A 101,273-nucleotide genomic window follows, 5' to 3' on the forward strand; every position below is an offset into this window, starting at 1 on the left:
GCGCTCGGACGCGGACCGCGCGCGCAGCGAGGCCCGGCGCGGGGCCGAGGAGGCACGCGCCGTGCACGATGCGGCCGAGCTCGCGCGTGCCCGGGCCGAGGACGACCTGCGGCAGGCGCTCGAGGAGCGCCGCGCGTCCCAGGCGGAGCGCACCGCCGCGCGCGCCGAGCTGCGCGCCGGCCGCAAGCTGGCCGACGTGCGCGTCCGGCTCCTGCTGGACACGATCGTCGACGCCGCCAGCGGGCTCCGCTCCGAGCTCGCCCTGCCGCCCGTCGCCGACCTGCCCGCGGACCTGGTGGGTCCTTCGGCGACGCCGGCCGCGGTCCGACCCGGCTCGCGCGGACGGTCGGTCGACGACCCGGCCCTGCTGGACGAGCTGCTCCGGCAGCCGTGGGCGCACCTGCTCGTCGACGGCTACAACGTGTCCAAGTCCGGCTTCGGCGACCTCTCACTGGCCGAGCAGAGGCGGCGGCTGGTCGACGGGCTGGCCGGGGTCGCCGCGCGCACCGGCGCCGAGGTCACGTGCTGCTTCGACGGCAAGGAGGGCCAGCAAGGCCCACCCGGCGGCTACGCGCGTGGGGTGCGGGTGCTGTTCGCGGTGGGGGAGATCGCCGACGACCTCATCCGCCGGCTGGTGCACGCCGAGCCGCCCGGACGCGTGGTGGTCGTCGTCACGAGCGACCAGGAGGTCGTGCGCGACGTCGAGGCGGACGGCGCGTGGGTGGTGCCGTCGAGCACGCTGGTCGCGAGGCTCCAGCACCTCTGAGCAGGGCCGGCGGCCGTGTCGGTGGCCCCCGCTAGCGTCCGCGACATGATCATCGACTGCGACACCTGCACCCAGCGCGCGACGGCGTGCGCGGACTGCGTCGTCACGTTCCTGACGATCCCCGTGCGCGCCCCGGCCCCCGTCACGGCGACGACCGGCGCAGGGTCGGTCGAGCTCGACGCCGCGGAGCAGCACGCCATCGACGTGCTCGCGGCCTCCGGACTCGTCCCGCCCCTGCGCCTGGTGCGCGCGGTGTGAGCCTCAGTCGCGCGCCGGGCCGTCGTAGAGCGCGTCGACCTCACCCGCGAACGCCTTGAGCACCTCGTTGCGACGGATGCTGAGCTTCGGCGTGAGGTAGCCGTTGGCGATGGTGAGATCCGTCTCGAGGATCCGGTACTTGCGCACCGACTCGGCCCGCGACACGGCCTTGTTGGCCTTCTCGACCGCCTTGTCCAGCGATGCCAGCACGTCGGCGTCCTGGGCGGCCTCGGTGAGCGACATCTCGGGCTTGCCGTGTGCGGCCAGCCAGCCGGGCACGCCCTCGGGGTCGAGCGTGATCAGGGCGCCGATGAACGGACGCTGGTCGCCGACCACGACGACCTGGCTCACCAGGGGGTGCGCGCGGATCCGGTCCTCGAGCACCGCGGGCGCGACGTTCTTGCCGCCGGCGGTGACGATGATCTCCTTCTTGCGCCCGGTGATCCGCAGGTAGCCCTCGTCGTCCAGGGAGCCGAGGTCGCCCGTGCGGAACCAGCCGTCGTGCAGCGACTCGGCGGTCGCGGCCTCGTTGGCGTGGTAGCCCCGGAACACCTGGACGCCCTTGACCTCGATCTCGCCGTCGGCCGCGATGCGGACCCCGCTGCCCGGCAGCGGCAGCCCGACGGTCCCGATCTTGGTGCCGCGGCCGGGCCGGTTCACCGTCGCCGGAGCGGTCGTCTCCGTGAGGCCGTAGCCCTCGAGCACGTTCAGGCCGAGACCGCGGTAGAAGTGGCCCAGCCGCTCTCCCAGGGGAGCGCCGCCGGAGATCGCCCAGCGCGCCTGGCCGCCGAGCGCGTTGCGCAGGCGGTGCAGCACGAGGGCGTCCGCCACCTTGTGCTGCAGGCGCAGCCACGGGCTCGGGCCGCGCGGGGTGTCCAGGGCGCGCGAGTACACGATCGACGTCTTGGCGGCCCGCTGGAAGATCGAGCCCTTGCCCGATGCGGCGGCCTTCTGCTCGGCCGAGTTGTAGACCTTCTCGAAGACGCGGGGGACCGCCAGGATGAACGTCGGCCGGAACGAGGCGAGGTCCTCGAGCAGCGTCGCCGTGCTGGGGCTGTGGCCCAGGACCGCGCCGGCCGGGACGCAGAGCACCTCGATGAACCGCGCGAAGACGTGCGCGAGCGGCATGAACAGCAGCGTCCGCGCGCCGGGCTCGCTGACCACCTCGTTGAGGTCGGCGACCGTGTTCACGGTGAGCTCGTAGAAGTTGCCGTGCGTCAGCTCGACGCCCTTGGGTCGGCCCGTGGTCCCCGACGTGTAGATGACGGTCGCGACGTCCGACAGCACGGCGAGCCCGCGGCGGCGCGTGATCTCGGCGTCAGGCGTCGTCGCCCCGCCGGCCACGATCGTCTCGACGGCGCCGTCGTCCAGGACGAGGACCTCGCGCAGGTGCGGCACGTCCGCCCGGATCTCCTCGACGACCGCCGCGTGCGCGGCCGACTCGACCACGAGCACCGACACGTCCGCGTCCGTGAGGATCCAGAGCACCTGCTCGGCCGAGGAGGTCTCGTACAGCGGGACGGGCACGGCGCCGGCGGCCCAGACCGCCCAGTCCAGCAGCGACCACTCGTAGCGGGTGCGGGACATGATGCCGACGCGGTCGCCCGGCTCGACGCCGCGCGCGACGAGGCCCTTGGCCACGGCGACGATCTCGGCGTCGAACTCGCGCGCCGTGAGCGGGATCCAGGGGCCGTCCTGCTGTGTCTTGTGCTCGACGACGACGCGGTCGGGGGTACCCGTGACACGCTCGGCGAGCAGGTCGTTGAGGTTGTTCGAGGGGTCGACCTCGAGACGCAACGGCGTGTGGAACTCGTCCATGCTGGCTCCAGTGACAGAGGGGCGAAGTGTGCCCCGAGGATACGGGACGCCGGGTGCCGCGCAGGCAGCACCCGAATGGGTACGCTCTGGCGCGGACCGGGTGCGCCGCCGCCGGCTGATGGCGTCGCGGGCGCGCGCGGGCGGCTAGCGTGGAGCCCGCACCGGACGGTAGCGAGCACGGTACGAGCGCGTAGGAGCACACACGAACATGCACGCCATCGGTGTGGACATCGGCGGGACGAAGATCGCGGCGGGTGTCGTCGACGAGGACGGGACGATCCTCGCGCAGACGCGCCGCGACACCTCCCCGGACGACGTCGCCGGCATCGACAAGGCGATCGCCGAGGTCTACCAGGAGCTCAGCGGGTCCTACGAGGTCAGTGCCATGGGCGTCGCCGCGGCCGGTTTCGTCTCCGCGGACCGATCGTCGGTGCTGTTCGCCCCGAACATCGCCTGGCGCGACTACCCGCTGCGCCAGAAGGTCCAGGCCATCCTCGGCGACGACGACGTGCTGATCGTCGTCGAGAACGACGCGAACGCCGCCGGCTGGGCCGAGTTCCGGTTCGGCGCGGCGCGGGACGTCGACGACATGCTCATGCTGACCGTCGGCACGGGCCTCGGCGGGGCGATCGTCTCCAACGGCGAGCTCGTCCGCGGCGCCTGGGGTGTCGCCGCCGAGGTCGGGCACATGCGCGTGGTGCCTGGCGGCCACTACTGCGGCTGCGGGCACGAGGGGTGCTGGGAGCAGTACGCGTCGGGCAGCGCGCTCGTGCGCGACGCGCAGGCGACGGTGATCATCCAGCCCGAGCGCGCGGCGCGGCTCCTCGAGCTCGCGGGCGGCAACGTCGACAAGCTCACCGGCCCGCAGGTGACGCAGGCCGCCCAGGAGGGGGACCCGCTCGCGGTCGAGCTGCTCACCGAGCTGGGCCGTTGGCTGGGGGAGGGCGCCGCGTCGGCGACCGCCCTGCTGGACCCCGCGCTCATCGTGATCGGCGGTGGCGTCGCCGACGCGGGCGACCTGCTCCTCGCCCCTGCACGCAACGGCTTCGCGGAGCAGCTGTCGGGTCGGGGGCACCGGCCGGAGGCGACGCTCGTCGTCGCGTCGATGGGCAACGACGCGGGCATGGTCGGTGCGGCCGACCTCGCGCGTCTCTGACCGACGTGCCGGTCCGCGCGGACGGCGGGGTCGGTCAGACGACGGCGCCGGTGTCGTGGTCGTCGGGGTCGCGGCGGTGGGGCATCCGCCACACGAGCACGGCGATCCCGATGACGAACACCACCGCGGCCGCCTGCACGAGCGCCGCCGGGGCGTCCCGCCACGCGACGAGCACGACGAGCAGGAAGATCGGCATGCCCGCCGCCGCGAACCACGCCATGGTGAGCAGGGGGTCGCCGCCGAGCACCGGGCCCGGGTCGGGCGGCACGAAGTGCGCGTCGGCGTCGACCGCGGACTCGGCCTCGTCGTACTGCGACGTGCCGTCCCAGTCCCGGCCGGTGAGCTCGGGCTCCGCAGCAGGTTCCTGGGCCGGGCGCACGACCCGACGCTCCGCCACCCAGGGGGCGACCGGGAAGGCGAGCCCGGTGCTCGGAGGCGTCGGGGCGGGCTTCTCGGGCTCCGGCGGGTCGTCCGTCCCGTCGTACCCGTCGAGGTCGCTGAGCTGGGCCACGATCTGCGCCCATGCCTCGTCGTCCGTGGGCGCCGGGTGATCGGGCACCTCGTCGGGCGTCGGCGGCGGGACGTCCGCGCCCGCCGGCTGGACGCCGTCGTCGGGGTCGTCGGGGCGAGGTGCCATAGGAGCACTCTAGAGTCGGACCGAGCAGTCGGGGTGGCTCGTGCTCGGCCCCGCCTGCCGCAGGGGGTCGTCGGGTACGAGCACAAGGGCTCGGGTGGACGGACAGTCCGTGTGTCGGGTCGAGAGGTGAACCGTTGTTCTACTGGTTGATGAAGCGGGTCTTCGTCGGTCCGCTGCTGCACCTGGTCTACCGGCCGTGGGTGCGCGGTGCGGAGAACGTGCCCGAGGAGGGCGCCGCGATCTTGGCGAGCAACCACCTCGCCGTGATCGACTCGTTCTTCCTGCCCCTGGTCCTCGACCGCGAGCTGGTGTTCATCGGCAAGCAGGAGTACTTCACGGGCTCGGGCATCAAGGGCCGGCTGACCGCGGGCTTCATGCGCGGCGTCGGCACGATCCCGGTCGACCGCGGGGGCGGCAAGGCGAGCGAGGCAGCGCTGCGCACGGGCCTGCGCCGGCTGGCCGACGGCGACCTGTTCGGCATCTACCCGGAGGGCACCCGCAGCCCCGACGGTCGGCTCTACCGCGGCAAGACCGGCATCGCCCGGCTCGCGCTCGAGTCCGGCGCCCCCGTGATCCCGGTCGCGATGGTGGGCACCGACGAGGCGCAGCCCCCCGGCCGACGCATCCCGAAGGTCATGCGCATCGGCGTCGTCATCGGCGAGCCGCTCGACTTCAGCCGCTACCAGGGCATGGAGAACGACCGGTTCATCCTGCGGTCTGTCACCGACGAGATCATGTACGCGGTCATGAGCCTGTCGGGCCAGGAGTACGTCGACGTCTACGCGGCCACCCAGAAGGCGCGCATCGCCACCGGCCACCCGGCCGTCGCCGGGGACGCCGCCGATCACCTTCCCGCCGCTCCCGGTGGACGTCCCGTGCCCGACGTCCAGGTACCGGTCCCGCCCGAGGGCGAGCCCGAGACGTCAGTAGGATGACGCGGTCGGCCTGAGCGCCGGCTCTGGGGCGCGCCGACGGTACGTGCGCGCCGACGGTGTCAACGAGAGGTGTTTCTCATGTCGGTTCGTCGCGTCGCCCTCCTGACCGCAGGTGGCTTCGCCCCGTGCCTGTCGTCTGCCGTCGGCGGGCTCATCGAGCGGTACACGGAGATCGCTCCCGACATCGAGATCATCGCCTACGAGCACGGCTACTACGGGCTGCTGCGCGGCGACAAGATCGTCATCGACGACGAGACGCGCGCGAAGGCCGGCATCCTGCACAAGTTCGGCGGGTCGCCCATCGGCAACTCGCGCGTCAAGCTCACCAACGCGGCCGACTGCGTGAAGCGCGGCCTCGTGCAGGAGGGCCAGGACCCGCTGCAGGTGGCGGCCGAGCGGCTCAAGTCAGACGGCGTCGACGTGCTGCACACCATCGGCGGCGACGACACCAACACGACCGCCGCCGACCTCGCCGCCTACCTGCACGACAACGGGTACGAGCTGACGGTGGTGGGCCTGCCCAAGACCATCGACAACGACGTCGTGCCCATCAAGCAGTCGCTCGGCGCCTGGACGGCCGCCGAGGAGGCCGCCGGCTTCGCCGCGAACATCATCGGTGAGCACCGCTCGGGCCCCCGCATGCTCATCGTGCACGAGGTCATGGGTCGGCACTGCGGGTGGCTCACCGCCGCGGCCGCGGCCGACTACCGCAAGTGGCTCGACACGCAGGAGTGGGTGCCCGGCATCGGCCTCACGCGCGAGCGCTGGGACATCCACGCCGTCTTCCTGCCCGAGCTCGCGCTCGACATCGACGCCGAGGCCGCGCGCCTCAAGCAGGTCATGGACGCGCAGGGCAACGTCAACATCTTCCTGTCCGAGGGTGCCGGCATGCACGAGATCGTCGAGCAGCTGGAGTCCTCCGGCCAGGAGGTGCTGCGCGACGCCTTCGGGCACGTGCGGCTCGACACGATCAACCCGGGCCAGTGGTTCGCCAAGCAGTTCGCCGAGAAGCTGGGCGCCGAGAAGGTCATGGTGCAGAAGTCCGGCTACTACTCGCGCGCCGCGGCCGCGAACGCCGAGGACCTCCGCCTCATCAAGTCGATGACCGACCTGGCCGTCGAGTCCGCGCTGCGCGGCGAGTCCGGCGTCATCGGGCACGACGAGGAGCAGGGCGACGTGCTGCGCGCGATCGAGTTCCCGCGCATCGCCGGCGGCAAGGCGTTCGACGTCTCGCAGCCGTGGTTCGGTGCGCTGCTCGAGGACATCGGCCAGCCGCTCGTCCCGGCGAGCCACTCATGAGCGTCGAGCCCGACCCGCAGGTCGTCGCGGGGCTCGAGGCCTGGCGTTCGATGTCTCCGCTCCAGCAGCCGCAGTGGCCCGACGCGGCCGCCCTGGCGGCGGTCACCGCACGCCTGTCGACGTTGCCTCCGCTGGTCTTCGCCGGCGAGGCGGACCACCTGCGCTCGCAGCTGGCCGCGGCCGGCCGGGGCGAGGCGTTCCTGCTGCAGGGCGGCGACTGCGCCGAGACGTTCGGCGAGGCCACGGCCGACAACATCCGCAACAAGATCAAGACGATCCTGCAGATGGCCGTGGTGCTGACGTACGGCGCGAGCCTGCCCGTCATCAAGATGGGTCGGATGGCTGGGCAGTACGCCAAGCCCCGCTCGTCCGACAGCGAGACGCGCGACGGCGTGACGCTGCCCGCCTTCCGCGGCGACATCATCAACGGCTACGAGTTCACGCCCGAGGCCCGCACACCGGACCCGCAGCGGCTGCTCGAGGCGTACCACACGGCCGCGTCGACCCTGAACCTCATCCGCGCGTTCACCACCGGCGGCTTCGCGTCGCTGCTGCGGGTGCACGAGTGGAACCGCGGCTTCATGGCCAACCCGTCCTACTCCCGGTACGAGGAGATCGCGGCCGAGATCGACCGCGCCATCCGGTTCATGGCCGCGTGCGGCGCCGACTTCGACGCGCTGCGGTCGGTCGACTTCTTCTCGAGCCACGAGGGTCTGCTGCTCGACTACGAGCGTCCGCTGACCCGCATCGACTCGCGGACCGGGCTCCCGTACGACTGCTCCGGCCACTTCGTGTGGATCGGGGAGCGCACCCGTCAGCTCGACGGTGCCCACATCGACTACTTCTCGCGCGTGCAGAACCCGCTGGGCATCAAGCTCGGCCCGACGACGACGGGCGACGACGCGCTCGCCCTCATCGACAAGCTCAACCCGCAGGGCGAGGCGGGCCGCATCACCTTCATCACGCGCATGGGCGCCGGCAAGGTCCGCGACCTGCTGCCGGCGCTCGTCGAGAAGGTCACCGCGGACGGCCGACCGGTGACGTGGGTGTGCGACCCGATGCACGGTAACGGCATCACGTCGGCGTCCGGGTACAAGACCCGACGGTTCTCCGACGTGATGGACGAGGTGGCCGGCTTCTTCGAGGTGCACCGCGGGCTCGGCACCGTGCCCGGCGGACTGCACATCGAGCTGACCGGCGACGACGTCACCGAGGTGCTCGGCGGCACCGAGGAGATCGACGACGAGGGTCTGGCGCGGCGCTACGAGACGCTCGTCGACCCGCGGCTGAACCACCAGCAGTCGCTGGAGATGGCCTTCCAGGTGGTCGAGCTGCTCCGCGCGTCCTGAGGTCGTCGACGACGCCCCGGTCCGCCCGCGCGGTCCGGGGCGTCGTCGTCACCAGATGGTGACGACGACCGTGGAGCCCTTCGGCGCCTGCGAGCCCGCGGCGGTGTCCTGGAACCGCACGCGGTCGAGGATGCCGCCGAGGTACTTCTGCGCCTTGTAGATCAGCCCTGCGGCCTCGATCGCCTCCTTGGCGCCGGCGCCGTTCTTGCCCACGACGTCGGGCACGGTGACCAGCTCGGGCCCCAGGCTCACGGTGACCTTGATGACGTCACCGCGGTGACCCGGGGACTCGGCCGCGGGGTCCTGGTCGATGATCAGCCCCTTGTCCACGGTGTCGCTGTACGCCTCGGTGGGCTGGAGCGTCAGGGCGTCGGGTTCGAGCTGCGCGGTGGCGTCCTCGAGCGTGGCGCCGACCACGGACGTGATCGTCACGGGCGCTCGGCCGCTGGAGACGGTGAGCGTCAGCGTGGCGTGGCGGATGGTCTGCGCGCCGGGGTCGGCGGGGGAGCCGTCCGGGAGCGTCGCGCTGATGACCTTGCCGTTCTCCACGGTGTCGCTGAAGGCGGGGTCGGTGTAGACGGGGGTGAGGTCGGCCGCGCGCAGGGCCGCGTCGGCGTCCGCCTGCATCACGCCGACCACGCCGGCCGGGACCTGGACGTAGTCGGGACCCTTGGAGATGGTGAAGGTGACGGCGCCGTCCTTGCGGATCCGCTCGCCCTGGGCGGGCTCGGCCTTGAACACCTCGCCCAGCGGTGCCGTGCCGTCGAAGTCGGAGACCGGCTTGGCGCTCAGGCCCGCGTTCGTGAGGATCTCCGTGGCGTGTGCCTCGTCCTGACCGATGATCGTCGGGACCGTCGTGTAGGCGCCCGGGCCCATCTGCTGGTACCACCAGGCGCCACCGCCGACGAGCGCGGCGAGCAGCGCGAGCAGGATGATCCAGCGCGCACGGTGGCGCCGGCGCGGCGCGGGCTCCTCGGGAGGTCCGCCCCGCAGCTCCGCCGCGGTGACKCCGAGGCCGATCGGGAGGGCGACCGTGGTGCCGCGGCCGTCGCCGGTCTCCAGCAGCGTGGTCTCGTCCTGGTCGGGGTCGGTCGCCGCCGCGACCGCGGAGTCGGAGGGCTCGTCGGGCTCGACGTCCTCCGGCGACTCGGCCGGCTCGGCGTCCAGGTCCGTCTCGGCGGGGTCCGTGGCCGCGGGCAGCACGATCGACGGGGCGACGTCGGCGTGGCGCGCGAGCGTGTCCTCGTCGAGCGCGGCCCGCGTGCGGCGGAGCAGGGCCAACGCGGCGGCGGCGTCGACGGGGCGGTCGTCGGGGTCACGCGCGGCGAGCGCGCGCACGGCGTCGTCGATCTCGATCGGGATCCAGTCCGCGAGCTCCGACGGCGCGGGCACGTCGTTGTTCACGTGCTGGAACGCGACCTGGATGGGTGTCTCGCCGGTGAAGGGCTGGCGGCCGGTGAGCATCTCGAAGAGCAGGACGCCGCACGCGTAGACGTCCGTCCGGGCGTCGCTGACACCCCGCACGACCAGCTCGGGGGCGAGGTAGGCGACCGTGCCGAGCACGGTGCCGGTGGTGGTCGACGTCACCTCGGTGACCGCGCGCGCCAGACCGAAGTCGGCCAGCTTGACCCGGCCGTCGGTGGCGAGCAGCACGTTCTCGGGCTTGATGTCGCGGTGCACCAGGCCGACGCGGTGGGCGGCGGCGAGCGCGTCGAGCACGCTCTCGCCGATCCGCAGCGCGTCGCCGACGGTCAGCGCGCCGCGCTCACCGATGTGCCGGCGCAGGTTCGCCCCGTCGATGTACTCCATCGTCAGGTAGCTGGTCTCGCCGTCGACGCCCTGGTCGTAGACGGCGACGAGCCCGGGATGGGTGAGCCGGGCGGCGGTGCGGGCCTCGCGCCGGAAGCGGGCGACGAAGTCCGAACCGGAGGTGCCCTCCGCCAGGTGGGCGTGCATGACCTTCAGCGCGACGTCGCGGTCGAGCCGCCGGTCGACCGCCAGGTACACGGTCGCCATGCCCCCGCGGGCGATGCGGGACACGACCTCGTACCGGCTGTCGACCAGGCGGCCGACGAGCGGATCGGTGACGGTGGCTCCCACGCCAGGGAGTCTACGGTCGGCGGCGGCGCGCGCGCCGCAGGCGCGGCCTCAGCGGAAGCGCGTCATGTGGGTCTGGACGTTCGCCACGTACCGTCGCGTGTCGGCGAACATGCCGTTGCGCTGCACGGAGGTCGCCCCCTGGTAGTAGCCGGCGATCGCGGTCGGCAGGTCGGGGGCGTTGCTCACGAGCGCGCGCAGGATGGCGACGCCCGCCGTGACGTTGTCGTCCGGGTCGACCAGGTTCAGCTGGCGTCCCACGAGGTCGGACGCCCAGGAGCCCGAGCTCGGGATCACCTGCATGGTGCCGATGGCGTTGGCGGGGGAGACGACGGCGTGGTTGAAGCCGGACTCCTGGAACGCGACGGCCTGGGCGAGGGCGGGGTCGACGCCCATGGCGCGCGCGGTCGCGGCGATCTTGGCCTGCATGGTCGCCTTCGAGGGCACGCCCGAGGCGCGCAGCGTCGCCAGGTTCGCGTTCGCGGCGGCCACCACGGCGTCGGAGTAGGTGCGGCCGGCGAACGTGCTGCCGACGGCAGCGGGCGCCGGAGCGGCGACCGGGACCGGCACCGTGAGGGTCTGGCCGATGCGGATGCGCGCGCGCGAGTCGAGCCCGTTCGCGGCGACGATCGCGGCGACGGTCGTGCCCTTCGCCGCGGCGATGCCGGTCACGGTGTCGCCCGAGCGGACGGTGTAGGCGATCGAGCCGGCGGCCTGCGCGGGCGCAGCGGCGGCGGGTGCCGGCGCGGCGGCCGCGGTGGCGCTCCCGGGAACGGTGAGCGTCTGGCCGATCCGGATGAACGCGCGGGAGTCGAGCCCGTTCGCGGCGACGATCGCCTGCACCGAGGTCCCGAGGCGCGCGGCGATGCGGCTGACGGTGTCGCCCGAGACCACCGTGTACGAGGCCGTCGCGGGAGCCGGCGCCGGAGCGGGTGCGGCCGGTGCCGCGGACGTTCCCGTCGGGATGGTGAGGACCTGACCGATCCGGATGCGCGCGGCGTCGCCGAGGGCGTTGGCACGCGCGATGGCCGCGACGGTCGTCCCGCTGCGCACGGCGATGTGGCTGACGGTGTCTCCCGAGCGCACGGTGTAGCTGTCGTCGGCGTGCGCGGCGCCACCGGTGGTGGTCACGGCGACGGCGGCGAGAGCCAGGGTCGCGCCGGTCCCGGTGGCGACTCGGCGCAGCCCGTCGGTGCGGGCGGTGGCGTGCTGCGTCATGGTGACCTCATGGTGCGAAAGTGAACGGATGGGACCTGTGTGACTGGTGTGACAGAATTCGACGGTATCTGAATGACTGAGGTGTGCAAAGCGTGTGGGGGAATTGCGCCGATGTAATTCCTGGATGCGTACTCTTGTCGGGTGAACGATTCTTCTGACGCCCTCGACCGACTGGTCGACGAGTGGCTCACGGTCCCTGATGTCGCCGAGCGGATCGGCCTCGACGCGTCGAAGGTCCGCCGCATCGTGCAGGAGCGGAAGCTCGTCGGCACCCGGCGGGGTGACCCGCGGGTGTTCTCCATCCCGGCCGCATTCCTGGTCCCGGGCCACCTGGCCAACCCCGCTCAGCCGACCCACCCGGACGCCGACCAGCCGTGGACGGTCCTCGCGTCCCTGCAGGGCACGCTCACGGTCCTGTCGGACTCCGGCTTCTCCGACGAGGCCGCGATCGAGTGGCTCTTCACCCCGCAGGACTCGCTGCCGGGCACGCCGATCGACGCGCTGCGCGCCGGCCGCAAGACCGAGATCCGTCGACTGGCCGCCGCCGAGCTCTGAGCGGGTCAGGCCCGGCGGTCGACCGCCGCGTGCGCCAGGCCGATCAGCTGCCCGCGCGCCGGCTCGGGCCACGGCGCGACGTCCATGAGCGCGAAGGCCCGGCCGGCGAGGTCGTCGATGAGCGACTCGACGTCGTCGGGCGCGCCCGTGTGCCGGATCGCGTCGGCGAGGACCGTGACGTCGGACTCGGTGAGGGAGCGGTCGCCGAGGCGGTCCCGCAGCAGCTGGACCGTGGCGAGGTCTCCCTGGGCACGGGCGCGAGCGACGGCGCGCGCGGTGAGCACCGTGCGCTTGCCCTCGCGGAGGTCGTCTCCCGCCGGCTTGCCGGTCGTCGCGGGGTCGCCGAACACGCCCAGCAGGTCGTCGCGCAGCTGGAAGGCCTCGCCCAGCGGCAGGCCGAGCGACCGGCATCTCTCGAGCTCGACCTCGCCCGCGTCGGCCAGCGCCGCGCCGAGCACGATCGGGTGCTCGACGCTGTAGCGCGCGGCTTTCGCCCGGATGACCTGGCGCGCGCGGGCCTCGTCGCGCTCCGGGTCCTCGCCCCAGGGCAGCGCCTGCGCCAGCACGTCGAGGTACTGCCCGACGGTGACCTCGGTCCGCATGAGGTCGAACACGACGCGCGCCCGCTCGGCGCGCGCGACGGGCTGCAGGGCGAGGGCGCCCGCGAACTCCTGCTCGCTGGCGATGAGCGTGAGGTCGCCGAGCAGGATGGCCGCGGACATGCCGAACCGCTCGGCGTCCCCGGTGAGGCCGTGCCGCGCGTGCAGCCCGGCGAACGCGCGGTGCGCCGCGGGGAAGCCACGCCGGGTGTCCGAGTCGTCCATGACGTCGTCGTGGAACAGCGCCGCGGCCTGGAAGAGCTCGAGCGCCGCGCCGACGCGCAGCACGGCGTCGGCCTCCTGCGTGCCGGGCACCCCACCGTGCGCGCGCCACGACCAGTAGCAGAACGCGGCGCGCAGGCGCTTGCCGCCCGTGAGGATCTGCGCCACGGCGTCGGCGAGCACGTCGGCGTCCTCGCTCGCCGAGGCGAGGACGGTGCGCAGCTGGGCGACGTGGCTGGTCAGCAGCGCGTCGATGCGGGGTCGGACGTCCTCGACGTCGACGAGGGCCGGGGTCGCTGCGCTCACGCGGGGCAGCCTACGGCGCCGCTGCGCGCACCCGCCCGCCGAGCGTCATGGTCCGCTCGTCGTCCCGGTCGAGGATCCCGACGACGAGGAGCTCGGAGCCGTCGCCGCGCGAGAAGGTCGACTGCGCGGCCAGGCCCGGCTCGAGTGCCGGTGGGGTCCCCTCGGCGAAACCTGCGGCGACCAGCGGCGCGCGGACGGCCGCGAGCAGGCCCGCGGCGTCCTGGCCGGTCCGCAGGTTCAGGCTGATCTCCGTGAGGTCCGTGCCCTCCACGGGTTCGGCCGAGGACACGAGCACCTCGGCGCCGTCCGGCACCGGGACCAGCGCGACAGGGAAGCCGGGGGCCAGCTCACCGACGGCCGAGTGCGTGCTGTCGTCCTCGGGCAGCAGCGTCTCCGTGGGTGCGGGCGCGGGGGTGGCGACGGCGACGGCGGTCCCCGTCGGCGCCTGCCGACCCGGCTCGCTGGTGGAGCACGCCGCGGTCGACGCGGCGACGAGGAGGGCGACGACGAGCGCACCCGATCGGGCGCGCGCGCGGGGGGACGCGGGGCGAGGCATCGGGTCAGGCTAGCCGCCCGGCGCACGGCGTCGAGCCGCCCACATGCCCCGCGCGCGGAGGCGTCGTGCACAGAACGGAGGGCGCGCCTCCCGGGCCGGTCGCGGGTCCGGTGGGCTGACGGCATGCAGACCACCACGCTCCGGGTGAGCGAACCCCAGGAGATCCTCGCGTTCGTGCCCCATCGGCTCGGGTTCCGGCCGCGGGACAGCGCGGTCGCCGTGAGCCTGCGGCCGCCACGGGGCACGGTCGGGCTGGTCGTTCGTGTCGACCTGCCCCACCTCGCGGACCGCACCGACGGGCCGGCGCTGGCCCGCGCCCTGGTCTCCTTCCTCGACCGGGACACCGCGCGCCACGCCATCCTCGTGCTGTACACCGACCGAGACCCGCGCGGCGAGGACGGTCCCGCGCGGCGCGCCGCCCGTCACTTCCGCGAGGCGGCGTCGGCCGCGTTCGGTGAGGTCGACGTCTGGGTGGTGACCCCGGACTGCTATCTCCACCTCGACTGCACGGACGTCTGCTGCCCGCCTGACGGTCGACCGCTGCGGGACCTCGACGCGACGCAGGTGGGTGCGACCCTCGTGCTCGCCGGCTCGGCGGTCGCCGACTCGAGGGAGGACCTGGCGCGGATCCGTCCCGTGCACGGCGAGATCCGCCGGTCGGTCGCCCGGGTGCGGCGACGCTGGGAGCGTCGGCGGGCCGAGGCGCTGGTGGCCGGACCCGTCGAGCTGGCGCGGTGGAGGGAGGAGTCGCTCGCCGCGTGGCGGACCGCGGTCGCGCAGATGACGGCGGCCGGGGCCGGATCCGGAGGGGCGCCGTGGGGGCGCCTCGAGGCGGGGCTCGCGGACACCCAGGTGCGCGACGGAGTGCTGGTGGCCCTCGTCCCAGGGACGGGGGACCTCGCCGAGCGCAGCGTCCGGGGCGACGGGTCGGCACCCGACATCGACGCCGCGCTGGGCCGCGCGGTCTCGCTGATCATCGACCCGTCGCACGGTGTGGCCCCGCCGCAGCGGGCCACCGCCGTGCACGAGGCGGTGCTCGAGGCGCTGATCGCGCGTGGCCGGGCCGGCAGCCAGGCTCCGGCGCTCACCCTGCTGGCGCTGCTCGCCTGGTGGCGCGGGGACGGCGCACGGGCGCGCGTCCTGCTCGACGGGTCGCTCGACGCGGAGCCCGACTACCGGCTGGCCCGGCTGCTCGACGACGCGCTCCGGGCCGCCATCCCGCCGGGCTGGGTGCGGCACCCGGACTGACCTGCGACGAGATCCCGGCCCATGCGCTCGTCGCCGCCGTCACCCTCCGGTAGCGTCACGGTCACGGCGGTGTTGCCGCGGGACGAGGGGAGGACCGATGGGCATCGTGGTCGGCTATCTGGCCACTCCGGAAGGTCGAGCCGCCCTCGAGGCGGCGATCCAGGAGGCGCGGCAGCGCGACGTGCGGGTGGTGGTCGTCGTCAGCGCGCGACCTGACGAGCCGGAGGACCAGCGACGCGCGGTCGAGGAGGAGCTCGACCGGGTCCGTGCCGACCTCGCCTCGGCGGGCGTGGACCACGAGGTCCGGCTGCTCAACGGCGGTGATGTCGCGGACGACCTGATCGCCACGGCGGAGGAGGTCGGTGCGCAGCTCGTCGTGCTGGGCCTGCGGCGGCGGAGCCCGGTGGGCAAGCTGATCCTCGGGGCCAACGCGCAGCGCGTGCTGTTCGACGCACCGTGCCCGGTGCTCACCGTAAAGCCGGGTCCGGGCTGAGGTCCCACGCGACCGGCGCGCTTCGTGCCAGGCGCGTGAGCGCCCGGGAATCTCTGGTCCGTCCCGTTCGTTGAGCACGAGGACCCCCTGAGAAGCCGTCCTGACGGACGTGTCGTCGCGCCCGTGATCGCGCCGAGCTGCCCCCGGGGTCGGTACAATGTCTATCTACCTCCCGGCCCCGTTCCGGGTGTCGCGCTGCCGAAAGGTCGTTCGTGTCGTCCCAGACCCCGCATCCCGCTCTTCCGCGTGAGTTCGAGCACCCTGCTCTCCAGGACCTCGTCCTGCGTGGGCGCACCCACGGCACCGTGGGCGCCGAGGAGCTGCGCACCGCGTGCGAGCAGGCAGACGTGCAGGACGCCAAGCGCCTGCGCGCCGTGGTCCGTGGGCTCGCGACCGCCGGCATCGGCGTCCGCGAGCCGGCCGTCCCGGCCGCTCCCGCTCGCGCCGTCGCCGCCACCAGCGCCAAGGCCCGTCCGTCGACCAAGGCCGTCGTGACGCCCGACGACGCACCGGCCGCACCCGCCAAGGCAGCCACCCCCCGTGCCGCTGCCAAGACGACGGCGGCCAAGACGGCAGCGGCCAAGCCCGCCGCCGCCAAGTCGGCCGCCGCGAAGAAGGCGGCCGCCGCGCCCGCCGGCGCCGAGACGGTCGAGGACGAGGTCGTCGAGGGCGAGGAGATCGACCTCGAGGCCATCGAGGAGGTCGTGGTCGAGGCCGTCGAGGTCGTCGAGGACACCGCCGAGGCGGCCGACGCCGACGACGAGGACTCCGAGGACGGCGACGAGAAGAAGCCGGCGGCCAAGGACGACGAGAGCGAGGACAGCGGCTTCGTCTACTCCGACGCGGACGACGACGATGCTCCCGCGCAGCAGGTCGTCACGGCCGGCGCCACGGCGGACCCGGTCAAGGACTACCTCAAGCAGATCGGCAAGGTCGCGCTGCTGAACGCCGAGCAGGAGGTGGACCTCGCCAAGCGGATCGAGGCCGGCCTGTTCGCCGAGGAGCGGCTGAACGCGGGCATCACGATGGAGCCCAAGATCAAGCGCGAGCTCGAGTGGATCGCGAACGACGGTCGACGCGCCAAGAACCACCTGCTCGAGGCCAACCTGCGCCTCGTCGTCTCGCTGGCCAAGCGCTACACCGGCCGCGGCATGCTGTTCCTGGACCTGATCCAGGAGGGCAACCTCGGTCTGATCCGCGCGGTCGAGAAGTTCGACTACACCAAGGGTTACAAGTTCTCGACCTACGCCACATGGTGGATCCGCCAGGCGATCACCCGCGCCATGGCCGACCAGGCACGCACCATCCGCATCCCGGTGCACATGGTCGAGGTCATCAACAAGCTCGCCCGCGTCCAGCGGCAGATGCTCCAGGACCTGGGTCGCGAGCCCACGCCCGAGGAGCTCGCCAAGGAGCTCGACATGACGCCCGAGAAGGTCGTCGAGGTCCAGAAGTACGGTCGCGAGCCCATCTCGCTGCACACGCCTCTCGGCGAGGACGGCGACAGCGAGTTCGGTGACCTCATCGAGGACTCCGAGGCCGTCGTCCCGGCGGACGCCGTGAGCTTCACGCTCCTGCAGGAGCAGCTGCACCAGGTTCTCGACACGCTCTCCGAGCGCGAGGCCGGCGTGGTGTCGATGCGGTTCGGCCTGACCGACGGTCAGCCGAAGACGCTCGACGAGATCGGCAAGGTCTACGGCGTCACGCGCGAGCGGATCCGGCAGATCGAGTCGAAGACCATGTCCAAGCTGCGCCACCCGTCGCGGTCGCAGGTCCTGCGGGACTACCTGGACTGACGAGGACTGAGCACGACGAAGGCCCGGACCGGTTGGTCCGGGCCTTCGTCGTGCCCCAGGCAGGCAAATCTGTCCGTAAGTATTGACTAACGGTTAGCGACGACTGACGATAGAGGAGTCAGCTCGGCCGACCGGAGGTGGATCATGGGCAGTCCCGTCATGTGGTTCGAGATCACCAGCACGGACCCCTCGCGTGCGCGCGACTTCTACACGCAGCTGTTCGACTGGACCGGCGAGGCGCCGCCCGAGCTCGGCGGGTACACGCTCATCGACACGGGCGCGGCGCCCGAGGCGGTCGGTGGGGGCATCGGTGCCGCCGACCCGACCGGCCTCCCGCCGGGCATCCTGCTGTACGTCCGGGTCGAGGACCTCGAGGGCACCCTGGCCAAGGCGGCGTCGCTCGGCGGCTCCACGCTGACGCCGCCGACCAAGCTCCCCGCGGACAACGGCAGCATCGCCGTGCTCGCCGACCCGGACGGGCATGCGGTAGGACTGTGGGCGTGAGCCGACCGGACACGACGGACGCCGTCCTGCGCGCCCTGGCCGAGCCGCGGCGGCGCGAGATCCTCTCGCTGCTGGCGCGCGACGAGGTCTCGGTGGGCCGGCTGGCCGAGGAGTTCGACGTCACGCGCTCGGCAGTGAGCCAGCACCTCCGGGTGCTCGAGGACGCGGGCCTGGTGACGCGTCGGAGCGCGGGGACGCGCAACTTCTACCGGTCGCGTCCGGAGGGGCTCGCGGGACTACGGGCCTACCTCGACGACACCTGGGCCGCGTCGCTCGACGCCGCGCGACGGCTCGTCGAGATCGAGGTCGGCGTGCTCGAGGCCGACGGCACGGAGAGGGACGACCGTGCCAGCGCGTGAGACCGGTCCGGTGACGACGCTCGCCGCCCCGCCGGTGCACCAGTCGACGACCGTGCGTGCCGACGTGACCAGGACGTTCGACGTCTTCGTCCGCGAGATCGGGGTCTGGTGGCCGGTCCAGCCGTTCTCCTCGGGCGGCGACCGGGTGCGCGACGTGTCGATGGAGCACCGGCTCGGCGGGACCGTCGTCGAGACGTGGGACGACGGGACCACCCGGGTGTGGGGCGAGCTGGTCGCCTGGGACCCGCCGCACGGGTTCACGATGTCGTGGCTGCTCACCCCGGAGCCGACCGAGGTCGAGCTGCGGTTCCGCCCCCTCGGCGCCGCGCTCACACGGGTCTCGGTCGAGCATCGCGGCTGGGAGCGGATGACCGAGGAGCAGCTGGGCGGGGCCTGCGCCCTGCCGGAGGGCTACCGCGGCGGCTCGTACGTGCGGGGCTGGGGCATGATCTTCGACCGCCTGGTCGCCCACGTCGACGGTGCCCGGTGAGCGAGGTCCGGTACGTCGTGCTGTACGAGTCCGGGCCGGACGTGCTCGAGCTCGCGCCGGTCCACCTGGCCGCGCACGTCGCGCACTACGAGGGCTTCGCGGCGCGCGGCCTGCTCGTGGCGATCGGCACGTTCGAGCAGCCCGAGGTCAACGGGTCGATGTGCGTGCTGACCACCCGGGAGGCCGCGGAGGAGTTCGCGGCGGCCGACCCGTTCGTCGTCCACGGCGTGGTGCGGTCCTCCCGCGTGCTCGCCTGGACGGACGTGCTCGCCTGACCGGACGACGAACGAGGCCCGGACCACCAGGTCCGGGCCTCGTCGACAACGTGGGTCGTGCGGCGTCAGCTCGCGGCGCCGGCTCCTGCTCCGTGCTCGGCCAGCAGGCGGTCGGTCTCGTCCTGCACGTGGGTCGCCAGCTCGGCGAACTTGGGTGCGTGCTCGCGCGCGTGGTGCGCGCAGAAGAGGAGCTCTCCCACCGGGAGGACAACTCGGACATAGGCCTGTGCGCCGCAGCGGTCGCAGCGGTCGGCCGCGGTCAGTGGATGCGTCATGGTCCCGGTCACGAATACATAGAACCATCCCGGCTGCGGATCCATGGCACCCGCGGCGGGTGGTTCGCTCACCGCGTAGCGGACTGTAACCGGCTCGCAACACTGCTGTGGCCGGAGGCGTGGTGCCGCTGGGCTGTCGGGCCCGGCGACTACCATCAGGCCCGTGACGACGACCTCCTCGCAGTCCGGCTACACCGCCCGGCACCTCTCCGTGCTGGAAGGGCTCGAGGCGGTGCGCAAGCGCCCCGGCATGTACATCGGCACCACCGACAGCCGCGGGCTCATGCACTGCCTGTGGGAGATCATCGACAACTCCGTCGACGAGGCCCTCGGCGGGCACGGCGACCGCATCGAGATCGTGCTGCACGCCGACGGCTCGGTGGAGGTGCGGGACAACGGGCGCGGCATCCCGGTCGACGTCGAGCCCAAGACGGGTCTCACCGGCGTCGAGGTCGTGTTCACCAAGCTGCACGCCGGCGGCAAGTTCGGCGGCGGCTCGTACGKCGCCTCGGGCGGCCTGCACGGCGTCGGCGCGTCGGTGGTGAACGCCCTGTCCGCGCGCCTCGACGTCGAGGTGGACCGGCACGGGCGGACCCACCGGATGACGTTCCACCGCGGCGAGCCCGGGACGTTCGACGACCGCGGCGGCATCGGCCCCGACAACCCGTTCGAGCCGTTCGTCTCCGGCTCCGAGCTCGCCGTGGGCGCGAAGGTGGCCCGCGCTCGCACCGGAACGCGCGTGCGGTACTGGGCGGACCCGCAGATCTTCCCCAAGACCGCCGTCTTCGGGTACGACGAGCTGGTCACGCGAGCCCGGCAGACCAGCTTCCTGGTCCCCGGCCTGACCCTCGTGGTCCGCGACGAGCGCGGCATCGCGGGGACGCCGGGCGCCGACGGGCCGCACGAGGAGACCTTCCTGCACAGCGGCGGCGTCGTCGACTTCGTCGACCACCTGGCGCCGGACACCGCCGTGACCGACACGTGGCACCTCACCGGGTCGGGCACGTTCACCGAGACGGTCCCGGTGCTGGACGACCGCGGCCACATGACCGCGCAGGAGGTCCCGCGGACCTGCGACGTCGACATCGCGCTGCGCTGGGGCACGGGCTACGAGACGGAGGTGCGCAGCTTCGTCAACATCATCTCGACGCCCAAGGGCGGCACCCACCTCGCCGGGTTCGAGGCGGGCCTGCTGCGCACCATGCGCAAGGCCGTGGACGCGAACGCACGACGCCTGAAGATCTCCGCGCGGGACACCTCGGAGCGGATCGAGAAGGAGGACGTGCTCGCCGGGATGACCGCGGTGGTCACGGTCCGCCTGGCCGAGCCGCAGTTCGAGGGGCAGACCAAGGAGGTCCTGGGCACGGGACCGGTCCGCGCCATCGTCGGCAAGGTCCTGGACACCGAGCTGGGGGCGATCTTCGTGTCGCCCAAGCGGGACCACAAGGCGCAGTCGTCGCTGCTGCTCGACAAGGTCGTCGGCGAGATGCGCGCCCGGCTGTCGGCGCGCAAGCAGAAGGAGATCTCGCGCCGCAAGAACGCGCTCGAGACGTCCTCGCTGCCCGCCAAGCTGGCCGACTGCCGCAGCGACGACGTCGAGCGCAGCGAGCTGTTCATCGTCGAGGGCGACAGCGCCCTCGGCACCGCCAAGCTGGCGCGCAGCTCGGACTTCCAGGCGCTGCTGCCCATCCGCGGCAAGATCCTCAACGTCCAGAAGGCGTCCATCACGGACATGCTGAAGAACGCCGAGTGCGCCGCGATCATCCAGGTGGTCGGTGCCGGCTCCGGTCGCTCGTTCGACCTGGAGGCCGCGCGCTACGGGAAGATCGTGCTGATGACCGACGCCGACGTCGACGGCGCGCACATCCGCACCCTGCTGCTCACGCTCCTGTTCCGGTACATGCGCCCCCTGGTGGAGGCCGGGCGCGTCTACGCCGCGGTCCCGCCGCTGCACCGCATCGAGGTGATCGGCGGGGGTGGCCGCAAGAACGAGTACCTGTACACCTACTCCGAGGCCGAGCTCGCGGCGACGCTCAAGAAGCTCGACCGGGCCGGGAAGCGCTACAAGGACGACATCCAGCGCTACAAGGGCCTGGGGGAGATGGACGCCGACCAGCTGGCGGAGACGACCATGGACCCGCGGCACCGCACGCTGCGCAGGGTGACCGTCGAGGGCGCCCAGCGGGCCGAGGAGATCTTCGAGCTGCTCATGGGCTCCGACGTCGCGCCGCGCAAGGACTTCATCGTCGCCGGTGCCGACGGGCTCGACCGGAGCCGCATCGACGCCTGACGCGCGGACCTCAAGCGACGGGGTCGTCGAACGACCGCAGCTCGTCCTCGTCGGGCGGTTCGACGACCCGCGCCCACGCCTCGAGGTGCTCGCGCGTGATCGGCGCGGCGGTCCACTCGCCGGACGCGGTGCGGCGGTCCGCCCGTCGGACGAGCTCGTCGATCGGCGCGGACAGGTAGTGCAGCTCCACCGCCGCGCCGAGGGCGCGCGCGCCGAGCCGCTTCTCGTCCCGCTCGGCCCGGGCCCAGTGGCCCCACTCGAGGATGACGCTCTGCCCCTGCCCGAGCAGGTCCTGCGTGAGGTCCCACAGCAACGCCTCGACACGGACGCGAAGGTCGTCGTCCCACACGTCGCCGCCGAGTCGCGTGACCCACGCGTCCTTGTCGAGCCGGATGGCGGGCAGCTCGGCTGCCATCCGGCGGGCGAGCGTGGACTTGCCCGAGGCCGGCAGACCGCAGATCAGGACGAGGCGCGCAGAGGACGTCGACACGCGAGCCATGCTGCCGGAGTGTCGGACCGGCAGCATCATCGGAGCCGATTCTGGTTGCCGTGACGGTGCGGCTGCGGGGAGGGTGGTCGTCGTGACCGCCACTGAGCTTGCGCCCATCACCGAACGCGCCGCCGCGCCCGAGGTCGCCCCGCTGCCCGCGGACACGCCGGGTCTGACCTGGCGCCCGCTGACCCGGGCGGACGTCCCCGAGCTCACGAGGCTGCTCAACGCTGCCGAGGAGACCGACGGTGCGCCGTTCCGGACGGCGGCGGAGGAGGTCGACGAGGAGTTCGAGGGCGACTGGAAGGACCACGCGCGGGACACGCTCGCGGGCGTCGACGCCGACGGCGTGATGCGTGCGTACGCCCGGGTCAACCAGCCCCCGGGCGACGCGCGAGTGGTCCGAGCGTTCCTGGACGGCGCCGTGGACCCGCAGTGGCGCGGGCGGGGGATCGGCCGGCAGGTGCTCGCGTGGGAGGTGGCGCGCGGGCGGCAGGTGCTCGCCGCGTCCGGCAAGGAGCTCCCGGCGCGGCTCGCCTCGTTCACCCACGACGGTGCCGACGCGACGGAGCGGCTGCTGCGGGCGGGCGGGTTCTCGCCGGTGCGGTACTACTCCGACATGCGGCGCCCGCTGGACGTGGCGCTGCCGCCGATCGAGGTGCCCGACGGGTTGCGCATCGTGCCGTGGAGCCCGGAGCTGGACGAGCAGGTGCGGCTGGCGCACAACGAGGCGTTCGCCGACCACTGGGGGAGCGAGCCCCGCACGGCGCAGGAGTGGGCGCAGGGGCGCAGCATGTTCGCTCCGACGTGGAGCTTCGTCGCCGTGGACGACGCCACGGGCGAGGTCGCCGGCTACCTGATGTCGGCGAAGTTCGAGCACGACTGGCCCGTGATCGGCTACAAGGCGGGCTACACGGACCTGCTGGGCGTGCGCCGCGCGTGGCGGGGCCGACGACTGGCGCCCGCCCTGCTCGCCACCGTCATGGAGGCCTACCGGGCCGACGGCATGGACATGGCGGAGCTCGCCGTCGACACGGCGAACCAGTCAGGCGCCCACCGGCTGTACGAGGCCTTGGGCTACGCGGTGTTCCACAGCGCGACCCTGTTCTCCATCGAGCTCTGAGCCGCGCGTCGAACCGCACCGCGGCGGCGTCCGCGCGGGTTAGCATCGGCGCGGCGGGACGACGAGGTCCTGCCGTTTCTGTCGCCGGACGAAGGTGTTCGGCCTCGAGGAGGTCGCCGTGGGACGCTCGTTGTCCATGGCCGCGCGCACGTGGGTCGCGGTCTTCGTCGTGCTGGTGCTCGTGCAGCTGACCGCCCAGTGGGCGGGCGCCGACGACGTCGCGACGGTGAGCCAGTGGCTGCTGATGCCGGCGCTCGCCGCGGTCGTGGCCTCGGCGACCCGTTGGCCGCGCGGCCACCTCGTGACGTGGGTGCTGGTCGCGCTCGGCTTCTCGTGGCTCGGGGACCTCGTGCCGTCGTTGGTCGGCGACGACGCCGCCTTCCTCGTGATGGTGGGCTTCTTCCTGCTCGCGCAGGTGGCCTACGTCGTGGCGTTCGCCCCGCACGTCCGCCGTTCCGTCGTCTACCGCCGCCCGCTCCTGGTGCTGCCCTACGCCGGTGTGCTCGTCGCCCTGGTGGCCGCGTGCGCGCCCGGGGCGGGGAACCTGCTGGTGCCCGTCGCGGTCTACGGCGGCGTGCTCACGGCGATGGCCGTGCTCGCCACGGGCCTCGGCCGGCTGGCGGCGGTCGGCGGGGCGGTCTTCCTGCTGAGCGACAGCCTCATCGCACTCGAGGCGTTCGTGCCGTCGTGGCACCTGGGCGGGCAGGGCTTCTGGGTGATGCTGACGTACGTGCTCGGGCAGGGTCTGCTCGCGGCCGCGGTGGTGGTCCGGAACGCGGCCGAGCGGCGCGCGCCCGCACCGCGACCGGTCCGCACGTACGTCCAGCGGCCGCCGGTGCCCGACAACGTGGTGGCGCTCGTCTGAGGCGGCGGCGTCAGCCGATCGCGTGCACCGGTGCCGCCAGCGCGGTGCCGGACATGTCCCGACGAGGGTCCACGGGCGGCAGCTCGACCGGCTGACCMGCCGAGCCGGTGGCCCACGCCGGCGCCGGGCCCACCCACGCGAGGATGAGCGCATCCTCGTTGCGCAGGAACCGGTGCGCCCGGACCCCGCCGGTCGCGCGGCCCTTGCCCGGGTAAACGTCGAACGGCGTGACCTTGGCCGAGCCTGCCTGCGTGCCGGGCAGGGCCGCGGAGGCTCCGGCGACCGTGACGACGACCGTGCTCGCCAGCTGGTCGGGACGCACGGCGCCGAGGGCCACCACGCGCTGGCCGGCGCCGAGCTTGATGCCCGCCATGCCTCCCGCGGCCCGGCCCTGCGGCCGCACGGCGGAGGCGGGGAAGTGCAGCAGGGAGGCGTCGGACGAGACCAGCACGAGCTCGTCGGCGTCGGTGACGGCGGCGACGCCGACCACCTCGTCGCCGTCCTTGAGCGAGATCGCCTCCCAGGCGTCGCGGTTGCCCGGCACGTCACCGGACGCGACGCGCTTCACCGTGCCCTGCACGGTGGCCAGGGCCAGCGTGGGGGCGTCCGCGGCGAGCGAGGTGAGCCCGACCACCCGTTCACGGGGCAGGAGGGTCACCACCTCGCCGAGGGGGACGCCGCCGGACAGCGTCGGGGCGCCGTCCGTCGGGGGCAGGCCCGGCAGGTCGAGCACGGAGGCGCGCACGATGCGGCCCTGCGAGGTCACCACGCCGATCTCGGCACGCGCGGTCGCGGGCACCGCGGCCGACACCACGTCGTGCTTGGCGCGGCGAGCGCCCTCGACCCGGGGCGGGAGGTCCTCGGACGCCGTGCGGGCCAGCAGGCCGGTCCCGGACATGAGCACCCAGCACGGGGTGTCGGCGATCTCGAGCGGAGCGGCCGCGCCGCGGGCAGCGGGCGCGCCGGTGATCGAGGTGCCGCCGGCCGACTCGAGCAGGATCGTGCGCCGCGGCGTGCCGTACGTCGCAGCGACGTCCGCCATCTCGTCGGAGACGAGCGCGCGCAGCCGGGCGTCGTCGGCCAGGATCTCGCGCAGCTCCGCGATCTCCTCGGCCAGCTGCTGCTGCTCCTTCTCCAGCTCGATCCGGGAGAACTTGGTGAGCCGGCGCAGGCGCAGCTCGAGGATGTACTCCGCCTGGGGCTCGGACAAGTCGAACACGCTGCGCAGGCGGGCCCGCGCCGTGTCGGCATCGTCGGACGTCCGGATGACCTGGATGACCTCGTCGATGTCGACGATCGCGACGAGCAGGCCCTCGACCAGGTGCAGGCGCTCGAGCCGCTTGGCCAGCCGGTACGAGGAGCGGCGGCGGACGACGACGAGCCGGTGCTCGACCCAGACGACGAGCAGCTCGCGCAGCCCGAGCGTGCGGGGCTGGCCGTCGACCAGCGCGACGTTGTTGATGGAGAACGAGTCCTCGAGGGGCGTGTACCGGTAGAGCTGCTCCAGCACGGCCTCGGGGTGGAAGCCGGTCTTGATCTCGATGACGAGCCGCAGGCCGTGCTGGCGGTCCGTGAGGTCGACGGCGTCCGAGATGCCGGAGAGCTTCTTGGACTGCACGCCCTCCTTGATCTTCTCGATGACCTTCTCCGGGCCCACCGTGTACGGCAGCTCGGTGATGACGATGCCCTTGCGCTTGGGCGTGACGTTCTCGATCCGCGCGGTCGCGCGCGTGCGGAACGCCCCGCGCCCGGTGCGGTACGCCTCGCGCACGCCGTCGAGGCCGACGATCTTGCCGCCGGACGGCAGGTCGGGACCGGGGACGAACCGCAGCAGGTCCTCGAGCGTGGCGTCCGGGTGCATCACCAGGTGCCGGGCGGCGGCGACCACCTCGACCAGGTTGTGCGGCGCCATGTTGGTCGCCATGCCCACGGCGATGCCGGCGGCGCCGTTGACCAGCAGGTTCGGGATCGCGGCGGGCAGGACCTCGGGCTGGGTGAGCTTGTTGTCGTAGTTGGGTACGAAGTCGACGACGTCCTCGTCGAGACCCGTGGTCATGGCCAGCGCGGCCGGCGCCATGCGTGCCTCGGTGTACCGGGGCGCGGCCGGGCCGTCGTCGAGCGAGCCGAAGTTGCCGTGGCCGTCGACCAGCGGCAGGCGCAGCGAGAACGGCTGGGCCAGGCGCACCATCGCGTCGTAGATCGCGGCGTCGCCGTGCGGGTGCAGCTTGCCCATGACCTCGCCGACGACGCGCGCCGACTTCACGTACGGGCGGTCGGGGCGCAGGCCCATGTCGGACATCTGGAAGAGGATGCGGCGCTGGACGGGCTTGAGGCCGTCCCGGGCGTCCGGGAGCGCGCGCGAGTAGATGACCGAGTAGGCGTACTCGAGGAACGAGCCCTCCATCTCGGCGGCGACGTCGATGTCGACGATGCGCTCGACGAGATCCTCGGGCGGGAGGTCGGGGGTCGCGGGGCGACGCGCCATGGGTGCTGCTCCTCGGGGGGCCGGTCTGCGGTGCGGCGACCATTGTGGACCGTGCCGGCCCCGCGACGGGCCGCGGCGCGCGGGTCCGACGCCCCGGCGAGCGGCGGGTCGCACTACCGTGGCGGGCATGGCAGACGTCACGGCCGACGAGCCTCCTCGACCGGTACCCGCGTACCCGGCCGCGTGGGAGGCGGACGTGGTGCTGCACGACGGCTCGACCACGCACGTGCGCCCGATCCGCCCGCAGGACGCCGACGCGCTCCAGGCGTTCCACGTCGGTCAGTCCGAGCGGTCGACGTACCTGCGCTTCTTCGCCTCGCTCGAACGCCTTCCCGACCGCGACCTCGAGCGCCTGGTGAACGTCGACTACGTCGACCGCGTCGCGCTCGTCGCGGTGTCCAGCGGCACCGACCCGGACGCCGTCGAGCAGATCATCGGCGTCGCCCGCTACGACCGGATCGGCGACGACGAGGCCGAGGTCGCCTTCAACATCGCCGACGCCCACCAGGGGCGCGGGCTCGGGTCGGTGCTGCTCGAGCACCTCGCCGCCGCGGCGCGCGAGCGAGGCGTGCGCAGGTTCGTCGCGGAGGTGCTGCCGCAGAACGGGCGGATGATCTCGGTGTTCCGCGAGGCCGGGTACGCGGTGCGGCAGGTCACCGAGGACGGCATCGTCGCCGTGGGGTTCGACATCGACCCCACCGACCGGTCGCTGGCGGTGATGGCGGACCGCGAGCACCGGGCCGAGGCGCGGTCCATGCGGGACCTCCTGCACGCCAGCTCGGTGGTGGTCGTCGGGCCGGGCGACGACGGTGGCGGCACGCTCGGCGGGCTCCTCGCGCAGAGCGTGCTGGCGGACCTGCAGGCGGGTGACCCGTCGGTGGTCGTGCACGCGGTCGGCGTGCCCGGCTCGGCGCAGCACGCGCGGCTCGCGGACGTGCCCGGGCCGGTCGAGCTCGCGGTCGTCGCGGTGCCGGCGGAGCAGGCGAGCGACGTGGTCCGCGAGCTGTCGCGGCTCGGCGTGCGCGGCGTCGTGGTGCTGAGCGCCGGGTTCGCGGAGCAGGGCCCCGACGGGCTGGACCGGCAGCGCGCGCTGCTCCGGGCGGCACACGGCGCGGGCATGCGCGTGGTCGGACCGAGCTCCTACGGGATCGTCGCGACGAGGGACGGCGGGCTGCAGCTCAACGCCTCGCTCGCGCGCACACCCCCGGCGCCGGGCCGCGTCGGCCTGTTCTGCCAGTCCGCGCCGCTCGCGGTCGCCCTGCTGGCCGCGGTGCGGCGCCGGGGGATCGGCGTGTCGCAGTTCGTCTCCGCCGGGCACCGCGCGGACGTGTCCGGCAACGACCTCATGCAGTTCTGGGCCGACGACGACGGCACGGACGTGGTCGGGCTCTACCTGGAGTCGCTGGGCAACCCCCGCAAGTTCTCCCGGGTCGCGCGGCGGCTCTCGCTCATCAAGCCCGTGATCGTGGTGACCGCGGGCCGGTCGGGCCAGGTGGTGCCGCCCGGTCACGCGGTCCGCCCCACGCACGCCCCGCCCCGCACGCTCGCGGAGGTCCTGCGCCAGTCGGGCGTCGTCCGCGTGGAGAACACCCACCAGCTGCTCGACGTCGCCCAGGTGCTCGCCCACCAGCCGCTGCCCGCGGGTCGGCGCACCGCGATCCTGGCCAGCTCCGCCTCCGTCGCGGCGCTGGTCGCCGAGGCGGCCGCCGTCGCGGGCCTGGTGGTCAGCGGGCACGTGCAGCTGCTGCCGGAGGACGCCACTCCCGAGCGGGTCCGCGAGGCCGTCGACGAGCTCTACGCGGACCCGGACAGCGACGTGGTCGTCGTCGTGCGCATCCCGACCGTCGGTGGGCCGGACGACGTGCTGCAGCGGGCCGTGGCCGAGGCGGCCGCCCGCTCGGGGCGGACGACGGTGGCCTGCATCTACGACCTGCACGGCGTCACCCCGGAGCTCACGGCGGACGACGCGGACGGCCGGCGCTGGACGGTCCCCGCCTACAGCACGCCGGAGGACGCGGCGCTCGCGCTGGGCCACGCCACGCGCTACGCCCAGTGGCGCGCGGGGGACCGCGGGCGTCCGCTGCACCCGGCCGGCGCCGACACCCGGGTCGCGCGCCGCCTCGTGGCCGGCTGGCTCGCCAACGAGGGCACGGGCGAGACGGCGCTCGCGCTCGACAGCGCCCGGACCGCGGAGCTGCTCGCCACGGTCGGCGTGGCGGTGCTGCCCTCCATCCGGGTGCGCGACGCCGACGACGCCGTCGCGGCCGCGGAACGCCTCGGGTGGCCGGTGGCGCTCAAGACCACCGTCGCCGCCCTGCGGCACCGCGCCGACCTCGGCGGCGTCCGGCTCGACGTGGCCGACGAGGCGGAGCTTCGGGCGGACGTGGCCCAGGTGCTCGCGCTCGCGGCGGGCCAGGAGTCGGCGGACGGCGACGAGCCGCTCGAGGTGCAGGCGATGGCCCCGCACGGGTCGGCCTGCGTGGTGCGCTCGGTGGAGGACCCCCTCTTCGGCCCGATCATCAGCTTCGGTCTCGCCGGCGACGCCTCCGACCTGCTCGGCGACGTCGCCTACGGCGTGCCCCCGCTCACGGACGTGGACGTCGCCGAGCTGATCCGCTCCGCGCGGGCCGCCCCGCGTCTCTTCGGCTACCGCGGGCTGCCGCCGCTCGACGTCGCCGCCCTGGAGGACCTCGTCGCCCGGGTCGCGGTGCTCGCCGACGACCTGCCCGAGCTGCGGTCGCTCGAGCTCAACCCGGTGGTCGTCTCCGAGCACGGCGCGGTCGTGCTGGGCGCGCGTGCGGCGGTCTCGCACGCCGACCGGGCGGACGCGACCCGCCGGCTCTCGAGGGTGTGACGCTGTGCGCGCTCGCAGGAGACCGCCGTCGGGGTGGGAGGATGGGCGGGTGCCCGCTGCTGCTCCCGCCCTGCACCACGATCTCCACCGTGCCGGCTACTACCCGGAGCTCGTCGTCGACGTGCTCGACGTGGCCCTCGCCGACGAGGAGGTCGTGGCCCACCTGGTCCACCCCGAGACGACGTTCGACGCCGCCGAGGTCCGCCGCCACGTCACCGTCCTGGTGCTGACGCCCACGCGGCTGGTCGTCGCGCACGTCGACGACCACCCGGCCGACTCCGAGCACCCGTCGGCGTCCGCGTCGGCGACCACCGAGGCGGTGCCGCTGGCGGAGCTGACCTCGGTCGCCCTCACCCACGTGGTGCCGCTGCCCGAGAAGCACGTGCCCGGGCAGCCGGCGCAGGAGCTCACGCTCGTCATCGGCTGGGGCGCGGTGTCCCGGGTCGACCTCGAGCCGGCCACCTGCGGCGACCCCAGCTGCGACGCCGACCACGGGCTCACCGGGACGCTGGCGCCCGACGACGTCGTCGTGCGCGTGAGCTCCGCGGCCGAAGGGGTCGACTCGGTCCGCGCCGCCACCGCGTTCGCGCGGCAGCTGTCGGCGGCGAGCGCGCGCGCCCGATGACGGACCTCGAGGCGCCGACCGCGCTGTCCACCGCGTCCGCGGGTGCGCGTGCTGTCCTGGAGGCGGCGGACCTGGTGGCGCCGGGCTCGGACTACCCGTGCCTCGGCCACGTGCTCCCCGCCGTGGCCGGTGCCCTCGGCGTCGACGGCGTCGACGGGTCGGCCGCCTCGCAGGAGCTGCTCGGGCTGCCCTCGGCGTCCCGGGTCTGCGTCGTGCTCGTCGACGGGCTCGGCCACACCAACCTCGCGGAGCGTGCGGGGCACGCGCCCTTCCTGCGGCGGCGGCTCGGCGAGACCACGCCGCTGACCAGCACGTTCCCCTCGACGACGGCGACCGCGATGGGCACCTTCGGGGTCGCGCTGCCGCCGGGACGCACCGGGATGCTCGGCTACACCGTCCGCGACCCGGAGACGGGCCAGCTGGGCAACCTCGTCAGCTGGACCGGGCTGCCGCCCGCCCGCGAGTGGCAGCGGGAGACCACCGTCTTCGAGCGGCTGGTCGGCGCCGGGACGACCGTCACCAGCATCGGCCCCGCCCGGTTCTCCGGCTCGGGGCTGACCGAGGCGGCCCTGCGCGGCCCGACCTACCGGGCGGCCGAGTCGCTCGCGGCGCGGGTGGACGCCACGGTCGACGCGCTGCGCCGGCCGGGCGTCGCGTACCTGTACTGGGGCGACGTGGACAAGGCCGGCCACCACCACGGCTGGGGTTCCTGGCAGTGGGGCGACGCCCTCGCCGAGCTCGACGCCGAGCTCGGTCGGCTCGCGCGGATGCTGCCGCGCGACACCGTGCTGGTGGTCACCGCCGACCACGGGATGGTCGACGTGGACCGCGCGGCACGCTGGGACGTGGGGACCGATCCGGTGCTCGCCGCCGGCGTCGACCTCGTCGCGGGGGAGCCCCGGGCGCTGCACCTGCACCTCGAGCCCGGCACCGAGCCGACGGCGGTCGCCGACCGTTGGCGCGAGGCGCTGGGCGCCGCCGCGGTGGTCGTCACCCGCGCCGAGGCCACGGCGGCGTCGTGGTTCGGCGAGATCTCGGCGCACGTCCGGCCCGTCATCGGCGACGTCGTGGTGGCGATGACCGGCCGCGCGACGGTCGTCGACTCGCGGACGCAGAGCCCGGCGTCCCTGGACCTCGTCGGCGTGCACGGGTCGCTCACCCGCCACGAGATGCTCGTCCCGTGCCTGGTGGTCGCCTGATGGCCGAGCTCGTCTTCTTCTCGGGCACCATGGACAGCGGCAAGTCGACGCTGGCCCTGCAGATGCACCACAACCACGCGGCGCGCGGGCGGGACGGGGTGCTGTTCACCCGCCACGACCGCGCCGGGGCCGCCACCATCTCCTCCCGGCTCGGGCTCACGCAGCGCGCGCACGAGGTCGACGACACGACGGACTTCTGGGCGGACGTCATCTCCCGCCGCACGCACGGCCGGCCGGTGGACTACCTGATCGGTGACGAGGCGCAGTTCTACACCGCGGAGCAGGTGGAGCAGCTGGCCCGGGTGGTCGACGAGCTGGGCGTCGACGTCTTCGTCTTCGGCATCTCGACGGACTTCCGCGCGCGGCTGTTCCCCGGCGCCGCCCGGCTGGTCGAGCTGGCCGACCGCGTCGAGGTGCTGCAGGTCCGCGCGCTGTGCTGGTGCGGCTCACGTGCCACGCACAACGCCCGCACGGTCGGCGGCGTGATGGTGGTCGAGGGCGCGCAGGTCGTCGTGGGCGACGTCCAGCCCGGCGCCGACGAGGTGGCGTACGAGGTGCTGTGCCGTCGGCACCACATGCGTCGGATGACGGCCGCGGCCGCCCGCGCATCCTCGTTCACCCCGCAGACGCTGGCGTCCGCGGACGAGCTGGCCCTCTAGCGGGTCACTCCGGCTTGGCGCCGAAGACGATCTCGTCCCAGCTGGGCACCTTCGCCCGGCCGCGTCGCGCCCGCGGGCGCTCGGCGTCGTCGAGCTCGGCCGCGCCGGACGCGGCGGCGGCCGGCGTGGTGACGGGCTCCGGGAMGGCGGTCGGCGGGGGATAGACGACGGCCTCGTCCTGGGCGTGGGCAGGGTGCGCGCCCGGGACCGGGGTGTCCAGCCGGCCGAAGTCGAACGCGTGCTGGGGACCGAAGCCCTCGAACTCCTCGGTGTCGTCGTCCTCGTCACCCACCTCGACCGCCTGGCGCACGCCGCGTCGGCTGCGGAGGTCGTCGAGCAGGGAGGCGGTCTGCTCCTGCGGGTCGGGCGTCGGCTCGACCACCTCGGCGGGGGCGTCGTCGTCGTGCCGCAGCGTGGGCCCGTCGCCCTGGAAGTCGAAGACGACGTCGCGGACGGCCGCGAGGTGCCGCCGGGACACCGGCTCGTCCGCGATCTCGGTCTCCGACAGCCAGCGCGCCTCGTCCTCGTCGGCGACCACGGTGCGCTTGGCCGGGTCGAACGTCCAGCGGGCCTCGTGCTGCGTGTCGCCGACGGCGAACCGTGCCAGCACGACCCAGGGGCCGGAGGCGTCGCGGGCGGCGTCCCACGCGAGCGACGCCAGGTCGACGCCGCGCGCCGCGAGCCGGTCCGTGACCAGGTCGCCCAGGGTGGGCGCGCCGACGTCGCGGCCGACGCGGGTGCCGCGGGCCTGCTCGGCGATGTGCTCGCGCTCGGCGAGCACCGGACCCTCGTACCGGCGCACGCGCTCGACGGGGAGCCCCGCGTCGTCCGCGACCTCCTGCGTCGTCGCGCCCGCGCGGATGCGCGCCTGGATCTCCCGGGGGCTCAACGTCCCGGCGCTCTCCGCGCGCAGCTGCTCCAGCTGCGGACGGTCGCGGCGCACGGCCGCGCGCAACGGTTCGTCGATGCGCAGGCGGAACCGCGCCCCGTCGGGGGCCACCAGGACGAGGTGCTCCCCGTCCTCGTGCAGACCCACCAGCTCCAGCTCACCCATGCGACCTCCCGGTACCTCGGGTCGAGCCTGCCACCGATCGGCCGCCAGGGCGTGCACCCGGGTCGGTGCGCCGCGCAACGGCACACCGACCGGGGTCCACGGCGGGCGTGCGCTCCRCTGCGATGATCGCCCCCGTGAACACGGACATCCCCCTCGAGCCCGTGCTCGAGCTGATGGGCGTGTTCGTCGGCGCGATGTCCGGGGCGCTCGCCGCCGTGCGCAAGCAGTTCGACGTGTTCGGCATCATGGTGCTCGGCTGGGCGGCCGGTCTGGGCGGCGGCATGCTGCGCGACGTGCTCATCGGCGCGGTCCCGCCCGTCGGCATCTCGAACTGGCGGTTCATCGTCACCGCCGTGGCGGGCGCGACCGTCATCTACTTCTTCCACCCGCGGCTCGAGCGCGCGCGCCGGTTCATCGTCGTGCTGGACGCCGGGGCGCTGGCGCTGTTCAGCGTCGTCGGCACGATCAAGGGGCTGGAGTACGGGACCACCCTGATCGCGGCCGTCCTCGTGGGCGTCATGACCGGCGTGGGCGGCGGCATGCTGCGCGACCTGCTGTCGGGCGAGGTGCCGGTGGTGCTCCACCACCGGCAGCTGTACGCCATCCCGGCCGTGCTGGGCTCGACTGTGACCGCCTTCCTGTGGTGGCTCGGCGTGGTGACCCCGGCCGCCAGCGTCGCCGTGGTGCTCGCGGTGTTCGGGCTGCGCGTGGGCGCCCTGCGGTTCCAGCTCAAGGCCCCCGGCCCGTGGCGCGGCACCGTCCGCTGACAGGATGGGGGCGTGAACACCGACGACGTCCGTCCGCTCGTGCACGTGGCCGAGGTCCTGGCCCGCGAGGCCGGCGCGCTGATCCTCGACGGTCGGCGGCGGCACGTGTCCGTGGCGGCGACGAAGACCAGTGCGCAGGACGTGGTGACCGCGATGGACCTCGCCTCCGAGGCGCTGCTGCGGCGGCGGCTGGCGGAGCTGCGACCGGACGACGGGATCCTCGGCGAGGAGGAGGGCTACGAGCCGGGCACGTCCGGCGTCACCTGGGTGGTGGACCCGATCGACGGCACGGTCAACTACCTCTACGGGCTCCCGGCGTACGCGGTGTCCGTGGCCGCGGTGTCCACGCCCGACGGCTCCGGCCCTCCCGACCCCGCCACCTGGACCGCGCTGGCCGGCTGCGTCTTCGCTCCGGAGGACGGCCGGACGTACACGGCGGGCCGTGGCCTGGGCGCCTGGCTCGACGGGCGTGTCCTGCGCGTGAACGTTGCGCGTCCGTTGATCGACTCCTTGGTGGGCACCGGCTTCGGATACACCGCGTCCCGGCGCACGTCGCAGGCTCGGATCGTCGCGGAACTGTTGCCGCAGGTACGTGATATTCGTCGCGTCGGATCGGCCGCGCTGGACCTCTGCACGCTCGCCGCGGGCGGTCTGGACCTCTACTACGAGCGCGGCCTGCAGCCCTGGGACCTCGCCGCGGGTGCGCTCGTGGCCCAGGAGGCAGGTGCGCAGGTCACGGGCCTGCGGGGGCAGCCGGCGCAGGAGGCCATGACCGTGGCCGGTTCGGCCGAACGGGTGACCGAGCTGATCGGCCTCCTCGAGGCGCTCGGGGCCGATTCCGACGGTTGAAAACGCTCCCACGGGCAGTGTGACGAAAATGGTCGTGCGTCCGGTTCGCTCGGGGATCGAAAGTGGTGCAGAATCCCACCGCGCGCGGGAACAAAAAGCGCGTCGCGTGCATTGATCCCGCGTACGAGATTCCATCCAGACCACGGAGTGTGACGCCACACATGGCTACCGACTACGACGCCCCGCGCAAGACCGAGGAGGACCTGAGCGAGGACTCGCTCCAGGAGCTCCAGGCTCGGCGCTCCGACAAGAACTCGGGCGTGGTGGACGAGGACGAGACCGAGGCGGCCGAAGGGTTCGAGCTCCCGGGCGCGGACCTCTCCGGCGAGGAGCTCTCCGTGCGCGTGCTGCCTCGGCAGGCGGACGAGTTCACCTGCTCGAGCTGCTTCCTGGTGCACCACCGCAGCCAGCTCGCCTACGAGCGCGACGGCCGTCCCGTCTGCTCGGAGTGCGCCGCCTGAGCGCATCCTGCGCACCACGACCGACCGGAGGGCCGGTCACCCCGCACGAGGGGTGACCGGCCCTCCGGCGTTCAGGCTGCGAGGGCGGCGGCGAGCTCTGCCGGGTGACGGGTCGAGACCACCCAGTACGGCGTCGGGTCCGCGGGGTCGCGCAGCTCGACCCGGACCGCGGTGTGGATCCAGCCGCGCAGCACGAGGTGCGCCCGCGCGTCGAGGCGCGGCCCGAGCTCGGTCTTGGTCGCCGCGGCGTCGAGCGCCACGGCCGGGCCGAGCAGCGCGACCGGGATGTGCGCGTCGCCCGCGCGGAACGTCCCGTCGCGGACCTCTACCCGGGGCGCGGCCACGGCCAGGAGCGCCGCGCCGGCCCCGACCACCGCGACGCCGACCACCAGGGCGAGGCGGACGTCGACCGGCAGGAACGCGATCGACATCATGACCGCGAAGACCACCAGGAGCACCCAGCCGAGCGGGCCGAGCCAGAGGCGCTCGGCGTACGGAGCGGCGGTGGGCAGCCGGGAGCGGTGCGGGGCGTCGGGCATGCACCCAGCATCCCATCCGGCGGGTAGGGTCTGGCCCCGTGACGGCCGATCCCAGCACCGAGGTGCTCCTGCTGCGCCTCGACCCCGACCTTCCTGCACCCGCATACGCGCACCCGGGCGACGCCGGCGCCGACCTGGTCTCCAGGATCGACGTCGTCATCCCGCCGCAGGGACGTGTGACGGTCCCCACGGGCGTGGCCATCGCCCTGCCCGACGGGTTCGCCGCGTTCGTGCACCCCCGGTCCGGCCTGGCCATGCGCCACGGGCTCACCATCGTCAACGCGCCGGGCACGGTCGACGCCGGCTACCGCGGCGAGATCGCCGTGACCTTGCTGAACACCGACGTGGAGCACGCGCTCGAGCTCCACCGCGGCGACCGGATCGCGCAGCTCGTGGTGCAGCGCGTCGAGCGCGTCCGCTTCGTGGAGGTCGAGCACCTGCCCGGCTCCCACCGCGGTGCCGGCGGCTTCGGCTCCAGCGGCGGCTGGAAGGCTGCACCGACCGCGTAGGTCGGGACTACTGTCGACTTGTAGGCAACTGATGCGCGCGAGCGCGTCGAAGAGGAGTGAGCACGTGGCGCTGTTCCGGCGTGGTGGGAAGGATCCCGCCACCGATGACGCGGTGGAGACGGAAGCCGGCACCGACGCGGCGACCGAGGCTGCCGACGAGACGAGCACCGACGCGCCCGAGGTGATCGAGCGCACCGGCGGCCCGTGGGACGCCTCGCAGGTGGACGACGACGTGCCCCGCGTAGACCTGGGCGCGATCCTGCTCCCGGGCGTGCAGGGTATGGAGCTCCGGATGGAGATCGACAAGGCGACCGACGTGGTGTCGGCGGCGTCGATCCTGCTCGACGGCTCCTCGCTGCAGGTGCAGGCCTTCGCCGCCCCGCGCACCGAGGGGATCTGGGACGAGATCCGCTCGGAGATCGCGGAGTCCGTGACGCAGCAGGGCGGGTCCGCCGACGACCTGCCCGGCCCGTTCGGCCGCGAGCTGCTGGCCCGCCTGCCGGTCCGGACGCCCGAGGGCCGCACCGGCCACCGCCCCGCCCGGTTCATCGGTGCCGACGGCCCGCGCTGGTTCGTCCGCGGCGTGGTGACCGGACGGGCCGCCGTGGACCCGGCGGCCGCGACCGCCCTCGAGCAGGTCTTCGCCGGCATCGTCGTGGTGCGCGGCACCGACGCGCGCCCGCCCCGCGACCTGCTCACGCTGCGGCTGCCCGGCCCGGGCACCCCGAACCTGGAGGCCGCCGAGGCCGACCAGGAGCAGCCCGCCGCCCCGGACTTCGACCCCCTGACCCGGGGCCCTGAGATCACGGAGACCCGATGAGCCTGAAGGAACGGCTGAAGAAGGCCGTCGCGTCCCAGGCCGAGATCGAGGCCGACGAGGAGCGCGCCGACGCGCACCGGTCCGTCGGGTGCACGCCCGTCGACCAGCTGTCGGACCGCTCGCGTGCGAGCGTCTCGGGCGTCATCCGGTCGGTCACGCTGCGCCCGCGGGACGGCGTGCCCGCGCTCGAGGCCGAGCTCTACGACGGCAGCGGCTCGCTGGACCTGGTCTGGTTGGGCCGGCGCGAGATCGCCGGCGTCACCCCGGGCCGGCGCCTGAAGATCGAGGGCCTCGTGTGCCTGATCGACGGCCGGCGCACCGTGTTCAACCCGCGCTACGAGCTGCGGCCGCGTCCCGGTGAGTGACCCGGAGCGACCGCTCGACGCCCTCGACGACGTGGTGCCGCCCGAGGAGGGTGGCCTGCGCGGGATGCGCGCGCTCACGGCCGAGCAGTTCTCCGCGGCCGATGCGGTCGGCGGGGTGCGCGGGGTCGTCGAGTCCGTCGCGCCCGGCCTGCTGTTCGTCGTCGTGTTCATCGCGTCCGGTCAGCGGCTCGCGCCCGCGCTGATCGCCGCCTCGGCGGCGGCCGTCGTCGCCGTGATCGTCCGGCTCGTGCAGCGCACGCCCGTGACCCAGGCGTTCTCCGGGCTGCTCGGGGTCGGGATCGGCGTGATCTGGGCCTGGCGGTCCGGGGACGCCTCGAACTACTTCGCGTACGGACTGTGGGTCAACGTCGTCTACCTCGTCGGGACGCTCGTGTCGATCCTCGTGGGCTGGCCGCTCGTCGGGCTCGTGATGGGCCTGTTCCGTCCCGAGGGTCCGCTGTCGAGCAACGGCTCGTGGGGCGCCGCCGTCGCGTGGCGTGCCGACCCCGCGCTGCGTCGTCGCTACGCGCTGGCGACGTGGCCCTGGGTGGCCATGTTCGCGCTGCGGCTCGTCGTGCAGGTGCCGCTCTACCTGGCCGACCAGGTCGCGTGGCTAGGCACGGCGAAGCTGGCGATGGGGCTGCCGCTCACCGCGCTGACGCTGTGGCTCAGCTGGTCGCTGGTCCGCGGGTCAGCAGCGCTTCCAGCTCGGCCTCGTCCGCTTCCCGAGCCGTGACGAACAGCAGCTCGTCGCGGCCCTCGAGCGTGTCGTCCGCACTGGGGGCGATCGGGCGCGCGTCCCGCACGATGCAGGCGAGCACCGTGTCGGCGGGCCACTCGATCTGACCGACGCGCACGCCGGCGAGCGGCGAGTCCTCGGGCAGGGTGAGCTCGAGGATGTCCGCGCGGGACTGGTGGAACGTGAAGATCCGCACGAGGTCGCCGACCGTGACGGCCTCCTCGACCATCGCCGTCATGATCCGCGGCGTCGAGACGGCGACGTCCACGCCCCAGGCCTCGTCGAACATCCACTCGTTCTTCGGGTTGTTCACGCGCGCGACCGTGCGGGGGACGCCGAACTCGGTCTTGGCCAGCAGCGAGATGACGAGGTTCGCCTTGTCGTCGCCGGTCGCCGCCACGACCACGTCGGCCTCGTCGGCCTTGACCTGGCGCAGGGTGGGCAGCTCGCAGGCGTCGGCGAGCAGCCACTCGGCGTCGGCCACCTGCGAGACGCGCATCGCGGAGGGCTGCCGGTCGATGAGCGTGACCTCGTGCGCGTGGCCCAGCAGCTCGCGCGCGATGGAGCGTCCGACGGAACCGGCGCCCGCGATGACGACCCTCATGCCTCCACCGCCGGCGGCGTGGTGAGGACCCGTTCGACCAGGGCGGACGTGTCCGCCCGCATGAGCACGTGCACGGTGTCGTTCTCCTGCAGGACGGTGGTGGACGTCGGCAGGATGCCGTCGCCGTAGCGGGTGACGTAGGCGACGCGGGCGCCGCTGGCCTCCTCGAGGACGCGGAGCGGCTTGCCCACCCAGCCCTCGTGGATGTCGATCTGGGAGAGCTGGATCTGGCCGGACGCGTCGCGGTACTCATCCGTCGCGCCCATGGGCAGCAGGCGGCGCAGCACCTGGTTGGCGGTCCAGCGGACCGTGGCGACGGTCGGGATGCCGAGCCGCTGGTAGATCTCGGCCCGGTGCGGGTCGTAGATGCGAGCGACCACGTTCTCGATGCCGAACGTCTCGCGCACGACGCGCGCCGCCAGGATGTTGGAGTTGTCGCCGTCGGACACCGCGGCGAAGGCGAAGGCGTCCTCGATGCCGGCCTGCGTGAGCGTGTCGCGGTCGAAGCCGAGACCCGTGACCTTGTTGCCACCGAAGTCCACCAGGCGACGGAACGCCTCGGGGTTCTGGTCGATGACAGACACGGAGTGGCCGTTGTCCTCGAGGCTCTTGGCGAGCGTCGCCCCCACCCGGCCGCAGCCCATGATCACGAAGTGCACAGTGCGGCACGCTATACCGTGCTGCACCCGTCCGGCGCGCGCATCGTGGCCTGTGGTGTGGAGGGCCCCGGGCGGGCCTAGCATTGCGCATCGTGTCGGACCTCTCGGATGCCGCCAAACGCCTGTTGCTCGGACGTCCCGTCCGCAGCGACCTGCTCGGCCACACGCTCCTGCCGAAGCGCATCGCGCTCCCGGTGTTCGCGTCGGACGCACTCTCGTCGGTGGCCTATGCGCCCGACGAGATCCTGCTGACGCTCTCGCTGGCCGGCGCCGCCGCCCTCGTCGTCTCCCCGTGGGTCGGCCTCGCGGTGGTCTTCGTGATGGTGGTCGTCGTCGCGTCGTACCGGCAGAACGTGCACGCGTACCCGTCCGGCGGCGGTGACTACGAGGTGGCCACCACCAACCTCGGCCCCAACGCCGGCGTGACCGTGGCGAGCGCCCTGCTGGTCGACTACGTGCTGACGGTCGCCGTGTCGATCTCGTCGGGAGCCCAGTACGCCGCCACGGCGTTCCCGCCCCTGCGCGGGCACGAGGCGGCGTTCGCGGTCGGGCTCGTGGTCCTGCTGACCATCGCCAACCTGCGCGGGGTCAAGGAGTCCGGGAGCCTCTTCGCCATCCCGGTCTACCTGTTCATGTTCGCGATCGGCGCGGTCGCGCTGGTCGGCGCGATCCAGCTGTTCACCGGCAACCTGGCGATGGCCGAGAGCGCGAAGTTCGAGCTGGCCCCGTCCGCCGCCTTCGACCAGGGCCTCACCGGCCTCGCCGGCTTCTTCCTCATCCTGCGCGCGTTCGCGTCGGGCTGTGCCGCGCTCACCGGTGTCGAGGCCATCAGCAACGGCGTGCCCGCGTTCAAGAAGCCGAAGTCCAAGAACGCCGCCACCACGCTCGCGCTGCTCGGCGGCCTCTCGATCACGATGATCATGTCGATCCTGCTGCTCGCCCGCGCGACCGGCGTGATGTTCGCCGACGACCCGCAGACCCAGCTGCTGGAGAACGGCGAGCCCGTGGGCACGTCCTACGTCCAGCACCCCGTGATCAGCCAGCTGTCCTCGGCGGTGTTCCAGAGCGCGCCCTGGATGGCGGTCTTCGTGGCGATCGTCACGGGCCTGATCCTCGTGCTCGCCGCCAACACGGCGTTCAACGGCTTCCCGGTGCTCGGTTCGATCCTCGCGCGCGACGGCTACCTGCCGCGGCAGCTGCACACCCGCGGCGACCGGCTCGCGTACTCCAACGGCATCGTCACCCTCGCGCTGGTCGCGATCGTGCTGATCATCGCGTTCGACGCCGAGGTCACCCGCCTGATCCAGCTGTACATCGTCGGCGTGTTCGTGTCGTTCACCGTGAGCCAGCTGGGCATGGTCCGGCACTGGACGCGGCACCTGCGCACCGAGCCGGACCCGGCCACCCGGTCGCAGATGAAGCGGTCCCGGATCATCAACTCGGTCGGCCTGGTGATGACCGCGACCGTGCTCGTCGTCGTCCTCATCACCAAGTTCACGCACGGCGCGTACATCGCGATCCTGGCCATGGTGGTCGTGTTCGTGCTCATGCAGTCGATCCACCGGCACTACGCGCTGGTCCGGGAGGAGCTMGCGCTCGGCGCCGACGCGGAGTCCGCCCGCGCGCTGCCCAGCCGGGTGCACGCGATCGTGCTGGTCTCGCACCTGCACCGGCCGACCATGCGCGCCCTGGCGTACGCCCGCGCCTCGCGACCGCAGGTGCTCGAGGCGGTCACCGTCGGGGTGGACCCCGAGGACGTCGTCGCGCTGCGCGCGCAGTGGGAGGCGCTGAACATCCCGGTGCCGCTGCGCGTGCTCGACTCCCCGTTCCGCGAGATCACGCGGCCCGTGCTGACCTACGTCCGCTCGATCCGGCGCGACAGCCCGCGCGACCTCGTGGTCGTGTACATCCCCGAGTACGTGGTCGGGCACTGGTGGGAGCAGCTGTTGCACAACCAGAGCGCGCTGCGGCTCAAGGGCCGGCTGCTCTTCACGCCGGGCGTCGTGGTCGCCTCGGTGCCGTGGCAGCTGGCGTCCTCCGAGGGGCAGACGGGGCTGGAGGACCCGGTCCGGGGTACCGTTCCGCGTGGCTACTGAGACGTCCGACGACCGCTCGCTCGACCTCGTCGAGCTCGAGATCGGGCCGGTGGCCCACGGCGGGCACTGCGTGGCCCGGCACGAGGGACGCGTGATCTTCGTCCGGCACACGCTGCCGGGGGAGCGGGTCCGGGCGCGGCTCACGGACGCCGGCGAGACCGCCAAGTTCTGGCGCGCGGACGCCGTCGAGATCCTCGAGGCGTCCCCCGACCGGGTGGAGTCCGCCTGGCCGGCCGCGGGTCCCGGGGGCGTCGGTGGGGGAGAGCTCGCGCACGTCGCGCTGCCCGCCCAGCGGGCGTGGAAGGCCGCGGTGCTGGCCGAGCAGCTGCGCCGGCTGGCCAAGCTGGACCTCGACGTGCCCGTGCAGGCGGCGCCCGGCGACGACGAGCGCGGCGGCCTCGGCTGGCGCACCCGGATCGACCTGGTGACCGACGCCGAAGGCCGCGCCGGCATGCACGGCTACCGGTCGCACGACATCCACCTGCTCGACTCCATGCCGCTGGCCAACGAGGCGATCGCGGCGCTCGACCTCTTCGGTCGGCGCTGGACCGGGGGCGCGCGGGTCGAGGCGATCGCACCGTCCAGCGGTGACACGCCCCTCGTGCTCGTCGACGGTGCGCCGTTCGACGTGGGCCGCGGCCGCATGGACGGCCGCCCCAACGCCCGCACGGCCGTGAAGGAGCACGTGCAGCACGGCGAGGTCGGCTACGACTTCCGCGTGGCGGGCGCGGGGTTCTGGCAGGTCCACCGCGAGGCCCCGGACCTGCTCGTCGCCGCCGTGCTGGCCGGGCTCGGGGACGTCGACGGGGCGGCCGTGCTCGACCTCTACTCGGGTGCCGGGCTGTTCACCGCGCCGCTGTCCGACGCCGTGGGAGAGACCGGCGAGGTCGTCTCCGTGGAGGGGGACGCGCGTGCCGTGAAGGACGCCCGACGCAACCTGCACTCGCGCGCCAACGTCGAGCTCCACTCCGGCGACGTCGCCCAGGTGCTGTCGGGCCGGGTGGACGCGGACTCCGACGTCGTGCACGCCGACGCCGTGGTCCTCGACCCCCCGCGCACCGGAGCGGGGCGCAAGGTCGTGGCGGGCATCGCCGAGCTGCGCCCCGAGCGCGTGGTCTACGTGGCCTGCGACCCGGCGGCGCTCGCGCGGGACATCCAGCTGTTCGCCGACGCCGGGTACGCCCTGGCGGACCTGCAGGCGTACGACCTCTTCCCCATGACCCACCACCTCGAGGCGGTCGCCGTCCTGACGCGCTGAGTGGGTGCGGCCCGCGGGGCACCGGGCTAGCGTGGACGGCATCGCCGGACCGCGCGGCCCGGCAGGAGGGAGCGGCACGGTGAGCGAGAAGGACGCGGTCAGCCGGCTGGCCGAGGCCAAGCGGCTGGTGACCCAGGAGCTGCACAAGCAGGGGACGCCCGACTACGACCCGCGCTCGCACCAGCGTGCGATCGAGGCGGAGCGCAAGGCGCAGGACGCGGTCGACGCCGAGGCCGCCCAGCACTGACCCACGCGTCGACGCCGGGCCCCCACGCACGCGCCACGCCGACGTGGACGCGCGTGCGCGGGGGCCCGCGAGCATGTATCTTGATGTCGAGATAATTTGCGACGCCGGCCGCCGTAGGCCGGGACGTCGCACCGCCCCGCGGTCCGGGTGACCCCCATCCCCGGCAGCACCACCGGCAGACTCGCCAGCGAAGGAGCCCCCCGTGAGCAGCGTCGACAGCTTCGGTTCGAAGGGAACACTGGAGGTCGGTGACTCTTCGTACGAGATCTTCCGGCTCTCGGCCGTGCCGGGTGTGGAGAAGCTCCCGTTCAGCCTCAAGGTGCTCGCGGAGAACCTCCTGCGCACCGAGGACGGCGCCAACATCACCGCCGACCACGTGCGGGCCCTGGCCGGGTGGGACCCGGACGCCCAGCCCGACACGGAGATCCAGTTCACGCCGGCCCGCGTGATCATGCAGGACTTCACCGGCGTGCCCTGCGTGGTCGACCTGGCCACCATGCGCGAGGCCGTCGTCGACCTGGGTGGCGACGCGAGCCGCATCAACCCCCTCGCACCCGCCGAGCTGGTCATCGACCACTCGGTGCAGATCGACGTCGCCGGCCGCGCCGACGCCTTCGAGCGCAACGTCGAGCTGGAGTACGAGCGCAACCGCGAGCGCTACCAGTTCCTGCGCTGGGGCCAGACCGCGTTCGACGACTTCAAGGTCGTCCCGCCGGGCACCGGCATCGTGCACCAGGTCAACATCGAGTACCTGGCCCGCGTGGTCATGGTCCGCGACGGCAAGGCCTACCCCGACACCTGCGTCGGCACCGACTCGCACACCACGATGGTCAACGGCCTGGGCGTGCTGGGCTGGGGCGTCGGCGGCATCGAGGCCGAGGCGGCCATGCTGGGCCAGCCCGTGTCGATGCTCATCCCGCGCGTCGTCGGCTTCAAGCTGACCGGCACCATCCCGCTGGGCGTCACCGCGACCGACATCGTGCTCACGATCACGCAGAAGCTGCGCCAGCACGGCGTCGTCGGCAAGTTCGTCGAGTTCTACGGCGAGGGCGTCGCGGCCGTGCCGCTGGCCAACCGCGCCACCATCGGCAACATGAGCCCCGAGTTCGGCTCGACCGCCGCGATCTTCCCGATCGACTCCGTGACGATCGAGTACCTGCGCCTGACCGGGCGCTCCGAGGAGCAGCTCGCGCTCGTCGAGGCGTACGCCAAGGAGCAGGGCATGTGGCTGGACCCGACGCAGGACAGCTACGTCCAGCCGGTGTTCTCCGAGTACCTCGAGCTCGACCTGTCGACGGTCGTCCCGTCGATCGCGGGCCCGAAGCGCCCGCAGGACCGCATCGAGCTGTCGCGGGCCAAGGAGCAGTTCCAGCGCGACCTGCCCACCTACGCGCCCGAGGTCACCAACGGGGTCGACGAGGCCGAGCGCGAGTCGTTCCCCGCGTCCGACTCGCCCGCGATCACGTCGTCGGCCATGCGCGTGTACCCGACGACCGACACGCAGGGCCGGTCGTTCGACCTGTTCCACGGCGCGGTCGCGATCGCGTCGATCACGAGCTGCACCAACACGTCGAACCCGTCGGTGATGATCGCCGCGGCGCTGGTCGCCAAGAAGGCCGTCGAGAAGGGCCTCACGGCAAAGCCGTGGGTCAAGACGTCGATGGCGCCCGGCTCGCAGGTGGTGACCAACTACTACGAGAAGGCAGGCCTCTGGCCGTACCTCGAGAAGCTGGGCTTCCACCTGGTGGGCTACGGCTGCGCCACGTGCATCGGCAACTCGGGTCCGCTGGACGAGAAGGTCTCGGAGACCGTGCAGGAGCACGACCTCGCCGTGGCCGCGGTGCTCTCCGGCAACCGCAACTTCGAGGGGCGCATCAACCCCGACATCAAGATGAACTACCTGGCGTCCCCGCCGCTGGTCATCGCGTACGCGCTGGCCGGGACGATGGACTTCGACTTCGAGTCGGACCCGCTGGGCCGCGACGAGGCCGGGCAGCCGATCTTCCTGCGGGACATCTGGCCGACGCCGGACGAGGTGCAGTCCACGATCGACGCGTCGATCGACCGCGCGATGTTCACCAAGGACTACGCCGACGTGTTCACCGGCGACGACCGGTGGCGCGCGCTGCCGACGCCCGAGGGTGACACGTTCGAGTGGGACGAGGACTCGACCTACGTCCGCAAGCCCCCGTACTTCGACGGGATGCCGGCGCAGCCCGCCCCCGTCGTCGACTTCCACGGCGCGCGCGTGCTGGCGAAGCTGGGCGACTCGGTGACCACCGACCACATCAGCCCGGCCGGCTCGATCAAGGCGGACAGCCCCGCCGGCCTCTACCTGGCCGAGCACGGCGTCGGTCGTCGCGACTTCAACTCCTACGGCTCGCGCCGCGGCAACCACGAGGTCATGATCCGCGGCACGTTCGCCAACATCCGCCTGCGCAACCAGCTGGTCCCCGGCGTCGAGGGCGGGTTCACCATGAACCTCCTCACGGGCGAGCAGTCGTCGATCTACGACGCCGCGCAGGCCTACCAGGCSGCCGGCATCCCGCTCGTCGTCCTCGGCGGCAAGGAGTACGGCTCCGGCTCSTCSCGYGACTGGGCCGCCAAGGGCACCAGCCTGCTGGGCGTCAAGGCSGTCATCACGGAGAGCTTCGAGCGGATCCACCGCTCCAACCTCATCGGGATGGGCGTGCTGCCGCTGCAGTTCCCGGAGGGCGAGTCGGCCGACTCGCTCGGCCTGGACGGCACCGAGACGTTCGACATCACGGGCGTCACGGCACTCAACGAGGGCACGACGCCGAGCACGCTGGCCGTGACGGCGACGAAGGCCGACGGCACGGTCGTCGCGTTCGACGCGGTGCTGCGCATCGACACCCCCGGCGAGGCGGACTACTACCGCAACGGCGGCATCCTGCAGTACGTGCTGCGCTCGCTCGTCACGGCCTGACGCGGCGCTCCCGTGGAGCCCGGCCCCCCGAGGGGCCGGGCTCCACGCGTCTGTGCCGGGGACCGAGGGCCCGTGCGCCGGCGCGGGCCCGGGTGTGGGATGAGCCCGTGACGAGCCGCCGAGCCCTGCATGCCGCCGCGTTGGGTGGTCTCGACGACGCCGCGGTCGTGGCGTACCTCGACGCGCACAGCGGCTTGCCCGGTCCCCGGGCGGACCTCGAGCTGGTGCAGGCGTTCGCGCAGGTGGGCGCGTCCCCGGAGCTCGTGGACGCGCTGCTGAGCGACCCGGACGAGTTCCGGCGCATGTGCGCGACGGTCGCGCTGGCGGCCAGGGTGCTCGCCGACGAGCGCGCGTCGGCCGTCGCGCGCCTCCGTGTCCTCGCCGAGGACGGCTCGTGGCGGGTCAGGGAGGCCGTCGCGATGGCGTGGCAGCGGGTGGGTGATGCCGACCCCGAGCTGCTCCGGTCCACCATGGCGAGCTGGGCCGCCGACGGACCGGCGCTCGTGCGGCGTGCGGCCGTGGCGGCGCTGTGTGAGCCCCGCCTGCTGCACGACCGCGAGACGGCGCGCACGGCGCTGGCGGCCTGTGCGAGCGCCACGGGGTTGCTCGCGTCGAGCGCGGACGCAGGTCGACGGTCGCCCGAGATGCGCACGCTGCGCCAGGCGCTGGGCTACTGCTGGAGCGTCGCCGTGGCTGCCGATCCCGAGCGCGGCCTGGCCGCGTTCCTCCCGCTCACGGACTCGCCAGACCCCGATGTGGCGTGGGTGGTCCGCGAGAACCTGAAGAAGAAGCGTATGCCGGTGCTGCCGGGCCCCTGAGGGCGCGCCACGCGTTGTGGGGGCGGACGCCGCGGCCTAGCCTCGCCAGATGACCGATGAGCGCCACGTCCCGTTCGGGTCGGCCCCGCGGCCCACCAGCGACGCCGATCTTGTGGCCCGGGTCAGGGAGCTGATCTCGACCTACGCACCGCCCGGTGCTCGCGGGCTGGACCAGGTCGACGTCACCGCGTCGCTCGACGGCGCCGACATCGCCGCTCTGGCCGTCGACCTCTCGGGCGTCGCCGTCGGGGTCGACGGGTCCGAGCCCGTGCGCCTCGCCTCCGTCGAGGTCACGCACCGCGACCGGGCGGTCCTGCGCAGGCTCGAGGTCGTCGCGCACCCGGTGTCCGTCGAGGGTGTGCCCGTGCAGGTCGACGTCGCCGCGAGCGGCGTTCCCTTCGCCTGGGCCACCAGCTCGACGGACCAGCTGTTCATCGAGGTGCAACCGCCGTCGGAGAGCGACCCGGTGGTGGGGACGGCTCGGATCTCCGCGCCCCGTCGGGAGATCGTCGCCGCGGCGCGGACGGTGCTCGGGGCCGAGCTCGCGAAGCGGGGCTTCACGCTGACCGCCCTCGACCTCCAGCTCGAGAACCTCGGGCCGCGCGCACTGTCCGTGCGAGCGGAGGCCAAGGTGAAGAGGAGCGTCGTGCGCGCGGCCGTCGAGGTCACGGCCGAGGCGCGGATCGACGACGCGTTGGTGCTCTCGATCCGCGACGCCGACATCTCCAGCAGCAACCCGATCGTCAGCGCGCTCGTCGCACCGTTCCGACCGAGGATCGCGGCGATGGCCGCTCGCAGGATCGACCTGGCTGCCCTGCTCCCCGCCGGGGTATCGGTGACCGACGTGAGCCTCGTCGCGGGCGTCGACGACATCGTCGCGTCGGTGGCGGTCGGGTAGGGCTCAGCCAGCGGTCCCGGTCACGCTCCCGGTCGGACGTCCACGCCCGCAGCGGCGAGCTCGTCGAGCGCCGCGACCGACGACTCCGGTGCCACGCCGGCGACGAGGTCGGGCAGCACGCGGACCTCGAACCCGGCGTGCAGGGCGTCCAGGGCGGTGGCGCGCACGCAGTAGTCGGTGGCCAGGCCGACGACGTCGACCCGGTCGACGGCGTGCCGGCGCAGGGTCGTCGCGAGGTCCTTGTCGTCCGGTGCGGCCCCGAGGATGCGCCCCTCGAATCCCGAGTAGTCCTGACGCGACTCGCCCTTCACCACCTCGACCAGGCGGTCGGCCGGCAGCCGGAGGTCGGGGTGGTACTCCGCGCCCGGGGTGTGCGCCACGCAGTGCACCGGCCAGGTGTGGACGTAGTCCGGGTCGCCGCCGGCGGCGAAGTGCCCGGCGTTGGTGTCGGGCAGGGGGGCGTGCCAGTCCCGGGTGGCGACGACCAGCTCGTACGCGTCGGGGTGCTCGGCGACGTAGGCGGAGATGTCCGCGGCGACCCGCGACCCGCCCGGGACGGCGAGGGACCCGCCCTCGCAGAAGTCGTTCTGCACGTCCACGACGATCAGTGCGGTGCTCATGACCTCGGCTCCGATCTCTCGGATCGAGGATAGGCGGCTCAGTCGTCGGCGAGCGCCTGCGCGACCCCGTGCCGGCCGATCTCGGCGAGCGTCGGGTGGTCGACGGGGTGCATCAGCAGGGTGACCGCCATGTGCAGCGCCCAGGCCTGCGCGCGCCGCCACGTCGCGTCGTCGTACGCCAGCCGGTCCCGGAAGGCCGCGCGGCCCTCGGCGTCGAACGTCAGCCACGCCGTGGACAGGTCCGACGCCGGGTCGCCGGACGTCACGTCGCCGAAGTCGATGACCGCGCGCAGGCGTCCGTCGTGGACCAGCAGGTTCGCCGGGTGCGGGTCGCCGTGCAGCCAGAGCGCCGGGCCGTCCCAGCCGGGTGCGTCGACCAGCTCCCGCCACCGCTCGAGGATCCGGTCGCCCAGTGGCAGGGCCAGCGCGTCGAGGCGCTCCCGCAGCGCGGGCTCCCGCGGGGCGACCGGGACCCCGCGGAACGGGTTGACGGGCGCGTCGTCGGGCGCGGGGCGGTGCAGCGCGAGGAAGACGTCGGCGAGCGCGGGAGCCCACGCGGTCCGACCGACCACCGGAGTGTGGTGCGCCGGGACCGCGTCGAACCACGGCACGACGCTCCACGTCCACGGATAGCCGGCCGACGGCAGGCCGACGCGGACCGGGACGGGCACGTCGACGGGCAGGCGCGGGGCGAGCACCGGCAGCCACTGCTGCTCGTGGCTGACCAGGGACGCCGCGAGCTCGCGTACCGGGAACCGCGCGGCGAGGTGGTCGCCCACCCGCCACAGGGCGTTGTCCCAGCCCGTGCCGGCCCAGGTCAGCGGCAGGCCGGCGAGGTCGGGGTGCTGCTCGGCCAGGAGCGTGCGGGCCAGCTGCTCCGTGACCTCGACCTCGGGGACGGGATGGACCACGTCAGCGCGCCGAGACCGTGCGGTGCACGTCGTAGGGCACGGCCCAGCCGAGCGCGTCGAACATGCGGGCGAGCACGATGCCGGTGAATCCCCAGACGAGCGTGCCGTCCACGGTGAACGCGGGCGTGCGGACGGTCCGGCCCCACCGCGAGTGCTCGACGCTGGCACGGTTGGCGGGGTCGAGCAGGTCGGCCACGGGCACGCGGAACACGTCGACCGTCTCGGCGTGGTCGACCGCGGCGACGACCGACGGACGGGTCCACCAGGCCGGCACGGGCGTGACCAGGTGGTTGCTCACCGGGACCGGCAGCGGCGGCAGGGTGCCCAGCACCTCGACACCGGACGGGTCGAGGCCCACCTCCTCGACGGCCTCCCGCAGCGCCGCCTCCCGCGGACCGGCGTCGGTCGGCTCGAGCCGGCCACCCGGGAACGCGATCTGCCCGGCGTGGTGCCCCAGGGTGCCCGAGCGGCGCTGCAGGAGCACGTCGAGGTCCCCGGCGACGGCCGGGGCGGCCGTCCGGGCGGGCAGGGCGTCCAGCCGGCCGAAGAGGACGAGCACGGCGGCGGGTCGCGCCGCCGTCGGGTCCTCGAGCACGCGGGCGGGGTCGACGCGCCAGTCGAGGCCGCTCGCGCACAGGTCGAGGAGCTCCGCGCGCGCCCCACGGACCTCTCCGGTCGGGTCGGTCATCCGCGCGTCCGGACGAGCTCGCCGAAGCCCGCGAACATCTTCTCCGCCGCGGGGACGAGGCCGGGCAGGTGCCGGGCGCCGGCGGAACGGATCTCGTCGATCTCGTCCGGCGACAGCTCGCCGACCATGTCGGGCGTCGCCAGCCAGAGGTCGAGCATCCCGGCGTCGAGCTCCGGGTGGAACTGGAGGCCGAGCGCGCTGCCGGCCCGGAACGCCTGCACGGGCGTGGCGTCGGTCGAGGCCAGCAGCGTCGCGCCCGGGGGTAGGTCGACCGTGTCGGAGTGCCAGTGCAGCACGGTCGGTCGCGTGCCGAGCGCGCCGAGCACCGCGTCCTCCGCGTCGATGTCGACCGGTGCGAAGCCGATCTCGGTCGCAGCGCGCAGGTGCAGCCGTGCACCGAGCGCGAGGGCGAGCAGCTGCATGCCGAGGCAGACGCCCAGCACCGGGACGTCGGCGTCGACCGCGGCCGCGAGCAGCGCGCGCTCGGCCGCGAGACCGGGGTGGCCGGGCACGTCGTCGGCGTCCATCGGTCCGCCCATCACGACGACACCGGAGACCTCGTCGAGCGCGGGGAGCCGCGCGTCGTCGAGGTCGAGGACGGTGCGGACCCGGATCGGCGCGTCGAGCCCGCGCGCGATGAGCCCGGGACCCTCGTGCGGGGCGTGCGTGATCACCAGGACGGGGCGCATGCCGGTCACCAGCCGTCGGGCAGCGGGCGCCCCTCCTCGTAGCCCGCGGCCGACTGGATGCCCACGACCGCGCGCTCGTGGAGCTCGTCGATCGACGAGGCGCCCACGTAGGTGGCCGCGGACCGGACACCCGCGGTGATGGTGTCGATGAGGTCCTCGACGCCCGGCCGGCGGGGGTCCAGGAACATGCGCGAGGACGAGATGCCCTCCTCGTACAGACCCTTGCGCGCGCGGTCGAACGCCGAGCCGCCGCGGGTCCGGGCGGCGACGGCGCGCGCCGACGCCATGCCGAAGCTCTCCTTGTAGAGGCGGCCGTTGCCGTCCTCGTGCAGGTCACCGGGCGACTCGTGCGTGCCGGCGAACCAGGAGCCGACCATCACCTGCGACGCGCCGGCGGCCAGCGCGAGCGCGACGTCGCGGGGGTGGCGCACGCCGCCGTCGGCCCAGACGTGCTTGCCGAGCGCGCGAGCCGCGGCGGCGCACTCGAGCACCGCGGAGAACTGCGGTCGGCCGACCGCCGTCATCATGCGCGTGGTGCACATGGCGCCGGGGCCGACGCCGACCTTGACGATGTCCGCGCCGGCGGCGATGAGGTCGCGCGTGCCCTCGGCCGTGACGACGTTGCCCGCGACGACCGGCACCTGCGGGTCGAGGGAGCGCACGGCACCGAGCGCGTCGAGCATCTTGCGCTGGTGTCCGTGCGCGGTGTCGACCACGAGCACGTCCACGCCGGCCTCGAGCAGCTCGAGGGCCTTCTGCTTGACGTCGCCGTTGATGCCGACGGCCGCGGCGACGCGCAGGCGCCCGTCCGCGTCCAGCGCCGGCTGGTAGATCGACGAGCGCAGCGCGCCGACCTGCGTGAGCACGCCGACGAGCTCGCCGTCGCGGACGACGGGGGAGAACTTGCGGCGCGAGGCGTGCAGCTGCTCGAAGGCGGCCTCGAGGCCGCGCAGGCCGCCCTGCTCGACGACCGCGAGGTCGACCGTGGTGGGCTGGGCGCTCATCACCTCGGACACCTGCGTGAACCGGTCGACGCCGCCGCAGTCCGCCTCGGTGACGACGCCGACGGGCTTGCCGTCCTCGACGACGACCGCCGCGCCGTGCGCGCGCTTGCCGATCAGGGTGAGCGCCGTGTGCACGGTGTCGTGCGGGCTGACGACGACCGCGCTCTCGATCACGGTGTGCCGCGCCTTGACCGAGGAGACCACCTCGGCGACGACGTCCGTCGGGACGTCCTGGGGGAGGACCGTGATGCCGCCGCGGCGGGCGACCGTCTCCGCCATCCGGCGGCCGGCGACGGCGGTCATGTTGGCGACGACGATGGGGACGGTGGTGCCGGTGCCGTCGACGGCCGTGAGGTCGACGTCGAAGCGGGAGGCGACCTCGGAACGCGACGGGACGAGGAAGACGTCTCCGTAGGTGAGGTCTGAGGTGGCCGCGTGGCCGGGCAGGAAGCGCATGGGTATACCCCTTTCCGGTCCATGGTAGTCGCTCGGCGGGTCGTCTTCACGGTGCCTCCACACCGGCCTGACCTGCGCGGGAGGGTGCGGCGTGCGTGGTCGGCCTACAGTGTGGTCACAGCTTTCGGCGTCCGCACGGTGCGGCATCGTCGCCGCACACCGGAGGAGGCACCACCATGGGTCAGCTCGACCACATCAGCTCCCCGGACGACGTGCGCCGGCTCACGTCCCCGCAGGCCGACGAGCTCGCCGCCGAGATCCGCGCCTTCCTCGTCGACCAGGTCTCGCGCACCGGCGGCCACCTCGGGCCGAACCTGGGCGTCGTCGAGCTCACGATCGCCATGCACCGCGTCTTCGAGTCGCCGCTCGACACCATGGTGTTCGACACCGGCCACCAGGCCTACGTGCACAAGCTCCTCACGGGTCGCCGCGACTTCTCCCGGCTGCGCAGCAAGGGCGGCCTCTCGGGCTACCCCAGCCGCGCCGAGTCGGCGCACGACGTCGTCGAGAACTCGCACGCGTCGACCGCGCTGAGCTGGGCCGACGGCATCGCCAAGGCGAACCAGCTCCAGGGGCGGGCCGACCGGCACGTCGTCGCGGTGATCGGCGACGGCGCGCTGACCGGCGGCATGGCCTGGGAGGCGCTGAACAACATCGCCGCGGGCCAGGACCGCCGGCTCGTGATCGTCGTCAACGACAACGGCCGCTCGTACGCCCCGACCATCGGCGGCCTCGCCCACCACCTCGACACGCTGCGCACCACGCGCGGCTACGAGAACGTCCTGTCCTGGGGCAAGCGGACGCTGCGCCGGTCCGGCGCCCCCGGGCGCGCGACCTACGACGCGCTGCACGGCATGAAGAAGGGCATCAAGGACGTCCTGGTGCCGCAGGGCATGTTCGAGGACCTCGGCATCAAGTACGTCGGCCCCGTCGACGGGCACGACGTGCAGGCGGTCGAGCGGGCGCTGCGCAACGCGCGGGCGTTCGGCGGTCCGGTGATCGTGCACGTCATCACCGAGAAGGGCCGCGGCTACGTGCCTGCCGAGCAGGACGTCGCCGACCGGTTCCACGCCGTCGGCAAGATCCACCCCGAGACCGGGCTGCCCGTGGCGCCGTCGCGCTTCGAGTGGACCAGCGTGTTCGCCGACGAGCTCCTGCGGATCGGGCGCCGGCGTCCCGACGTCGTCGCCGTCACTGCCGCGATGCTCCAGCCCGTCGGCCTCGCCCCGTTCGCCGCCGAGTTCCCCGAGCGCGTCTTCGACGTCGGCATCGCCGAGCAGCACGCCGCGACATCGGCCGCCGGTATGGCGTTCGGTGGCCTGCACCCCGTCGTCGCGGTGTACGCGACGTTCCTCAACCGCGCCTTCGACCAGGTGCTCATGGACGTCGCCCTGCACAAGGCGGGCGTCACGTTCGTGCTCGACCGGGCCGGGCTCACGGGCTCCGACGGCGCGAGCCACAACGGCATGTGGGACATGGCGATGCTCGGGGTGGTGCCCGGCCTGCGGCTGGCCGCCCCCCGCGACGAGGAGACGCTGCGCGACGCGCTGCGCACCGCGGTCGACGTGGACGACGCCCCGACGGTGGTGCGCTACCCGAAGGGCGCGCTGGTCGACCCGGTGCCGGCCCTCGACCGGCTGGACGGCATCGACGTGCTCGCCCGCCACGACGGCCCCGCCGACGCCCCGCACGTGCTGGTCGTCGGGTACGGCGCCATGGCACCCACCGCGCTGGAGACGGCGGACCTGCTCGCCGCCCACGGCGTGCGCGCCACGGTCGTCGACCCGCGGTGGGCCCTGCCGGTGTCCGCCGCGCTCACCAAGCTGGTGGGCGACCACGACCACGTCGTCACCATCGAGGACGGCATCGTCGACGGGGGTCTCGGCTCGCACGTCGCCCAGCGGGCGCAGGAGGCCGGCATCGCCACGCCGGTGCAGGCGTTCGGCATCCCGCGCGCGTTCCTCGACCACGCCACCCGCGAGCAGCTGGTCACCGAGCTGCGGCTGCACCCGGCGGACATCGCGCGCGACACGCTCGCCGCGCTGGGACGCACGCCCTGACCCACCTGAGGTCTTAGGTCCCGTGCCGGGGCCCCTCCACGTCCGTAGCGTCGAGATATCGACTACGTCGGAGGAGCCCCAGATGTCCATCAGCACCCTGTCCGCGAACCAGCGCCACGAGTCCTCCCAGCACCCCGCCTGGCACGGCTTCGCCGCGGGACCGTGGACGGACCGGATCGACGTGCGGGACTTCCTCCAGCGCAACTACACGCCGTACACCGGTGACGCGGCGTTCCTCGCCGGCCCGACGCCCCGCACCACGGCCCTCTGGGCGCGCCTGACCGCGATGTTCCCCGCCGAGCGCGCCCGTGGCGTCTACGACATCGACCCGCACACGCCCTCGACGATCACGTCGCACGAGCCCGGCTACATCGACCGGCACCACGAGCTGATCGTCGGCCTGCAGACCGACGCCCCGCTCAAGCGCGCGATCATGCCCAACGGCGGCTACCGGATGGTCGAGAAGGCGCTGGAGACCTACGGGGTCGCGCCCGACCCGATCGTCGGCGAGATCTTCACCAAGTACCGCAAGACCCACAACGACGGGGTCTTCGACGTCTACCCGCCGGCGGTCCGCGCGGCGAGGTCGGCGCACCTGATCACGGGCCTGCCGGACGCCTACGGCCGCGGCCGGATCATCGGCGACTACCGCCGCGTCGCGCTGTACGGCGTCGACGCGCTCATCGCGGCCAAGCGTGAGGACCGCGCCGACCTGGACCGGGAGCGCTCGTCGGAGCGCATCATCCGGGACCGCGAGGAGAACGCCGAGCAGATCCGGGCCCTGCAGGAGCTCAAGGTGATGGCCGCGTCCTACGGGTACGACATCTCCGGTCCCGCGGCGACCGCCCGCGAGGCCGTCCAGTGGCTCTACTTCGCCTACCTCGGCGCGGTGAAGGAGCAGAACGGCGCGGCGATGTCGCTGGGCCGGACCTCGACCTTCCTCGACGTCTACCTGCAGCGCGACCTCGAGGCCGGGTTGATCACGGAGCAGGACGCGCAGGAGCTCATCGACGACCTGGTCATCAAGCTGCGCATCGTCCGCTTCCTGCGCACGCCCGAGTACGACGAGCTCTTCTCCGGCGACCCCACGTGGGTCACCGAGGCCATCGGCGGGATGGGCCAGGACGGCCGCCCGCTGGTGACCAGGACGTCGTTCCGCTACCTGCAGACGCTCTACAACCTGGGCCCGGCCCCTGAGCCGAACCTCACCGTGTTCTGGACCGACCGCCTGCCCGCCGGCTTCAAGCGCTTCTGCACGCAGGTGTCCATCGACACGTCCGCGCTGCAGTACGAGTCGGACGACCTGATCCGCGAGTCGTGGGGCGACGACGCCGCTATCGCCTGCTGCGTCTCGCCGATGCGGGTGGGCAAGCAGATGCAGTTCTTCGGCGCGCGGGTCAACCTGGCCAAGGCGCTGCTCTACGCGATCAACGGCGGTCGCGACGAGCTCACGGGCAAGCAGGTGGCCCCGCAGGCGCCGGTGGTCGCGGGCGACGTGCTCGACTACGACGACGTCGTCGCCAAGCTGGACGGGATGCTCGACTGGCTGGCCGAGACCTACGTCGACGCGCTCAACTGCGTGCACTTCATGCACGACAAGTACGCGTACGAGCGCCTCGAGATGGCCCTGCACGACCGCGAGATCCTGCGCACCATGGCCTGCGGCATCGCCGGCCTGTCCGTCGTCGCCGACTCGCTGTCGGCCATCAAGCACGCCCGGGTGCGCCCGGTGCGGACCGTCGACGGGCTGGTCACCGAGTACGAGATCGACGGCGACTTCCCGACCTACGGCAACGACGACGACCGTGCGGACGACATCGCGGTGTGGCTGGTCGAGACCTTCATGGCCAAGCTCCGCCAGACCCCGACGTACCGCGACGCCGTGCACACGCAGTCCGTGCTGACAATCACGTCGAACGTCGTCTACGGCAAGTCGACGGGCTCGACCCCCGACGGCCGCCGCGCCGGACAGCCGTTCGCGCCGGGCGCCAACCCCATGAACGGGCGGGACGCCCACGGGATGCTCGCCTCGGCGCTCTCGGTGGCGAAGCTGCCCTACGCCGAGGCGATGGACGGGATCTCGCTGACCTCGTCCGTCGTCCCGGCCGGGCTGGGTCGGACCCGCGAGGAGCAGGTGACCAACCTGGTCGGGCTGCTCGACGCGTACATGATGTCGTCGGGCTACCACCTCAACGTCAACGTGCTCAACCGGGAGACGCTCGAGGACGCCATGGAGCACCCCGAGCTGTACCCGCAGCTGACCATCCGGGTGTCCGGCTACGCCGTGAACTTCGTGCGGCTGACGCGGGAGCAGCAGCTCGACGTGCTGTCCCGCACGTTCCACGGCTCGGTGTGAGCGAGATGACGACAACCCAGGAGCACGTGCCGGCGTCGCCGGCCGTGCCCCTGGGCCTGCCGCGGGCCCGTGCCGGCACGGCGGGGCTGTCCACCGTCGAGCTCGAGCACTCGGCCCGGATGGCCGCCGTCCGGTCCGGGGCCCTCGGGTCCGTCCACTCGTGGGAGCTGGTCACCGCGGTCGACGGTCCCGGGACCCGGCTCACGGTGTTCCTGGCCGGCTGCCCGCTGCAGTGCCTGTACTGCCACAACCCCGACACGATGCAGATGCGCCGGGGGACCGACGTCACCGCGGACGAGATCCTGGCGCGCGTCGCGCGGTACCGCACCGTGTTCGCGGCGACGGGCGGCGGTCTCACCATCTCGGGCGGCGAGCCCCTGATGCAGCCCGCGTTCGTGCGGAGGCTCCTGCGCGGGGCACAGGCGATGGGCGTGCACACGACGCTCGACACGTCCGGGTTCCTGGGCGCTCAGTGCACCCCGGAGATGCTGGACGACGTCGACCTCGTGCTCCTCGACATCAAGTCGGGCCTGCCGGACACCTACCGACGCGTGACGGGCCGCGCGCTGCAGCCCACGCTCGACTTCGGGGCGCGGCTCCGCGAGCACGGCACGCGCACGTGGGTCCGGTTCGTGCTCGTGCCCGGCCTGACCGACGCGCCGGAGAACGTCGAGGCGGTGGCCGACCACGTCGCGGCGCTGGGTCCCGTCGTCGAGCGCGTCGAGGTCCTGCCCTTCCACCAGATGGGGCGCGACAAGTGGGACGCCCTGGGGATGCGCTACGAGCTGGGAGACACGCAGCCCCCGACCCCGGAGCTCGTCGAGCGCGTGCGCGCGACGTTCCGGGACCGGGGGCTCAGCGTCTACTAGGCGCTCGGGACGTTGGCCACGCCGTCCGGCAGGATCCGGCGACCCAGGACGCGCTCGGAGTAGCCCGTGCGGTCCAGGTACGGCGTGAGGCCGCCGAGGTGGAAGCCCCAGCCGGCGCCGAGGATCATGCAGAGGTCGATCTGCTGAGGGGTGGCGACGACACCCTCCTCGAGCATGTGCCCGACCTCGACCGTCAGGGCCGTCAGCACGCTGTCCAGGACGGCGGCCTCGTCGAGCGGGGTGCCGGACGCCTCGCTGAACGCGGCCTGGATGGCCGGGTCGACCGGCTTCGGCAGCCCCTTGGCCTTCGCGGGGAGCACGACCGTCGTGCCCTCGGCCACGAGCTTCTCGAGGCCGGGGGAGCGCGGGAACCGGTCGCCCAGCTCCTCGCGCAGCGACGTCAGGACGTGCAGCCCGACGGCCGGCCCGACCAGGTCGAACAGCTCGAACGGCGGCATCGGCAGGCCCAGGGGCCGCAGCGCGCGGTCGGCGACCTCGACAGGCGTGCCCTTCTCCACCGCGTCGACGATCGCGCCGAGCAGCAGGACGAGCAGCCGGTTGACGACGAACCCGGGGCGGTCCGCCACGAGGACGGCCGTCTTGCGCAGCTTGGCCGCCACCGCGAACCCGGTGGCCAGCGCCTCGAGCGACGTCTGCTGCGCCTGGACCACCTCGACCAGCGGCATCGCGGCCACGGGGTTGAAGAAGTGCAGCCCGACCACGCGCTCGGGGTGCTGCAGGTCGGCGGCCATGGCGCTCACGCTCAGCGCCGACGTGTTGGTCGCCAGGATGGCGGTGGGGGCGATGACCGTCTCGAGCTCCGCGAAGACCTTCTTCTTGAGGTCGAGGATCTCCGTGACCGCCTCGATGACGAGGTCGCAGGACGCGAACTCGGCCAGGTCCGTCGTGCCGTGGATCGACCCGAGCAGGCGCGAGGCGGCCGACTCGCTCATGCGGCCCGTGGAGGTGAGCCGGTCGACGGAGGACTTCACCGCGGCCAGACCCTTGTCGACGCGCTCCTGGTCGAGGTCCCGCATGACGACCGGCACGCCGAGCCGCTGCGCGAACAGCATCGCGATCTGCGCGGCCATGAGGCCCGCGCCGACGATGCCGACCCGGGTGACCGGCTGCGCGAGCGACCGGTCCGGGGCCCCCACGGGCTTCTTGCCGCCCGAGACGAGCCCGAACGCGTAGACCGACGCGCGCATCTCGTCGCTCATGATGAGGTCGGCGAGCGCCTCGTCCTCGGCCGCGAAGGCCTCCGCGCGGGACGCCGTGCGGGCGGCCGCGACCAGGTCGAGCGCGCGGTACGGCGCCGGGCGCGAGCGGTTGATGACGGTGTCGAGGCGCTGGCGCGCGGCGGCGACGACGCCGTCCCACACCTCGGCGGAGTCCAGCTCACGGCGCTCCACGACGACCTCGCCCGTGACCACGCGCGCGGCCCAGCGGATCGACTCCTCGAGGAAGTCGGCCGGGTCGAGCACGACGTCCATGAGGCCGATCTGCGCCGCCTCCTTCGCGGCGAACGGCTTGTTGGCCGCCGGGCGCGTGAGGATGACGTCGAGCGCCTTCTCGACGCCGAGCAGGCGGGGCACGATGTACGCGCCGCCCCAGCCGGGGACCAGGCCCAGTCCGGTCTCGGGCAGCGCGAGCGCGCGGACGTCCGAGGCGACCGTGCGGTAGTCGCAGTTCAGCGCGAGCTCGAGGCCGCCGCCCAGGGCGACGCCGTTGACGAACGCGAACGTCGGGACGCCCATGGTGTGCAGCAGCTCGTAGGCCACGTGGCCGCCGCGACCGAGGCCGAGCGCCCCCTCGCGGCCGGGCACGGTGCCGATCTGCGTGAGGTCGGCCCCCGCCGCCAGGTAGTACGGCTTGCCGGTGACGGCGACGGCGACGATCTCGCCCGCCTCGACGCGCGCCCGCACCGCGGTGAGCGTGGCGGTCAGCTCGGCGATGCCCAGCGGGCCGAACGTCGTCGGCTTGGTGTGGTCGAGGCCGTTGTCGATGGTGACGAGCGCCAGCGTGCCGGCGCCGCCGGGCAGCGTGACGTCGCGGGCGATGGCGTGGGAGACGCGCTCGGGGCGCGTGTCCGTGGTCGTGCTCACTTGTCGTCCCCCTCGAAGGGCTCGTAGTCGGCGTGGTGCGGGTTCTCCCAGATGACCGTCCCGCCCTGGCCCAGGCCCACGCACATGGTGGTCAGGCCGAAGCGGACGTCCGGGTTCTCCTCGAACTGGCGGGCCAGCTGCGTCATCAGACGCACGCCCGACGAGGCGAGCGGGTGGCCGACCGCGATCGCGCCGCCGTACTGGTTGACGCGCGGGTCGTCGTCGGCGATGCCGAACGCGTCGAGGAACGAGAGCACCTGGACCGCGAAGGCCTCGTTGATCTCGAACAGGCCGATGTCCTCGATGGACAGGCCGGCACGGTCGAGCGCCTTCGCCGTGGCCGGGACGGGGCCGATGCCCATGATCTCGGGCTCGACGCCGGCGTACGCGAACGACACCATGCGCATGCGGGTGGGCAGGCCCAACTCGGCGGCCGTCTCCTCCGCGGCGAGCAGGCAGGACGCGGCGCCGTCGGTGAGCGGTGCGGCGGTGCCGGCGGTCACGCGACCGCCCGCGCGGAACGGCGTCGGCAGCTTCTGGATCGCCTCGACCGTGGTGCCCGGGCGCGGCGGCTCGTCGGCCGTGGCCAGGCCCCAGCCGTTCTCGGGGTCGCGCAGTGCGACCGGGACGAGGTCGGGCTCGATCTTCCCGGCGGCCAGCGCTGCGGCGTACTTGTCCTGGCTGGCGACGCCGTACGCGTCCGCCCGCTCGCGGGTCAGTGCCGGGAACTTGTCGTGCAGGTTCTCGGCCGTCACGCCCATGTTCAGGGCGTCGTTCGCGACCAGGCGCTCGGACAGGAACCGCGGGTTCGGGTCGGCGTCGAAGCCCATCGGGTGGTGCCCCATGTGCTCGACGCCGCCGGCGAGCGCCACGTCCTGTGCGCCCACGCCGATCGCGGCGGCGGTGCTGGTCACCGCGGTCATCGCGCCGGCGCACATGCGGTCGATCGCGTAGCCGGGGACGGAGCGGGGGAGCCCGGCCAGCACGCCGACCGTGCGGCCGAGCGTCAGACCCTGGTCGCCCTGCTGGGTGGTCGCGGCGATGGCGACCTCGTCGATGCGCTCGGGCGGCAGCTCGGGGTGGCGGCGCAGCAGCTCGCGGACGGTCTTGACCGACAGGTCGTCGGCGCGGGTGTGGGCGTACAGCCCGTCCTTGCGCGCGCGGCCGAACGGGGTGCGGACCCCGTCGACGAAGACGACGCGACGCACGAGGGCGGCGGGCCGGGGGGATGCGGTGGGCATCGAGCCTCCAGGGGCGGGACGGCGGTGTCCGACGAGCCCGCAGCAGCAGGCCCGCGACGGTCGACGCTACCCGGGTGAACCAGGCGGTGCCAGCCGTAAGTTACCGAAGAGTAACACCGGCGGTCAGTCGCGCGGGAGGGCCGCGAACGTGTCGGCGAGCCGCTGCGCGACGAGCTCGATCTGCCACGGGCGGGCGCCGCCGGCCCGCAGGAACTCGGCGATCCCGTCCGAGTCGAGGGTCTGCGGCGGGGTCCAGCACAGGCGGCGCAGGAGGTCGGGCTGCAGCAGGTTCTCGGCCGGCACGTCGTGCGTGCGCGACAGGTCGGCGACCACCTCTCGGGCGGCAACGAGGCGGGCGGCGGCAGCTGGGTCCTTCTCCGCCCACGCGCGCGGCGGCGGGGGCGCGTCGCTCTTGGGTCCGCGCACCGAGGGGAGCTGGTCGTCCGGCGTCGCCAGGCCGCGGTCGATCGCCTGCTGCCACAGGGCGGCGCGCCGGCGGGTGCCCTTGCCGGCGAACGCGGGGAGGGCCGTCAGCGCGGCCACCGAGGTGGGCAGGGCCTGCGCGGCGGAGACGATGGCGTGGTCCGGCAGGACGCGACCGGGGGAGATGTCGCGGGTGCGGGCGTTCTGGTCGCGCGTGAGCCACAGCTCGCGGACCACCGCCAGCCGCCGGGCGTCGCGGATCGCGTGCAGGCCGGACACGCGGCGCCACGGCTCGACGCGCGGCGGCGGCAGCGGCGCCGTGCGCACGGCCTCGAACTCCTGCGCCGCCCACTCGGCCTTGCCCGCGACGGCCAGCCGCTCGGCGAGCACCTCGCGCAGCTCGACCAGCACCTCGACGTCGAGCGCCGCGTAGCGCAGCCACTCGGTGGGCAGCGGGCGCGTGGACCAGTCGACCGCGGAGTGCTCCTTGGCGAGCCCCAGTCCGAGCGCGTCGGCGACGACCGCGGCCAGCCCGACCCGCTCGAGCCCGAGCAGACGCGCGCCGAGCTCGGTGTCGAACACCCGGCTGGGCCGCATGCCCTGCTCGGCCAGCCCGGGGAGGTCCTGCGAGGCGGCGTGCAGCACCCACTCGACGCCGACGAGCGCGTCGGACAGGGACGAGAGGTCGGGGACCGCGATGGGGTCGATGAGCGCCGTGCCGGCACCCTCGCGCCGGATCTGGACCAGGTAGGTGCGCTGCCCGTAGCGGTAGCCGGACGCCCGCTCGGCGTCGACGGCGACCGGACCCGTGCCGGCGCCGAAGGCCGCGACCACGGCGGCGAGCGCCTCGGGCGTCTCGACCACGGGCGGGATGCCGTCGGCCGGCTCGGTGAGCATCACGACGTCGGCGGGTGCGTCGACCTCGGCGGCGTCAGGGGTCGGCGGCGTCACGCCCTCCTCGGCGGGGGCGCCGGGGATCGCCTCAGGTCGCATGGGTCCACGGTAAGCGACGACGCGGACGCATCTGCGCAGGCCGCGCGGGCGGCGCGTACTTCTGTCGAGGGGGCGTCCGTACGCCTGCCGGCGGGCCCGTGCCGGGGCGCGACCGGTCAGGCCAGGACGCCGCCGCGGATCGAGATCGCGACCAGCTCGGCGCGGTCGCCCGTGCCCAGCTTGCGGGAGATGCGGGCCAGGTGGCTCTTCACCGTGAGTGCGGACAGGCCCAGCTCCTCGCCGATGAGGCGGTTCGTGCGCCCGTCGGCGACCAGGCGCAGGACGCTGATCTCGCGGGCCGTCAGCTCGGGCAGGGGCGGCGGTGCCGCGGTGACGACCGCGGTGCGCGGCACGCTCTGCGCGGTGGCGCCGGCGACGACGCCGCGGAGGCCGCCCTGCAGGAGCACGGAGAGCTCGGGGCGGCTGGCGCGCCGCGTGAGGACGACGACCCGGGGCGCGCCGCGGCGACGCAGGTTGCGGACCAGGGGAGCGCCGTCGCCGTCGGCCACCTCGGTGACCACCACGCACATCTGCTGGGTCGAGTGCGGCTGGGTGGACGGTGCTGCGGCTCGCGAGCCCGCCACGCCGGGCCGCAGCTCGGGCCGGCGGGCCGGGGCCACGTCTCGTCGCAGGGGCTCGATGGTCACGTGCCAGTCATCGGCATCGTGACGCGTGGACTTGAGGTGGATCTTGGGACCTGGCCCCCCCGGACCGACGGTCAGCGCCTCGGCCCGAGGGCCACGACGCCCTCGGGTAGTGGTTCGAGGCCGGCTGCGGTGCACAGCAGCGTGCCCCAGGCCTGCAGGTGCGGTCCGAGGTCCTCGTCGGCGGCGGTCCACGACGCGCGGATCTCGAGCTCGGTCTGCTCGGAGCGGCGCTCGAGGGCGCCGAAGCTCTGCGAGAGCACGCGCGTGACCGTCCCGCCGGCCGCGTGCGCGTCCAGGCCGGACTCCTCGAGGGCGTCGGTGAACCACGTCCACGCGACCTCCGCCAGCAGCGGGTCGGCGCCCACCTCGGCCTCCAGCGTCGCGCGCACGAGCGTCACCAGCCGGAAGTGCCCGTCCCAGGCCTCCTGGCCCGCCGGGTCGAACAGGACCACGAAGCGACCGGACGCCAGCTCCTCGGCGGCGACCGAGCGCCGGGCCGTGCGGACCTCCGCGGTGAGCGCCGCGGAGAACGGGGCGATGCGGGCCGGTCCGGGCACCTCGTCGAGGATGACCTCGGGGCGGACGGTCACCCGGCGGAGCGAGCGCAGCGCGCTGACGAACTCGACCGGGACGTCCTCAGGACCAGCGGGTGTCACGCAGTGGAGCGTACGCAGGGCAGACCCTGAACGGGTGTCCGGCACGCCGCCGTCGTGCCCGCCGTCGCGGGCGTCTCGGGGTCCGGCACGCCGCTGCTGTCCCGGGCGCACCGGACTAGGCTGACCCGCGCACCCAGCACCCCCGGACGTCGCCCCACCCGACCTGCGCCTGCACGTGCCCCGCACCTGCGTTGTCGCCGTCGTGGCCCGCGGCACGGACCGGCCGTCGATCGAAGGAGCACTGCCCGCATGGTCGCCTCAGGAACCGCCACCGGAACCGCGCAGATCGGCGTCACGGGGTTGGCGGTGATGGGCCGCAACCTCGCCCGCAACTTCGCGCGGAACGGCTACACGGTGGCCATCCACAACCGCTCCTACGCCAAGACCGAGTCGCTCGTGGCGGACCACGGCGACGAGGGCGCTTTCGTGGCGTCCGAGTCGGTCGAGGACTTCGTCGCCTCGCTCGCGCGCCCGCGCAAGATCGTCATCATGGTCAAGGCCGGCGGCCCCACGGACGCGGTCATCGACGAGCTCGTGCCGTACCTGGAGGAGGGCGACATCGTCGTCGACGCCGGGAACGCGCACTTCCCCGACACGATCCGTCGCGAGGCCGCGCTGCGCGAGAAGGGCCTGCACTTCGTCGGGTCCGGTGTCTCGGGCGGCGAGGAGGGCGCGCTGCTCGGTCCGTCGATCATGCCCGGCGGGACCAAGGAGTCCTACGAGTCGCTGGGCCCGATCCTCGAGAAGATCTCGGCCAAGGTCGACGGCGTGCCGTGCTGCACATACATCGGCCCGGACGGCGCCGGGCACTTCGTCAAGATGGTGCACAACGGCATCGAGTACGCCGACATGCAGCTGATCGCCGAGGCGTACGACCTCCTGCGCCAGGGGCTGGGTGCCTCGGCGGCGGAGATCGGGCAGATCTTCGCCGAGTGGAACACGGGCGACCTGGAGTCGTTCCTCATCGAGATCACCGCGGACGTCCTGCAGCACGTCGATGCCGAGACGGGGTCGGCGTTCGTCGACATCGTGCTCGACCAGGCCGAGCAGAAGGGCACCGGCCGCTGGACCGTGCAGAACGCGCTCGACCTGGGCGTCCCCATCACGGGGATCGCGGAGGCGACCTTCGCGCGCGCCCTGTCGGGCTCGGTCCCGCAGCGCACCGCCGCCGTCGGCGTCCTGCCGGCGCACACCACCCCCTGGGACGTCACCGACCGCGACGCCTTCATCGAGGACGTCCGGCTCGCGCTGTACGCGTCCAAGGTGGTCGCGTACTCGCAGGGCTTCGACCAGATCGCCGCGGCCAGCGCCGAGTTCGGCTGGGACATCGACCGCGGCGCCATGGCCCGCATCTGGCGGGGCGGGTGCATCATCCGCGCGCGCTTCCTCAACCGCATCACCGAGGCCTACGAGCGCGACGCCCACCTGCCGCTGCTGCTCGCCGACGAGTACTTCACGGGCGCGGTCGGCAACGGCGTCGAGGCGTGGCGCCGGATCGTCGCGGGGGCCGCGCTGCACGGCGTGCCCACGCCGGCGTTCTCGTCGTCGCTGTCGTACTACGACGGCGTCCGGGCCGAGCGGCTGCCCGCCGCGCTGATCCAGGCGCAGCGCGACTTCTTCGGCGCGCACACCTACCGGCGCACCGACAAGGACGGCACCTTCCACACGCAGTGGTCGGCCGACCGCACCGAGCAGCCCGCGTGAGCGGGACGGCGCTGCAGCCCGTCATCCTCGGCGCCGACATCGGGGTCTACGCCCTGGCCCGGTCGTTCCACGAGGCCTACGGCGTCACGTCGGTGGTCGTCGCCGGCGCAGCGCTCGGTCCCGTCGCCCACTCGCGGATCGTGCGCCACGAGATCGTCGCCGACGGCCACGACCCGCGCCAGCTGGTCGACCGGCTGGTGTCGGTCGCGCAGGGGATGCCCGAGAAGCGGTTGCTGCTCATGGCGAACTCCGACTGGCTGGTCCGCGTCGTCGTGCAGCACCGGGCCCTGCTCGAGCAGTACTACGTGGTCCCGTTCCTGTCGGAGCACCTGCTGGACAGGATCTCGGACAAGGCCACGTTCTCCGAGATCTGCACGGAGCTCGGCATCTCGGTGCCGCGCACGATCGTGCAGGAGTTCTCCGGCGGGGCGTCGTGGGAGGCCGCGCCGGTCGACCTCGAGTACCCGCTGATCGCCAAGGCGGCCAGCAGCGCCGACTACCAGGACGTCGAGTTCGCGGGCAAGAAGAAGGTCTTCGAGATCGCGACGCCCGAGGAGCTGGCGTGGCTGTGGGGGGCGCTGCGCGAGGCCGGGTTCCACGGGCGGTTCGTCGTCCAGGAGCTCGTGCCCGGCGACGACACGCAGATGCGGTCCATCACCGCGTACGTCGACACGCACGGCGAGATCACCCTGCTCTGCTCGGCGCACGTGCTGCTCGAGGAGCACACGCMGTCCGGGCTGGGCAACCCCGCGGCCATGATCACCACCCGCGACGACGCCATGCTCGAGCAGGCGCGCACGTTCCTCGCCTCGACCGGCTACCGCGGGTTCGCCAACTTCGACGTCAAGGTGGACCCGCGCAGCGGCCAGTTCCGGTTCTTCGAGGTCAACCCGCGGATCGGCCGGAACAACTACTACGTCACCGCGGCAGGCGCCAACCCCATGCGGTTCGTGGTCGAGGACGCCGTCGAGGGCCGGTCGGTGCCGCCGGTCGTCGTCGACAAGGAGATCCTCTACTCGGTGGTGCCGCACCGGCTGCTGCTCCGTTACGTCCGCGACCCGCAGCTCGCCGCGAAGGTGCGTCGCCTGGTGAAGGCCAAGGCGGTGGCACGCCCGCTGCAGTACCGCGGTGACCTCTCGCCACGCCGGCGGCTCTACGTCTGGATGGCCCTGGTCAACCAGGTGCGCAAGTTCCGGCGGTACTACCCCGAGGTCACGTCGACAGGGTTCTGAGCGCGACGACGGGCGGCACCCGCACCGGGTGCCGCCCGTCGTCGTCTGCCGTCAGCCGATCTCGCTGGTGCCCGAGTACAGGTGCAGGACGGGGACCTGGAGCTCCTCGCGCGCCCGGGACGCCCAGTCGCGGTGGAACGTGTCCTCGACGGCGTGCGGGTAGGTGACCACCGCAACCTCGACCACGTCGCCGTCGGCGACGGCCGCCTTCAGCGCGGGGAGCGGGTCGTCGTCGACGACCGAGCCCGTAGCGACGCGGCCGGCGGCCACGAACGCGGCGATGCTGCCGGCCAGCTGCTCGTCGGCCGTGGCCTTGGCCTCGGGCGTCGAGGGCTCCTTGCCCAGGGCGCGGTTCCACGCCTCCTTGAGCTCGCCGAGGCTGAGGTTGTCGATGATCGTGGAGACGAGCGGTCGGTCGGTGTCCGCCGGGACGAGGACGCGGTACGCGTACGCCTCGCCCTCGTGCAGGGCGAGCAGCTTCTCGACGTCGGCGCTGGCGAGGGTGTCCTCCGTGAGGACGATGATCGTGTCGGTCACGCGCCGAGCCTAGCCACCCGCCACCGTCCGAGCAGCACGCCGTCCGCGTGCAGGAGGTGCAGCGGCGTGAGCGCCCGGGGCGGGTCGAACCACGTGGGCAGGTGCGTGATGCGCCCGACCGGCCCGCCGACGAGCTGCGGGCTCCACGTCAGACAGAGCTCGTCGACGAGGTCGGCGTCGACCAGCTGGGCCAGCAGGCGGGGGCCGCCCTCGGTGAGCACGTGGCGCAGGCCGCGGTCGGCCAGGGCCGCGACCGCCGCGCGGGGGTCGACGGCTCCGGGGACGCCGCCGTCCGCCACGACGACATGGTCGGCTCCGACGCGCTCCCGCAGCCGGTCCAGCGACGGGTTCGAGCCGGTGGTGAGCAGCAGCGGCGGCCGGTCGGCGTCGAGCAGCCGGTCGGACACGTCGCCGGTCGCGGTGACGATCGCCAGCGCGATCTCCGGCGCGCGTCCGCGCGACGCCCGTGCGGCCTCGAGCCCGTCCGGAACGTCCAGCGCCGTGTACCGCTCGCCGCGGGCGGTGCCGGCGCCCACGAGCACGACGTCGGCCAGCGCGCGCAGCACGCGGAACACCCGGAAGTCGGCCGGACCGTTGATCGAGCCGCTCACGTGGTTGGCGCCGGTCGCGGCCCCGTCGACCGTGGTCACCATGTTCGCCCGGACCTGGAGAACCCCGGCCGGCGCGTCCGCGAACAGTGCCAGCAGGTCGGCCTCGTCGGCGCGCGGCGGCAGGTGCCGGACGGCTGCCTCCCGGGGGAGGAGGACGTCGAGAGCGGGGAGGTCGGGCACGACCGCCAACCTAGGCCAGGACGTCCGCCAGCGCCGCGACGTCCCCGATGACCACGACCGCCGGGTTGCCGACGCCGCGCTCGCGCGCCCGGTCCGCGATGTCGTCCAGCCTGCCCAGGGTGGTCCGCTGCTCGGGCAGGGTGCCGCTCTCGATGATCGCGACGGGCGTGCCGGGGTCCTTGCCGTGCGCGAGCAGCGCACGCGTGTGACCGGGGAGCTGCGCCACGCCCATGAGCAGGACGAGGGTGCCCTCGAGCCGCGCGAGCGTCGACCAGTCCGGGGTCGCGTCGTGCGCCGACAGGATGGTCAGCTGCCGGGCCAGGCCGCGGTGCGTCACCGGGATGCCGGCTGCCGCGGGCACCGCGAGCGCGCTGGTCACGCCGGGCACGACGTCGACCGGGACGCCGGCCGCGAGGCAGGCGAGCACCTCCTCGCCGCCCCGGCCCAGGACGAACGGGTCGCCACCCTTGAGGCGGACGACGCGGTGCCCGGCCTGGGCGCGCTCGACGAGCACGGCGTTGATCTCGGTCTGGGTGAGCGTGTGCGCGTGCGGGGACTTGCCCGCCTCGATGATCTCGACGGAGGGGTCGAGCTCGGCCAGCAGGGCGCGGGGTGCGAGGCGGTCCACGACGACGACGTCCGCCTCGGCGAGCGCCCGCCGTCCGCGCGTGGTGATGAGCCCGGGGTCGCCCGGGCCGCCGCCGACGAGCGTCACGCGGCCCGTCGACGGGCGGTGGTGGCGCAGGGGGAGGCCGCCCGTGTCGAGCAGGAGCGCGATGGCGGATCGCAGGGCGGCGGCGCGGCGCGGGTCCCCGCCGGCGCCGACGGCGACCGTGACGTCGCCCGACCGTGCGACGGCGGGCGTCCACGCGGTCGACGCGCTCGCGTCGTCGGCCCGCACGCACCACAGCCGCGCGGCCTCGGCGTCGGCCGCGACCGCGTCGTCGACCGCGCGCTCGCCCGTCGCCGTGTGCACCAGCCACGCGCCGTCGAGGTCCGTGGCCAGGTAGTCGCGGGCGCGCCAGGTGATGCGGTCGGCCGCGGCGAGCTCGGCGAGGTCCTCGCAGAGTGCCGGCGCGACGACCAGGACGTCGGCGCCGTCCTCGACMAGCCGCGCCGCCCGCCGGGCTGCGACCGGGCCGCCGCCCACGACGACGACGCGCCGGCCGGTCACGTCGAGCAGCAGCGCGTGCTGCGGGGTGCTCATATCCCCGACCCCGCGAACCAGTCGTCGTCGTCCTGCGCCGACGGCGCGGGCGTGAGCCGGTCCAGCAGGGTGGCGCCGATCATGCCGGCGGCCAGCGTGGTGCCGTCCGCGGGGTCGACCAGCAGGAAACCGCCCGTGCGGCGGTGGGTCGCGTACTCGTCGAGCACGATCGGCTCCGCCAGCCGGATCTTGACGCGGCCGATCGCGTTGAGCGTCAGCGCCCGCGGCGGGATGTCGGAGGACGTGTCCGTCGCGTCGACCAGGTGCAGCGTGTCGACCCCGTCCCAGGCGTCGACCGTCAGGGTGTCGACGTCGAGCCGCGCGTTCACCTCGCGCAGCAGGGCGCGGACCGTGCGGGTGCCGACGCGCACCAGGAGGCGGGCGCCCAGCACGCTGCGCTTCTCCGCCAGCCAGCACACGGTGCCGACCAGCTCGGTCCCGACCTCGACCGTGGCCGCCGTCGGCACGAGAACGTCGCCCCGGGCCACGTCGACGTCGTCGGCGAGCCGCAGCGTGACCGACTGGGGCGCGTGCGCCTCGGTCAGCGGCCCGTCGAACGTATCGATGCCGACGACCGTGCTGCGCTTGCCCGACGGCAGGACCGTGACCTCGTCGCCGACCGAGACGACCCCGGAGGCGACCCGGCCCGCGTAACCGCGGTAGTCAGGGTGCTCCGCGGTGCGCGGGCGGATGACCACCTGCACGGGGAACCGGAACGGCTCGGACAGCGCGTCGCGACCGACCGGCACCGACTCGAGGTGCTCGAGCAGCGTCGGGCCGTCGTACCAGGGCGTGCGCGTGGAGCGGTCCACCACGTTGTCGCCGGCCAGCGCGGACAGCGGCACCGCCGTGACGTCCTCGACCCCGAGGCTGAGCGCGTACGCGGTGAACTCCTCGGCGATGGAGCGAAAGGTCGCCTCGTCGAAGTCGACCAGATCCATCTTGTTCACGGCGAGCACCACGTGCGGCACGCGCAGGAGGGCGGTGATCGTGGCGTGCCGACGCGTCTGCTCCAGCACGCCCTTGCGCGCGTCGACCAGCACGATCGCGAGCTCGGCCGTCGAGGCGCCCGTGACCATGTTGCGGGTGTACTGCACGTGGCCCGGGGTGTCGGCGAGCACGAACGCGCGCGTCGCGGTCGAGAAGTAGCGGTACGCCACGTCGATGGTGATGCCCTGCTCGCGCTCGGCGCGCAGGCCGTCCGTGAGCAGCGCCAGGTCGACGTCGCCGCCGCCCCGGGCGAGGGTGGCCGCCTCGACGGCGCTCAGCTGGTCGGCCAGCACCGACTTCGTGTCGTAGAGCAGGCGGCCGATCAGGGTGCTCTTGCCGTCGTCGACGGATCCGGCCGTGGCCAGGCGCAGGAGGTCCCGCGTCGCGTGCTCGGTCACGTGCGGGGACTCCTTCGTCGGGGTCAGCTGGCTGGTCGGGGCGGCGCCCATCAGAAGTAGCCCTCGCGCTTGCGGTCCTCCATGGCGGCCTCGGACGCGCGGTCGTCGGCGCGCGTCGCGCCGCGCTCCGTCAGGCGGCTCGCGCCGACCTCCGCGATGACCTCGGGGATCGTGGACGCCTCGGACTCGACGGCGCCGGTGCAGCTCATGTCGCCGACGGTCCGGTAGCGGACCGTGCGGACCTCGAGGGTCTCGGTCGCCCGCGGGCCGCCCCACTCGCCGGGTGCGAGCCACATGCCGTCGCGCAGGAACACAGCGCGCTGGTGCGAGTAGTAGATCGAGGGCAGCTCGATCTGCTCGCGCTGGATGTAGCGCCACACGTCCAGCTCGGTCCAGTTGGACAGCGGGAAGACGCGCACGTGCTCGCCGGGCTTGTGGCGGCCGTTGTAGAGGTCCCACAGCTCCGGGCGCTGGCGTCGGGGGTCCCACTGGCCGAACTCGTCGCGCAGGGAGAACACGCGCTCCTTGGCGCGCGCCTTCTCCTCGTCGCGGCGCCCGCCGCCGAACACCGCGTCGAACCGGTGCGCCGTGATGCCGTCGAGCAGCGGGACCGTCTGGAGCGGGTTGCGGGACCCGTCCGCGCGCTCGACCACGCGGCCGTCGTCGATGGCGTCCTGCACGCTGGCGACGACGAGCCGCAGCCCGTGCTCGGCGACGACGCGGTCGCGGTACTCGATGACCTCGGGGAAGTTGTGCCCCGTGTCCACGTGCATGAGCGCGAACGGCACGGGCGCCGGCCAGAACGCCTTGCGGGCCAGGTGCAGCATGACGATCGAGTCCTTGCCGCCGCTGAACAGCAGCACCGGCCGCTCGAACTCGCCGGCCACCTCGCGCATGACGTGGACGGCCTCGGACTCGAGGGCGTCCAGCTGGGTCAGCGTCACCACGCTCATGTGTGCAACCCGCATTCGATCTTGGAGGTACCCGACCAGCGACCCGCGCGGGGGTCCTCGCCGGGGGCGACGGCGCGCGTGCACGGCGCGCAGCCGATGGAGGCATAGCCGGCCTGACGCAGCGGGTTCAGCACGACGTGGTGCTCCTCGACGTACGCGTCCACGTCGGCCTGGGTCCACGCCGCCAGCGGGTTGAGCTTGACCTTGCCGCGCTTGGCGTCCCACCCGACCACCGTGATGTCCGTGCGGGTCGGGGCGTCCTCGCGGCGCATGCCGGTGACCCACGCCGTGTAGGGCTCGAGGCCGCGCTCGAGGGGCTCGACCTTGCGCAGCGCGCAGCACAGGTTCGGGTCGCGGTCGTGCAGCTTCGCGCCGTGCTCGGCGTCCTGCTCCGCGACCGTGCGCAGCGGCAGGATCGTGCGGAGCTTGATGTCCGTGAAGTCGGCGTAGTAGTCGCGCGTCCCCAGGGTCTCGGCGAAGTGGTAGCCGGTGTCGAGGAAGATCACGTCGATCCCCGGCACGGCCTCCGCCGCGAGGTGCACGAGCACCTCGTCGCCCATCGAGGACGCGAGCACGAGGTCCGTGCCGAACGTGTCCGCGGCCCAGCGCAGGATCTCGGACGGGTGCGCACCCTCGAGGTCGCGGCCCGCCTGCTCCGCGAGCTCCTGGAGGTCCGTGGTGATCATGAGCGCGCCACCAACCCCACGAACTTCAGCGCGAACGCGCGGGTGCACGAGCGGCACTCCCACTGGCCGTGGGTCTCGCCGGCGGGCCAGAGGTCCTCGCTGGCGCAGAACGGGCAGTAGTAGGGCACGGCCCGCTCGCCCGACGTTGCGCTCATCGCAGGTCCTCCTCGTCCGCCCGCTGGGCCCATTGCGCGAACAGCTCGCCGTCCGCGCGCTGCTCGTCGAACTTGCGCGTGACGCGCTCGATGTAGTCGGGAAGCTCCTCGGCGGGGACGCGCAGCCCGCGCAGCGTCTTGCCGAGCCCGCTGGTGAGCCCGAGCCCACCGCCGAGGTGCACCTGATAGCCGTCCTCGCCGCCGGCCAGCGCGCCCTTGAGACCGATGTCGGCCGTCTGGATGCGGGCGCACGAGTTGGGGCAGCCGTTGAGGTTGATGGTGATCGGCTGGTCGAACGTCGGGAGCCGGTCCTCCAGCTCCCCGATGAGGTGGGTCGCGCGGGCCTTGGTCTCGACGATCGCGAGCTTGCAGAACTCGATCCCCGTGCACGCCATGGTGCCGCGGCGGAAGGTGCTCGCGGCCCGGACGGGGAGCCCGAGCKCCTCGAGCCCCTCGACCAGCGGGTCCACCTGCTGCGGAGCGACGTCGAGCACGACGATCTTCTGCTCGACCGTCAGCCGGACCTTGTCCGACCCGGCCGTCTCGACGAGGTCGGCCAGCTGCTGCAGCAGCTCGCCCGAGATGCGGCCGACCGTGGGCGCCATGCCGACGTAGAAGTTGCCGTCGTTCTGGGGGTGCACGCCGACGTGGTCGCGGCGGCCCGTGGGCGGCGGGGGCGGCTCGGGACCGTCCTCCAGCGCGAAGCCGAGGTACTCGCCCTCCAGCACCTGGCGGAACAGCTCGGGGCCCCAGTCGGCGACCAGGAACTTCAGGCGGGCGCGCGTCCGCAGCCGGCGGTAGCCGTAGTCGCGGAAGATGCTCACGACGCCGACCCACACGTCCGGGATCTGCTCGAGCGTGACGAACGCGCCGAGCCGGACGCCCAGCTTGGGGTTGGTGGACAGGCCGCCGCCGACCCACAGGTCGAAGCCGGGGCCGAGCTCCGGGTGCACCACGCCGACGAACGCGACGTCGTTGATCTCGTGCGCCACGTCGTGGTGCGGGGAGCCGCTGATCGCGGTCTTGAACTTGCGGGGGAGGTTCGAGAAGCGCGGGTCGCCGATGTAGTTGTCGACGATGGCGCGCACGGCCGGGGTGCCGTCGATGATCTCGTCGGCCGCGACGCCCGCGACGGGGGACCCGAGCACGACGCGCGGGCAGTCGCCGCAGGCCTCCTGGGTGCTGAGCCCGACGGCCTCGAGCCGGCGCCAGATCTCCGGGACGTCCTCGACGCGGATCCAGTGCAGCTGGATGTTCTGGCGGTCCGTGACGTCCGCGGTGCCGCGGCCGAACTCGACCGAGACGTCCGCGATGGTGCGCAGCTGCTGCAGGCTCAGGGCGCCGCCGTCGCAGCGCACGCGGAGCATGAAGAACTCGTCGTCCAGCTCGTGCGGCTCGAGCGTCGCCGTCTTGCCGCCGTCGATGCCGGGCTTGCGCTGCGTGTAGAGCCCCCACCAGCGCATCCGTCCGCGCAGGTCCTCGGGCGCGATGCTCGCGAAGCCCTCGCGGGAGTAGATCTCCTCGATCCGCTGACGGACGTTGAGCGCGTCGTCCTGCTGCTTGAACAGCTCGTTGCCGTTCAGCGGTTCTTTCTGGTCGAACGCCCACTGGCCCTCGGCACGAGCAGCGGGCGGGGCGATCCTGGTGTGCGCCATAGGGGCGTTATCTCCGGAAGAACGTGGACGTGCGCCTGCACCCACCGCTGGGGGAGCGGTTCTCGGGACGCAGACCGCGCGCCCGGGGGACGAGGGGCGGGGTCAGTTGCTCCGCGGACAGCAGCACACGCACAGGTCCGCGGCGACGGTGCGCGTGCAGACGCACGCACACAGACACGAGAGGCGGAACCCGGGGGCGATCACCCGACGAGGTTGTCACGGCAGCGCGTGACGCGGCAGAGGGCGTCCGAATCATGAGATGTTCCGGTCGACATGTGGGACGAGCGTCCAGCACGCGATAAAGCGGACCGATCCGGGCGGGATTCGGGGTCGCCGCGAGCGCGACGTAGGCTGCTCGATCGTGACCTCTCCGGACGCCTCGAGCGGCGCCCCCAGCCTGACCCAGCGCCGACCCGTCGTCCCCCCGGACCGTCTCCTGGCCGAGCTGGTGCCGCCCCGCCACTTCGCCGGCGAGTCCTTCGCCACCTATCGTCCGGACCCCGCGCACCCGTCGCAGGCCGCGGCCGTGAGCCGGCTCTCCGCGGCCGCCGAGGTGATCCGCCGGGGTCCGTCGCGCGGGTGGCTTAAGCGCGGCAAGTCCGATCCCGTGGCCATCTACCTCGACGGCGGGTTCGGCGTCGGCAAGACCCACCTCCTCACGTCGCTGGCGCACGCCGTCGGCGTCGAGCAGGCCGCCTACGGCACGTTCGTCGAGTACACCAACCTCGTGGGTGCCCTCGGCTTCCTGCCGACGGTCGAGGCGCTCGCCACGCGCCGCCTGGTCTGCATCGACGAGTTCGAGCTCGACGACCCGGGGGACACCGTCCTCATGTCCCGCCTGCTGCGCGAGCTCGCCGACCGCGGGGTGGCGCTCGCGGCGACGTCGAACACGCTGCCCGGCTCGCTGGGCGAGGGCCGGTTCGCGGCCGAGGACTTCCTGCGCGAGATCCAGGCGCTCGCCGCGCGGTTCGAGGTGCTCCGGGTGGACGGCGACGACTACCGGCACCGGTCCGTGGTGACCGACGCGGTCGGGCTGTCGCCGGACGAGGTCCGCCGCGCCGCCGCCGCCCGCCCCGACGCCACGCTCGACGACTTCGGCGACCTGCTCGCGCACCTCGCCACCGTGCACCCGAGCCGGTACGGCGCCCTGCTCGACGGCGTGGGGCTCGTCGCGCTCACCGGCGTCCACGCCGTCCCCACCCAGGACGTCGCGCTGCGCCTCGTGGTGCTGGTCGACCGGCTGTACGACCGGGACGTGCCCGTGCTGCTGGGCGGCGCCGGGGAGCGGGACCTGTTCTCTCCCGAGATGCTCGCCGGCGGCTACCGCAAGAAGTACTACCGAGCGCTGTCGCGGCTGGGGTCGCTCGCCGCGGACGGCGCCGCGCTGATCGCCTGAGCGCGGCTCAGGCGAGCACCACGACCGAGCGCGGCGGCGTCACGACGAGCGCGCCGCCGGGGGACGGCTCGACCGAGGCGGCGTCCCACGCGGCCACGACGTCGAGCGGGCCGTCGGTCTCCACCGGCACGGTGACCTCCTCGCCGGACAGGTTGACCACCACGCGTGCGGCGCCGCGGTGCACCACCAGCCAGCCGTCCCAGGGGACGTCCGCCTGCTCGCGCTCGGTGGCGCCGCCCCAGACGAGGTCCGTCGCGACGAGGTCGCCGGAGCGCAGGTCCGGGACCGTCCGGCGCACGGCGATCAGGGTCCGGTACCAGTCGCGCAGCCGGGCGTGCTCGGGGTGCGCCGGGTCGTCCAGCTCGTCGCGCGTCAGCACCGAGCGCTCGAACGTTGCCGGGTCCTGCGGGTCCGGCACCTCGACGTCGCCGCCGTAGAGGACGTCCCAGCCATGACCGCCGAACTCGCGGCGGCGGCCGTCGCGCACGGCGGCGGCCAGGTCGGGCTCGGGGTGGTCGGTGAAGAACTGCCACGGTGTGCGGGAGCCCCACTCCTCGCCCATGAAGATCATCGGGCTGAACGGCGACAGCAGCACCAGCGCGGCCTCGGCCGCGAGTCGGCCGGGGTCCAGGCGGGCCGACGGGCGGTCGCCCAGGGCCCGGTTGCCCACCTGGTCGTGCGTGGACGCCGCGACGACGAAGCGGTGGCCGTCGGTGCTGGGCGGCACCGGGCGGCCCCAGTCGCGGCCGCGGAAGGTCGAGAAGCCGCCGTCGTGCACGAACACGCCGGTCAGCGCCTGGCGCAGCACCTCGGGCGTGCCGAAGTCGACGTAGTAGCCGTGCCGCTCGCCGGTGACCAGCGCGTGGATGGCGTGGTGCACGTCGTCGTCCCACTGCGCGGTCATGCCCCAGCCGCCGTCGGCCGTCGGGGTGACCGTGATCGGGTCGTTGAGGTCGGACTCGGCGATCAGGGACAGCGGCCGCCCGAGCTCGGCGGACAGCGACGCGACCTCGTCGGACAGCTGCGCCAGCAGGTGACGCTCGGAGAAGTCGATCAGCGCGTGCACGGCGTCCAGGCGCAGGGCGTCCACGTGGAAGTCGCGGAACCACCGCAGCGCGCTGTCGCAGACCCAGCGGCGCACCTCGTGCGACCCCACGCCGTCCAGGTTGATCGCGGAGCCCCAGGGGGTCTGGTGGGCGTTGGTGAAGTACGGACCGAACTCGCCGAGGTAGTTGCCCGACGGGCCCATGTGGTTGTGCACGACGTCCAGGCACACGCCGAGGCCGCGGGCGTGGGCGGCGTCGACGAAGGCCTGGAGAGCCGCGGGGCCGCCGTACGGCTCGTGCACGGCGAAGATGCCCACGCCGTCGTAGCCCCAGCCGTGCACGCCGCTGAACGGAGCGACGGGCATGAGCTCGACCAGGTCGACGCCGAGCGAGACGAGCTCGTCGAGGTGGTCGATCGCGGAGGTCAGCGTGCCGCCCCGGGTGAACGTGCCGACGTGCAGCTCGTACGTCACGTGACCGAGGGCGTCGACGCCCGCCCAGCCGTCGTCGGTCCACGCGAAGGCGCCCGCGTCGTACACGCGGCTCGGGCCGTGCACCCCCGAAGGCTGCCACGCGCTGCGCGGATCCGGGCGGGGATCGCCGCCGTCGATCGCGAAGGCGTAGTCGGTGCCGTGGGCCAGGTCGCGGTCGACGGACCACCAGCCGCCCTCGAGGGACATCGGCACCCGCGTGGAGCCCAGCAGGAGGTCGACGCGCGTGGCGGACGGCGCCCAGACGCGGGGAAGCACCGCTCAGCCCTCCGCCCGGACCAGCAGGGCGACGGGCAGCCGGTCGAGCAGCGGCCCGACGTCGACGACGCCGCCCGCGACCGGCCGGTCGGTGAGCACGTCGTGCCAGTCGCCGTCGGGCAGGGCCACCGTGTGGTCGGCCCAGCCGCCGAGCCGGTCGACGGCGGCGGCGAGGCGCGTGGCGACCACCACGACACGGGGCTCCGCGGAGGCCGTGCGGGCGTACGTCAGCGAGTGTCCCGACGAGTGCGCCAGCGGCAGGAACCCGCTCTCCGGTCCGACGAACGCCTCCGGCAGGGACCGGCGCAGGCGCAGCGCGCGGGACGTGACCAGCAGCTTCTCGTCGGCAAGGTCGCGCGCGCCGGCACCGTCGTCGAGCCGCGCGAGCCTGGCGACCAGGGGCTCCAGCGGGACGGGCCGCCGGTTGTCGGGATCGACCAGCACCGGGTTCGGGACCTCGGTGCCCTGGTACACGTCGGCGACGCCCGGCAGCGTGAGCTGGACGAGCTTGGTGCCGAGGGTCCCCGCCCGCACGGCCGGCCGGGTCCGCTGCTCCCAGCTGCCGAACAGCTCCGCGACGGCGGGATCGACCAGGGCCTGCCGGGCGGCGTCGAGCACCGCGCGCTCGTACGCCTCGTCCGGGGCCGTCCAGGTGGTGCGGCTCTTGGCCTCGCGGATCGCCTTGGTCAGGTACTCGACCAGCCGGTCCCCGGCGATCGGGCCCTCGTCGGTCCAGGTGCCCGCGAGCGTCTGCCACAGGAGGTACTCGGTGCGCCCGTCGAGCAGGGCGCTGCGATAGGGCGCCGACGCCGAGCGCAGGTCGTCGACCAGGGCGGACCACTCCCGGGGCAGCTCGCTCAGCACGCCGAGGCGCGCCCGCGTGTCCTCGCCGCGCTTGGTGTCGTGCGTGGTCAGCGTGGTCATGCCGAGCGGTGCCGAGCGCTGCTGCTCCGCGGCCCACGCGGACAGGTCGGTCGGCGTCAGCGCGAACTGCTCCGGGGCGCCGCCCACCTCGCACAGCGCCGTGAGGTGGGTCCAGCGGTAGAACGCGGTGTCCTCCACGCCCTTGGCCATGACCGCGCCGCAGGTCTGCTGGAAGCGGACCACCAGCTCGTCCCGGCGTGCCCCGCGGGTGCGTCCGGCGCTGCCCACCTCGCGGCCCAGCAGGAGGTCGACGACCACGTCCATGGTCTCGCCGCGCTCCGGCGAGAGCCGTGCACGGGCGTGCGCCGCGGCCGCGTGCATCACCTCGAGCTGCTCGGGGTGCACGGGCTCGCCGGGCACGACGTACGCGCGGTACCGGTCGAACGCGACGAGCAGCTCGATCAGGCAGTCCTCGAGCGCGCGCCACGTGTGGTCGCGCAGGCGGAGGTCGTCGCGGCAGATGTCGGCCGCCAGCGACGTCAGCCGGTGCACCTCGGCGTAGAGCGGGCCGTCGACGATCTCCCGCTTGGCCTGCTCGGCGATCGCCGGGAAGGCGTCGGACGTGTCGCCGGTGAGGCGGTGCATGACGGCGCCGAGCACCGCCGCGCCGCCCGGGTCGACGAACGTCTGCTGGATGCGCCACAGGGCCTCGTACCCCGTGCTGCCGGCGGTCTCCCAGTCGGCCGGGAGCGTCTCGAGACCCTCGAGGATCTTCTCGACGACCACCCACGCCCCGCCGCTGGCGTCGCGCAGCCGGGCGAGGTAGCCCCCGGGGTCGGCCAGGCCGTCGGGGTGGTCGATCCGCAGCCCGTCGATGGTGCCGTCGGCCAGCAGGGACAGCACGAGCGCGTGGGTGGCGTCGAACACGGCCGGGTCCTCGACGCGGACGGCCAGCAGCGTGCCGACGTCGAAGAACCGCCGGTAGTTCAGCTCCTCGTCGGCCACCCGCCAGTAGGCCAGCCGGTAGTGCTGCCGCTCGACCAGCTCGGCGAGCGGCAGGGACTCCGTGCCGGGCCGGACCGGGAACACGTGGTCGTGGTAGCGCAGGACGGTCCGCGTCCCGTCGCCGGGGATCTCCGCCTCGTCGAGCCGCAGCTCGTCGCGACCGAGCACCGCGCCGATCCGGTCCCCGAGCACCGGCATGAGCACCGCGCCGTCGCCCGCGGACCAGTCCACGTCGAACCAGTCGGCGTACGGCGACTCGGGTCCCTCCGCCAGCACCGACCACAGCGCGTGGTTGTGCCAGACCGGCGTCGGCACCGCCATGTGGTTGGGCACGATGTCGAGGACGAGGCCCAGGCCGGCGTCGTGCGCCGTCGTCGCCAGGCGCCGCAGCGCCGGCAGGCCGCCCAACGAGGGTTCGACCTCGCCGTGGTCGACGACGTCGTACCCGTGCGTCGAGCCGGGGGCGGCCCGCAGGATCGGCGACAGGTACACGTGCGTGACCCCGAGCGACGCGAGGTACGGGACGCGCTCCGCGACGTCGTCGAGCGTCAGGTCCGCACCGAGCTGGACGCGATAGGTCGAGACGGGCACGGGCTTGCCCGCCGACGGCAGCCGGCGGGTGGGCGTCGGGCGTGGCTCGCTCATGCCGACGGGCGTGGCCGGGTGGTCCGTCGCTTGGGTTCCTCGGCCGAGGACTGGGTGCCGCTCGCGCGCGTCTTCGCCGCCTTGGCCGCCTCACGCGACGCGTCCGCGACCGCACCGGTGCCCGACGACGTCGGCGAGGGTGTCAGCGGCGGTCGGGTCAGCACGATGATCGACTTCTCGCGCAGGGTCATCGTGGTCCCCGCGTCGACAGTGGTGCCGGACTGGATCTGGGAGTCCGTGTCGACCACGGCCGTCCAGACGTCGCCGAACACGGCGCCGGGCAGGGTGAACGTCGCGGGGTCCGGCTGCCCGTTGAACAGGATGAGGAAACTGTCGTCGACGATCTCCTGACCGCGCAGGTCCGGCTCCGGGATGGCGTCCCCGTTGAGGAACACCGCCACGGCGCGCGCGTGGTCCGCCCCCCAGGCCTCGTCGCGCATCCGGTGCCCGTCGAGCGCGAGCCACGCGATGTCGAGGAGGTCCGAGTCGTCGTCGAGGTCCGGCTCTCCCGCGAAGAACCGGCGGCGACGGAACACCGGGTGGTCCTGCCGCAGCCGAACCAGGCGACGCGTGAACTCCAGCAGCGTGTTCTCGTCCTCGTCGAGGTCCCAGTCCACCCAGGACAGCGGGCCGTCCTGGCAGTACACGTTGTTGTTGCCCTGCTGGGTGCGACCCAGCTCGTCGCCGTGCGCGAGCATGGGGACGCCCTGCGACAGCAGCAGCGTGGTGAGGAAGTTGCGGCGCTGCCGGGCGCGCAGGGTCAGCACCCGCTCGTCGTCGGTCGGCCCCTCCACCCCGCAGTTCCACGAGCGGTTGTGGCTCTCGCCGTCGTTGTTGCCCTCGCCGTTCGCCTCGTTGTGCTTCTCGTTGTAGGAGACGAGGTCGTTGAGCGTGAAGCCGTCGTGCGCCGTCACGAAGTTCACGCTGGCGATCGGCCGCCGGCCGGTGTGCTCGTACAGGTCCGACGATCCCGACAGGCGGCTGGCGAACTCGCCGAGGGTGGACGGCTCGCCGCGCCAGAAGTCGCGGACGGTGTCCCGGTACTTGCCGTTCCACTCCGACCACAGCGGCGGGAACCCGCCCACCTGGTAGCCGCCGTCGCCGACGTCCCACGGCTCGGCGATGAGCTTGACCTGCGACACGATCGGGTCCTGGTGCACCAGGTCGAAGAACGCCGAGAGGCGGTCGACCTCGTGGAACTGCCGGGCCAGGGTGGCCGCCAGGTCGAAGCGGAAGCCGTCGACGTGCATCTCGGTCACCCAGTAGCGCAGCGAGTCCATGATCAGCTGCAGCACGTGCGGCGACCGCATCAGCAGCGAGTTGCCGGTGCCCGTGGTGTCGAAGTAGTGGGCCGGGTCGTCGTCGACGAGCCGGTAGTAGTTGGCGTTGTCGATGCCGCGGAAGCTCAGCGTCGGGCCCAGGTGGTTGCCCTCGGCCGTGTGGTTGTAGACGACGTCGAGGATGACCTCGATGTCGGCCTGGTGCAGCGCCTTGACCATCGCCTTGAACTCCTGCACCTGCTGGCCCGACGACGCGAACGCCGAGAAGCCGTTGTGCGGCGCGAAGAACCCGATGGTGTTGTAGCCCCAGTAGTTGGACAGCCCACGCTCGACCAGCGAGGGGTCGTTGACGAACTGGTGCACCGGCATGAGCTCGACCGCGGTGATGCCGAGCGACGTGAGGTGCTCGATGACCGCGGGGTGGGCCAGGCCGGAATAGGTGCCGCGCAGCTCCTCCGGGACGGCCGGGTGCTGCATGGTCAGGCCGCGCACGTGGGCCTCGTAGATCACGGACTCGTGGTACTCGTGCTGCGGCGGCCGGTCGTGGCCCCAGTCGAAGTACGGGTTGATGACGACCGACTTCATGGTGTGCGCGGCGGAGTCGTCGTCGTTGCGCTCGTCCGGGGCGTCGAACCGGTAGCTGTACAGCGACGGGTCGCCGTCGATCTGGCCGTCGATCGCCTTGGCGTACGGGTCGAGCAGCAGCTTGTTCGGGTTGCAGCGGTCGCCCCGCGACGGGTCGTACGGACCGTGCACGCGGTACCCGTACCGCTGGCCGGGGGAGATCGCCGGCAGGTAGCCGTGCCAGACGAACGCGTCGACCTCGGTCAGCTCAGCGCGCGTCTCCGTCCCGTCCTCCGCGAAGAGGCACAGCTCGACTCGTTCGGCCACCTCCGAGAACAGGGCGAAGTTCGTCCCGGTCCCGTCATAGGTGGCACCGAGGGGGTAAGGGCGTCCGGGCCACATCAACATGCATGCCAGCGTGCCAGTCGGCCGTCCATCTGGCGCGGGGTGCGTCCGGTTGGTCGGGGTGGAGTTCGCCACACCGCCAGACGTTGCGCCGGTGCGCCTGACCTGGTGCGCTGTCCTGCGAGGCCCTCTCGGGCGCGTTCGACCAGCTGGAGGACAGCCGTGAGCGGTCAGGTCGTCGTCGTAGGGTCCGGCCTCGCCGGGGCGAAGACCGTCGAGGGGCTGCGGGAACGCGGCTACGACGGCCGGCTCGTCCTGCTCGGCGCCGAGACGGAGCGGCCGTACGAACGACCGCCCCTGTCCAAGGGCTACCTGCAGGGCGGCGAGGAGCGCGACGGCGCGTTCGTGCACCCTGCCGACTGGTACGCGGAGCACGACGTCGACCTCCGGCTCGGCACCACGGTCGCCTCGATCGACCTGGCGGCGCACGACGTCCTCGACGGCTCCGGCACCCGGACCCGGTGGGACCACCTGGTGCTCGCGACGGGCTCGGCACCGCGCCGGCTCGACGTGCCCGGCGCCGACCTGGACGGCGTGGTCTACCTCCGGACGCTGGACGACAGCGATCGCCTGCGCGCCCTCCTGACCCCCGACAAGCGCGTCGTGGTGGTGGGCGGCGGCTGGATCGGGCTCGAGGTCGCCGCCGCGGCGCGGGCCGCCGGGTGCGCCTTGAGCGTCCTGGTGCGCGACCCGCTGCCCCTGCTCGGCGTCCTCGGCCCCGAGCTGGCGGCCATGTTCGCCGACCTCCACCGGGAGAACGGCGTCGACCTGCGCAGCCGCACCGAGGTCTCGGAGATCGTCGCCGCCGGTGACGGCACGCGGGTCGGCGCGGTGGAGCTCGCCGACGGCACCCTCGTCGACGCCGACCTCGTCGTCGTCGGGATCGGCGCCGCGCCCCGCGTCGACCTCGCCCGGTCCGCCGGCCTGCACGTCGAGGACGGCGTGGTCGTCGACGCCCACCTGCGCTCGTCGAACCCGCACGTGCTCGCGGTGGGCGACATCGCCCGCGCGCACCACCCCTTCTACGGCACCCACGTGCGCGTCGAGCACTGGGCGAACGCCCTCAACCAGCCGGCGACGGCCGCGGCGACGATCGTCGGGGCCGACGAGCCGTTCGACCGGCTGCCGTACTTCTTCACCGACCAGTTCGACCTCGGCATGGAGTACGTCGGCTACGTGGGCGCCCACGGGTACGACGAGGTCGTCGTCCGGGGCGACCGGCAGCGGCGCGAGCTCATCGCGTTCTGGCGGCGCGACGGCCGCGTCCTGGCCGGGATGAACGTGAACGTGTGGGACGTCGTCGACGACGTGCAGGCCCTGATCCGCTCGCGCGCGGTGATCGACCACGACCGGCTGGCCGACCCCGACGTGCCGCTGGCGGACCTGCTCTAGACCAGGGTGCGCTCCACGGCGCGCCGGACCACCTCGTCGTCGTCCGCGCCCTGAGCACGCCAGCCCAGCTGCTGGACGGCGCCGTTGCCCCGGCGGAGCACCGCGGCGACCTGGTGCTCGACCCACTCGAGGTCGCCCGCCTCGGCCAGCGCGGGGCGGACGTGGTCGACCAGCTGCGCGACCACCTCGGCGGCCGGCAGCGGCTTGCCCGACAGCGGGCTGACCAGCTCGCCCGTGATGCCGGAGCGCGCCGCCCGCCAGGTCGCGGCCCGCAACAGCTCGGTGCGCGGCTGCACGGGGCCGCCCGGCTGGCTCACCGCGGTCTCGGCCAGACCGCGCACCAGGGCGGCCTGGAGGGCGGCGTCGTCGGCGTCGAGGCAGACGTCGGCCACCCGTACCTCGACCGTCGGGTACCGCGAGGAGAGGCGGGCGTCGAAGTAGACCATCCCCTCGTCGAGGATCGCGCCCGAGCGCAGCAGGTCGTCGATGACCGCGCGGTAGCCGGCCGCGTCGCCGAACGGCGCCGTCGGACCCGCCGTGGGCCACCGACCCCACACCTGCGACCGGTACGACGCGTAGCCGGTGCTGCTGCCCTGCCACGACGGGCTGTTGCCGCTCAGCGCGAGCAGCACCGAGTTCCACGGGCGCAGGTGGTCGAGGATCCGGACGCCCTCCTCCTCGTCGGCGATCTCCACGTGGACGTGGCACCCGCACGTGAGCTGGTCCCGAGCCGTCTGCGCGAACTCCGCCCGGATGGCGTATGCGCGCTTGTCGGGCAGCACCGTGGACTCCACCACCTGGGGCGCCGACGCCATCGCCGCGACCCGCGCGCCCGCGAGGCGCGCCAGCGCGTCGGTGCGGACGCGGCCCGCACGGATCTCCGCGGCGAGCTCGCCCAGGTCGGCCCGCGGGGGCGTGGACGTCTCGATCTGCTCCTGCTTGAACTCCTTCTCGACGTCCCCGCCCGGCTCGTCGCTGGGGGCCGCGTCCGCCGCGGCGTGCCGCAGCACCGTGACGGCGACCGATGTCGGCCGGCCCTCGGGGGTGACCAGCAGGAACTCCTCCTCCACGCCCAGGGTTCGCATCGGAACAGTGTGGGGGAGGAAAGAAGTCGGCGCGCGGCAAGGCATACCCGCCTGTCAGCGGGCTATGAACCGCTAGGGTCCACGCCGTGACTGTGCTCGTGACCGGGGGAGCCGGGTACATCGGCGCGCACGTCGTGCGGCAGCTGCAGCGCGACGGCCGGGACGTGCTCGTCGTCGACGACCTGAGCACGGGCTCGGCGGCGCGCGTGCCGGGGGTGCCGCTGGTGCGGCTCGACCTCGCGCTCGCGTCGAGCGTCCAGCCGCTCGCGGACGCGTGCGTGGACCACGCAGTCACCGCCGTCATCCACCTGGCCGGCCGCAAGCGCGTGGACGAGTCCGTCGCTCGACCCCTGTGGTACTCGGCGCAGAACGTGGACGGGCTCGTGCACGTGCTGAGGGCCGTCCGCGCGGCCGGCGCCGACCGGTTCATCTTCTCGTCGTCGGCGGCCGTCTACGGCTGCCCGCCCGGCCCGGTGGTGGACGAGGACGAGGCGCCGCGGCCGCTGAGCCCGTACGGCCGGACGAAGCTGGCGGGCGAGCAGCTGGTGCGTGCGGTCGCCCGGTCGAGCTCGCTGCGCGCCGTGTCGCTGCGCTACTTCAACGTCGCGGGCGCCGGCACGCCGGAGCTGGGGGACACCGGCGAGCTCAACCTCGTCACGCAGGCGCTCGCGTGCCTGACGCGGGGCGAGCGGCCCGAGGTCTTCGGCACGGACTGGCCGACCCGCGACGGCAGCTGCGTCCGGGACTACGTCCACGTGCTCGACCTGGCCCGAGCGCACACGCGCGCGCTGGACGCCCTCGACGCGGGGGACCTCCCGCGGCCCGCGTACAACGTGGGGACGGGCCGGGGCTCGACAGTGCTCGAGATCCTGGCTCGGCTGGGACAGGTGACAGGCCGCGACGCCCGGCCGCTCCTCGCGCCCCGGAGGGCGGGGGACGCCGCGAGCGTGGTGGCCGCCGTCGACAACATCCGGCACGACCTCGGGTGGACGGCCGAGCTCGGTACGGACGCCGTCGTGTCGAGCGCGTGGGAGGCCTGGCAGGCCCGCTAGCCGCCGTGCTGCGCCGCGGCGGCCGCCTCGACCTCGGCGTCGGCGGACTCCGGCGAGCCGAAGCGCGCGACGACGAGGGCGCCGACGAGCACGAGCGTGAAGCCTGCAGCAGCCGCGGGGGCGGCACCGACGGCCGGTCTGTCGCCCGCCAGCGCGATACCCAGGGCCGCGCCCGTCACCGTCTCGATGCTGACCATGAGCGCGGTCACCGGGACCACCGCGGCCCGCCGCAGGGCGAGCGCGGCGACGGCGAGACCCAGGAGGCCGCACAGCCCGGCGCACCAGGCGACGGGGTCGGTCAGCACGTCGGTGATGTGGTCGACCTTCACCACGTGCGCGCCGAGGGCGGTGATCCCGAACGCCAGCCCGGACAGGCCGGCGAGCACGAGACCACGCCAGGGCGTCGGACGACCCGCCGCGGTGAGCGCGGCGAGGGCGCCGATGACGACCGTCGCGCCGACGACCAGCCACGTCGTGCCGGGGGTCGCCGGGTGCACGGCCTCGGGCGCGACCGAGAGCGCGAGGACGACGAGTCCGATGCCGAGCCCGGAGAGGCCGAGCCAGTCCGACCAGCGCAGCCGGGCGCCGAGGAAGACGACCGCCAGGACGGCCGACACCGCGATGCTGGACGCGCGACCGGCCTGGACGGCGAAGAGGGGGAGGGTCCGCAGCGCCACGAACGCCAGCCCGGCGCCGAGGGCCACCAGCACCAGGGCGAGCAGGTAGAGGGGGTTGCGGGCCAGTCCGCCGACGAGCGAGGCGCCGAGGCGCACGTCGGCCGGCAGACGCCGTGCAGCGGCCGCCTGCAGCACGACGGCGGTGCCCGAGCACACGGCGGCGGCGGCGACGCACAGCAGCGCGAGCCCCACCGTCGGCCCCCCGTCGTCTCGTGGTGCGTGTCCGTGGCGTCCAGAGCGCCGGGGGCACCCTATGCTCCACGCGGACGACCGGGGGACAGCCACGCAGGGGAGCGGGAGTGCACGGCGCGCACGATGAGGTGTCCGGCCGCGGGGCCGTCGCGTCCGTCGCCGACCCCGGACGGCGTCGCTGGGGCGTCGTGGCCGGCGCCTTCGTCGCGATCGCGGTCCTCCTGTCCGCCCTGCTCGGGCTCACCTCGGCATCCCGTGCTCAGCCCTTGCTGCAGGGACCGGCATGGCTCGACGGCTGGTTCCAGGGTGACTCCGGGTGGTACTTCCAGATCGTCACGAACGGCTACTCCTTCACACCGGGCAGCCAGTCCTCGATCGCGTTCTTCCCGGTCTACCCCCTCGGCGTGCGCGGCCTGGGGGACGTCCTGGGCGACGTGCAGGTCGCGGGCTCGCTGCTCGGGGTGCTGTCGGGACTCGCGGCCGTGCTGCTGTTCGCCGGGTGGGTCTGGGCGCGGCTGCCCCGCCGGTCCGCGACCATGGCGATCGCCGTCCTGCTGCTCTACCCGTACTCGTTCTTCCTCTACGGCGCCATGTACGCCGACTCCCTGTTCCTCCTGTGCGCCCTCGGCGCGTTCCTCCTGCTCGAGCGTCGCTGGTATCTCGCCGCGGGGCTCGTGGGAGCGCTTGCGACGGCGGGCCGGCCTGTCGGGGTCGCGGTCGCGATCGGCCTCGTGGTCCGCACGCTCGAGCTGCTCGCGGAGGACCGCCGGGCCCGCATCGGTGGGCGGCCGAAGGTGTCGCCCGCCGGGTGGCGGGAGGTGATCGGTGCGGTGCGCGACGTCCGCCCGCGCCAGCTCGGGGTCCTCGCCTCGGTCCTCGGGATCGTCGCCTGGTGCGTCTACCTCGGTCTCACGTTCGGGCACCCCTTGGCGTGGATCGAGACCGAGTCCTCTCCGGGGTGGGACCAGGGTGTCGGCCCTCGGACGTGGTTCAAGCTCACGTTCGTCGGGACGCTGCTGCACGGCCCGTGGGACACGGCGGCCCTGCTGAGCATCCAGGCCGTGGCATGCCTGTGCGCCGTGCTGCTGGTGCGCCGCGTCTGGCTCCGCTTCGGGTGGGGCTACACCGCGTTCACCGCGGTCGTGCTGCTCATCCCGCTGCTGGGCACCAAGGACTTCATGGGCACCGGCCGGTACGTGCTCGTCGCCTTCCCGGTGATGGCGGCGGCCGGCGACTATCTCGCCGGCCTCCGGCACCGCTGGATCAGCACGGTCGTGCTGGCCACCTGCGGCGCGCTGCTGCTCGTCCTGACCTATCTCTACGGCCGATCGGTGGAGGTCTCGTGACCGTCGCTCCCCAGACCCCAGACCCCTTCGAGAAGCTGTCGATCTTCTTCCCGATGTGGAACGAGGAGCAGTACATCGGCCGAGCCGTCCACGCGGCCCGAGAGGTGTGCGTCGAGCTGGTCGCGGGCGGCCAGATCCGCGACTACGAGCTCATCATCGTCGACGACGCCTCGACCGACGCGACCCCCCAGATCGCCGACGCGATGGCGGCCGACGACCACCACGTGCGCGTCGTCCATCACCCCCGCAACCGCAAGCTCGGCGGCTCCCTGAAGAGCGGGTACGCCGCCGCGACCGGCGACGTCGTGCTGTACACCGACGCGGACCTGCCGTTCGAGATGACCGAGCTGGTCCGTGCCCTGCGCGTGCTGCACACGTACGAGGTGGACATGGTCAGCGCGTACCGCCTGGACCGCACCGGCGAGGGGCCGCGGCGCGCGGTCTACTCGTTCTTCTACAACGGACTCGTCCAGCTGGTGTTCGGCACGCGCGTGCGGGACATCAACTTCGCGTTCAAGCTCTGCCGGCGGCGGGTGCTCGACCACGTGACCCTGAAGAGCGAGAGCTCGTTCATCGACGCGGAGCTGGTGATCCGGGCGCAGCGCGCGGGGTTCCAGGTGCTGCAGATCGGCGTGGACTACTTTCCGCGGACGCGTGGGGTGTCGACGCTGTCGTCCTTCGGGGTGATCCGGGCGATGGTCCGCGAGATGGTGCAGCTGCGGGGCGAGCTCAAGACCGTGACGCCCGTCGCATGAGCCCGCTGCTGATCGTGACGGCCGACGACCTGGGTCTGACCCGGGGCGTCAACGCAGCCGTCCGGCGGGCGCACGAGGAGGGCGTCGTGACCGCCACCTCGCTGCTCGCGGTCGGGCGGGCGTTCGACGATGCGGCGGCGATGCTGCGCGAGGTCCCGACGCTCGAGCTCGGCGCGCACCTGGCGCTCGTGGGCGAGGACCGGCCGCTGCTGTCCGCGCGGGAGATCCCCAGCCTCGTCGACCGGGACGGCGCGTTCCCGCTGAGCTACCGGACGGTGGTCCGGCGCGGGCTCACGGGCCGGATCGACCCGGACGACGTCCGGCGCGAGCTCCGCGCGCAGCTGCAGCGCGTGCTCGGCGTAGGCGTGCCCGTCACGCACGTCGACACGCACCAGCACACCCACCTCTGGCCGACGGTGGCAGCCGTGGTGGCGGACCTCGCGAGGGCCGCGGACATCCCCGCGGTGCGGCTGCCGACGAGCCACGCCCATGGCCCGTTGGGTCTGGGGGTCCGAGCCCTGACGCGCCGGACGCGGTCGACGCTGCGTGCGGCCGGCCGGACGTGCACGCTCGACTACGCCGGTCTCGACGAGGCCGGCCGGCTGGACGTCGAGCGCTTCGGGCAGACCGTGGCCGCAGCCCGCCGGCGAGGCGCCGCGACGCTCGAGATCAACAGCCATCCCGCGGTCTCGGGCGACACCGAGCTCCGGCGGTTCACCTGGGACTACAGGTGGGCCGACGAGCTCGAGATGCTGCTGGACCCCCGCACGCGCGACGCGATCCGCGCGTCGGGCTACACGCTGGGCGGCTTCGCCGAGCTCGGGCAGGAGGGTGCCGCATGAGCCGGACCGATCGGCGCCGCCGTCCGGACGAGCCCGGTCGCCGCGCCCTGCGCCTCTACCGTTCCGCCTCCCTGGGCGCGCGCGCCCACGTGCACGTCCGCTGGTTCACCGCCCCGTTCCCGCCGATCGCCCAGGCCCTGCCGTCGGCCGGACGGGTGCTCGAGATCGGCTGCGGGCACGGCCTGTTCAGCGCGTACGCCGCCCTCGCCGCACCCGGCAGGGACGTCCTCGGCGTCGACATCGACGCGGACAAGATCGACGTCGCCGTGGTGGCCGCGCGCGGCCTCGACCGCCTCGAGTTCCGTCGGGCGCCGGACGGGGCCGTCCCGCCGGGGCCGTGGGACGCCGTCGTGTTCGTGGACGTGCTCTACCTGCTGAGCGCCGATCACCAGCGGTCGCTGCTCACCGAGGCGGTGCGCTCGCTCGCGCCCGGCGGACGGATCGTCGTCAAGGAGATGGGCATCACGCCGCTGTGGAAGTTCCGCTGGAACACCCTTCAGGAGACGCTCTCGGTCAAGATCCTCCGGATCACCGAGGGGTCGTCCTTCGACTTCGTGGACCCGAGCACGATGGCGGAGTGGCTGACGGAGCTCGGTCTGGTGGTGGAGCAGCGGCGCCTGGACGCGCGGCGCGTGCACCCGCACCACCTGCTCGTCGCGAGGCAGCCACCGCCGGCGGTCTGACAGGCGGTGCCACGGCCCGAGCGCACTCACCCGTCCGCTGCGTCCCTGAGTCGTTGACCGGACCGCGCGCGAAACGTACTGTGCGGTAACGCTGCCGTCCGAATGGTGAGATGACGCATGAGGCTGTTCCCGACCGTCCACGCGACCGGTGACCTCCCGGCCCTGCACCGCGCGCACCTCGAGCGCCACGGGCTCACCTTCGTAGGCCCGCACGACGATCCCGACGTGGTCCTGGTGCTCGCCGGCACGGAGCCGGTCTGCCCGACCTCGGAGACGGGTGTCGTCGTCCTGGCGTCGGGCGACGAGCGTCCCGCCGTGACACGTCTGCTCGCCGAGGCTGGCGTGGTCACCCGTCCGGACGAGGCGACGGGTGCCGTCACTCTCGTCCCCGCCGATCCCACGGCGGACGACCTCCTGGCCTGGACCACCGACGTCGCCCTCCCGGTGCGCGCGACGCTCGACGCCGCCGGGCCGCTGCTGCGCACGGCGACGGGCAGCCAGGCACCCGGGCACCTGGTCGCCGCGGGGACGCGCTCGCAGACCGGCGGGCTCCTGGTGCTGGGTGTCGACGCCACGGCGGACGTGCCGGGCTCGGCGGACGTCCTGCTGAACGCCGTGACCTGGGCCGCACGCCCGGCCTCGCGGGAGGCCGCAGCGGCGACCCGGTCGGACCTCGCGACGCATCCCGCGTGGATGCGGCTCAAGCGTGACGTCACGGAGCTCCAGGCGCTGCAGGTGCGGGACGGATCGATCCCCGAGGTCGGCGACCACGCGCGGGCGCGGGAGCTCGTGCACGCGATCGGGCTGGCGCTCGACGAGCTCACGCCGGCGCTGCCGCACGACGAGGGCTACCTCACCGCGGTGGGCAAGGACCTGACCCGCTGGGCCGACGGCGGCTTCGCGGTGCCGGACTTCCTGGACTCGCTGGTCGCGTTCCGCCCCGAGCAGCAGCGGGTCGACGGGCTGCCGCACCTGGTCCTGTTCCCCATGTACACGCAGAACGGCAGCACGGACCGCCGCGTGGAGGCCGTGCTGCTCCAGGTGCGGTGGCCGGACCTCGTGGCCCGGCTCGAGGCCGAGCAGTTCAGCAACGCGCTGTTCGTACCCGTGACCTTCCTCGACTTCACGCCGGGCTACGACACGAACTCGGCGGTGCTCTTCCCGGAGACCGTCGCGGTGCGCGAGGTGCCCACGTTCACCTGGGGCGCGATCTTCGCCGACCGCGAGGCAGCCCGCTTCCGTCGGGTCGTGCGCGCCGCGGCCGAGACGACCCGCCTCGCTCTGCCGCCCGACGCCGCCCGGCTGCTGGCCGACCAGCGCCTGGCCGAGGAGACGTTCGTCCTCTGGGACCTGGTCCACGACCGCACGCACATGCGCGGCGACCTGCCCTTCGACCCGTTCATGATCAAGCAGCGCATGCCGTACTTCCTCTACTCGCTCGAGGAGCTGCGCTGCGACCTCACGGCTTTCCGGGCGGCGGTGCGGCTCGAGGGCGACGGCGTCCCGCACGCGCGGTACGTGCAGTACGCGATCCTCTTCGACCGGCTGTTCCGGTTCCCGGTCACGGGTTCGCGGGTCCGCAACTACGACGGGCTGGGCGGCCAGCTGCTGTTCGCCTGGCTGCACCAGCACCACGTGCTGCACTGGACCGACTCCCGGCTGACCATCGACTGGCCGCAGGTGCCGGACGCCGTGATCGCGCTCGCCGAGCAGATCGAGCAGCTCTACTGGCGGTCCATCGACCGGCCCAAGACGGCGCACTGGCTGGCCGCGTACGCGCTCGTGTCGGGCACCGTGACCCCGCACCCGGCGTCGGCGTGGGCCCGCGGCGACCTACCCCTGGACGGCCCGCCCAAGGGGTTCACCGACGCGGTCCTGGACGACGAGTTCCCGTTGTCGATGTTCTACGAGGCGCTGGCGCGCAAGATCGCCGACGTCGTGGCCTCGACCAGCGGCATCACCGCCTGACGGCCGGCGCCGATCTCAGGCGCGGGGCGCGGCCGGGCCCGCGAGAGCCCACCGCGGCTCGTCCGTGCCCCACCGACCGGGCGGTCGCGCCCAGTCGGTGGGGACACCCTCGACGCCGAGGGGAGAGCGCGCGTACCGCAGGTGGCCGTACGAGGACTCGGTCTGGGCCATCCACGGCTCGATGGCGTCGGCCGGCCGCTCGGTGCGTGCCTGCGGGTCGATGCCACCCAGGAGCCAGGCCGCCGTGCCGGCCAGCGAGAGCCGGACGAGCCGCCCGGCGCCGACGGTCGAACGCTCCGTCAGCGCCCGCAGGACGGCCGCCGCGAGCAGGTAGCCGGTGCCGTGGTCCAGGGCCTGCGCCGGCAGGGCGCCGGGGCGGCCGTCGTCGCCCGCCTCGATCACGGAGATGCCCGTGCCGGCCTGGACCAGGCTGTCGAAGCCGCGCCGGCCCGACCAGTCGCCGTCCCACCCCCACGCGCACAGCTGCGCCACGACGAGCGACGGCCGGCGGTCGAGCAGCGCCTCCGCGCCCAGGCCGTAGCGGTCGAGCGCGCCCGGCCGGTACCCGGTGACGACGACGTCCGCCGCGTCGAGGAGCTGGTCGAACGTCGCTCGGTCGGTGGCGTCCGCCAGGTCGAGCCGGGTCGACCGCTTGCCGACGCCGGTGTCGATGTGCGTGCCGTCGTCCTCGCGGAGCCAGGGCGCGTCGACGCGCAGCACGTCCGCGCCGAGCAGCGCCAGCGTCCGGGTGGCGACCGGCCCGGCCAGCACGCGCGTGAGATCCAGCACGCGCACGCCCTCGGCGGGCAGGGTCGCCGGCGGCAAGGGTGCGGCGATCGATGAGCCCACCTGCGAAGCCGTGACCAGCGGCGCCGCGTGCGCACCCGGAGGGACCACCGCGACGGCGAGGCCGCCTGCGGCGTACGCGGCCTCCTGGACGTCCACCGACGGCCGCTCGGCGATCGCGGCCCGGAGCCGGTCGACGAGGGCGGCGTCGTCGCCGGAGTCCGCCAGCTCGAGCGCGGCGAGCAGCCTCGCCCGGTGGTGCGGGTAGTTCGCGTGCGTGCGCACCCACCCGTCGGCCGAAGGCCAGAACCCCGACAGCGGCGCGAAGAGGGGGATGGGCCGACCGTCCACCCGGAGGTGCCGTTCGCTGGTGAAGGCGACGGCGACGGCGCCCTCGTCGACGCGGACCTCGGGCATCGCGTGCCCGGTGCGCTGCGCCAGCAGCTCGGCAGCCGCGAGCGAGGCCGCACCGACCGTCGCCCGCGCGAGCTCGCGCACGGGCAGGACGGCGTCGAGCCCGGGCGTGCCGGTCCAGGCCACCCGCTCGACCAGCTCGGGCGGACCGCCCAGCGCGGCCCAGGCGTGGGCGGTCGCGGCGTCCGGCTCGGTCATCTCAGGCGCCGTCGTCCTTGGGCGGCATGATCGCCTCCGACCGGCCGTGGAACGCGGCGACGAGGCGCGCCACCAGCACGGCGAGGAACACCTGGCCGACGAGCGCCTCGAACGTCGCGATGCTGCGGCCCGGGAACAGGGCCGCGGTGTAGTCGCCGTACCCGAGGGTGGTCAGCGTCGTGTACGAGAAGTACTGGAAGGACCGCGCGTTCGCCGCCTCGCCCGACGCGAAGAACGCTCCCGCGGTGAACGCGTCCATGAGTCCGTAGAGGCTCGCGAAGAACATCCCGATGATGAGGTAGGCGCTGAGTGCGCCGGCCAACGACTGCACGGTCACGGCCGTGCGCCGCAGGATCCGGTCGAGGATCACGACGAGGGCGGTCATGAGGATCACGCAGACGACGCCGTCGAGGACGCCCTCGGCCGCGGTGGGGGGCAGGAACGTGAAGGCCGCGACCACCACGACGGCGGAGACCACGAGCACCACACGGACGAACCGCTTCTGGTGCGGCATGGGTCGGGAGGTCCGCACGGCCAGCCCGAGCGTGAAGAGGTAGAGCACCAGGACGAGGATCTCGGTCCACAGGGCGGAGCTCAGGGCGTAGAGGACGTACACGGTCACCAGCAGACCGAGCACGATGCCGAAGTCGTCCTCGCCGAAGCGCCGCGCCAGGAACGTGCGGCGGCGGGGTCGGGCCGGCGCCGCGCCCACCTCGGGCAGGTCGTCCGGTTCGGTCACGTTCGGGAGGCTAGCAGCGGGCCGCTCAGCCGATCGTCACCAGGTCGCGCACGTCGTCGTTCGGCAGCACGTCGGCCACCGCCGAGACCTCGAGCTCGTCGAGGTCGGCGTAGCCGTGATGCACGTTGAGGAACGCGGTGTCGGACGCGTCCCGCCCGGTGGCGATCCGGACGAGGCTCGTGCGTGGGGCCAGGGTGGTCGCGTCGACGACGTACCACTGGCCGTCGAGGTTCGCCTCGGCGACGGCGTGGAAGTCCATCGGGGAGAGCCCGGGAGCGTAGACCGACACCAGCCGGGCCGGCACGTCGAGCGCCCGGAGCAGCGCGATGACCAGGTGGGCGTAGTCCCGGCACACGCCCTTGCGGGCGAGGAGGGTCTGGACCGCGCCGTCGGTGGGCAGGCTCGAGCCCGGCACGTACGACAGGCGTGAGCCGACCCACGAGCTGACGGCGGCGAGCAGGTCGTAGCCGTGCAGGCCGGCGAACTCGGCGTAGGCGGTCGGGCCGAGGGTGTCCGACTCGCAGTACCGGCTCGGTCGCAGGTAGCGCAGGAGGTCGGACTCGTCGGACGTCACGGGCGCGGCGCGGCCGTCGACCGAGGCCGAGTAGTCCAGCACCAGGCGACCCACGTCCGCATGGAGGACGTGGAGCCGCGTCCCGTGGTGGTCAGGGACTTCCGTCGGCTCGACCGGCCGGCCGTCCAGCGTGATCCGCAGGGACTCCCGGGCGGTGAGCTGGGTGGAGACGGCGAGCTCGAAGGCGAGGGTGGCAGGCGAGGTGACGTCGAGGGACAGGTGGGCGGTGAGGTCACGATGCACGCGCTCATCGTGGTCGACGCGCGCCGTCGGCGCCTCTCGGGGCCCCTGGTGGGGGCGGCGCCGCGCTCGGCGCGCCCCCATCACCGATGATGCGCGCGGGCGTCAGCACCCGACAAGGATGAGAAGTTGCGTCACCACGCGGAGCGCGCGTAGTCCTTGAGGAAGCAGCCGTACAGGTCCTCGCCGGCCTCGCCGCGGACGATCGGGTCGTACACGCGGGCGGCGCCGTCGACCAGGTCCAGCGGGGCGTGGAAGCCCTCCTCGGCGAGCCGCACCTTGGTCGGGTGCGGGCGCTCGTCGGTGATCCAGCCGGTGTCGACGCTGGTCATGAGGATGCCGTCGGTCGCCAGCTCCGTCGCGCTGGTCCGCGTGAGCATGTTGAGCGCGGCCTTGGCCATGTTGGTGTGCGGGTGGCCCGGACCCTTGTAGCCGCGGGAGAACACGCCCTCCATCGCGGAGACGTTCACGACGTAGGCCCGGCCCGCGTCCGTCGCGCGCATGGCGCCGCGCAGGCGGCTGACCAGGATGAACGGCGCGGTCTGGTTGCACAGCTGCACCTCGAGCAGCTCCATCGGGTCCACCTGGTCCACCGTGTGCACCCAGCTGTTCGTCTCCGCGGTGTCGGGCACCAGCCCGCCCGCGTCGATCGCGGTGCCGGCGACGAGGCGCTCGAGCGAGGCGTGCTCCGCGGTGAGCGCCAGCGCGTCGACGCCGGGACCGGCCGCGATGCTGGTGAGCTCGGTGACCGAGCCGGCCAGCGCGACGGGGTGCGCGCTGCTGGTGCGGCCGAAGGTCGTGATCTGCGGCAGCGGGCGGTCGGGGAGCGGCTCGAGCTCGGCGTCCGCGAGGTGGGTGTACGCGCCCGGGGAGCGCCGGACGGTCTGCGCCGCGTTGTTGATGAGGATGTCGAGCGGGCCCTGCGCGGCCACGGAGTCGGCGAGCGCGACCACCTGGGCGGGGTCGCGCAGGTCGATGCCGACGATGCTCAGGCGGTCAAGCCAGTCGGCGCTGTCGGGCATCGCGGCGAAGCGGCGCGCGGCGTCGCGCGGGAACCGGGTGGTGATCGTGGTGGTCGCACCGTCCCGCAGCAGGCGCAGCGCGATGTACATGCCGATCTTGGCGCGGCCGCCGGTGAGCAGTGCGCGCTTGCCGGTCAGGTCGGTGCGGGCGTCCCGCTTGGCGTGGTTCAGCGCCGCGCACGTCGGGCACAGCTGGTGGTAGAACGCGTCGACGTCGACGTACGGCTCCTTGCAGATGTAGCACGGCCGGGCCTTGAGCAGCGTGCCGGCGCTGGCGCCCTGCACGCTCGACACCAGCGGGATGCCCTGCGTCTCGTCGTCGATCCGGCCCGGGCTGCCCGTCGCTGTCGCGTGGATCACGGCGCGGTCGGCCGCGCTGATGGCGTCCCGCTTCTCCGCGCGGCGCTGCTTCTTCGCCGCCTTGAACAGCGCGGACGTCGCCCGGCGGGCCAGCGCGAGGTGCGGGTGGTCGGACGGGAGCGCGCTGATCTGTGCGGCGACCCGGAGGAAGACCTCGAGCTCGTCGGGGTCGACGCCGTCGAGCGAGGTGCTGGTGAGGGTGGGGGCAGTCATCGTGCGGAGTCCTAGCTGGTCGTCCGGGGGTGGCCGACGGGCAGGGGAGCACGAGAGCCGGGCAGGCGGGGGATCGCTCGATCCTACCGGTCGGGGGCGGGCGGACCCGCAGGACCTTGGGCAGGGGCTCCGCCCAGCAGGTCGCGCAGCCGGTCGTGACGTGCGGCATAGGCGGCGTCGAAGCGGCGCTCGGCGCGCTCGAGCTTCCTGCCGCGGTACCGGCGCTGCGCCCACCACGACCCCGGCTTGGCCAGCCGGATCGCGCCGACCCAGGCGATCAGCGGCACCACGATCCCCAGGATGCCGGTGGGGAGCTTTCCCTTGAGGATGCAGACGGCGGCACAGGCCATGTGCGACAGGACGACGGCCGTGTAGACCCACCCCGGCGTGCCCGGGGTCGACGTCTGGCCGATGGGCGAGACGCCGAGCAGGATCGCACCGCCCAACGCGGCGCCGACGAGGATGGCGTCGATCGACTTGCGGCCCTCGGTCGACCAGTACACGTCGTCGAGGTGGAACCACAGCGCGAACTCGTCGAGCGTGAGCGCGGCCCCGGCACCGAAGAACACGGCCAGCACGTCGATCCAGGGAGACGCGGGCGTGAACCGGAAGACCAGGAGGCCCGAGACGAGCACCAGCAGGATGCCCCAGACCTGGTGGTGCACGTGCACGCCGCCGATGTAGACGTCCTTGACGGGTCCGGGGGCCGCGTCACGCGCGCGGATCCGCCGGGTGATCGTCCGCACCAGAGCGAACGTCACCAGGAAGCCGACGAGCGCCCAGAGGGCGGGCGAGCGGCCCGTCTGCACGAAGGTCGCGTCGTACCAGGCCACCTCCGCGACTGTACCGGGAGGCACGCGACATACCAGGACAGAGCGGCTACGTTCGATCTGCAGGTGGCCGCCGAGCCGGCGGGCCGGGCTTTCGGACCTGCGTCGACGGATGACACTGGAGGAGCACAGGTGAGCGAGACGCCCGACCCTTACGGCCCGATCCACGGACGGTCCAGCTTTCGGGAGCACATCGACCGCGGCACGTTCCCGGCGCACGGCCTGGAGCCCGACGAGGCCTACGAGCTCATCCACACCGGTCTCATGCTGGACGGGCGCGAGACGCTCAACCTGGCCTCGTTCGTGACCACCTGGATGGAGCCGCAGGCGGAGAGGCTGATCCACGACAGCCTGCGCAAGAACCACATCGACCACGAGGAGTACCCGGCGGCCTCGCTGATCGAGGAGGCCTGCGTGCACATGCTGGGCGACCTCTTCAACGCGCCGGACTCCGCGCAGGTGGTCGGGGTCGCCACCATCGGCTCGTCCGAGGCCATCATGCTCGGCCTGCTCGCGCACAAGCGCGCCTGGCGGGACCGTCGACGCGCTGCCGGCCTGCCGACCGACCGACCGAACGTGGTGTTCGGCGCGGAGACGCACGTCGTGTGGGACAAGTTCGCCAACTACTTCGACGTCGAGATGCGCAAGATCCCGATGAAGCGCGACCGCTTCGTGCTGAGCGCCGACGACGTCGAGGCGCACATCGACGAGAACACCATCGCGGTGGGTGCCGTGCTCGGCACGACGCACATCGGCGAGGCGGACCCGATCGAGGAGATCAACGACCTGCTGGTGCGCATCAAGGCCGACAAAGGGTGGGACATCCCGCTGCACGTCGACGGGGCGAGCGGCGCCTTCATCGCCCCGTTCGCCGAGCCCGACCTGCGCTGGGACTTCCGCCTCGAGCAGGTCGCGTCGATCAACGTCTCCGGCCACAAGTACGGGCTGGTCTATCCCGGCGTCGGCTGGCTGATCTTCCGCGACGCCTCCAGGCTCCCCGAGGACCTCGTCTTCAGCGTCAACTACCTCGGCGGGGCGCAACCGACGTACACGTTCAACTTCTCCCGCGGCTCGGCCATGATCCAGGCGCAGATGTACAACTTCCTGCGGCTCGGGCGCAGCGGGTACACGTCGATCGTCGAGACCATGCTGGCCAACGCCCGGTTCCTCAACGAGAGCCTGGAGGCCAGCGGCAAGTTCGAGATCCTCAACCCGGGCCTGGCGGAGCCGGTCGTCACGTTCGCGATCAAGGGCGACCCTGGCTTCGACGTCTACCACCTGTCGGCCCGGCTGCGCGAGGACGGGTGGATCGTGCCCGCGTACAGCCTGCCGCCCGACGCCGACGAGGTGCACCTGCTCCGCGTCGTCGTGCGCCTGGACCTCAGCCGCATGATGATCGAGCAGCTCCTGCGGGACCTGTTCCTGGGCTGGGACGCACTCGTGGCCGAGCAGCCGGTCCAGCGCCCGGCGGCCAAGCCCGACCTGTGGACGTCGCCCGCGCACGCCGCGGCGAAGAGCAAGGCGCGCACCGGCCTGGCGAAGTGACCTCGAGCGTTCCCGACCTGCCCGCGGGCTGGCGCGTCCTGCGCACCCGCGGGCCGGCCGGCTTCGTCACGCACGCCGTGCTCGCGCGCCCGGACGGCACCGAGGTCGAGTGGACGTCGCGGCGGCACCGCAAGGGCCTGGGTCTGCGGCTGGCGGGCGTCCGCGCGGAGGGCGGCCGGGCCAGCGCGATGAGCTGGTGGATCGGCTCGCTGTTCGCGATCGGGTCGATCTGCTTCGCGCTCGGGTCGGTGCCGGCGTACTTCGACGCCGTCGACCCCGGCCTGGTCGCCGCCACCTTCTTCGTCGGCTCGATCTTCTTCACGAGCGCCGGGTACCTGCAGTTCCACGAGGTGCTGCGGGCGCCGGGCGGGGTCCTGGTCGAGTCGCCGCGCCCGCGTCGGCTGGCGGCCCTCGTGGGATGGAAGCCGCGGCGGATCGACTTCTGGGCCGTGCTCGTCCAGCTCGTCGGCACCGTCTTCTTCAACATCAGCACCTTCGCGGCGACCCAGTCGGACCTCACGACCGAGCAGGCCAAACGGTTGGTCTGGGCGCCCGACGTGTACGGGTCGATCTGCTTCCTCGTGGCCAGCTGGCTCGCGTACTCCGAGGTCAACCGCGGCATCCTGCCCCGGTCGGACCGCTCCGTCGGCTGGCGGATCTCCGCGCTGAACATGCTCGGGTCGATCGCCTTCGGCGTGTCTGCGGTCGCGTCCCGCTACCTGCGGTCGACCGGCGAGCTGGCCAACCTCACGCTGGTGAACCTCGGGACGTTCCTCGGCGCCGTGTGCTTCCTGCTCGGCGCCCTGCTGCTGCCCGTGGAGTCGGCACGGGACCGGTCCTGACTCACCACCCGTCGAGGTGCCAGACCTCGTCGAGCGGTTGGCGTGGGGCCGGGCGGAACGTCTCGCCCGTGTAGTACGCGGTCGGGATCAGCGCGCCCTGGCGGACGCCCGCTGGGATCCTGAGGATGTCGGCGACCTCCTGCTCGTGCGCCAGGTGCAGCGTGGTCCACGCGGTCCCGAGCCCCCGCGCGCGCGCCGCGAGCATGTAGCTCCAGGCCGCGGGCAGCAGCGATCCCCACAGGCCCGCCTGGCTGCCGCTCGACAGCCGCGGCGCGGTCAGGCACGGCAGCACGAGGACGGGTGCCTCGCCCATGTGGGCACCGAGGTACTCCACGCTGTCGCCGACGCGCTGCTGCACCCCGGCGCGGTCAGGGTCGTCCTGGAACAGCCGCCCGGCGTACCCCGGGGCCGCCACGTAGGCATCGACAGCCCGCCGGTAGACCTCGCCGACCGCACGCCTCAGGCCGGGGTCGGTCACGATCACCCAGTGCCAGCCCTGTCGGTTCGAGCCGGACGGCGCCTGCAGGGCGATCTCGACGCACTCCCGCACCAGCTCCAGCGGGACGTCGCGGGTCAGGTCGAGCCGCTTGCGCACCGAGCGGGTGGTGGTGAGCAGCTCGTCGGGCGTCAGGGGGAGCGTGGTCATGAGCGACATCCTGCTCCGCCGGGGCAGACTCCACCCGTGGACCACGACTCGATCGGCCGGCTGCTGGCCGACCCGCCCGACCTGCCCGTGCGGCACGGGCTGGGCGACGTCGCCGCCGCGGTCCGGTCGCGTGGCGTCGCGGTCGTGCAGGCACCGCCGGGCACCGGGAAGACGACGCTCGTCCCGCCGGCCGTCGCGGCGGCGGTGACCGGCCGGGTGGTCGTGACCCAGCCCCGGCGGATCGCCGCCCGCGCGGCCGCACGCCGGCTCGCCCACCTGCTGGGCGAGCCGTTGGGCGCCACGGTCGGGTTCTCGGTGCGCGGCGAGCGCGTCGTGAGCCCGGCGACCCGCATCGAGGTGGTGACGACGGGCGTGCTGGTCCGGCGGCTGCAGCGCGACCCGGAGCTGCCCGGCGTCGGCGCGGTGATCCTCGACGAGGTCCACGAGCGGCACCTCGACGACGACCTCGCGCTCGCGCTGCTGGCGGACGTGCGGGCGCACCTGCGCGAGGACCTGGCGGTGGTGGCGATGTCGGCGACCGTCGAGGCGGAGCGCACGGCGGCGCTGCTCGGCGGGGCACCCGTGGTGAGCGTCGCCGGAGCGCTGTTCCCCGTCGATGTCGTGCCGAGCCCCCCGCCGCCCCGGGTGGCCCGGGCCGACCAGCGCGGGGTGACACCCGGCTTCCTCGACCACGTCGCCGCCACGGTGCGGCGCGCCCTCGCGGAGCGGGCCGGCGACGTCCTGGTGTTCGTCCCCGGCGCCGGGGAGGTCGACGGCGTCGCGCGGCGGCTCGCGGGGCTCGACGTGGACGTGCGCCCGCTGCACGGTCGGCTGCCGGCACGCGAGCAGGACCTTGCCCTCGCTGCGGGGGCGCGGCGCCGGGTGGTCGTGTCGACGGCGGTGGCGGAGTCCTCCCTGACGGTGCCGGGCGTCCGGGTCGTCGTGGACGCCGGCTTCTCGCGCGAGCCTCGCACCGATCATCGTCGCGGCCTCGCCGGCCTGGTGACGGTGAGCGTGAGCCGGGCGGCCGCCGAGCAGCGTGCCGGGCGCGCGGGCCGGGAGGGGCCGGGGGCGGTGTACCGGTGCTGGTCCGCGGCGGACGACGCCCGCCTCCCGGCGCACCCGCAGCCGGAGATCCTCACCGCGGACCTCACCGCTTTCGCGCTCGAGCTGGCGTGCTGGGGCAGCCCGGACGGGGCCGGGCTCGCGCTCCTGGACGAGCCGCCCGAGGCGGCCATGGCCGCCGCGCGCACGATCCTCGTGGAGCTCGGCGCGGTGGACCCGGACGGTCACCCGACCGCACGCGGCCGCGCCGTGTCGGCGGTGCCGACCGACCCGCGGCTGGCGCGCGCCCTGCTGGACGGTGYCGGGCTGGTCGGCGCGCGGCGGGCCGCCGAGGTGGTCGCGCTGCTCTCCGACGACGCCCGCGCCCCCGGCGGCGACCTCGTCGCGGCCCTGCGG

The 101,273-nt window shown here is 73.5% G+C and carries 92 protein-coding genes; 50 read left to right on the top strand and 42 right to left on the bottom strand.

The window, feature by feature from the left end; genetic code table 11:
- A partial coding sequence (locus AC1DQC_RS10010; RefSeq protein WP_477051087.1) for an NYN domain-containing protein occupies window positions 1-766 on the top strand: 766 nt, incomplete at its 5' end.
- A gap of 45 nt (window positions 767-811) precedes the next feature.
- On the top strand, window positions 812-1,024 hold the full coding sequence (locus AC1DQC_RS10015; RefSeq protein WP_477051088.1) for a hypothetical protein: 213 nt from the start codon (window positions 812-814) through the stop codon (window positions 1,022-1,024).
- Between the two features lie 3 nt (window positions 1,025-1,027).
- Here the strand turns inward: AC1DQC_RS10015 and AC1DQC_RS10020 are convergent, their stop codons facing one another.
- On the bottom strand, window positions 1,028-2,842 hold the full coding sequence (locus tag AC1DQC_RS10020) for an AMP-dependent synthetase/ligase (RefSeq protein WP_477051089.1): 1,815 nt from the start codon (window positions 2,840-2,842) through the stop codon (window positions 1,028-1,030).
- 208 nt (window positions 2,843-3,050) lie between these two features.
- Here AC1DQC_RS10020 and AC1DQC_RS10025 point away from each other — a divergent pair, with 208 nt between their 5' ends.
- Window positions 3,051-3,998, top strand: a complete 948-nt coding sequence (locus AC1DQC_RS10025; RefSeq protein ID WP_477051090.1) for an ROK family glucokinase — start codon at window positions 3,051-3,053, stop codon at window positions 3,996-3,998.
- Between the two features lie 34 nt (window positions 3,999-4,032).
- On the opposite strand, the gene AC1DQC_RS10030 is transcribed toward AC1DQC_RS10025, so the two are convergent.
- Window positions 4,033-4,635 carry a hypothetical protein gene (locus AC1DQC_RS10030; protein ID WP_477051091.1) on the bottom strand — a complete coding sequence of 201 codons (603 nt, stop codon included), beginning with the start codon at window positions 4,633-4,635 and terminating at the stop codon, window positions 4,033-4,035.
- A 149-nt stretch (window positions 4,636-4,784) separates the two neighbouring features.
- Here AC1DQC_RS10030 and AC1DQC_RS10035 point away from each other — a divergent pair, with 149 nt between their 5' ends.
- From AC1DQC_RS10035 to AC1DQC_RS10045, 3 genes are all read left to right on the top strand, one after another.
- A complete protein-coding gene (locus AC1DQC_RS10035) occupies window positions 4,785-5,570 on the top strand; it encodes a lysophospholipid acyltransferase family protein (protein WP_477051172.1) in 786 nt (261 codons plus the stop codon).
- Window positions 5,571-5,648: 78 nt separating this feature from the next.
- Window positions 5,649-6,869, top strand: a complete 1,221-nt coding sequence (locus tag AC1DQC_RS10040; RefSeq protein WP_477051092.1) for a pyrophosphate--fructose-6-phosphate 1-phosphotransferase — start codon at window positions 5,649-5,651, stop codon at window positions 6,867-6,869.
- On the top strand, window positions 6,866-8,218 hold the full coding sequence (locus AC1DQC_RS10045; RefSeq protein WP_477051093.1) for a class II 3-deoxy-7-phosphoheptulonate synthase: 1,353 nt from the start codon (window positions 6,866-6,868) through the stop codon (window positions 8,216-8,218). Before AC1DQC_RS10040 ends, AC1DQC_RS10045 begins: the two co-directional genes overlap by 4 nt.
- A gap of 48 nt (window positions 8,219-8,266) precedes the next feature.
- On the opposite strand, the gene pknB is transcribed toward AC1DQC_RS10045, so the two are convergent.
- The gene (gene pknB / locus AC1DQC_RS10050) at window positions 8,267-10,318 is read right to left on the bottom strand and encodes a Stk1 family PASTA domain-containing Ser/Thr kinase (protein WP_477051094.1); all 2,052 of its coding nucleotides are present in this window, start codon (window positions 10,316-10,318) and stop codon (window positions 8,267-8,269) included.
- Between the two features lie 48 nt (window positions 10,319-10,366).
- Window positions 10,367-11,533 carry a LysM peptidoglycan-binding domain-containing protein gene (locus AC1DQC_RS10055; protein ID WP_477051095.1) on the bottom strand — a complete coding sequence of 389 codons (1,167 nt, stop codon included), beginning with the start codon at window positions 11,531-11,533 and terminating at the stop codon, window positions 10,367-10,369.
- Window positions 11,534-11,674: 141 nt separating this feature from the next.
- Between AC1DQC_RS10055 and AC1DQC_RS10060 the strand changes: the two genes are divergently transcribed.
- Entirely contained in the window at window positions 11,675-12,088 is a 414-nt protein-coding gene (locus AC1DQC_RS10060) for an Rv2175c family DNA-binding protein (protein WP_477051096.1), read from the top strand.
- 5 nt (window positions 12,089-12,093) lie between these two features.
- Here the strand turns inward: AC1DQC_RS10060 and AC1DQC_RS10065 are convergent, their stop codons facing one another.
- Both AC1DQC_RS10065 and AC1DQC_RS10070 read right to left on the bottom strand, forming a co-directional pair.
- On the bottom strand, window positions 12,094-13,215 hold the full coding sequence (locus AC1DQC_RS10065; protein ID WP_477051097.1) for a polyprenyl synthetase family protein: 1,122 nt from the start codon (window positions 13,213-13,215) through the stop codon (window positions 12,094-12,096).
- A gap of 10 nt (window positions 13,216-13,225) precedes the next feature.
- Entirely contained in the window at window positions 13,226-13,771 is a 546-nt protein-coding gene (locus AC1DQC_RS10070; protein ID WP_477051098.1) for a hypothetical protein, read from the bottom strand.
- A gap of 123 nt (window positions 13,772-13,894) precedes the next feature.
- On the opposite strand from AC1DQC_RS10070, the gene AC1DQC_RS10075 reads away from it, so the two are divergent.
- From AC1DQC_RS10075 to AC1DQC_RS10105, 7 genes are all read left to right on the top strand, one after another.
- The gene (locus AC1DQC_RS10075) at window positions 13,895-15,019 is read left to right on the top strand and encodes a DUF4192 domain-containing protein (protein WP_477051099.1); all 1,125 of its coding nucleotides are present in this window, start codon (window positions 13,895-13,897) and stop codon (window positions 15,017-15,019) included.
- A 97-nt stretch (window positions 15,020-15,116) separates the two neighbouring features.
- Complete coding sequence (locus AC1DQC_RS10080; protein ID WP_477051100.1) at window positions 15,117-15,512, top strand: universal stress protein; 396 nt, start codon at window positions 15,117-15,119, stop codon at window positions 15,510-15,512.
- A 212-nt stretch (window positions 15,513-15,724) separates the two neighbouring features.
- The gene (locus AC1DQC_RS10085) at window positions 15,725-17,308 is read left to right on the top strand and encodes an RNA polymerase sigma factor (protein WP_477051101.1); all 1,584 of its coding nucleotides are present in this window, start codon (window positions 15,725-15,727) and stop codon (window positions 17,306-17,308) included.
- Between the two features lie 144 nt (window positions 17,309-17,452).
- Window positions 17,453-17,812 (top strand): VOC family protein, encoded by a 360-nt coding sequence (locus AC1DQC_RS10090; protein ID WP_477051102.1) that lies wholly within the window; start codon window positions 17,453-17,455, stop codon window positions 17,810-17,812.
- Window positions 17,809-18,171 (top strand): ArsR/SmtB family transcription factor, encoded by a 363-nt coding sequence (locus tag AC1DQC_RS10095; RefSeq protein WP_477051103.1) that lies wholly within the window; start codon window positions 17,809-17,811, stop codon window positions 18,169-18,171. Before AC1DQC_RS10090 ends, AC1DQC_RS10095 begins: the two co-directional genes overlap by 4 nt.
- A complete protein-coding gene (locus tag AC1DQC_RS10100; protein ID WP_477051104.1) occupies window positions 18,158-18,661 on the top strand; it encodes an SRPBCC domain-containing protein in 504 nt (167 codons plus the stop codon). Before AC1DQC_RS10095 ends, AC1DQC_RS10100 begins: the two co-directional genes overlap by 14 nt.
- The gene (locus AC1DQC_RS10105) at window positions 18,658-18,936 is read left to right on the top strand and encodes a YciI family protein (protein ID WP_477051105.1); all 279 of its coding nucleotides are present in this window, start codon (window positions 18,658-18,660) and stop codon (window positions 18,934-18,936) included. The genes AC1DQC_RS10100 and AC1DQC_RS10105 overlap by 4 nt, the downstream gene beginning before the upstream one ends.
- A 65-nt stretch (window positions 18,937-19,001) precedes the next feature.
- Here AC1DQC_RS10105 and AC1DQC_RS10110 read toward each other — a convergent pair whose 3' ends face one another.
- The gene (locus AC1DQC_RS10110; protein ID WP_477051173.1) at window positions 19,002-19,256 is read right to left on the bottom strand and encodes a DUF7455 domain-containing protein; all 255 of its coding nucleotides are present in this window, start codon (window positions 19,254-19,256) and stop codon (window positions 19,002-19,004) included.
- Between the two features lie 118 nt (window positions 19,257-19,374).
- On the opposite strand from AC1DQC_RS10110, the gene AC1DQC_RS10115 reads away from it, so the two are divergent.
- Window positions 19,375-21,501, top strand: a complete 2,127-nt coding sequence (locus tag AC1DQC_RS10115) for a DNA gyrase/topoisomerase IV subunit B (RefSeq protein WP_477051106.1) — start codon at window positions 19,375-19,377, stop codon at window positions 21,499-21,501.
- 10 nt (window positions 21,502-21,511) lie between these two features.
- Here AC1DQC_RS10115 and AC1DQC_RS10120 read toward each other — a convergent pair whose 3' ends face one another.
- Complete coding sequence (locus tag AC1DQC_RS10120; protein ID WP_477051107.1) at window positions 21,512-21,991, bottom strand: P-loop nucleotide/nucleoside kinase family protein; 480 nt, start codon at window positions 21,989-21,991, stop codon at window positions 21,512-21,514.
- 91 nt (window positions 21,992-22,082) lie between these two features.
- On the opposite strand from AC1DQC_RS10120, the gene AC1DQC_RS10125 reads away from it, so the two are divergent.
- Both AC1DQC_RS10125 and AC1DQC_RS10130 read left to right on the top strand, forming a co-directional pair.
- Window positions 22,083-23,114: a GNAT family N-acetyltransferase gene (locus AC1DQC_RS10125; protein ID WP_477051108.1), complete on the top strand. Its 1,032-nt coding sequence runs from the start codon at window positions 22,083-22,085 to the stop codon at window positions 23,112-23,114.
- A gap of 118 nt (window positions 23,115-23,232) precedes the next feature.
- Window positions 23,233-23,979 carry a lysoplasmalogenase gene (locus tag AC1DQC_RS10130; protein WP_477051109.1) on the top strand — a complete coding sequence of 249 codons (747 nt, stop codon included), beginning with the start codon at window positions 23,233-23,235 and terminating at the stop codon, window positions 23,977-23,979.
- Between the two features lie 10 nt (window positions 23,980-23,989).
- Here AC1DQC_RS10130 and AC1DQC_RS10135 read toward each other — a convergent pair whose 3' ends face one another.
- Window positions 23,990-26,464: a DNA gyrase/topoisomerase IV subunit A gene (locus AC1DQC_RS10135; RefSeq protein ID WP_477051110.1), complete on the bottom strand. Its 2,475-nt coding sequence runs from the start codon at window positions 26,462-26,464 to the stop codon at window positions 23,990-23,992.
- Window positions 26,465-26,591: 127 nt separating this feature from the next.
- Here AC1DQC_RS10135 and AC1DQC_RS10140 point away from each other — a divergent pair, with 127 nt between their 5' ends.
- Genes AC1DQC_RS10140 through AC1DQC_RS10155 form a run of 4 tightly spaced genes read left to right on the top strand, consistent with a single transcriptional unit; the run spans window position 26,592 to window position 31,801 of the window.
- Window positions 26,592-29,318: a bifunctional acetate--CoA ligase family protein/GNAT family N-acetyltransferase gene (locus AC1DQC_RS10140; protein WP_477051111.1), complete on the top strand. Its 2,727-nt coding sequence runs from the start codon at window positions 26,592-26,594 to the stop codon at window positions 29,316-29,318.
- Window positions 29,319-29,367: 49 nt separating this feature from the next.
- Complete coding sequence (locus AC1DQC_RS10145; protein WP_477051112.1) at window positions 29,368-29,943, top strand: DUF5998 family protein; 576 nt, start codon at window positions 29,368-29,370, stop codon at window positions 29,941-29,943.
- Window positions 29,940-31,142, top strand: a complete 1,203-nt coding sequence (locus AC1DQC_RS10150; protein ID WP_477051113.1) for an alkaline phosphatase family protein — start codon at window positions 29,940-29,942, stop codon at window positions 31,140-31,142. The genes AC1DQC_RS10145 and AC1DQC_RS10150 overlap by 4 nt, the downstream gene beginning before the upstream one ends.
- Window positions 31,142-31,801, top strand: a complete 660-nt coding sequence (locus tag AC1DQC_RS10155; RefSeq protein ID WP_477051114.1) for a thymidine kinase — start codon at window positions 31,142-31,144, stop codon at window positions 31,799-31,801. Before AC1DQC_RS10150 ends, AC1DQC_RS10155 begins: the two co-directional genes overlap by 1 nt.
- Window positions 31,802-31,805: 4 nt before the next feature.
- On the opposite strand, the gene sepH is transcribed toward AC1DQC_RS10155, so the two are convergent.
- Window positions 31,806-32,855 carry a septation protein SepH gene (sepH, locus tag AC1DQC_RS10160; protein WP_477051115.1) on the bottom strand — a complete coding sequence of 350 codons (1,050 nt, stop codon included), beginning with the start codon at window positions 32,853-32,855 and terminating at the stop codon, window positions 31,806-31,808.
- 134 nt (window positions 32,856-32,989) lie between these two features.
- Between sepH and AC1DQC_RS10165 the strand changes: the two genes are divergently transcribed.
- The 3 genes from AC1DQC_RS10165 to AC1DQC_RS10175 all read left to right on the top strand — a co-directional run bounded on the left by AC1DQC_RS10165 (window position 32,990) and on the right by AC1DQC_RS10175 (window position 34,932).
- Window positions 32,990-33,622, top strand: coding sequence for a trimeric intracellular cation channel family protein (locus tag AC1DQC_RS10165; protein ID WP_477051116.1), 633 nt, complete (start codon window positions 32,990-32,992; stop codon window positions 33,620-33,622).
- 12 nt (window positions 33,623-33,634) lie between these two features.
- Entirely contained in the window at window positions 33,635-34,471 is an 837-nt protein-coding gene (locus tag AC1DQC_RS10170; RefSeq protein ID WP_477051117.1) for an inositol monophosphatase family protein, read from the top strand.
- 161 nt (window positions 34,472-34,632) lie between these two features.
- Window positions 34,633-34,932, top strand: a complete 300-nt coding sequence (locus AC1DQC_RS10175; protein ID WP_056090713.1) for a DUF4193 domain-containing protein — start codon at window positions 34,633-34,635, stop codon at window positions 34,930-34,932.
- 71 nt (window positions 34,933-35,003) lie between these two features.
- Here AC1DQC_RS10175 and AC1DQC_RS10180 read toward each other — a convergent pair whose 3' ends face one another.
- Window positions 35,004-35,471 (bottom strand): DUF3093 domain-containing protein, encoded by a 468-nt coding sequence (locus AC1DQC_RS10180; RefSeq protein ID WP_477051118.1) that lies wholly within the window; start codon window positions 35,469-35,471, stop codon window positions 35,004-35,006.
- Window positions 35,472-35,509: 38 nt separating this feature from the next.
- On the opposite strand from AC1DQC_RS10180, the gene dut reads away from it, so the two are divergent.
- The 4 genes from dut (at window position 35,510) to AC1DQC_RS10200 (ending at window position 37,901) form a co-directional block, all read left to right on the top strand.
- Window positions 35,510-35,980, top strand: coding sequence for a dUTP diphosphatase (gene dut / locus AC1DQC_RS10185; protein ID WP_477051119.1), 471 nt, complete (start codon window positions 35,510-35,512; stop codon window positions 35,978-35,980).
- Between the two features lie 64 nt (window positions 35,981-36,044).
- Complete coding sequence (locus AC1DQC_RS10190; RefSeq protein ID WP_477051120.1) at window positions 36,045-36,800, top strand: DUF3710 domain-containing protein; 756 nt, start codon at window positions 36,045-36,047, stop codon at window positions 36,798-36,800.
- Window positions 36,797-37,165 (top strand): OB-fold nucleic acid binding domain-containing protein, encoded by a 369-nt coding sequence (locus tag AC1DQC_RS10195; protein ID WP_477051121.1) that lies wholly within the window; start codon window positions 36,797-36,799, stop codon window positions 37,163-37,165. Before AC1DQC_RS10190 ends, AC1DQC_RS10195 begins: the two co-directional genes overlap by 4 nt.
- Window positions 37,158-37,901 carry a DUF3159 domain-containing protein gene (locus tag AC1DQC_RS10200; protein WP_477051122.1) on the top strand — a complete coding sequence of 248 codons (744 nt, stop codon included), beginning with the start codon at window positions 37,158-37,160 and terminating at the stop codon, window positions 37,899-37,901. Before AC1DQC_RS10195 ends, AC1DQC_RS10200 begins: the two co-directional genes overlap by 8 nt.
- Here AC1DQC_RS10200 and AC1DQC_RS10205 read toward each other — a convergent pair.
- The gene (locus AC1DQC_RS10205) at window positions 37,834-38,508 is read right to left on the bottom strand and encodes a potassium channel family protein (RefSeq protein WP_477051123.1); all 675 of its coding nucleotides are present in this window, start codon (window positions 38,506-38,508) and stop codon (window positions 37,834-37,836) included. The genes AC1DQC_RS10200 and AC1DQC_RS10205 overlap by 68 nt on opposite strands.
- On the bottom strand, window positions 38,505-39,152 hold the full coding sequence (locus tag AC1DQC_RS10210) for a potassium channel family protein (protein WP_477051174.1): 648 nt from the start codon (window positions 39,150-39,152) through the stop codon (window positions 38,505-38,507). Before AC1DQC_RS10210 ends, AC1DQC_RS10205 begins: the two co-directional genes overlap by 4 nt.
- A 107-nt stretch (window positions 39,153-39,259) precedes the next feature.
- On the opposite strand from AC1DQC_RS10210, the gene AC1DQC_RS10215 reads away from it, so the two are divergent.
- The 6 genes from AC1DQC_RS10215 to AC1DQC_RS10240 all read left to right on the top strand — a co-directional run bounded on the left by AC1DQC_RS10215 (window position 39,260) and on the right by AC1DQC_RS10240 (window position 47,431).
- Window positions 39,260-41,263 (top strand): APC family permease, encoded by a 2,004-nt coding sequence (locus AC1DQC_RS10215; protein WP_477051124.1) that lies wholly within the window; start codon window positions 39,260-39,262, stop codon window positions 41,261-41,263.
- Window positions 41,253-42,521, top strand: a complete 1,269-nt coding sequence (locus AC1DQC_RS10220) for a class I SAM-dependent RNA methyltransferase (protein WP_477051125.1) — start codon at window positions 41,253-41,255, stop codon at window positions 42,519-42,521. The genes AC1DQC_RS10215 and AC1DQC_RS10220 overlap by 11 nt, the downstream gene beginning before the upstream one ends.
- A 79-nt stretch (window positions 42,522-42,600) precedes the next feature.
- Window positions 42,601-42,768, top strand: coding sequence for a translation initiation factor 2 (locus AC1DQC_RS10225; protein WP_477051126.1), 168 nt, complete (start codon window positions 42,601-42,603; stop codon window positions 42,766-42,768).
- Between the two features lie 202 nt (window positions 42,769-42,970).
- Window positions 42,971-45,715 carry an aconitate hydratase AcnA gene (gene acnA, locus AC1DQC_RS10230; RefSeq protein ID WP_477051127.1) on the top strand — a complete coding sequence of 915 codons (2,745 nt, stop codon included), beginning with the start codon at window positions 42,971-42,973 and terminating at the stop codon, window positions 45,713-45,715.
- A 107-nt stretch (window positions 45,716-45,822) separates the two neighbouring features.
- Entirely contained in the window at window positions 45,823-46,533 is a 711-nt protein-coding gene (locus tag AC1DQC_RS10235; RefSeq protein ID WP_477051128.1) for a HEAT repeat domain-containing protein, read from the top strand.
- 49 nt (window positions 46,534-46,582) lie between these two features.
- Complete coding sequence (locus AC1DQC_RS10240; RefSeq protein WP_477051129.1) at window positions 46,583-47,431, top strand: hypothetical protein; 849 nt, start codon at window positions 46,583-46,585, stop codon at window positions 47,429-47,431.
- Between the two features lie 20 nt (window positions 47,432-47,451).
- Here AC1DQC_RS10240 and AC1DQC_RS10245 read toward each other — a convergent pair whose 3' ends face one another.
- Genes AC1DQC_RS10245 through AC1DQC_RS10265 form a run of 5 tightly spaced genes read right to left on the bottom strand, consistent with a single transcriptional unit; the run spans window position 47,452 to window position 51,799 of the window.
- Entirely contained in the window at window positions 47,452-48,051 is a 600-nt protein-coding gene (locus AC1DQC_RS10245; protein WP_477051130.1) for an isochorismatase family protein, read from the bottom strand.
- 38 nt (window positions 48,052-48,089) lie between these two features.
- Entirely contained in the window at window positions 48,090-48,962 is an 873-nt protein-coding gene (locus AC1DQC_RS10250) for an aminoglycoside phosphotransferase family protein (RefSeq protein ID WP_477051131.1), read from the bottom strand.
- 1 nt (window position 48,963) lies between these two features.
- Window positions 48,964-49,650, bottom strand: coding sequence for an NUDIX hydrolase (locus tag AC1DQC_RS10255; RefSeq protein ID WP_477051132.1), 687 nt, complete (start codon window positions 49,648-49,650; stop codon window positions 48,964-48,966).
- Window positions 49,647-50,339 (bottom strand): type 1 glutamine amidotransferase, encoded by a 693-nt coding sequence (locus AC1DQC_RS10260; RefSeq protein ID WP_477051133.1) that lies wholly within the window; start codon window positions 50,337-50,339, stop codon window positions 49,647-49,649. The genes AC1DQC_RS10255 and AC1DQC_RS10260 overlap by 4 nt, the downstream gene beginning before the upstream one ends.
- 5 nt (window positions 50,340-50,344) lie before the next feature.
- Window positions 50,345-51,799 carry a GuaB1 family IMP dehydrogenase-related protein gene (locus tag AC1DQC_RS10265; RefSeq protein ID WP_477051134.1) on the bottom strand — a complete coding sequence of 485 codons (1,455 nt, stop codon included), beginning with the start codon at window positions 51,797-51,799 and terminating at the stop codon, window positions 50,345-50,347.
- 176 nt (window positions 51,800-51,975) lie between these two features.
- On the opposite strand from AC1DQC_RS10265, the gene dxs reads away from it, so the two are divergent.
- The 3 genes from dxs to pflA all read left to right on the top strand — a co-directional run bounded on the left by dxs (window position 51,976) and on the right by pflA (window position 57,084).
- Window positions 51,976-53,859, top strand: coding sequence for a 1-deoxy-D-xylulose-5-phosphate synthase (gene dxs / locus AC1DQC_RS10270; RefSeq protein ID WP_477051135.1), 1,884 nt, complete (start codon window positions 51,976-51,978; stop codon window positions 53,857-53,859).
- Between the two features lie 82 nt (window positions 53,860-53,941).
- A complete protein-coding gene (pflB, locus tag AC1DQC_RS10275) occupies window positions 53,942-56,215 on the top strand; it encodes a formate C-acetyltransferase (RefSeq protein ID WP_477051136.1) in 2,274 nt (757 codons plus the stop codon).
- Between the two features lie 5 nt (window positions 56,216-56,220).
- Window positions 56,221-57,084: a pyruvate formate-lyase-activating protein gene (gene pflA / locus AC1DQC_RS10280; protein ID WP_477051137.1), complete on the top strand. Its 864-nt coding sequence runs from the start codon at window positions 56,221-56,223 to the stop codon at window positions 57,082-57,084.
- Here pflA and AC1DQC_RS10285 read toward each other — a convergent pair.
- The 5 genes from AC1DQC_RS10285 to AC1DQC_RS10305 all read right to left on the bottom strand — a co-directional run bounded on the left by AC1DQC_RS10285 (window position 57,081) and on the right by AC1DQC_RS10305 (window position 63,149).
- Window positions 57,081-59,189 (bottom strand): 3-hydroxyacyl-CoA dehydrogenase NAD-binding domain-containing protein, encoded by a 2,109-nt coding sequence (locus tag AC1DQC_RS10285; protein WP_477051138.1) that lies wholly within the window; start codon window positions 59,187-59,189, stop codon window positions 57,081-57,083. The genes pflA and AC1DQC_RS10285 overlap by 4 nt on opposite strands.
- Complete coding sequence (locus AC1DQC_RS10290) at window positions 59,186-60,430, bottom strand: thiolase family protein (RefSeq protein ID WP_477051139.1); 1,245 nt, start codon at window positions 60,428-60,430, stop codon at window positions 59,186-59,188. Before AC1DQC_RS10290 ends, AC1DQC_RS10285 begins: the two co-directional genes overlap by 4 nt.
- 123 nt (window positions 60,431-60,553) lie before the next feature.
- A complete protein-coding gene (locus AC1DQC_RS10295; protein ID WP_477051175.1) occupies window positions 60,554-61,750 on the bottom strand; it encodes an HRDC domain-containing protein in 1,197 nt (398 codons plus the stop codon).
- Between the two features lie 212 nt (window positions 61,751-61,962).
- Window positions 61,963-62,493, bottom strand: a complete 531-nt coding sequence (locus AC1DQC_RS10300; protein WP_477051140.1) for a helix-turn-helix transcriptional regulator — start codon at window positions 62,491-62,493, stop codon at window positions 61,963-61,965.
- 71 nt (window positions 62,494-62,564) lie between these two features.
- Entirely contained in the window at window positions 62,565-63,149 is a 585-nt protein-coding gene (locus AC1DQC_RS10305) for a DUF3000 domain-containing protein (RefSeq protein WP_477051141.1), read from the bottom strand.
- Window positions 63,150-63,398: 249 nt separating this feature from the next.
- On the opposite strand from AC1DQC_RS10305, the gene gndA reads away from it, so the two are divergent.
- Both gndA and AC1DQC_RS10315 read left to right on the top strand, forming a co-directional pair.
- On the top strand, window positions 63,399-64,853 hold the full coding sequence (gndA, locus tag AC1DQC_RS10310; protein ID WP_477051142.1) for an NADP-dependent phosphogluconate dehydrogenase: 1,455 nt from the start codon (window positions 63,399-63,401) through the stop codon (window positions 64,851-64,853).
- Window positions 64,850-66,085, top strand: coding sequence for a carboxylate--amine ligase (locus AC1DQC_RS10315; protein ID WP_477051143.1), 1,236 nt, complete (start codon window positions 64,850-64,852; stop codon window positions 66,083-66,085). Before gndA ends, AC1DQC_RS10315 begins: the two co-directional genes overlap by 4 nt.
- Window positions 66,086-66,136: 51 nt before the next feature.
- Here the strand turns inward: AC1DQC_RS10315 and AC1DQC_RS10320 are convergent, their stop codons facing one another.
- The 8 genes from AC1DQC_RS10320 to AC1DQC_RS10355 are packed head-to-tail and all read right to left on the bottom strand — an operon-like array spanning window position 66,137 to window position 73,457.
- Window positions 66,137-66,622, bottom strand: a complete 486-nt coding sequence (locus AC1DQC_RS10320) for a hypothetical protein (RefSeq protein WP_477051144.1) — start codon at window positions 66,620-66,622, stop codon at window positions 66,137-66,139.
- Window positions 66,619-67,413 (bottom strand): dihydrofolate reductase family protein, encoded by a 795-nt coding sequence (locus tag AC1DQC_RS10325; RefSeq protein ID WP_477051145.1) that lies wholly within the window; start codon window positions 67,411-67,413, stop codon window positions 66,619-66,621. Before AC1DQC_RS10325 ends, AC1DQC_RS10320 begins: the two co-directional genes overlap by 4 nt.
- Window positions 67,414-67,423: 10 nt before the next feature.
- Window positions 67,424-68,620, bottom strand: coding sequence for a uroporphyrinogen-III C-methyltransferase (cobA, locus tag AC1DQC_RS10330; RefSeq protein WP_477051146.1), 1,197 nt, complete (start codon window positions 68,618-68,620; stop codon window positions 67,424-67,426).
- Complete coding sequence (locus tag AC1DQC_RS10335) at window positions 68,617-70,059, bottom strand: sulfate adenylyltransferase subunit 1 (RefSeq protein ID WP_477051147.1); 1,443 nt, start codon at window positions 70,057-70,059, stop codon at window positions 68,617-68,619. The genes cobA and AC1DQC_RS10335 overlap by 4 nt, the downstream gene beginning before the upstream one ends.
- Entirely contained in the window at window positions 70,059-70,961 is a 903-nt protein-coding gene (cysD, locus tag AC1DQC_RS10340) for a sulfate adenylyltransferase subunit CysD (protein WP_477051148.1), read from the bottom strand. The genes AC1DQC_RS10335 and cysD overlap by 1 nt, the downstream gene beginning before the upstream one ends.
- Entirely contained in the window at window positions 70,958-71,647 is a 690-nt protein-coding gene (locus AC1DQC_RS10345; protein ID WP_477051149.1) for a phosphoadenylyl-sulfate reductase, read from the bottom strand. Before AC1DQC_RS10345 ends, cysD begins: the two co-directional genes overlap by 4 nt.
- Window positions 71,644-71,802 carry a hypothetical protein gene (locus AC1DQC_RS10350; RefSeq protein ID WP_456824315.1) on the bottom strand — a complete coding sequence of 53 codons (159 nt, stop codon included), beginning with the start codon at window positions 71,800-71,802 and terminating at the stop codon, window positions 71,644-71,646. Before AC1DQC_RS10350 ends, AC1DQC_RS10345 begins: the two co-directional genes overlap by 4 nt.
- Complete coding sequence (locus AC1DQC_RS10355; RefSeq protein ID WP_477051150.1) at window positions 71,799-73,457, bottom strand: nitrite/sulfite reductase; 1,659 nt, start codon at window positions 73,455-73,457, stop codon at window positions 71,799-71,801. Before AC1DQC_RS10355 ends, AC1DQC_RS10350 begins: the two co-directional genes overlap by 4 nt.
- Window positions 73,458-73,818: 361 nt before the next feature.
- On the opposite strand from AC1DQC_RS10355, the gene zapE reads away from it, so the two are divergent.
- On the top strand, window positions 73,819-74,853 hold the full coding sequence (gene zapE / locus AC1DQC_RS10360) for a cell division protein ZapE (RefSeq protein ID WP_477051151.1): 1,035 nt from the start codon (window positions 73,819-73,821) through the stop codon (window positions 74,851-74,853).
- A gap of 7 nt (window positions 74,854-74,860) precedes the next feature.
- Here zapE and treZ read toward each other — a convergent pair whose 3' ends face one another.
- From treZ to glgX, 3 genes are read right to left on the bottom strand one after another with little or no spacing between them, the layout of a single operon-like run.
- Window positions 74,861-76,648: a malto-oligosyltrehalose trehalohydrolase gene (gene treZ, locus AC1DQC_RS10365; RefSeq protein WP_477051152.1), complete on the bottom strand. Its 1,788-nt coding sequence runs from the start codon at window positions 76,646-76,648 to the stop codon at window positions 74,861-74,863.
- A 3-nt stretch (window positions 76,649-76,651) separates the two neighbouring features.
- Window positions 76,652-79,162 carry a malto-oligosyltrehalose synthase gene (gene treY / locus AC1DQC_RS10370; RefSeq protein WP_477051153.1) on the bottom strand — a complete coding sequence of 837 codons (2,511 nt, stop codon included), beginning with the start codon at window positions 79,160-79,162 and terminating at the stop codon, window positions 76,652-76,654.
- A complete protein-coding gene (glgX, locus tag AC1DQC_RS10375) occupies window positions 79,159-81,414 on the bottom strand; it encodes a glycogen debranching protein GlgX (protein WP_477051154.1) in 2,256 nt (751 codons plus the stop codon). The genes treY and glgX overlap by 4 nt, the downstream gene beginning before the upstream one ends.
- Before the next feature lie 159 nt (window positions 81,415-81,573).
- Here glgX and AC1DQC_RS10380 point away from each other — a divergent pair, with 159 nt between their 5' ends.
- A complete protein-coding gene (locus tag AC1DQC_RS10380; RefSeq protein WP_477051155.1) occupies window positions 81,574-82,803 on the top strand; it encodes an NAD(P)/FAD-dependent oxidoreductase in 1,230 nt (409 codons plus the stop codon).
- On the opposite strand, the gene AC1DQC_RS10385 is transcribed toward AC1DQC_RS10380, so the two are convergent.
- Window positions 82,800-83,888: a carboxylate-amine ligase gene (locus tag AC1DQC_RS10385; protein ID WP_477051156.1), complete on the bottom strand. Its 1,089-nt coding sequence runs from the start codon at window positions 83,886-83,888 to the stop codon at window positions 82,800-82,802. The genes AC1DQC_RS10380 and AC1DQC_RS10385 overlap by 4 nt on opposite strands.
- 86 nt (window positions 83,889-83,974) lie before the next feature.
- Here AC1DQC_RS10385 and galE point away from each other — a divergent pair, with 86 nt between their 5' ends.
- Window positions 83,975-84,940: a UDP-glucose 4-epimerase GalE gene (gene galE, locus AC1DQC_RS10390; RefSeq protein WP_477051157.1), complete on the top strand. Its 966-nt coding sequence runs from the start codon at window positions 83,975-83,977 to the stop codon at window positions 84,938-84,940.
- On the opposite strand, the gene AC1DQC_RS10395 is transcribed toward galE, so the two are convergent.
- Window positions 84,937-85,809 carry a hypothetical protein gene (locus AC1DQC_RS10395; RefSeq protein WP_477051158.1) on the bottom strand — a complete coding sequence of 291 codons (873 nt, stop codon included), beginning with the start codon at window positions 85,807-85,809 and terminating at the stop codon, window positions 84,937-84,939. The genes galE and AC1DQC_RS10395 overlap by 4 nt on opposite strands.
- Before the next feature lie 107 nt (window positions 85,810-85,916).
- On the opposite strand from AC1DQC_RS10395, the gene AC1DQC_RS10400 reads away from it, so the two are divergent.
- The 5 genes from AC1DQC_RS10400 to AC1DQC_RS10420 all read left to right on the top strand — a co-directional run bounded on the left by AC1DQC_RS10400 (window position 85,917) and on the right by AC1DQC_RS10420 (window position 91,403).
- Window positions 85,917-87,155: a hypothetical protein gene (locus AC1DQC_RS10400; protein WP_477051159.1), complete on the top strand. Its 1,239-nt coding sequence runs from the start codon at window positions 85,917-85,919 to the stop codon at window positions 87,153-87,155.
- Window positions 87,152-87,910, top strand: coding sequence for a glycosyltransferase family 2 protein (locus AC1DQC_RS10405; RefSeq protein WP_477051160.1), 759 nt, complete (start codon window positions 87,152-87,154; stop codon window positions 87,908-87,910). The genes AC1DQC_RS10400 and AC1DQC_RS10405 overlap by 4 nt, the downstream gene beginning before the upstream one ends.
- On the top strand, window positions 87,907-88,752 hold the full coding sequence (locus AC1DQC_RS10410; protein ID WP_477051161.1) for a ChbG/HpnK family deacetylase: 846 nt from the start codon (window positions 87,907-87,909) through the stop codon (window positions 88,750-88,752). The genes AC1DQC_RS10405 and AC1DQC_RS10410 overlap by 4 nt, the downstream gene beginning before the upstream one ends.
- Window positions 88,749-89,435, top strand: a complete 687-nt coding sequence (locus AC1DQC_RS10415) for a class I SAM-dependent methyltransferase (RefSeq protein WP_477051162.1) — start codon at window positions 88,749-88,751, stop codon at window positions 89,433-89,435. The genes AC1DQC_RS10410 and AC1DQC_RS10415 overlap by 4 nt, the downstream gene beginning before the upstream one ends.
- 693 nt (window positions 89,436-90,128) lie before the next feature.
- Window positions 90,129-91,403, top strand: a complete 1,275-nt coding sequence (locus tag AC1DQC_RS10420; RefSeq protein WP_477051176.1) for a DUF6421 family protein — start codon at window positions 90,129-90,131, stop codon at window positions 91,401-91,403.
- A 15-nt stretch (window positions 91,404-91,418) separates the two neighbouring features.
- On the opposite strand, the gene AC1DQC_RS10425 is transcribed toward AC1DQC_RS10420, so the two are convergent.
- From AC1DQC_RS10425 to AC1DQC_RS10445, 5 genes are all read right to left on the bottom strand, one after another.
- A complete protein-coding gene (locus tag AC1DQC_RS10425; protein WP_477051163.1) occupies window positions 91,419-92,801 on the bottom strand; it encodes a CoA transferase in 1,383 nt (460 codons plus the stop codon).
- 1 nt (window position 92,802) lies between these two features.
- The gene (locus AC1DQC_RS10430; RefSeq protein WP_477051164.1) at window positions 92,803-93,540 is read right to left on the bottom strand and encodes an ion channel; all 738 of its coding nucleotides are present in this window, start codon (window positions 93,538-93,540) and stop codon (window positions 92,803-92,805) included.
- Between the two features lie 25 nt (window positions 93,541-93,565).
- Window positions 93,566-94,357: a transglutaminase-like domain-containing protein gene (locus AC1DQC_RS10435; RefSeq protein ID WP_477051165.1), complete on the bottom strand. Its 792-nt coding sequence runs from the start codon at window positions 94,355-94,357 to the stop codon at window positions 93,566-93,568.
- A gap of 131 nt (window positions 94,358-94,488) precedes the next feature.
- A complete protein-coding gene (locus AC1DQC_RS10440) occupies window positions 94,489-95,949 on the bottom strand; it encodes an SDR family NAD(P)-dependent oxidoreductase (RefSeq protein ID WP_477051166.1) in 1,461 nt (486 codons plus the stop codon).
- An 83-nt stretch (window positions 95,950-96,032) separates the two neighbouring features.
- The gene (locus tag AC1DQC_RS10445; RefSeq protein WP_477051167.1) at window positions 96,033-96,782 is read right to left on the bottom strand and encodes a hypothetical protein; all 750 of its coding nucleotides are present in this window, start codon (window positions 96,780-96,782) and stop codon (window positions 96,033-96,035) included.
- A gap of 129 nt (window positions 96,783-96,911) precedes the next feature.
- On the opposite strand from AC1DQC_RS10445, the gene gad reads away from it, so the two are divergent.
- Window positions 96,912-98,324 carry a glutamate decarboxylase gene (gene gad, locus AC1DQC_RS10450; protein WP_477051168.1) on the top strand — a complete coding sequence of 471 codons (1,413 nt, stop codon included), beginning with the start codon at window positions 96,912-96,914 and terminating at the stop codon, window positions 98,322-98,324.
- On the top strand, window positions 98,321-99,166 hold the full coding sequence (locus AC1DQC_RS10455; RefSeq protein ID WP_477051169.1) for a hypothetical protein: 846 nt from the start codon (window positions 98,321-98,323) through the stop codon (window positions 99,164-99,166). Before gad ends, AC1DQC_RS10455 begins: the two co-directional genes overlap by 4 nt.
- Before the next feature lies 1 nt (window position 99,167).
- On the opposite strand, the gene AC1DQC_RS10460 is transcribed toward AC1DQC_RS10455, so the two are convergent.
- Complete coding sequence (locus AC1DQC_RS10460) at window positions 99,168-99,812, bottom strand: nitroreductase family protein (protein WP_477051170.1); 645 nt, start codon at window positions 99,810-99,812, stop codon at window positions 99,168-99,170.
- 36 nt (window positions 99,813-99,848) lie between these two features.
- Here AC1DQC_RS10460 and AC1DQC_RS10465 point away from each other — a divergent pair.
- The coding region (locus tag AC1DQC_RS10465; protein WP_477051171.1) for a helicase-related protein at window positions 99,849-101,273 on the top strand (1,425 nt) is incomplete at its 3' end.

Source organism: Cellulomonas sp. P4_H12 (assembly GCF_056400905.1).

Bases quoted from the DNA above. Each gene is read 5' to 3' on its own strand.
- AC1DQC_RS10015 (WP_477051088.1), top strand. From the start codon at position 812: ATGATCATCGACTGCGACACCTGCACCCAGCGCGCGACGGCGTGCGCG.
- AC1DQC_RS10020 (WP_477051089.1), bottom strand. From the start codon at position 2,842: ATGGACGAGTTCCACACGCCGTTGCGTCTCGAGGTCGACCCCTCGAAC.
- AC1DQC_RS10025 (WP_477051090.1), top strand. From the start codon at position 3,051: ATGCACGCCATCGGTGTGGACATCGGCGGGACGAAGATCGCGGCGGGT.
- AC1DQC_RS10030 (WP_477051091.1), bottom strand. From the start codon at position 4,635: ATGGCACCTCGCCCCGACGACCCCGACGACGGCGTCCAGCCGGCGGGC.
- AC1DQC_RS10035 (WP_477051172.1), top strand. From the start codon at position 4,785: ATGAAGCGGGTCTTCGTCGGTCCGCTGCTGCACCTGGTCTACCGGCCG.
- AC1DQC_RS10040 (WP_477051092.1), top strand. From the start codon at position 5,649: ATGTCGGTTCGTCGCGTCGCCCTCCTGACCGCAGGTGGCTTCGCCCCG.
- AC1DQC_RS10045 (WP_477051093.1), top strand. From the start codon at position 6,866: ATGAGCGTCGAGCCCGACCCGCAGGTCGTCGCGGGGCTCGAGGCCTGG.
- AC1DQC_RS10055 (WP_477051095.1), bottom strand. From the start codon at position 11,533: ATGACGCAGCACGCCACCGCCCGCACCGACGGGCTGCGCCGAGTCGCC.
- AC1DQC_RS10070 (WP_477051098.1), bottom strand. From the start codon at position 13,771: ATGCCTCGCCCCGCGTCCCCCCGCGCGCGCGCCCGATCGGGTGCGCTC.
- AC1DQC_RS10075 (WP_477051099.1), top strand. From the start codon at position 13,895: ATGCAGACCACCACGCTCCGGGTGAGCGAACCCCAGGAGATCCTCGCG.
- AC1DQC_RS10080 (WP_477051100.1), top strand. From the start codon at position 15,117: ATGGGCATCGTGGTCGGCTATCTGGCCACTCCGGAAGGTCGAGCCGCC.
- AC1DQC_RS10090 (WP_477051102.1), top strand. From the start codon at position 17,453: ATGGGCAGTCCCGTCATGTGGTTCGAGATCACCAGCACGGACCCCTCG.
- AC1DQC_RS10110 (WP_477051173.1), bottom strand. From the start codon at position 19,256: ATGGATCCGCAGCCGGGATGGTTCTATGTATTCGTGACCGGGACCATG.
- AC1DQC_RS10140 (WP_477051111.1), top strand. From the start codon at position 26,592: ATGGCAGACGTCACGGCCGACGAGCCTCCTCGACCGGTACCCGCGTAC.
- AC1DQC_RS10150 (WP_477051113.1), top strand. From the start codon at position 29,940: ATGACGGACCTCGAGGCGCCGACCGCGCTGTCCACCGCGTCCGCGGGT.
- AC1DQC_RS10155 (WP_477051114.1), top strand. From the start codon at position 31,142: ATGGCCGAGCTCGTCTTCTTCTCGGGCACCATGGACAGCGGCAAGTCG.
- AC1DQC_RS10175 (WP_056090713.1), top strand. From the start codon at position 34,633: ATGGCTACCGACTACGACGCCCCGCGCAAGACCGAGGAGGACCTGAGC.
- AC1DQC_RS10180 (WP_477051118.1), bottom strand. From the start codon at position 35,471: ATGCCCGACGCCCCGCACCGCTCCCGGCTGCCCACCGCCGCTCCGTAC.
- AC1DQC_RS10195 (WP_477051121.1), top strand. From the start codon at position 36,797: ATGAGCCTGAAGGAACGGCTGAAGAAGGCCGTCGCGTCCCAGGCCGAG.
- AC1DQC_RS10205 (WP_477051123.1), bottom strand. From the start codon at position 38,508: ATGAGGGTCGTCATCGCGGGCGCCGGTTCCGTCGGACGCTCCATCGCG.
- AC1DQC_RS10210 (WP_477051174.1), bottom strand. From the start codon at position 39,152: ATGGGCTGCGGCCGGGTGGGGGCGACGCTCGCCAAGAGCCTCGAGGAC.
- AC1DQC_RS10240 (WP_477051129.1), top strand. From the start codon at position 46,583: ATGACCGATGAGCGCCACGTCCCGTTCGGGTCGGCCCCGCGGCCCACC.
- AC1DQC_RS10245 (WP_477051130.1), bottom strand. From the start codon at position 48,051: ATGAGCACCGCACTGATCGTCGTGGACGTGCAGAACGACTTCTGCGAG.
- AC1DQC_RS10255 (WP_477051132.1), bottom strand. From the start codon at position 49,650: ATGACCGACCCGACCGGAGAGGTCCGTGGGGCGCGCGCGGAGCTCCTC.
- AC1DQC_RS10260 (WP_477051133.1), bottom strand. From the start codon at position 50,339: ATGCGCCCCGTCCTGGTGATCACGCACGCCCCGCACGAGGGTCCCGGG.
- AC1DQC_RS10265 (WP_477051134.1), bottom strand. From the start codon at position 51,799: ATGCGCTTCCTGCCCGGCCACGCGGCCACCTCAGACCTCACCTACGGA.
- dxs (WP_477051135.1), top strand. From the start codon at position 51,976: ATGGGTCAGCTCGACCACATCAGCTCCCCGGACGACGTGCGCCGGCTC.
- pflB (WP_477051136.1), top strand. From the start codon at position 53,942: ATGTCCATCAGCACCCTGTCCGCGAACCAGCGCCACGAGTCCTCCCAG.
- pflA (WP_477051137.1), top strand. From the start codon at position 56,221: ATGACGACAACCCAGGAGCACGTGCCGGCGTCGCCGGCCGTGCCCCTG.
- AC1DQC_RS10290 (WP_477051139.1), bottom strand. From the start codon at position 60,430: ATGCCCACCGCATCCCCCCGGCCCGCCGCCCTCGTGCGTCGCGTCGTC.
- AC1DQC_RS10295 (WP_477051175.1), bottom strand. From the start codon at position 61,750: ATGCTCACCGAGCCGGCCGACGGCATCCCGCCCGTGGTCGAGACGCCC.
- gndA (WP_477051142.1), top strand. From the start codon at position 63,399: ATGGTCGCCTCAGGAACCGCCACCGGAACCGCGCAGATCGGCGTCACG.
- AC1DQC_RS10335 (WP_477051147.1), bottom strand. From the start codon at position 70,059: ATGGGCGCCGCCCCGACCAGCCAGCTGACCCCGACGAAGGAGTCCCCG.
- cysD (WP_477051148.1), bottom strand. From the start codon at position 70,961: ATGAGCGTGGTGACGCTGACCCAGCTGGACGCCCTCGAGTCCGAGGCC.
- AC1DQC_RS10345 (WP_477051149.1), bottom strand. From the start codon at position 71,647: ATGATCACCACGGACCTCCAGGAGCTCGCGGAGCAGGCGGGCCGCGAC.
- AC1DQC_RS10350 (WP_456824315.1), bottom strand. From the start codon at position 71,802: ATGAGCGCAACGTCGGGCGAGCGGGCCGTGCCCTACTACTGCCCGTTC.
- treY (WP_477051153.1), bottom strand. From the start codon at position 79,162: ATGAGCGAGCCACGCCCGACGCCCACCCGCCGGCTGCCGTCGGCGGGC.
- glgX (WP_477051154.1), bottom strand. From the start codon at position 81,414: ATGTTGATGTGGCCCGGACGCCCTTACCCCCTCGGTGCCACCTATGAC.
- AC1DQC_RS10385 (WP_477051156.1), bottom strand. From the start codon at position 83,888: ATGCGAACCCTGGGCGTGGAGGAGGAGTTCCTGCTGGTCACCCCCGAG.
- AC1DQC_RS10410 (WP_477051161.1), top strand. From the start codon at position 87,907: ATGAGCCCGCTGCTGATCGTGACGGCCGACGACCTGGGTCTGACCCGG.
- AC1DQC_RS10415 (WP_477051162.1), top strand. From the start codon at position 88,749: ATGAGCCGGACCGATCGGCGCCGCCGTCCGGACGAGCCCGGTCGCCGC.
- AC1DQC_RS10420 (WP_477051176.1), top strand. From the start codon at position 90,129: ATGCGGCTCAAGCGTGACGTCACGGAGCTCCAGGCGCTGCAGGTGCGG.
- AC1DQC_RS10425 (WP_477051163.1), bottom strand. From the start codon at position 92,801: ATGACCGAGCCGGACGCCGCGACCGCCCACGCCTGGGCCGCGCTGGGC.
- AC1DQC_RS10440 (WP_477051166.1), bottom strand. From the start codon at position 95,949: ATGACTGCCCCCACCCTCACCAGCACCTCGCTCGACGGCGTCGACCCC.
- AC1DQC_RS10460 (WP_477051170.1), bottom strand. From the start codon at position 99,812: ATGACCACGCTCCCCCTGACGCCCGACGAGCTGCTCACCACCACCCGC.